The 115,343-nt window shown below is 49.6% G+C and carries 102 protein-coding genes and 1 riboswitch (2 of these 103 cut by a window edge); of the genes, 40 read left to right on the top strand and 62 right to left on the bottom strand.

The genetic code is table 11. The features are described from left to right. On the top strand, positions 1 to 612 hold the 3' portion of the coding sequence (locus ACN0S4_RS10700; protein ID WP_417657666.1) for a glycerophosphodiester phosphodiesterase. It extends 117 nt beyond the left edge of the window; only the last 612 of its 729 coding nucleotides appear in the window; its start codon lies off the left edge, out of view; the stop codon is at positions 610 to 612. 5 nt (positions 613 to 617) lie between these two features. On the opposite strand, the gene ACN0S4_RS10695 is transcribed toward ACN0S4_RS10700, so the two are convergent. The 4 genes from ACN0S4_RS10695 to nudC all read right to left on the bottom strand — a co-directional run bounded on the left by ACN0S4_RS10695 (position 618) and on the right by nudC (position 6,833). Then, the gene (locus tag ACN0S4_RS10695) at positions 618 to 3,707 is read right to left on the bottom strand and encodes an efflux RND transporter permease subunit (RefSeq protein WP_417657665.1); all 3,090 of its coding nucleotides are present in this window, start codon (positions 3,705 to 3,707) and stop codon (positions 618 to 620) included. Between the two features lie 3 nt (positions 3,708 to 3,710). Next, a complete protein-coding gene (locus ACN0S4_RS10690; protein ID WP_417657664.1) occupies positions 3,711 to 4,766 on the bottom strand; it encodes an efflux RND transporter periplasmic adaptor subunit in 1,056 nt (351 codons plus the stop codon). Between the two features lie 121 nt (positions 4,767 to 4,887). After that, the gene (hemE, locus tag ACN0S4_RS10685) at positions 4,888 to 5,964 is read right to left on the bottom strand and encodes a uroporphyrinogen decarboxylase (RefSeq protein WP_417657663.1); all 1,077 of its coding nucleotides are present in this window, start codon (positions 5,962 to 5,964) and stop codon (positions 4,888 to 4,890) included. A gap of 38 nt (positions 5,965 to 6,002) precedes the next feature. Beyond that, entirely contained in the window at positions 6,003 to 6,833 is an 831-nt protein-coding gene (nudC, locus tag ACN0S4_RS10680; protein WP_417657662.1) for an NAD(+) diphosphatase, read from the bottom strand. 111 nt (positions 6,834 to 6,944) lie between these two features. Here nudC and rsd point away from each other — a divergent pair, with 111 nt between their 5' ends. Further along, positions 6,945 to 7,433: a sigma D regulator gene (gene rsd, locus ACN0S4_RS10675; RefSeq protein WP_417657661.1), complete on the top strand. Its 489-nt coding sequence runs from the start codon at positions 6,945 to 6,947 to the stop codon at positions 7,431 to 7,433. 64 nt (positions 7,434 to 7,497) lie between these two features. Here rsd and ACN0S4_RS10670 read toward each other — a convergent pair whose 3' ends face one another. Beyond that, positions 7,498 to 8,277 carry an FKBP-type peptidyl-prolyl cis-trans isomerase gene (locus ACN0S4_RS10670; RefSeq protein ID WP_417657660.1) on the bottom strand — a complete coding sequence of 260 codons (780 nt, stop codon included), beginning with the start codon at positions 8,275 to 8,277 and terminating at the stop codon, positions 7,498 to 7,500. Positions 8,278 to 8,363: 86 nt separating this feature from the next. On the opposite strand from ACN0S4_RS10670, the gene ACN0S4_RS10665 reads away from it, so the two are divergent. Together ACN0S4_RS10665 and ACN0S4_RS10660 are read left to right on the top strand one after the other, a co-directional pair. After that, positions 8,364 to 8,597, top strand: coding sequence for a SlyX family protein (locus ACN0S4_RS10665; protein WP_417657659.1), 234 nt, complete (start codon positions 8,364 to 8,366; stop codon positions 8,595 to 8,597). 50 nt (positions 8,598 to 8,647) lie between these two features. Continuing rightward, positions 8,648 to 9,541, top strand: a complete 894-nt coding sequence (locus ACN0S4_RS10660) for a phosphoribulokinase (protein ID WP_417657658.1) — start codon at positions 8,648 to 8,650, stop codon at positions 9,539 to 9,541. 97 nt (positions 9,542 to 9,638) lie between these two features. On the opposite strand, the gene ACN0S4_RS10655 is transcribed toward ACN0S4_RS10660, so the two are convergent. The 9 genes from ACN0S4_RS10655 to rpe all read right to left on the bottom strand — a co-directional run bounded on the left by ACN0S4_RS10655 (position 9,639) and on the right by rpe (position 19,685). Further along, entirely contained in the window at positions 9,639 to 10,487 is an 849-nt protein-coding gene (locus ACN0S4_RS10655) for a 23S rRNA (adenine(2030)-N(6))-methyltransferase RlmJ (RefSeq protein ID WP_417657657.1), read from the bottom strand. Positions 10,488 to 10,495: 8 nt separating this feature from the next. Continuing rightward, complete coding sequence (locus ACN0S4_RS10650; RefSeq protein ID WP_417657697.1) at positions 10,496 to 10,903, bottom strand: OsmC family protein; 408 nt, start codon at positions 10,901 to 10,903, stop codon at positions 10,496 to 10,498. A 31-nt stretch (positions 10,904 to 10,934) separates the two neighbouring features. Continuing rightward, the gene (gene astD / locus ACN0S4_RS10645) at positions 10,935 to 12,404 is read right to left on the bottom strand and encodes a succinylglutamate-semialdehyde dehydrogenase (protein WP_417657656.1); all 1,470 of its coding nucleotides are present in this window, start codon (positions 12,402 to 12,404) and stop codon (positions 10,935 to 10,937) included. Positions 12,405 to 12,448: 44 nt separating this feature from the next. Beyond that, complete coding sequence (astA, locus tag ACN0S4_RS10640; protein WP_417657655.1) at positions 12,449 to 13,462, bottom strand: arginine N-succinyltransferase; 1,014 nt, start codon at positions 13,460 to 13,462, stop codon at positions 12,449 to 12,451. A 28-nt stretch (positions 13,463 to 13,490) separates the two neighbouring features. After that, a complete protein-coding gene (locus ACN0S4_RS10635; protein WP_417657696.1) occupies positions 13,491 to 14,693 on the bottom strand; it encodes an aspartate aminotransferase family protein in 1,203 nt (400 codons plus the stop codon). A 266-nt stretch (positions 14,694 to 14,959) separates the two neighbouring features. Next, on the bottom strand, positions 14,960 to 15,550 hold the full coding sequence (locus ACN0S4_RS10630) for an anthranilate synthase component II (RefSeq protein WP_417657654.1): 591 nt from the start codon (positions 15,548 to 15,550) through the stop codon (positions 14,960 to 14,962). Between the two features lie 67 nt (positions 15,551 to 15,617). Then, complete coding sequence (locus ACN0S4_RS10625) at positions 15,618 to 17,867, bottom strand: EAL domain-containing protein (RefSeq protein WP_417657653.1); 2,250 nt, start codon at positions 17,865 to 17,867, stop codon at positions 15,618 to 15,620. A 106-nt stretch (positions 17,868 to 17,973) separates the two neighbouring features. Further along, on the bottom strand, positions 17,974 to 18,978 hold the full coding sequence (gene trpS / locus ACN0S4_RS10620; protein WP_417657652.1) for a tryptophan--tRNA ligase: 1,005 nt from the start codon (positions 18,976 to 18,978) through the stop codon (positions 17,974 to 17,976). Between the two features lie 23 nt (positions 18,979 to 19,001). After that, a complete protein-coding gene (rpe, locus tag ACN0S4_RS10615; RefSeq protein ID WP_417657651.1) occupies positions 19,002 to 19,685 on the bottom strand; it encodes a ribulose-phosphate 3-epimerase in 684 nt (227 codons plus the stop codon). Between the two features lie 196 nt (positions 19,686 to 19,881). Between rpe and ACN0S4_RS10610 the strand changes: the two genes are divergently transcribed. Continuing rightward, the gene (locus ACN0S4_RS10610) at positions 19,882 to 20,181 is read left to right on the top strand and encodes a hypothetical protein (protein WP_417657650.1); all 300 of its coding nucleotides are present in this window, start codon (positions 19,882 to 19,884) and stop codon (positions 20,179 to 20,181) included. A gap of 21 nt (positions 20,182 to 20,202) precedes the next feature. After that, on the top strand, positions 20,203 to 20,394 hold the full coding sequence (locus ACN0S4_RS10605; protein WP_417657649.1) for a DUF2970 domain-containing protein: 192 nt from the start codon (positions 20,203 to 20,205) through the stop codon (positions 20,392 to 20,394). A 30-nt stretch (positions 20,395 to 20,424) separates the two neighbouring features. On the opposite strand, the gene prlC is transcribed toward ACN0S4_RS10605, so the two are convergent. Continuing rightward, positions 20,425 to 22,473 (bottom strand): oligopeptidase A, encoded by a 2,049-nt coding sequence (gene prlC, locus ACN0S4_RS10600; protein WP_417657648.1) that lies wholly within the window; start codon positions 22,471 to 22,473, stop codon positions 20,425 to 20,427. Between the two features lie 102 nt (positions 22,474 to 22,575). Here prlC and ACN0S4_RS10595 point away from each other — a divergent pair, with 102 nt between their 5' ends. Further along, positions 22,576 to 24,855: a S9 family peptidase gene (locus ACN0S4_RS10595; RefSeq protein WP_417657647.1), complete on the top strand. Its 2,280-nt coding sequence runs from the start codon at positions 22,576 to 22,578 to the stop codon at positions 24,853 to 24,855. Positions 24,856 to 24,950: 95 nt separating this feature from the next. Here ACN0S4_RS10595 and ACN0S4_RS10590 read toward each other — a convergent pair whose 3' ends face one another. Then, entirely contained in the window at positions 24,951 to 25,652 is a 702-nt protein-coding gene (locus ACN0S4_RS10590) for a M48 family metallopeptidase (protein ID WP_417657646.1), read from the bottom strand. 110 nt (positions 25,653 to 25,762) lie between these two features. Here ACN0S4_RS10590 and gorA point away from each other — a divergent pair, with 110 nt between their 5' ends. Further along, entirely contained in the window at positions 25,763 to 27,118 is a 1,356-nt protein-coding gene (gene gorA, locus ACN0S4_RS10585; RefSeq protein ID WP_417657645.1) for a glutathione-disulfide reductase, read from the top strand. 3 nt (positions 27,119 to 27,121) lie between these two features. On the opposite strand, the gene ACN0S4_RS10580 is transcribed toward gorA, so the two are convergent. After that, a complete protein-coding gene (locus ACN0S4_RS10580; RefSeq protein ID WP_417657644.1) occupies positions 27,122 to 27,802 on the bottom strand; it encodes a DNA-3-methyladenine glycosylase I in 681 nt (226 codons plus the stop codon). Further along, positions 27,790 to 28,329 carry a GNAT family N-acetyltransferase gene (locus tag ACN0S4_RS10575; RefSeq protein ID WP_417657643.1) on the bottom strand — a complete coding sequence of 180 codons (540 nt, stop codon included), beginning with the start codon at positions 28,327 to 28,329 and terminating at the stop codon, positions 27,790 to 27,792. Before ACN0S4_RS10575 ends, ACN0S4_RS10580 begins: the two co-directional genes overlap by 13 nt. Positions 28,330 to 28,444: 115 nt before the next feature. Here ACN0S4_RS10575 and ACN0S4_RS10570 point away from each other — a divergent pair, with 115 nt between their 5' ends. Both ACN0S4_RS10570 and ACN0S4_RS10565 read left to right on the top strand, forming a co-directional pair. Next, complete coding sequence (locus ACN0S4_RS10570) at positions 28,445 to 29,131, top strand: GOLPH3/VPS74 family protein (protein ID WP_417657642.1); 687 nt, start codon at positions 28,445 to 28,447, stop codon at positions 29,129 to 29,131. Positions 29,132 to 29,212: 81 nt separating this feature from the next. After that, entirely contained in the window at positions 29,213 to 29,650 is a 438-nt protein-coding gene (locus tag ACN0S4_RS10565) for a VOC family protein (protein ID WP_417657641.1), read from the top strand. Here the strand turns inward: ACN0S4_RS10565 and ACN0S4_RS10560 are convergent. The 3 genes from ACN0S4_RS10560 to ACN0S4_RS10550 form a co-directional block, all read right to left on the bottom strand. Further along, on the bottom strand, positions 29,608 to 29,847 hold the full coding sequence (locus ACN0S4_RS10560; RefSeq protein ID WP_417657640.1) for a helix-turn-helix transcriptional regulator: 240 nt from the start codon (positions 29,845 to 29,847) through the stop codon (positions 29,608 to 29,610). The two genes, ACN0S4_RS10565 and ACN0S4_RS10560, sit on opposite strands and share 43 nt — an antisense overlap. A 2-nt stretch (positions 29,848 to 29,849) precedes the next feature. Then, positions 29,850 to 30,266, bottom strand: coding sequence for a hypothetical protein (locus ACN0S4_RS10555; protein ID WP_417657639.1), 417 nt, complete (start codon positions 30,264 to 30,266; stop codon positions 29,850 to 29,852). Between the two features lie 83 nt (positions 30,267 to 30,349). Beyond that, complete coding sequence (locus ACN0S4_RS10550) at positions 30,350 to 30,850, bottom strand: MarR family winged helix-turn-helix transcriptional regulator (RefSeq protein ID WP_417657638.1); 501 nt, start codon at positions 30,848 to 30,850, stop codon at positions 30,350 to 30,352. 196 nt (positions 30,851 to 31,046) lie between these two features. Here ACN0S4_RS10550 and ACN0S4_RS10545 point away from each other — a divergent pair, with 196 nt between their 5' ends. Next, positions 31,047 to 33,941 (top strand): insulinase family protein, encoded by a 2,895-nt coding sequence (locus tag ACN0S4_RS10545; RefSeq protein WP_417657637.1) that lies wholly within the window; start codon positions 31,047 to 31,049, stop codon positions 33,939 to 33,941. Between the two features lie 81 nt (positions 33,942 to 34,022). Here ACN0S4_RS10545 and ACN0S4_RS10540 read toward each other — a convergent pair whose 3' ends face one another. Continuing rightward, a complete protein-coding gene (locus tag ACN0S4_RS10540) occupies positions 34,023 to 35,543 on the bottom strand; it encodes a DUF3300 domain-containing protein (RefSeq protein ID WP_417657636.1) in 1,521 nt (506 codons plus the stop codon). A gap of 188 nt (positions 35,544 to 35,731) precedes the next feature. Between ACN0S4_RS10540 and ACN0S4_RS10535 the strand changes: the two genes are divergently transcribed. After that, entirely contained in the window at positions 35,732 to 36,736 is a 1,005-nt protein-coding gene (locus ACN0S4_RS10535) for a GGDEF domain-containing protein (protein WP_417657635.1), read from the top strand. Positions 36,737 to 36,748: 12 nt separating this feature from the next. Here the strand turns inward: ACN0S4_RS10535 and gdhA are convergent, their stop codons facing one another. Beyond that, positions 36,749 to 38,101, bottom strand: coding sequence for an NADP-specific glutamate dehydrogenase (gene gdhA / locus ACN0S4_RS10530; protein ID WP_417657634.1), 1,353 nt, complete (start codon positions 38,099 to 38,101; stop codon positions 36,749 to 36,751). A gap of 165 nt (positions 38,102 to 38,266) precedes the next feature. Between gdhA and ACN0S4_RS10525 the strand changes: the two genes are divergently transcribed. The 3 genes from ACN0S4_RS10525 to ACN0S4_RS10515 are packed head-to-tail and all read left to right on the top strand — an operon-like array spanning position 38,267 to position 40,440. Further along, complete coding sequence (locus ACN0S4_RS10525; RefSeq protein ID WP_417657633.1) at positions 38,267 to 38,953, top strand: hypothetical protein; 687 nt, start codon at positions 38,267 to 38,269, stop codon at positions 38,951 to 38,953. Positions 38,954 to 38,955: 2 nt separating this feature from the next. Further along, a complete protein-coding gene (locus ACN0S4_RS10520) occupies positions 38,956 to 39,564 on the top strand; it encodes a hypothetical protein (protein ID WP_417657632.1) in 609 nt (202 codons plus the stop codon). Between the two features lie 21 nt (positions 39,565 to 39,585). Next, the gene (locus tag ACN0S4_RS10515; RefSeq protein WP_417657631.1) at positions 39,586 to 40,440 is read left to right on the top strand and encodes an MgtC/SapB family protein; all 855 of its coding nucleotides are present in this window, start codon (positions 39,586 to 39,588) and stop codon (positions 40,438 to 40,440) included. Here ACN0S4_RS10515 and ACN0S4_RS10510 read toward each other — a convergent pair. Continuing rightward, positions 40,420 to 42,084, bottom strand: coding sequence for a serine hydrolase domain-containing protein (locus ACN0S4_RS10510; RefSeq protein WP_417657630.1), 1,665 nt, complete (start codon positions 42,082 to 42,084; stop codon positions 40,420 to 40,422). The genes ACN0S4_RS10515 and ACN0S4_RS10510 overlap by 21 nt on opposite strands. Positions 42,085 to 42,231: 147 nt before the next feature. Here ACN0S4_RS10510 and ACN0S4_RS10505 point away from each other — a divergent pair, with 147 nt between their 5' ends. The 4 genes from ACN0S4_RS10505 to ACN0S4_RS10490 all read left to right on the top strand — a co-directional run bounded on the left by ACN0S4_RS10505 (position 42,232) and on the right by ACN0S4_RS10490 (position 45,467). Continuing rightward, entirely contained in the window at positions 42,232 to 42,810 is a 579-nt protein-coding gene (locus tag ACN0S4_RS10505) for an SOS response-associated peptidase (protein ID WP_417657629.1), read from the top strand. A gap of 151 nt (positions 42,811 to 42,961) precedes the next feature. After that, positions 42,962 to 43,594, top strand: a complete 633-nt coding sequence (locus ACN0S4_RS10500) for a peroxiredoxin (RefSeq protein ID WP_417657628.1) — start codon at positions 42,962 to 42,964, stop codon at positions 43,592 to 43,594. A gap of 66 nt (positions 43,595 to 43,660) precedes the next feature. Continuing rightward, on the top strand, positions 43,661 to 44,566 hold the full coding sequence (locus ACN0S4_RS10495) for a response regulator (protein WP_417657627.1): 906 nt from the start codon (positions 43,661 to 43,663) through the stop codon (positions 44,564 to 44,566). Between the two features lie 202 nt (positions 44,567 to 44,768). Then, positions 44,769 to 45,467 (top strand): 2OG-Fe(II) oxygenase, encoded by a 699-nt coding sequence (locus ACN0S4_RS10490; RefSeq protein ID WP_417657626.1) that lies wholly within the window; start codon positions 44,769 to 44,771, stop codon positions 45,465 to 45,467. Here the strand turns inward: ACN0S4_RS10490 and ACN0S4_RS10485 are convergent. Continuing rightward, positions 45,453 to 45,905 (bottom strand): OsmC family protein, encoded by a 453-nt coding sequence (locus ACN0S4_RS10485; protein ID WP_417657625.1) that lies wholly within the window; start codon positions 45,903 to 45,905, stop codon positions 45,453 to 45,455. The genes ACN0S4_RS10490 and ACN0S4_RS10485 overlap by 15 nt on opposite strands. A 67-nt stretch (positions 45,906 to 45,972) precedes the next feature. On the opposite strand from ACN0S4_RS10485, the gene ACN0S4_RS10480 reads away from it, so the two are divergent. Both ACN0S4_RS10480 and ACN0S4_RS10475 read left to right on the top strand, forming a co-directional pair. Continuing rightward, complete coding sequence (locus ACN0S4_RS10480) at positions 45,973 to 47,652, top strand: NAD-dependent malic enzyme (RefSeq protein WP_417657624.1); 1,680 nt, start codon at positions 45,973 to 45,975, stop codon at positions 47,650 to 47,652. A 68-nt stretch (positions 47,653 to 47,720) separates the two neighbouring features. Next, positions 47,721 to 48,704: a hypothetical protein gene (locus ACN0S4_RS10475; protein WP_417657623.1), complete on the top strand. Its 984-nt coding sequence runs from the start codon at positions 47,721 to 47,723 to the stop codon at positions 48,702 to 48,704. 1 nt (position 48,705) lies between these two features. Here ACN0S4_RS10475 and ACN0S4_RS10470 read toward each other — a convergent pair whose 3' ends face one another. Then, positions 48,706 to 49,944 carry an Nramp family divalent metal transporter gene (locus tag ACN0S4_RS10470; protein WP_417657622.1) on the bottom strand — a complete coding sequence of 413 codons (1,239 nt, stop codon included), beginning with the start codon at positions 49,942 to 49,944 and terminating at the stop codon, positions 48,706 to 48,708. A 106-nt stretch (positions 49,945 to 50,050) separates the two neighbouring features. Here ACN0S4_RS10470 and ACN0S4_RS10465 point away from each other — a divergent pair, with 106 nt between their 5' ends. The 6 genes from ACN0S4_RS10465 (at position 50,051) to ACN0S4_RS10440 (ending at position 54,519) form a co-directional block, all read left to right on the top strand. Beyond that, positions 50,051 to 50,542 carry a methylated-DNA--[protein]-cysteine S-methyltransferase gene (locus ACN0S4_RS10465; protein WP_417657621.1) on the top strand — a complete coding sequence of 164 codons (492 nt, stop codon included), beginning with the start codon at positions 50,051 to 50,053 and terminating at the stop codon, positions 50,540 to 50,542. Positions 50,543 to 50,705: 163 nt separating this feature from the next. Beyond that, positions 50,706 to 51,011, top strand: a complete 306-nt coding sequence (locus tag ACN0S4_RS10460; RefSeq protein ID WP_417657620.1) for a hypothetical protein — start codon at positions 50,706 to 50,708, stop codon at positions 51,009 to 51,011. A 118-nt stretch (positions 51,012 to 51,129) separates the two neighbouring features. Further along, a complete protein-coding gene (locus ACN0S4_RS10455; protein WP_417657619.1) occupies positions 51,130 to 52,035 on the top strand; it encodes a DUF3667 domain-containing protein in 906 nt (301 codons plus the stop codon). A 6-nt stretch (positions 52,036 to 52,041) separates the two neighbouring features. Beyond that, positions 52,042 to 53,088: a GtrA family protein gene (locus ACN0S4_RS10450; RefSeq protein ID WP_417657618.1), complete on the top strand. Its 1,047-nt coding sequence runs from the start codon at positions 52,042 to 52,044 to the stop codon at positions 53,086 to 53,088. Continuing rightward, positions 53,085 to 53,813 carry a hypothetical protein gene (locus ACN0S4_RS10445; protein WP_417657617.1) on the top strand — a complete coding sequence of 243 codons (729 nt, stop codon included), beginning with the start codon at positions 53,085 to 53,087 and terminating at the stop codon, positions 53,811 to 53,813. Before ACN0S4_RS10450 ends, ACN0S4_RS10445 begins: the two co-directional genes overlap by 4 nt. After that, positions 53,806 to 54,519, top strand: coding sequence for a PepSY domain-containing protein (locus ACN0S4_RS10440; RefSeq protein ID WP_417657616.1), 714 nt, complete (start codon positions 53,806 to 53,808; stop codon positions 54,517 to 54,519). The genes ACN0S4_RS10445 and ACN0S4_RS10440 overlap by 8 nt, the downstream gene beginning before the upstream one ends. Here the strand turns inward: ACN0S4_RS10440 and ACN0S4_RS10435 are convergent. Then, positions 54,516 to 55,577: a helix-turn-helix transcriptional regulator gene (locus ACN0S4_RS10435; RefSeq protein ID WP_417657615.1), complete on the bottom strand. Its 1,062-nt coding sequence runs from the start codon at positions 55,575 to 55,577 to the stop codon at positions 54,516 to 54,518. The two genes, ACN0S4_RS10440 and ACN0S4_RS10435, sit on opposite strands and share 4 nt — an antisense overlap. 107 nt (positions 55,578 to 55,684) lie before the next feature. Between ACN0S4_RS10435 and ACN0S4_RS10430 the strand changes: the two genes are divergently transcribed. Further along, positions 55,685 to 56,569 carry a MaoC family dehydratase gene (locus ACN0S4_RS10430; protein WP_417657614.1) on the top strand — a complete coding sequence of 295 codons (885 nt, stop codon included), beginning with the start codon at positions 55,685 to 55,687 and terminating at the stop codon, positions 56,567 to 56,569. Positions 56,570 to 56,612: 43 nt separating this feature from the next. Here the strand turns inward: ACN0S4_RS10430 and ACN0S4_RS10425 are convergent, their stop codons facing one another. The 7 genes from ACN0S4_RS10425 to bcsR all read right to left on the bottom strand — a co-directional run bounded on the left by ACN0S4_RS10425 (position 56,613) and on the right by bcsR (position 68,774). Next, complete coding sequence (locus ACN0S4_RS10425) at positions 56,613 to 59,150, bottom strand: penicillin acylase family protein (protein WP_417657613.1); 2,538 nt, start codon at positions 59,148 to 59,150, stop codon at positions 56,613 to 56,615. A gap of 173 nt (positions 59,151 to 59,323) precedes the next feature. Beyond that, entirely contained in the window at positions 59,324 to 61,834 is a 2,511-nt protein-coding gene (locus tag ACN0S4_RS10420) for a cellulose synthase subunit BcsC-related outer membrane protein (protein ID WP_417657612.1), read from the bottom strand. Next, positions 61,827 to 62,990: a cellulose synthase complex periplasmic endoglucanase BcsZ gene (gene bcsZ / locus ACN0S4_RS10415; protein WP_417657611.1), complete on the bottom strand. Its 1,164-nt coding sequence runs from the start codon at positions 62,988 to 62,990 to the stop codon at positions 61,827 to 61,829. The genes ACN0S4_RS10420 and bcsZ overlap by 8 nt, the downstream gene beginning before the upstream one ends. A gap of 1 nt (position 62,991) precedes the next feature. Next, on the bottom strand, positions 62,992 to 65,256 hold the full coding sequence (bcsB, locus tag ACN0S4_RS10410) for a cellulose biosynthesis cyclic di-GMP-binding regulatory protein BcsB (protein WP_417657610.1): 2,265 nt from the start codon (positions 65,254 to 65,256) through the stop codon (positions 62,992 to 62,994). Next, positions 65,237 to 67,822 carry a UDP-forming cellulose synthase catalytic subunit gene (gene bcsA / locus ACN0S4_RS10405; RefSeq protein WP_417657609.1) on the bottom strand — a complete coding sequence of 862 codons (2,586 nt, stop codon included), beginning with the start codon at positions 67,820 to 67,822 and terminating at the stop codon, positions 65,237 to 65,239. The genes bcsB and bcsA overlap by 20 nt, the downstream gene beginning before the upstream one ends. 2 nt (positions 67,823 to 67,824) lie before the next feature. Beyond that, a complete protein-coding gene (gene bcsQ / locus ACN0S4_RS10400; protein WP_417657608.1) occupies positions 67,825 to 68,577 on the bottom strand; it encodes a cellulose biosynthesis protein BcsQ in 753 nt (250 codons plus the stop codon). After that, positions 68,574 to 68,774, bottom strand: coding sequence for a BcsR/BcsP family cellulose biosynthesis protein (bcsR, locus tag ACN0S4_RS10395; RefSeq protein WP_417657607.1), 201 nt, complete (start codon positions 68,772 to 68,774; stop codon positions 68,574 to 68,576). Before bcsR ends, bcsQ begins: the two co-directional genes overlap by 4 nt. 153 nt (positions 68,775 to 68,927) lie before the next feature. On the opposite strand from bcsR, the gene ACN0S4_RS10390 reads away from it, so the two are divergent. The 3 genes from ACN0S4_RS10390 to bcsG are packed head-to-tail and all read left to right on the top strand — an operon-like array spanning position 68,928 to position 72,263. Beyond that, positions 68,928 to 70,466, top strand: coding sequence for a BcsE family c-di-GMP-binding protein (locus ACN0S4_RS10390; protein ID WP_417657606.1), 1,539 nt, complete (start codon positions 68,928 to 68,930; stop codon positions 70,464 to 70,466). Between the two features lie 10 nt (positions 70,467 to 70,476). Next, positions 70,477 to 70,638 carry a hypothetical protein gene (locus ACN0S4_RS10385; protein ID WP_417657605.1) on the top strand — a complete coding sequence of 54 codons (162 nt, stop codon included), beginning with the start codon at positions 70,477 to 70,479 and terminating at the stop codon, positions 70,636 to 70,638. Further along, the gene (gene bcsG, locus ACN0S4_RS10380) at positions 70,635 to 72,263 is read left to right on the top strand and encodes a cellulose biosynthesis protein BcsG (RefSeq protein ID WP_417657604.1); all 1,629 of its coding nucleotides are present in this window, start codon (positions 70,635 to 70,637) and stop codon (positions 72,261 to 72,263) included. Before ACN0S4_RS10385 ends, bcsG begins: the two co-directional genes overlap by 4 nt. A 1-nt stretch (position 72,264) precedes the next feature. Here the strand turns inward: bcsG and arfB are convergent, their stop codons facing one another. The 5 genes from arfB to ACN0S4_RS10355 form a co-directional block, all read right to left on the bottom strand. Further along, positions 72,265 to 72,678, bottom strand: a complete 414-nt coding sequence (gene arfB, locus ACN0S4_RS10375) for an alternative ribosome rescue aminoacyl-tRNA hydrolase ArfB (protein WP_417657603.1) — start codon at positions 72,676 to 72,678, stop codon at positions 72,265 to 72,267. Next, positions 72,679 to 74,619: an exodeoxyribonuclease V subunit alpha gene (gene recD / locus ACN0S4_RS10370; RefSeq protein WP_417657602.1), complete on the bottom strand. Its 1,941-nt coding sequence runs from the start codon at positions 74,617 to 74,619 to the stop codon at positions 72,679 to 72,681. Continuing rightward, on the bottom strand, positions 74,616 to 78,272 hold the full coding sequence (gene recB / locus ACN0S4_RS10365) for an exodeoxyribonuclease V subunit beta (protein WP_417657601.1): 3,657 nt from the start codon (positions 78,270 to 78,272) through the stop codon (positions 74,616 to 74,618). Before recB ends, recD begins: the two co-directional genes overlap by 4 nt. Then, the gene (gene recC / locus ACN0S4_RS10360) at positions 78,269 to 81,736 is read right to left on the bottom strand and encodes an exodeoxyribonuclease V subunit gamma (RefSeq protein WP_417657600.1); all 3,468 of its coding nucleotides are present in this window, start codon (positions 81,734 to 81,736) and stop codon (positions 78,269 to 78,271) included. The genes recB and recC overlap by 4 nt, the downstream gene beginning before the upstream one ends. An 87-nt stretch (positions 81,737 to 81,823) precedes the next feature. Beyond that, positions 81,824 to 82,741, bottom strand: a complete 918-nt coding sequence (locus tag ACN0S4_RS10355; RefSeq protein WP_417657599.1) for an META domain-containing protein — start codon at positions 82,739 to 82,741, stop codon at positions 81,824 to 81,826. Positions 82,742 to 82,804: 63 nt separating this feature from the next. Here ACN0S4_RS10355 and ACN0S4_RS10350 point away from each other — a divergent pair, with 63 nt between their 5' ends. The 4 genes from ACN0S4_RS10350 (at position 82,805) to ACN0S4_RS10335 (ending at position 85,153) form a co-directional block, all read left to right on the top strand. Then, positions 82,805 to 83,332 carry a fused DSP-PTPase phosphatase/NAD kinase-like protein gene (locus tag ACN0S4_RS10350; RefSeq protein ID WP_417657598.1) on the top strand — a complete coding sequence of 176 codons (528 nt, stop codon included), beginning with the start codon at positions 82,805 to 82,807 and terminating at the stop codon, positions 83,330 to 83,332. Positions 83,333 to 83,400: 68 nt separating this feature from the next. Further along, the gene (locus ACN0S4_RS10345) at positions 83,401 to 84,330 is read left to right on the top strand and encodes a rhodanese-related sulfurtransferase (protein WP_417657597.1); all 930 of its coding nucleotides are present in this window, start codon (positions 83,401 to 83,403) and stop codon (positions 84,328 to 84,330) included. Between the two features lie 79 nt (positions 84,331 to 84,409). After that, positions 84,410 to 84,883 carry a Dps family protein gene (locus tag ACN0S4_RS10340; protein ID WP_417657596.1) on the top strand — a complete coding sequence of 158 codons (474 nt, stop codon included), beginning with the start codon at positions 84,410 to 84,412 and terminating at the stop codon, positions 84,881 to 84,883. Between the two features lie 72 nt (positions 84,884 to 84,955). Next, entirely contained in the window at positions 84,956 to 85,153 is a 198-nt protein-coding gene (locus ACN0S4_RS10335) for a DUF3185 family protein (RefSeq protein WP_169931202.1), read from the top strand. A 96-nt stretch (positions 85,154 to 85,249) separates the two neighbouring features. Here ACN0S4_RS10335 and ACN0S4_RS10330 read toward each other — a convergent pair whose 3' ends face one another. The 9 genes from ACN0S4_RS10330 to rho form a co-directional block, all read right to left on the bottom strand. Beyond that, the gene (locus tag ACN0S4_RS10330; RefSeq protein ID WP_417657595.1) at positions 85,250 to 86,605 is read right to left on the bottom strand and encodes an MFS transporter; all 1,356 of its coding nucleotides are present in this window, start codon (positions 86,603 to 86,605) and stop codon (positions 85,250 to 85,252) included. 11 nt (positions 86,606 to 86,616) lie between these two features. Then, a complete protein-coding gene (locus tag ACN0S4_RS10325; RefSeq protein WP_417657594.1) occupies positions 86,617 to 87,399 on the bottom strand; it encodes a phosphotransferase in 783 nt (260 codons plus the stop codon). A gap of 12 nt (positions 87,400 to 87,411) precedes the next feature. Further along, on the bottom strand, positions 87,412 to 87,996 hold the full coding sequence (gene pnuC, locus ACN0S4_RS10320) for a nicotinamide riboside transporter PnuC (protein WP_417657593.1): 585 nt from the start codon (positions 87,994 to 87,996) through the stop codon (positions 87,412 to 87,414). After that, complete coding sequence (locus tag ACN0S4_RS10315) at positions 87,996 to 90,116, bottom strand: TonB-dependent receptor (protein ID WP_417657592.1); 2,121 nt, start codon at positions 90,114 to 90,116, stop codon at positions 87,996 to 87,998. The genes pnuC and ACN0S4_RS10315 overlap by 1 nt, the downstream gene beginning before the upstream one ends. Positions 90,117 to 90,173: 57 nt before the next feature. Further along, a riboswitch (TPP riboswitch) is annotated at positions 90,174 to 90,284 on the bottom strand. 42 nt (positions 90,285 to 90,326) lie between these two features. Beyond that, a complete protein-coding gene (gene fre, locus ACN0S4_RS10310) occupies positions 90,327 to 91,025 on the bottom strand; it encodes an NAD(P)H-flavin reductase (protein ID WP_417657695.1) in 699 nt (232 codons plus the stop codon). Further along, the gene (gene ubiD, locus ACN0S4_RS10305) at positions 91,025 to 92,512 is read right to left on the bottom strand and encodes a 4-hydroxy-3-polyprenylbenzoate decarboxylase (protein WP_417657591.1); all 1,488 of its coding nucleotides are present in this window, start codon (positions 92,510 to 92,512) and stop codon (positions 91,025 to 91,027) included. The genes fre and ubiD overlap by 1 nt, the downstream gene beginning before the upstream one ends. A gap of 80 nt (positions 92,513 to 92,592) precedes the next feature. After that, positions 92,593 to 93,126 carry a DUF1566 domain-containing protein gene (locus ACN0S4_RS10300; RefSeq protein WP_417657590.1) on the bottom strand — a complete coding sequence of 178 codons (534 nt, stop codon included), beginning with the start codon at positions 93,124 to 93,126 and terminating at the stop codon, positions 92,593 to 92,595. Between the two features lie 10 nt (positions 93,127 to 93,136). Further along, on the bottom strand, positions 93,137 to 94,720 hold the full coding sequence (locus ACN0S4_RS10295) for a Calx-beta domain-containing protein (RefSeq protein ID WP_417657589.1): 1,584 nt from the start codon (positions 94,718 to 94,720) through the stop codon (positions 93,137 to 93,139). Between the two features lie 164 nt (positions 94,721 to 94,884). Then, positions 94,885 to 96,150 carry a transcription termination factor Rho gene (rho, locus tag ACN0S4_RS10290; RefSeq protein ID WP_169931194.1) on the bottom strand — a complete coding sequence of 422 codons (1,266 nt, stop codon included), beginning with the start codon at positions 96,148 to 96,150 and terminating at the stop codon, positions 94,885 to 94,887. Between the two features lie 42 nt (positions 96,151 to 96,192). On the opposite strand from rho, the gene ACN0S4_RS10285 reads away from it, so the two are divergent. Then, positions 96,193 to 96,348 (top strand): TilS substrate C-terminal domain-containing protein, encoded by a 156-nt coding sequence (locus ACN0S4_RS10285; RefSeq protein WP_417657588.1) that lies wholly within the window; start codon positions 96,193 to 96,195, stop codon positions 96,346 to 96,348. Positions 96,349 to 96,366: 18 nt separating this feature from the next. Here the strand turns inward: ACN0S4_RS10285 and trxA are convergent, their stop codons facing one another. After that, positions 96,367 to 96,693, bottom strand: a complete 327-nt coding sequence (trxA, locus tag ACN0S4_RS10280) for a thioredoxin TrxA (protein ID WP_169931193.1) — start codon at positions 96,691 to 96,693, stop codon at positions 96,367 to 96,369. 90 nt (positions 96,694 to 96,783) lie between these two features. Between trxA and rhlB the strand changes: the two genes are divergently transcribed. Then, positions 96,784 to 98,073, top strand: coding sequence for an ATP-dependent RNA helicase RhlB (rhlB, locus tag ACN0S4_RS10275; RefSeq protein ID WP_417657587.1), 1,290 nt, complete (start codon positions 96,784 to 96,786; stop codon positions 98,071 to 98,073). Beyond that, a complete protein-coding gene (locus ACN0S4_RS10270) occupies positions 98,074 to 98,985 on the top strand; it encodes a Ppx/GppA family phosphatase (protein WP_417657586.1) in 912 nt (303 codons plus the stop codon). Here the strand turns inward: ACN0S4_RS10270 and hemB are convergent. The 12 genes from hemB to trmH form a co-directional block, all read right to left on the bottom strand. Then, positions 98,968 to 99,948, bottom strand: a complete 981-nt coding sequence (gene hemB / locus ACN0S4_RS10265; RefSeq protein WP_417657694.1) for a porphobilinogen synthase — start codon at positions 99,946 to 99,948, stop codon at positions 98,968 to 98,970. The genes ACN0S4_RS10270 and hemB overlap by 18 nt on opposite strands. A 71-nt stretch (positions 99,949 to 100,019) precedes the next feature. Next, complete coding sequence (locus ACN0S4_RS10260; RefSeq protein ID WP_417657585.1) at positions 100,020 to 101,813, bottom strand: diguanylate cyclase; 1,794 nt, start codon at positions 101,811 to 101,813, stop codon at positions 100,020 to 100,022. A gap of 7 nt (positions 101,814 to 101,820) precedes the next feature. Next, entirely contained in the window at positions 101,821 to 102,603 is a 783-nt protein-coding gene (locus ACN0S4_RS10255; protein WP_417657584.1) for a TatD family hydrolase, read from the bottom strand. Then, entirely contained in the window at positions 102,603 to 103,079 is a 477-nt protein-coding gene (locus tag ACN0S4_RS10250) for a hypothetical protein (protein ID WP_417657583.1), read from the bottom strand. The genes ACN0S4_RS10255 and ACN0S4_RS10250 overlap by 1 nt, the downstream gene beginning before the upstream one ends. A 6-nt stretch (positions 103,080 to 103,085) precedes the next feature. Further along, a complete protein-coding gene (gene tatC / locus ACN0S4_RS10245) occupies positions 103,086 to 103,817 on the bottom strand; it encodes a twin-arginine translocase subunit TatC (protein WP_417657582.1) in 732 nt (243 codons plus the stop codon). Beyond that, positions 103,810 to 104,124, bottom strand: a complete 315-nt coding sequence (gene tatB, locus ACN0S4_RS10240; protein ID WP_417657581.1) for a Sec-independent protein translocase protein TatB — start codon at positions 104,122 to 104,124, stop codon at positions 103,810 to 103,812. Before tatB ends, tatC begins: the two co-directional genes overlap by 8 nt. Positions 104,125 to 104,127: 3 nt before the next feature. Continuing rightward, positions 104,128 to 104,316, bottom strand: coding sequence for a twin-arginine translocase TatA/TatE family subunit (tatA, locus tag ACN0S4_RS10235; RefSeq protein WP_417657580.1), 189 nt, complete (start codon positions 104,314 to 104,316; stop codon positions 104,128 to 104,130). 33 nt (positions 104,317 to 104,349) lie between these two features. Continuing rightward, on the bottom strand, positions 104,350 to 105,996 hold the full coding sequence (gene ubiB / locus ACN0S4_RS10230; protein ID WP_417657579.1) for a ubiquinone biosynthesis regulatory protein kinase UbiB: 1,647 nt from the start codon (positions 105,994 to 105,996) through the stop codon (positions 104,350 to 104,352). A gap of 3 nt (positions 105,997 to 105,999) precedes the next feature. Further along, a complete protein-coding gene (locus tag ACN0S4_RS10225; RefSeq protein WP_417657578.1) occupies positions 106,000 to 106,605 on the bottom strand; it encodes a ubiquinone biosynthesis accessory factor UbiJ in 606 nt (201 codons plus the stop codon). Beyond that, positions 106,605 to 107,357 carry a bifunctional demethylmenaquinone methyltransferase/2-methoxy-6-polyprenyl-1,4-benzoquinol methylase UbiE gene (gene ubiE, locus ACN0S4_RS10220; RefSeq protein ID WP_417657577.1) on the bottom strand — a complete coding sequence of 251 codons (753 nt, stop codon included), beginning with the start codon at positions 107,355 to 107,357 and terminating at the stop codon, positions 106,605 to 106,607. Before ubiE ends, ACN0S4_RS10225 begins: the two co-directional genes overlap by 1 nt. A 54-nt stretch (positions 107,358 to 107,411) precedes the next feature. Next, entirely contained in the window at positions 107,412 to 109,496 is a 2,085-nt protein-coding gene (recG, locus tag ACN0S4_RS10215; RefSeq protein ID WP_417657693.1) for an ATP-dependent DNA helicase RecG, read from the bottom strand. Next, positions 109,493 to 110,182 (bottom strand): tRNA (guanosine(18)-2'-O)-methyltransferase TrmH, encoded by a 690-nt coding sequence (gene trmH, locus ACN0S4_RS10210; protein ID WP_417657576.1) that lies wholly within the window; start codon positions 110,180 to 110,182, stop codon positions 109,493 to 109,495. The genes recG and trmH overlap by 4 nt, the downstream gene beginning before the upstream one ends. 52 nt (positions 110,183 to 110,234) lie before the next feature. Here trmH and ACN0S4_RS10205 point away from each other — a divergent pair, with 52 nt between their 5' ends. Both ACN0S4_RS10205 and ACN0S4_RS10200 read left to right on the top strand, forming a co-directional pair. Then, positions 110,235 to 110,885: a TIGR01621 family pseudouridine synthase gene (locus tag ACN0S4_RS10205; RefSeq protein ID WP_417657575.1), complete on the top strand. Its 651-nt coding sequence runs from the start codon at positions 110,235 to 110,237 to the stop codon at positions 110,883 to 110,885. A 74-nt stretch (positions 110,886 to 110,959) separates the two neighbouring features. Beyond that, positions 110,960 to 112,246 (top strand): amidohydrolase, encoded by a 1,287-nt coding sequence (locus tag ACN0S4_RS10200; RefSeq protein ID WP_417657574.1) that lies wholly within the window; start codon positions 110,960 to 110,962, stop codon positions 112,244 to 112,246. A gap of 66 nt (positions 112,247 to 112,312) precedes the next feature. Here the strand turns inward: ACN0S4_RS10200 and ACN0S4_RS10195 are convergent, their stop codons facing one another. Next, positions 112,313 to 115,343, bottom strand: the 3' portion of a protein-coding gene (locus ACN0S4_RS10195; protein WP_417657573.1) for an efflux RND transporter permease subunit. Its footprint extends 98 nt past the window's final position; the window shows 3,031 of its 3,129 coding nt (coding positions 99-3,129); its start codon lies beyond the right edge, outside the window; its stop codon occupies positions 112,313 to 112,315.

Genomic DNA, 115,343 nt, shown 5'->3' with positions numbered 1-115,343 from the left:
CAAGACGACTGGATAGTCTTCCACGATCGTTACCTACAACGCCTTACGGCAAGTCCCGGTCGCCTGTTGGACTGCTCCTTAGCTGAACTCAAGCAAATGAAAGTGTTTAGTCAGCAATCGATTCCGACACTCAGTGAAGCACTCGAATTCATTAACGGACGCTGCACTGTCAACGTTGAGTTGAAAGGTGCAGACATTGCGCGTGGACTCACCAAGCATCTACGCCATGCCGTCGCCGCCTATAACTTCCAACCGGAACAATTGATTGTTTCAAGTTTCAACCATCATTGGTTACAACAACTCAAGCAAGACCACCCGGAGCAGCGTATTGGTGCATTAACCACCGCCTGTCCTCTCGCATATGCGCGTTTTGCCAGCGAGCTCGAGGCGTATTCAGTCCATATTGATGTTGATTTTGTCACCCCTGAATTTGTCGCAGATGCGCATGCTCGAGGGCTACTGGTTTGGGTATTTACGGTCGATGAACCTGAAGACATTCGCGATTTGAAGGCAATGGGAGTGGATGGTATTTTTACCAATCATCCGCGGCTTGCTCGTAATATTCTGGAGCAATTACCCGTCGCACCGCACGAAAGCCTGCGCGACGGGTAACTCAGCTATTTCGGATGTTTGAGTTCGAGCTCTGCTAGCTCTTGCGCCAATTGTTCAGGTGAGCCTGTGTTGCGCGCCAGCAATGAGTAGAGTGACGGAATGACGAAGATCGTCAAGAATGCTGACAATGCCACCCCGCAGAATATGACCAAGCCTATAACCATGCGACTCTCTGAACCAGGCCCGCTACCCAATATCAGTGGCATTGCGCTCATCAAGGTGGTAAATGCCGTCATAATAATCGGTCGCAGCCGCTGCTGAGCCGCGCGAACTACTGCATCATCAAAATCAATGCCTTGGTCACGTAACTGATTCGCAAACTCAACGATCAAAATACCGTTCTTAGCGGCTAGACCTATCAACATCACGATACCAATTTGGCTATAGATATTGAGACTTTGGTCAAACACATACAGACCAATAACAGCCCCCAAGAAAGCCAATGGCACCATCAGCATAATCACCAATGGATGAATAAAGCTCTCAAATTGAGCCGCCAACACTAAGTACGCTATGAGCAAGGCAAGAATAAATACGAAGATGACCGAGCTACCACTCTCTTTATAGAGCTGTGACTCACCTTTGTAGTCAATTGAGACATCATCAGGAAGCTTCTCCGCAACGATATTCTCTAAGTAAGCCAGCGCCTCGCCAATTGGATAGCCTTCAGCAAGGTTGGCCTCAATGGTAATACTCCGCATGCGATTGTAGCGGTTCAAACGAGCCGAGGTCGCCTGCTCTTCAATCGTCACGAGGTTAGATAGCGGGATCAGCTCTTGGGTAGCCTGTGAGCGCACATAGATGTTATCAATGGCGCCAGGACTGCGGTAATCCGAGCGTTCACCTTCCAAAATAACATCGTATTCTTCGCCGCGATCCAAATAAGTCGTCGCGCGACGTTGTCCTAACATCGTCTCTAAGGTACGTCCGATATCGCCGACCGACACGCCGAGATCAGAGGCTCGTTCTTGGTCGATACGAATCAATAACTGCGGCAAGGTTTGTTTGAAATCACTGTCTAGATCGAGCAGGTTCGGATTTTTACTAGCTTCCTCGATAACCACATCTCGATAAGCCGCGAGCTGCTCGTAGGTGTTTCCTTGCAGCACAAACTGCACCGGACGACCATTACCGCCGCTAATACCGCTGCGCATAAAGCCAAAGGCTCGAACACCGGTCACGTCGTTTAACTTCTTAGATACTTCATCCATTAAGTCGAACGTCGACCAATCACGCTGATCAAAAGGTACTGCACCAACAATCGCCATACCTGCAGAGTCACCCCAACCTGGTGCTCGGATAATTAAGCGGTCGATTTTTCCTTCATCGATATAAGGCAGTAAAATTTGTTCGATTTCACTCATATGAGCGGAGTTTGATTCAAAACTTGAGCCTTCCGCGCCACGCACCATCACAAAGAAGGTACCGCGATCTTCTGGCGGCACAAATTCTTGCGGGATGAGTTTGACTAGGCCGAACGATAACGCACTGGCAGCAACAATCAGCAATACTGCCATGCTTGGGAATGCCAACGTACGCTTCAGCACGCGGACGTAACCAGCTTCGACCCATTTGAACACGCGATCGATGTTGCGACCCAATGCACTCGAACGCTCACGCTTCTTCAGAATTTTCGAGCTGAGCATGGGCGATAAGGTGAGCGCCGCGATACTGGAGAAGAACACAGCCGCCGCAATAGCGAGCGCAAACTCCGTGAAGAGCTGTCCAATATTACCATCCAAAAACGCTAACGGGACGAATACCGAGATCAAGACAAGTGTGGTCGCGACTACGGCAAAACCTACTTCGCGGGCACCGCGATACGCTGCAAGGAGCGGCGGCTCACCTTCCTCGACCCTTCGATAGATGTTCTCCAACACTACGATGGAGTCATCCACCACCAAACCAATGGCGAGTACCAACGCGAGCAATGTCAGTAAGTTGATCGAGAAGCCCATGGCAAACAAAGCAATATAGGATGCGATGATAGCGACCGGTACCGTGAGCGTTGGAATTAACGTAGCTCGAACATTCCCGAGGAATAGATAGATCACCACAATAACGAGACCGATCGCGATTCCCAGTGTGTTGTAGACCTCGTCAATGGAGCCTTTGATGAATATCGACGAGTCATAACTCGGCACGATAAACATAGTTTCCGGTAACGTTTCTTCGATCAAACCTATCGCGTTTTGAACATTCTCAACAACATCGAGCGTATTCGCTTTCGATTGCTTGATAATGCCGATACCAATCATGTTGATACCGTTGCCACGGAAATCGGTTTTGTCGTTTTCGGCGTCCATTTCGACGCGCGCTATTTCCCCTAGACGAACGAGTTGCCCGGTGTCACCGCGAGCGATACTCAGTCGCCGGAAGTCATTCGGTGTTAAGTAGGTTCGCGCCACTCGAACGGAGAACTCGCGGTCAACCGACTCGACCTCACCTGCAGGTAATTCCACATTTTCTGAGCGGAGTTTATTTTCAACGTCAGTAACAGTGATGTTCCGAGCCGCCATCGCGTCACGGTCGAGCCAGATTCGCATCGCGTAGCGGCGTTCACCGCCGAGGTTCACACGTGCCACACCGTCCACAACAGAGAGACGATCGACAATGTAACGATCGGCATAATCGGTGAGTTCGAGTACCGTCATACTCTCACTGCGCAGGTTGTACCACACCACGGTACTCTCGTCGGAGTTCGCCTTGGAGACTTCCGGTGGATCGACTTGCTCAGGAAGATTATCGAGCACTCGTGACACGCGATCACGAACGTCATTGGCTGCAGCATCGATGTCGCGATTGAGGGTAAACTCGATATTAATACTCGAACGACCGTTGCGGCTGCTCGAATTAATATTTTTAATACCCTCGATACCACTGATGCGATCTTCAATGATTTGGGTAATTTGCGTTTCGACAATTTCCGCCGACGCACCGTTGTAGTCCGTATCGATAGACACTACAGGTGGATCAATATCGGGGTATTCACGCAATGGCAGCATTGTGAAACACACAATACCGAAAACAATCAGTAGGATATTAACGACTGAAGCAAAGACCGGACGTTTGACCGAAACATCAGAGAGAAACATGGCTTAGCCCTCCCGCACAGTTACAGTAACGCCGTCGCGTAGCCGCACAATTCCCTCTGTGACGATTTGTTGGCCGGGTTGAATACCGCCTAACACCTCAACAATGCCAGGTTTCCTACGGCCAATTGTCACCTCAGTTTGCGTGGCGATATTGTCATCTCCGACCACATAAACGTAGTGACGGTCCTGCATCGGAACGATCGCCTTCTCAGGAACAATAATAGTTTCGTCGACACTGCGCAGTAGGCTTACACGCAGCAGCATACCGGGCCGCAATTTAATGGTTTCATTTGGGATAAGTGCGCGAACTAAAATAGAACGCGTAAGCGGATCGACACGAGAGTCGATGCCACGAATTTCTCCGGTAAACTCCTCGCCAGGATAGGCGCCACTGCGGGCTGCAACTGTTTGTCCAACTTGGATGCTAGCGAAAAATAATTCAGGGACATTAAAATCTAATTTAATTGGCGTGATGTCATCAAGCGTGGTGATTTCTTGTCCTGGCGATACCAACGAGCCTACGCTGACATTACGAATCCCTAAACGGCCGCCGAAAGGCGCTGTGATACGTTTCTGAGCTAATTGTGTTTCTGCCACTTCGAGTGCAGCAATGGTCTCTTTAACCAAGACATCTTGTGCTTCAAGCTGTTGTTGTGATGCCGCATTGGACCGAGATAAATCAAGTATACGTTGGTACTGCCGATTCGCCTCAGCAAGACGAAACTTGAGTTCTTGTACCCGTGCAGTTTCTTCCCGTGAGTCCAGTTCTACTAATAACTGACCAGCCTCAACTACCTCACCATCGTCAAAATAAACGGCAGTCACGATATCTTGGGCTTGTGCTGTTACTACAATAGATTCGTTAGCTTGCGCGGTACCTAAAGCTTCAATGGTATCGCGGTACTCACTCATTTGAACGGCTTGGACACGCACTGGAACTGCTTCTTGTGGGCGTTCTTCTTCAATCGCTGGCTCGTGAATCAAAAGCAAATAGGCTGCTGCGGCGGCAATGATGACAGCAAAGATGGTCACTGGATTGAAGAGGTTCCGTTTCGACATATAATCCTCGGTTACTGCGCTGTAGGCTTGGGTGAGAATAAACTAGGTTTATTGTAACGCAGCATGCACCAAGGGCAGCCCCGCTTAACGCTCATTAAACGGGGTTTACCGCAAATAAGGATCAACGGTGGTAGGCAGGACTCAATTTATGGACCGCTTCAATAAATGCACCCGCATGATCAGGGTTCACTTCAGGATGAATTCCATGCCCTAAGTTAAAGACATGACCGTGTCCTTTGCCATAACTCGCTAGAATGGTGGCGACTTCTTTTTCAATGCGTTGTGGTGATGCGTACAACACGCTCGGATCCATGTTTCCTTGCAATGCTACTTGGTCTTGAACCAACTGCCGCGCGGCGCCCATATCTGTGGTCCAATCGACACCCAGAGCATCACAGCCGGTTGCTGCCATATCCGCCAGCCAAGCGCCACCACCTTTGGTAAACAACGTGACAGGTACGGCACGGCCATCAGCATGACGCGTTAAACCAGCCACAATTTTCTTCATGTAGGCGAGGCTAAACTCACGATAATCGCGCGGACTAAGTACGCCACCCCAAGTATCAAATACCATCACGGCTTGCGCACCCGCAGCAATTTGCGCATTCAAATACAGGATGACTGAATCAGCGAGCTTATCGAGCAATAAGTGCATGGTTTTTGGTTCGGCAAATAGCATCTTTTTCACGACACTAAAATTCTTGGTGCTACCACCCTCGACCATGTATGTCGCGAGCGTCCACGGACTGCCAGAAAATCCGATCAGTGGCACTTTGCCACCGAGTTCGTGGCGGATAGTACGCACAGCATCAGTGACATAACGAAGCTCTTGCTCTGGGTCTGGTATGCCCAGATTTTCGACCGCGCGGTGGTCACGCAAAGGTCGTTCGAAGCGCGGGCCTTCGCCTGCTTCAAAATACAAACCTAAGCCCATCGCATCGGGAATCGTTAAGATATCTGAGAATAGAATCGCGGCATCAAGAGGGAAACGGCGTAGCGGTTGCATGGTCACTTCACAGGCCAACTCTGCATTCTTGCACAGGCTCATAAAGTCACCAGCATGCGCCCGGGTAGCCTTGTATTCTGGCAAATAACGTCCAGCCTGGCGCATCATCCAAATAGGCGTGCGTTCGGTCGGCTCGCGCATCAAAGCACGCAGATAGACATCATTCTGTAGGGCTGGTTTGCTTAAGCTCATGCTAAATCTCGTCTCGTCGCTGAATGGCGCGCATTCTATCAATCTTCGCCGGTGGTTTCCTGCTCAATTTTCCGTTTGAGGGAATCGATTAACTTATACGCGATGGTTCCTTGCGGTGGCACCCGCGGTAACGCATCAATCGGAAACCAATCGCCCTCTTCCAATTCGAATGGATCGAGGTGAATTTCACCTGCTTCCCACTCAGCGATAAACCCTATCATCAATGAGTGTGGGAAGGGCCACGACTGACTGGCAATGTATTCGATGTTGTTAATTTCCACACCTGCTTCTTCCATCACTTCTCGAGCGAGTGTTTGCTCCAGCGTTTCACCCGATTCGACAAAACCGGCGAGAACTGAAAACAATCCCTCTGGGTGACGCTTGCCGCGTGCGAGAAGTACTTGGTTGCCTTTTCGAATGGCAACAATAATGCACGGTGAAATGCGCGGGTAGCAACGATGCTGGCAACTGTGGCAATGCATCGCTAATTCCCAATCGACCGCTTGCATACGCGTACCACAACGACCACAAAATCTATGGGTCAGGAGAAACTCGTTGAATTGCTTGGCGCGAGCAGCTACTGCAAATAACTCTTCATCACCTTGTAGCAGTATGTCGCGAACGTTGCCAAATTCGCCCAGTTCAGCAAATTGCGTATCGCCGTAGTCGGCCAAAATCAGGTAACAGTTCCGCTCCCGAAGTTCGCCAAGGTAGACCACTTTATAATCACTCAGGTCCGGCATCGGAATTTGATTCAAGATGCCGTGTGGAGGTAAAGATTCGCCTCGTTCGAGGATGATCTCGCCGCCTGCCACTATGAACCACCACGCGGGTTCGTCGGCAGCTGGGCGTTGATACGGTTTATTCATCTGATTCGACTCACAGGTACATGCTCTTTTACGATTATTCTGAGCGAAAACGGTTGACGATAGCTTAGCATCATCAGTATGTTGAACACTATGTTCTGACAGGAGAATCGAATGCTAGAAAGGAACGAGCAAGCAAAGCAACGCTGGGGTGGTGCTCATAAATCAATCGACACCTGGCTGCATGCACGTCAAGACTTGCTAATTGAATACTTTAAGTTAGCGGGCTTACCGCCATACGAGCGAGAGAGTCAGGCATTGCCTGCGCTAGCGGACGTGCGTAATTTTTGCGGCATGCTCATGGATTATATTTCTGCCGGACACTTTGAAATCTACGACCAGATTATTGAGTCAACCGATAAAGCGCCGCAAAGTACGCGTGATATTGCCAACGAACTGTTTCCATTAATCAGCGACACGACGGAAATAGCGCTCGACTTCAATGATCGTTACAGCGAACGCGATGAACGGTCCGATCTGAAGAATTTTGATCGTGAGTTGTCATCGCTGGGCGAAGCGTTAGAGTTACGCATGGAGTTTGAAGATCGTTTATTGGCGGCTCTTGATCAGCATGAATTGCTGGTCGTCGATAACCAATCGTAACAGCCATAGAAAGCCAATAAAAAACCAGCTCAGTGAGCTGGTTTTTTATTTTCTGGGTAACTGATTAGTTACCTTCTGATTGAACTTCGGCAGCTGGCATTTCAGCTTCTTCTTGTTCAACAATATCCAACAACTCCACTTCAAAAATGAGTGTTGAGTTTGGTGGAATCATGCCACCACCAACTTCGCGCTCACCGTAAGCTAAGTTCGCTGGGATCACGAAGCGATACTTGGAGCCAACACCCATCAACTGAACGCCTTCGGTCCAGCCCGCAATCACACGATTCAGTGGGAAAACAGCGGGTTCGCCGCGCTCGAATGAGCTGTCAAATACTTCGCCGTCAATCAGCGTGCCTTCGTAGTGAACTTCGACAATGTCGGTTGCTACTGGTTTTGGAGCATCGTCTGGCGCAGCACTGATGACTTCATATTGCAGGCCTGATTCAGTAACCATCACGCCTTCTTTTTTGGCGTTTTCAGCAAGGTATGCTTCGCCTTCGGCTTGTGCTTTGCCGCCAATCACTTGCTGACGTTGCTCGACAACCATTTCTTGCATTTGCGTCAACAGAGCTTCGGCATCTTCTTGGCTGATTTTTGATTCAGCTTTCAATGAGTCGACAAAGCCTGCAATAACTAACTGACGATCTAAAACGAATTCAGCTTCTTCTTGGTTTGTTAAATTGGTCGCGACAAAAGTACCTACGGATGAACCCAACGCATAGGCCATGCGGTCGCGTTCTTCGGTCGGTTCTACTTCGCTAACTGGATAAGGTTCTGGTTTACTACAGCCAACAATTGCCACTGCTAAAGCAGTCAGAACAAATGGCTTAACTAATTGCTTCATGTACATCTCCATCATTGAATTCTGTATGAGAGTAGGTTGTAATTCGCTGCGGTCACTATACTACACATAAAGAAGGGTGTTTGCCTATGGCAGCTCAAAAAGAAGACGAGTTTAACGAGAGACTTACACAACTGGAAAGTCAGCTAGCGTTTCAGGAAGATGAAATTGCCTCATTGAACCAACTCGTCACCAGTCACAACGATGAGTTGCAAATGTTGCAGCGTAAAATGGCGTTGCTGATAGAGAAATTTCAGCAAATTCAAGAACGTGGTAATGATGATTCGCAAGACCCTGCCGCGGAGATTCCACCGCACTATTGATCAAAAGCGACTGAGCCCGTATAACATGTAGTCCACTTTTCGGAGGATTCATGTCGCAACAACATCCAATCATCGCTGTAACGGGCTCATCTGGGGCAGGTACAACGACGACCAGTCAGGCACTGCGACACATTTTTCGCACGCAAAATTTGCAAGCTGCATTCGTTGAAGGTGACAGCTTTCATCGCTATTCGCGGCCGGAAATGGAATTAGCGATTCGGAGAGCTCAAGAGCAAGGCAAGCACATCAGTTATTTTGGCCCTGAAGCGAATAACTTTAATCGACTGGAATCGTTATTCCGCGAGTACAGTGAAACGGGCATGGGCCAAACTCGCCGTTATTTGCATAACTTTGATGATGCAGTTCCTTATCATCAAATGCCTGGCACCTTTACTCCTTGGGAAGACCTACCAAGCGATACCGATCTACTCTTCTATGAAGGCTTGCATGGCGGCGTAACGGGCGATGACTATGACGTTGCCCAATATGTCGACTTGTTGATTGGCATGGTGCCCATCGTCAACTTAGAGTGGATTCAAAAGTTGATGCGTGACACCTCCGAAAGAGGTCATTCTCGTGAAGCCGTAACACAAAGTATTGTGCGCAGTATGGAAGACTACATTCATCATATCGTGCCGCAATTCTCACGTACCCACATCAACTTTCAACGTGTGCCAACCGTGGATACCTCGAATCCATTTAGCGCAAAAGATATTCCGTCATTGGATGAGAGCTTTGTCGTCATTCGCTTTCGCGGCATGCGCCACGTCGACTTCCCCTACTATTTGCAGATGATTGACGGTTCATTCATGTCTCGCATGAATACCTTAGTCGTGCCCGGTGGGAAAATGGTATTCGCTATGGAATTGATACTGGCGCCGCTGATTGACGACCTCATGTCAAAGAAACGTCACGGCGGCGAACTCGACTGGATCTGCCGCTAACTTCAAGTGAATAGTAAATAGGGAATAGGGAATAGAACTACAAAAAGGACACTATCTGAGCTCTTTTTAGGCTCTGCTGTTCACTGTTTACCTTTCACTATTCACTTTCAGAAAGCCATTGAGTTTGTGCTTGCGCGCCGCGGTCTTGAGCTAGCAGTGGGCGTAGAAACTCAAGTAAGGCTGGAGCTTGTTGGGTCAGTCCGTACGGTGGATTGATGAACAACATCCCGCACCCATTCAGCTTAGTGTTGTCGAGCGGCTCACGGATCAGTAAATCAACCGCATACACTTTGTCTGCTTGTGGCAAGGCCAAGACCCGTTGATGAAATTCACCGATGGTGAGTGGATCTTTGATGGGATACCACACTGCGTAAACACCCGTACTCCAGCGTTTCAGTGCCGCTTGCAAGGCCTTGATGACTTGGTCGAATTCATCGCGCTGTTCAAAAGGTGGGTCAATCAATACCATGCCACGTTTTTGTGGCGGCGGTAACAACGCCTTCATGGCAGCGTAGCCATTTTCTTGCTGCAACACTTTTACTTGCCGTTGCCGCCGAAAATTGACCGCAAGCTCCATCGCATCCAGTGGGTGCAATTCACATAATGTCAGCTGATCTTGCTCGCGCAAATGCGCTTGTGTCAGCCACGGTGAGCCCGGGTACCAGCGCATACTATCGCCGTCATTTAATGAACGCACTGCTGCCACATATCCCGCTAGTGCTTCAGGAACCTCAGACACTTGTAACAAGCGACCGATGCCCTGTTCCCACTCTGCGGTTTTCTGGGCTTGTTCACCGGTCAAATCGTACATGCCGATGCCTGCATGGGTATCCAACACAAACATCGGTTTATCTTTTTGCGTAAGGTAGTCTAAACACACCCATTGCAAAGCATGTTTCAAAACGTCAGCAAAATTGCCTGCATGGTAGCTATGACGGTAGTTCATGAGGTTCGTTACTCAGTTGCCGCTTCAATACTAAAGCTATGCGTCACATTCACTGCAACTTCTAGCATTTTCGCGACTGAGCAATACTTCTCAGCACTCAATTGCACCGCTCGTTCCACATGCTTTTCGGCGATATCCGTACCAGTTACCACAAAATGCAAATGAATATCTGTAAACACCGCTGGCGTCGCATCGGCGCGCTTACCATCCACGTCACAGCGCACAGCCGTCACTTGCTGACGAGTTTTCTCAAGAATAGACACCACATCGACCGATGAGCAGCCACCAGCAGCCATGAGCACCAGCTCCATAGGACTCGCGGCAGTGGCTTTATCGCCATCCATTCGCACGGTGTGGCCGGAGCCCGACTCAGCGGAAAACTCCATGCCTTGTACCCATTTCACTTGCGCATGCATTGCTGCTGCCATCGTCATTTCCCTCGTTCGACTAAAACTTTAGACCTGGCGCAAACTTCTCTGGCAACGTTGAGCGCTCGGCTTCAACGGATGCCACAGGGTACGCACAATAATCGGCCGCATAATAGGCGCTGGCACGATGATTACCACTGGCACCAATACCACCGAATGGCGCAGCACTGCTCGCGCCGGTGATAGGCTTGTTCCAATTCACAATACCTGCACGAATGCGCTTAAAGAAGTACCGGTAGGTGTCTTCGCTGTCACAAAGAATTCCTGCCGACAAACCGAAACTAGTGTTATTCGCTTCGGCGATAGCCGCATCAAAGTCAGAATACCGATACACTTTCAGAAGCGGGCCAAAATGCTCGATATCCGGCATTTCCTCAACGTTGGTGACATCCAAGATTCCCGGTGTCACGAAACCCAGATGATGATCTTTTTGCTCCATTCGCAGCAAAACTTTGGCGCCCGCATCAATTAGGTCGTTCTGCGCACTCACCATGTCTTTTGCAGCTTTGGCTGAAATCATCGCCCCCATAAACGGTTGCGGATCGGCCTGATAATCGCCAATTTCAATGGCCTTGGTCACTTCCAAAAGACGTTGCAAAATGGCATCGCCCTGCTCACCCTTTTGGATAAACAAGCGGCGCGCACAAGTACAACGCTGCCCCGAGGTAATGAACGCCGACTGCACGATGTCATGCACGGCTGCATCGATATCACTGACGTCATGAACGAGCAGCGGATTATTACCACCCATTTCTAATGCCAAGATTTTATCTGGACGGCCACCAAATTGCTTATGCAATACATGTCCAGTCGACGATGAGCCCGTGAAGAACAAGCCATCAATTTGTGGGTGTGCAGACAGCGCTTTACCAGTTTCTACGAGGCCTTGAACTAAATTCAGAACACCATTCGGTAAGCCCGCTTGCTGCCACAATTTCACCGTGAACTCAGCAACTTTAGGAGTCATTTCGCTTGGCTTAAACACCACCGTATTCCCGGCTAGGAGTGACGGCACGATATGACCGTTCGGCAAATGCCCTGGGAAATTATATGGGCCATACACAGCCACAACACCATGGGGTTTATGGCGAATAAATGCTTTCGCACCGGGCATCGGATTCTCAACCGTTCCCGTACGCTCCTGATAAGCGCGCTCTGAAATCGCAACTTTACCGATCATGGCACCGACTTCGGTCAGCGTTTCCCACACTGGCTTACCTGTTTCTTGAGCGATAGTGAGTGCTAACTCTTGTTTATTCGCCTCAAGTAACTCGGCAAACTTTTGACAGATACTGAGACGCTCTGAAAAGTCCTTGTCTGCCCACGCGACAAAAGCTTCACGGGCTGCATAAATAGCACGCTCGACCTGTTCTTCCGTTGCGGCCTTGCCTTCCCAAACCACTTCGTCACGGGCCGGGTCGATCGATTTGAATGAATCACCAGCTCCGGCAACCCACTCACCATTAATAAATAAATTTTGTTCAGACATTCTGTTCTCCAGTTGCAACTGTGAGGCGCTCTTCAATTTCTTAATTAAAGAGCGACGATACGAACTGCATCATCTGCTTTCAAGCGCAGTCCGGCGGCACTTTCCGCATCGATAACAATATGGTCATCGCGCACATGGATGCGTGCTTGTCCCGCGCGAAAATCAGCGACGCGGGTGTTACAAACAATATAAGCCTGACCGTCAGTGACTACGCCAATTTTTACTGGCAGTCGGCGGCTGTCGCGCACGCTACGAATATTTTCCACTTCTACTTCCACGGTTGGACCCGCGTCAAAAATATCGACATAGCCACGGAATCGAAAACCTTCATTCTCGAGCATCCGCAGCGCTGGTCTGGTGTTCTCGTGAACCTTCCCAATCACGACTTGCGCCGCCTCGTCCAATAACTTGACGTAAATAGGGTAACGCGGCATCAATTCGGCCACGAAGGTCTTTTCACCGATACCGGTGAGGTAGTCAGCTTGAGTAAAGTCCATTGAGAAGAAATGCTTCTGTAACCAACCCCAGAATGGTGATTGACCATCGACATCGGATACACCCCGCATTTCTGCAATCGCAAATTGACTGAAGCGCTTTCTAAACTCCGCCATAAACAACATGCGAAACCGTGACAGCACTCGGCCATTCATATTTTTGCGGTAGGGTTCACGGAGGAATAGCGTGCAGAGTTCACTTACACCCGTATAGTCATTACACAAAGTCAGGGTTTCAAGTGCGTTGTAGACATCGAGTTCTTTCGAGTGATGAATGACTTTGCCTAGCCGGTAATGATAGAAGGCATCGGTCAAACCGACCGCAGCCTCAATACCGCTGCAACCGACAATCTCGCCAGTTGCAGTATCTTCCATGACGAACAAATACCCTTCTTCACCTGGCTCACTCACCTGCTCACGCGCAAACGCCTCTTGCGCTCGCGCAATGCGACGACGCAATAGCTTTTCGTCAACAGGCAGTGAAGTAAAGCCATGCCCTGATTCTACCGCACATGTGTATAACGCCGCATAATCTTGCGGCGTAATGGGACGAACCACTAACATAATGTGTCTCCGCTAGCGCTGGGCTAGCTTAACCAACAACTTTCGCGATAGCGCGTTCGAATCGAGCAAGACCTTCGTGAATATCGGCTTCGGGAATGACGAGCGACGGAGTGAAACGAATCACGCTTGGTCCTGCGACCAACACCATCACACCTTCTTCACCACCGGCGTTTAAGAAGTCGCGCGCTTTACCTTCGTATTGGTCAGCAAGTTCAGCACCCAGCAACATGCCTTGGCCACGAATGTCTTTAAAGACGTTGTACTTGGCATTGATTTCAGCGAGCTTTTGCTTGAACATTTTCTCGCGCTGTTTGACACCTTCCAATACTTCATCGGTATTGACGACGTCATATACAGCTTCAGCCACAGCGCAGGCCAGCGGGTTACCGCCATAAGTACTACCGTGAGTACCTGGCTTGAGATGCTCAGCAATGGCTTTCGTAGTTAACATTGCACCAATTGGGAAACCGCCGCCTAATGATTTAGCAGATGCAAGAATATCTGGGGTAATATCCAATTGTTGATAGGCATATAGGCTACCTGTACGACCAAACCCGGTTTGTACTTCGTCAAAAATTAACAGCGCATTGTGCTTATCACACAACTCACGTACGCCTTTTACGAAGTCAGCATCAGGGCTAATCACACCGCCTTCACCTTGCAGCGGCTCCATCATGATTGCGCAGGTGCGGTCAGACATCAGCTTTTCGAGCGCAGCTAAGTCATTGTAAGCAACATGCTCAATACCACCTGGTTTAGGTCCAAAGCCGTCAGAATACGCAGGCTGACCACCCACGGTCACAGTAAAGAACGTCCGCCCGTGGAATCCTTTGGTGAACGCGATAATTTGGTCTTTTTCTGGGCCAAACTTGTCCAGAGCCCAACGGCGCGCTAGTTTCAGTGCGGCTTCGTTGGCTTCTGCTCCCGAGTTAGCAAAGTAAACGCGGTCTGCAAATGTCGATTCAGTCAATTTCTTGGCCAAACGAATAGCCGGTTCGTTTGTAAATACGTTACTTAAATGCCATAACTTGTTGCCTTGCTCGGTCAACGCTTTGACCATAGCTGGATGGCAGTGACCCAAACAGTTCACCGCAATACCACCGGCAAAATCGATATATTCACGACCTTCTTGATCCCACACACGCGAGCCTTCGCCTTTCACTGGAACCATTTTTGCTGGATTGTAGTTTGGCACCATGACCTCATCAAAGGTCGCACGGGTTACAATCATATTCTGTGTCATAAAACTCCCTCTCGCTGTGGGTATTCAAAGATGAATTCGGCTTCAAAAGTGCATCTATTATCGCAGATTTTTTGCTCGCTGTCGTCGCTACAGCGTAGAAAAATCAAGCTGTCACGGGGAGTTAGTTGGTTTTGCACAGGAGCTGCATGAATATGCTGAAAACACAGTGAATGGTGAATAGTTAACAGAGAACAGAAGAGCGAAAACCTGAGTAGCTAGTTCCGCTTTTCTGTTCACTTTTCACTGTTTACTGTTTACTTGCTCTGTTCACTGGCATTTAGCCAGTTGGCTAGTAGTTGGTGACCGTGTTCGGTTTGGATAGCTTCAGGATGATACTGGACGCCCCATATCGGTAGATCGCGATGCCGTATGGCCATGATTTCGCGTTCACCAGAGCTCGTAGTCGTCCACGCATCAACAATCAAAGTGTCGGGAATACTGTCGTTAGCGAGAAGTAGTGAGTGGTAGCGGGCCACTGTGAATGGATTCGGTAGATCATGGAACAAGCCTGCTTGAGTGTGCTCGACACTCGACGTTTTGCCGTGCATGACTGCGCTTGCGCGTATTACCTTGGCGCCAAACACTTGGCCAATGGCCTGATGTCCCAAACACACGCCAAGAATGGGAAGTTTTCCCGCAAAGTGTTCGATAGCGGCAAGTGAAATGCCCGCTTCATTGGGCGTACAAGGACCCGGTGAAATGACGATACCGCTGAGTGGGAGCTGTTCTATTTCTGCTAGCGTCAGTTCATCGTTACGAATAACTTTGACTTCCGCTTTTAACTCACGGAAATAACGCACGACGTTGTGTGTGAAAGAGTCGTAGTTATCGATCATCAACAGCATAGGTTTACTCTAACGTATCGACTGGAATTGCCGCATCCTAGCACTGATTGGCGTGTGGTTGCCAAGCTTACGAGTTGGAAGTCTCGCGACCAGCAGCGCGGCCATCACGCAACCAATTCGTTTCGAAGTCTGCGATGGGTTGCGGCTCACCATACCAATAGCCTTGCGCGTAATCACAACCCAAGCGGCGAAGCTCTTGCGCTTGTTCAGCAGACTCGACTCCCTCGGCTAGGGTCTTCATCCCAAAGATATTCGCAGTAGCGATAATGGTTTGAATAATTGCTTTATCCGCTGCACTGGTCAGTAATTCACGCGTGAAGCTTATGTCGATTTTGAGTACATCGGCTTGGATTTGTTTCAAGTAATTCAAAACCGAGTGGCCGATGCCAAAGTCATCGATTGCCAATGAGAAACCTGCTTCATGAAGCTTGGTGAGGGTTGCCAGTGCCACTTCAGGATCGCGCATAAACGCAGTTTCGGTGATTTCTAATTCGAGTTGCTTGGGATGACAACCAGAAGTTGCAACCTGCTCCAATAATTCCTCGACAAACTGCGGTTGTTCGAGGTCGCGAATAGAGATGTTGATACCCACCCGACCGCGCATTTCCAAACCTTCTTCACGCCAGGTCTGTAGCTGTTGCAGCACGTTTCGAATTACATATTGCGTAATGCGACATATCAAGCCGCGCTCTTCCGCGAGTGGAATAAACTCAGCCGGACTGACCCAACCAAAGTCAGGATCTTGCCAACGCAACAATACTTCTGCGCCAACCAACTCACCAGTTTCAATGTTCAACTGCGGCTGCAAATAGGGTCGTAATGCTGAAGTACGGATTGCATATTCCAAACCTTCCACTAAAGCGATTCGGCGCAAATAGAAGTTATTCAATGCATCGTGATATCGACAGTAAGGCAGATCCATGGTCTTCGCATGGAACATTGCCATGTCCGCACGGCGCAGCAGCACATCGGCGCTGTCAGAATGCCGCGGCAAGGTTGCCACACCGGCGCTAATATTGATCCGAAATTCAGCAGACTGAATTTCATAAGCATGGCTCAGTTGCGCTAACAGTCGTTCAATCAGCGCCTCAATTTCAGCTTCATGATGGAACGTGATAATCGCAAACTCATCACCACCAATTCGCGCTATCAAATCACGGCTACGTACATGACGCTGCAGTCGCTTGGCTACTTCCAGCAGTAACTGGTCACCAATGGTATGCCCAGCCGATTCATTGATTTCTTTAAAGTGGTTAATATCAAACGTGATCACCGACAACGTCTGATCGGTGTTTCGAGCTACCGCAATACGTCCGTCTAACTCATGCATGAACTCAGAACGATTACAGAGACCGGTCAATTGGTCATGTGCGGCTAGATAACGGATGCGATCTTGCTGCTGTTTTAAATCAGAAATATCCGAATAAACAATAATCGCACCGCCATCGGGCAACGGTGATGCACTCACCGACAACCAAACAGAATAAGCACCTTGCTCTAACTTCATGATTTGGTTGGTGACCGGACGTCGCTCTCGCAATGCACGAGATGAGGCAAAATCTTGCGGATCGAGAATGAAGCCGCGTTCGTCGAAGATTCGCCAGTCAGGGTCATCAATTTGGCGATGCGTTAACGCTTCCATACTCTGATTCAAAATTGCCTCAGCCGCATGGTTTGCTTCAATTAACTGGCCGTCCGCATCACAAATCGAAATGCCAACTGGAGCCAAATCGTAGATAGACGAAAGCCGCTCTTCACGTTCCAGCAAGCGCTGATTCGTTTCGCTGGTTTCAGATTGTTGTTGAATGAGGTCTTCGGCAGCGCTTTGGTAGGCATGCAAATTCATTTCTGCTTGGACAGCATCACCGAGTGCTCTGAGCGTAGTGAGTTGGCTCACTGTAAGCTGTCGCACTTTGGTATCGATAATGCACAATGTTCCAACTTGCTCGCCGTTTGGCGTTTGCAGAGGGGCACCGGCGTAAAAACGAATACCGGGTTCATCTAATACAAGCCGGTTGTCTTTGAAGCGGTCATCCTGCGTGGCGTCTTCAACCACCATGATGCCGCGCTGCTGAATAGCATGACTGCAAAACGACAGGCTACGCGGAGTTTCCTGTTCGTTTAGACCACTTCTTGCTTTGAACCACTGTCGATCAGCATCGACGAATGAAACCAGCGCGATGGGAACATCAAATGTTTTGCGCGCTAATTGAACCCAGCGATCAAACCGCGCTTCGTTGGGCGTATCGAGCAATTGGGTTGCACGTAATGCTGCTAACCGGCGGTTTTCCGCCATGCTCGAATCCGATTCACTCATTCATCAAACCTTCAATATTGAAGTACGTCTATATATGACAATTTACATAAGCAAAATAGCATAAAGATATTTCGAAGCGAACACTTATTTGAACGTTCTCAGAGCCTTATGGCCGGGGTACAAAACCCACCGCATCATAGACCTGCCGTAGCGTCCGCGCAGCTCGTTCGGCCGCTGCATCGGCACCTTTACCCATTACTTGCTGTAAATAATCTAAATTATTCCGATACTCTTGGTAGCGCTGTTGAATGGGCTCCAACATTGCCACGACTGCCGCTGCTGTATCCGTTTTCAAATGACCATACATTTTATCTTCGTACTGCGGCACTAAATCGGCAATGGAGGTCCCCGTAGCTGCTGACAAAATCGACAGTAAATTGGATACACCTGGTTTTTCTTCGGTATCAAAATAGATGCGCGCCTGCTCATCCGAGTCCGTAACAGCTCGCTTCAATTTCTTGGTTATCTTCTTCGGATCTTCCAACAAGCCAATGTAGTTATTTTCATTATCGTCAGACTTCGACATTTTTTTAGTCGGATCTTGCAAACTCATGACACGCGCACCCACTTGCGGAATAAACGGCTCAGGTACGGTAAAAATATCGCCATAGAGATTGTTAAAGCGCGTCGCAACATCACGAGTCAATTCAAGATGCTGCTTCTGATCGTTGCCCACTGGTACTTCGTTGGCTTGATACAACAAAATATCCGCGGCCATGAGTGCAGGATAGGTGAACAAGCCAGCATTAACGTTGTGCGCATGCCGGTCAGACTTGTCTTTGAACTGAGTCATCCGATTCAATTCACCCATTTGCGTGTAGCAATTCAAAATCCACGCCAGCTCAGCGTGCTGAGGAACATGCGACTGAACGAAAATAGTGCTCTGCTCTGGATCTAAGCCACAAGCCATATACAGGGCGAGACCGTCGAGGGTGGCATTGCGTAATTGCTCTGGCTCTTGACGCACGGTGATGGCGTGGAGGTCGACCAGCATAAAGAGACAATCATGAGTGCTCTGCATCTTCACCCACTGGCGTAGTGCACCGATGTAGTTACCGATGGACAATTGACCGGATGGCTGACAGCCACTGAGAACAATGGGTTTAGACATGATTGACTTCCTGAATGAAAAAATTAATTAGATGATTTGGTAACCGTGGCAAGTTCAGCGCGCATCGCGTCAATAACCGCTCGATAGTCTGGCTGATTAAAAATGGCCGACCCTGCAACAAACATATCTGCTCCAGCGGCTGCCACGGCGGCAATGTTATCAACCTTAATGCCACCATCAATTTCTAATCGAATGGAACGACCACTCGCAGTAATGCGCTGCCGCACCTCTTTGAGTTTGTCGAGAGTGGTTGGGATAAACTGCTGCCCACCGAAACCTGGGTTCACTGACATCAGTAAAATGACATCCACTTTATCCATCACGTAATCAAGGTAATGGAGTGGCGTTGCCGGATTGAACACGAGCCCGGATTGACATCCAGCCGCACGAATCAACTCCAATGACCGATCGATGTGTGTTGAAGCCTCTGGGTGAAAAGTAATGATAGACGCTCCAGCTTCCGCAAAATCACCGATAATTCGATCGACAGGCTGTACCATTAAATGCACATCAATGGGTGCGGTAACACCGTACTTGCGGAGCGCCGAGCACACCATAGGACCTATTGTCAGGTTCGGAACAAAGTGATTATCCATAACATCGAAATGGACGACATCGGCACCAGCCTCTAACACCGCATCAACTTCGGCGCCAAGTCGGGCAAAGTCTGCAGATAAAATGGAGGGGGCGATTAAAAAATCAGTCACTTTAGTATCCTCATACTTGCCTAAGCCACACGACCGCTGGACAAGGGTTCGCTGTGTTTATTTATGCGCCATTATTTATACGCGATAGTGTACCAGAGGATAGCGCGCTTGGCAGTCAAAAAAATACGCCAAGATACTTGGCAAGATAGGCATTTGCCTGCTACATTATGAGCAATTATTAAACAAGGTTATTTCAATGACTTCACGTTTAGCGTCAATATTGGTGGTTTGCGGCATGATCCTGCTGGGGTCAATGCTGTCTCCGTCGTGGCAAGCCCGCGCCAATAACGTGACGCAGCAGTGTGATGAGCTGTTGAAAAACACCGAGCAAAAGCAAGCATACGAAGAATGCACGGCACTCGAGAAAGAAGTGACTTGGAAAAGTTGGTTCTCGGGACAAAGCCGCTCGACACAATTTCATTTCCTCGATTTATTCGAGTTACTGTTTGGCAATTCTGATACCAAACGCGATTTCGCTCCCAAGAAAGTCCGCTAGTTTTTAATGAGTCAGTGCTAAATGAGTAAGCCAGGCCCTCTCAGTATTCTAATGAGCGTCCTCGCCGCATTATTTGGTGTCCAAACCGAGCAAAACCGTCAGCGCGACTTCGCCAATGGCAACCCCGCCGTTTACATCACCGTCGGTGTTATTTTTATCGTTCTGTTCGTCGTCTCGCTACTCTTAATCGTGAACTGGGTGCTACCTGCTTAAGCAAAAAGCCAGGCAACACCCGCTGAGCAATTAACGCGCTTCAATACCAGAGTGTCGCAATAGCGCATCGACTTGTGGTTCGCGACCACGAAATGCTTTGAACAACTCCATCGCGTCTTTGGATCCACCGCGCTCTAAAATAGCTTCTAGAAAATCGCGGCCGGTTGCTGCGTTGAAGATGCCTTCTTCTTCAAATCGCGCAAACGCATCGGCAGACAGCACTTCAGCCCATTTATAGCTGTAATAACCCGCGGCATAACCACCAGCAAAGATATGTCCAAAGCCATGTTGAAAGCGGTTGTACTCAGGCGGCTGACGCACTGCAACCTCACGGCGTGTCTGGTCCAAGATAGCTTGAATCTGACCACCTCCCTGACTCGGATCAAAATCACGATGAATACGTAAGTCGAACAAACTGAATTCGAGTTGCCGCACCATCTGCATTGCCGATTGGAAGTTCCGTGCAGCCAACATATTGTTGAGCAGATCTTGAGGCAAGGGCTCACCGGTTTCGTAGTGACCTGAAATGGTCTGCAACGCTTCCGGTTCCCAACACCAATTTTCAAGAAATTGTGATGGGAGTTCGACTGCGTCCCAAGCCACACCATTAATGCCCGAAACACCAGCCACATCGACGCGAGTCAACATGTGGTGCAAGCCATGTCCGAACTCATGGAATAGTGTCAACACTTCATCATGGGTAAACAACGCAGGCTTGCCACCCACCGGCTTATTGAAATTGCAGGTGAGATACGCCACTGGCAGTTGCACTTGGTTGGTGGCGGTGATACGACGGACCGCGCATTCAGCCATCCAGGCTCCGCCGCGCTTGCCGGAACGCGCATACAAATCGAGGAAGAACGAACCGCGCGGTGAGCCATCCTGATCAGAAATCACAAAATAGCGGACATTCTGATGCCAAATATCGTCTCGCGGCTGCTCCGTGATGCGCACGCTAAAGAGTGACTCAACTACATGAAATAGTCCCTTAATCACCTGATTTTCAGGGAAGTAAGGACGTAATTGCTCATCCGAAATAGCATACTCTTGCTGCTTCAGTTTTTCGCTATAGTACGCAACATCCCAAGCTTCAATGCTATCGACACCAAACTGTTGCTGAGCGAAATCAACAACATCCTGATAGTCTCGCTGAGCTTGCGGTAACGATTTTGCCGCTAAATCGCTGAGAAAATCTTCAACTTGCTGCGGCGATTCCGCCATTTTGGTTGCGAGTGATAGCTCTGCATAGTTCTTGAAGCCGAGCAATACTGCTAGTTCATGACGCAATGCGAGGGTTTCTGCCATGATTTCAGAATTATCAAACTGGCCAGCTTGTGGACCTTGATCTGATGCGCGCGTGGTAAAGGCCACATACATGGTCTCGCGCAGCGGTTGATGATCGGCGTACATCATTACAGGCAAATAGCTCGGAATATCGAGACCAAAACGCCATCCTTGTTGGTCATGTTCACGCGCCAATGCAGCAGCTGATTCAATCGCACTATCTGGTAAACCGGCTAACTGAGATTCATCGGTAACGAGATAATGCCAGCCATCGGTCGCATCCAAAACATGATTACTGAATTGCGAAGACAAGTCAGCCAACCGCGATGAAATTTCAGCATAACGTTGCTTCTGCTCATCCGGCAACGCAACACCACTCAGTTCAAAATCTCGCAGGGTATCGACAATGACTTTTTGCTGAGCTTCACTTAACTCGGCAAAACTTGCCTGCTCGTGCAAGGTTCGAATAGCTCGATACAGACCTTCGTGCTGCCCTACGAACGTACCATAGTCGGATAGCAGCGGTAGGCAGGCATCATGGGCCTCACGCAGCTCTGGCGAGCTCACCACAGCATTTAAGTGTGATACTGGTGACCAGCTTCGCTCCAGCAAATCATCCACGTGCTCAAGGGGTGCCATGACGGTTTCCCAGCTTGGCGAGGGCGTTGCCACAACTTGCTCAATAACCTGCTTACACGCCGCAATGCGTGCCTCAATGGCAGGCTTGATGTGTTCAGGCCGAATCGACTGAAACGGTGGTAAGTGGTAATCATTGAGCAAAGGGTTTTGACTCATTGGACATCCTCTTGAATAATGCGTGAACTGATTTTGTGCTAATGCAGATGGATCTGAGGGCTTTTACCCCAGATATCAACTCCAGTTCAAGGAAACGGATCTATGTCGACGCCACTATCTTACACCAAACTCATCGTATCGAGTGCGGCCACACTATTTCTGCTTGCTGGTTGTAGCGCTTTGCCACAGGCTTCCGATCCTGCTCCGGTGAAAACCGCAGACAGTGAACCAGCACTCACGCTCGAGCGACTCTACCAAACCAGTGATTTTAGTGCGGGTGGCGTTCCACCTACGCGCTGGCTCGCTGACGGTAGCGGCTATACCACACTGGAACCTGCCGAGTCTGGAGCTGGCGACGACCTCGTTCGGTATCATCCTGAAACGCAACAGCGCACTGTTTTGATCACTGCAGACCAACTGCGTCCGACGGCAGCTGAAGCACCGTTAGCAATCGCTGATTACTCATGGTCAGACGATGGTCAGAAACTCCTTATTTTCACCAACACCAAGCGGTCTTGGCGGACCCACACATTGGGTGATTATTGGGTCTTCGATCGTGCCAGCAAACGCCTACAGAAGCTGGGCGGTAGTGCCGATGCGTCGACATTGCAGTTCGCGAAGTTTGATCCACAAGGAAAGCGCGTCGCCTATGTCATGAAGAACAATATCTACGTTGAAGATTTAGCGACATCTCGCATTACCCAAATCACCAAAGATGGCAACGACACCATAGTCAACGGCACTTTTGATTGGGTGAATGAAGAAGAATTCTTTTTACGTGATGGTTTCCGCTGGTCTCCAGATGGTCAGTCGATTGCCTACTGGCAGTTGGATACTGAAGGCACGCCGCTGTTCACCATGATCAACAATACCGATACCTTGTATCCTACGCTCAAACAGTTCCCGTACCCCAAAGTTGGCGAGACCAATGCCGCCATGCGTATTGGCGTGATTCCTGCCAATGGCGGTGCGACCACTTGGATGAAAGTGCCGGGCAACCCGCGTCAGCATTACTTGGTGCGGATGCAATGGGCTGGCAATAGTGACCAATTACTGATTCAGCAATTAACACGCTCGCAAGCGGTGAACGTTGCGTTCATTGCCGATGCGGATAATGGCAGCGTGCGTGAAGTCATTCGTGAAACGACGGAGAGTTGGGCTGACTACGTTGATGATCCGAAATTCATCAATTCGGGCGCAGCCTTTACGTGGCTGAGTGAGCGCAGCGGTTGGCGGCATCTGTATCGAGTACAACCTGATACCGGTCGTGTTACCGCCATTACTCGCGGGAACTGGGATGTTATTGACGTCTTGCAAATCAATGAAGACCAAGGTTGGGTCTATTTTATTGCGTCACCGGACACGCCGTTAGAGCGTTACTTGTTCCGTGCCAGCCTCGATGGCAGTGGCAAACTCGAACGCCTAACGCCGAATCAACCTGGCACACATAGTTACCAGCTCTCTGCTGATGCCGCCTACGCAGTACATACCTACTCGGCGGTTTCGCAAGTACCTGTGGTCGATATGATCACGTTGCCTGATCATCGCTCGATTCGAGTTATCAAAGACAACGCTAATGTACAGGCCAATTTTGAAGCACTAGACCAAGCACAATTCGAATTTTTCCAAGTGACTGCACAAGATGGTCTTGCGCTCGATGGTTTCTTAATGAAGCCGGCAGACTTCGATCCAGCGAAGCAATATCCGATTCTGTTTTATGTGTACGGCGAACCTTGGGGCCAAACAGTCAGCAACAGTTGGGGTGGCGAACGCTTTATGTTCCATCAGTACCTCACACAGCAAGGTTATTTAGTGGCTTCCATTGATAACCGTGGTACTCGTTCACCGCGTGGCTATGAGTGGCGCCGTTCGATTTATAAGCAGCTGGGTGTGGTAACGGTGCGTGACCAAAACGATGCGTTACAAGAAATGCTCGAGCGCTGGTCATTTATCGACGCAGACCGCGTAGGCATTTGGGGCCACAGTGGCGGCGGCTCACAAACGCTGAATGCCTTATTCCGCTATCCGGAATCATTCCATGTCGGCATGGCGTTAGCACCAGTACCTGATTTGACGTTGTACGACACGATTTACCAAGAACGCTACTCAGGCTTACTGCCTGAAGATGCTGACAGTTACCGCGAGACTTCAGCGATTACTCACGCTGAAAACCTGCAAGGTGATTTGTTGCTAGTGCATGGTACCGCCGATGACAATGTCCATTTTCAGGGCAGCGAGCGACTGGTCAACGAGCTAGTCAAACATGGGAAACAGTTTGAGTTCTTCGCCTATCCGAATCGAACGCATGGTATACGCGAAGGCGAAGGCACGACGTATCATCTGCGCACCATGATGGTGGATTTCTTACAGCAAAACTTATAGATAAAGGTGAAAAGTGAACGGTGAACAGTAAAGCCCCAGCACCAGCCATCTAGCGTATTGGTGTTCACTGTTCACTATTCACTATTCACTATTCACTAATAGCTGAGGTAGTTGGGCGCTAGCGTTGTGCTGCCGTGCTGTTTGAGCCACCGCTCAGACTCCTGATAGTCCGGATCGATAGCCGCGACCTGTTGCCAGAAGGCTTTGCTGTGATTGAACTCGCGCAGATGTGCGAGTTCATGCAATACAACTGAGCGCACAATGGATTCAGGAGCTAACCACAGTTTCCAAGTGAATTTGAGTTCGCCCTTTACCGAACAATGTCCCCATTTGCTAGAGAAGTCAGCCAATGCCCAGCTTTTGGGCTGCAACTTGGCATGGCTCCACTGCGCAAAAAATGCATCTAACCATTGCAAAGCTTGTTGTTTGAACCAAGCTTTCACTTGCTTCTCAATGTACGCACTCTGTTGCGTTACTCGCTGAGGAACGGTCACGACTAACTGCTGCTCGTGGCGTTCGCACTGCCCCTTACTACCCTTTTGAACCGTTAACAGCAGAGGCTCACCCAGCCAGCGAATTTCTTCTCCTGCTTGCCAACGTCTCGGAGTCAGCGCTTGAAGTTGTTGTTGCTGACGGGTGAGATGCTTCTCAATCCATTCACGCTTCTGCTCCACCACAGCATGAATACGACTGTCGGTGACATACCACGGAGCATCCACTCGCACTTCGCCCTGCTTCACTTTAATGGAAACAGAACGGCGCTTGCGACTGCGATTGATTTGATAGATTAGTGTCATCGACTCTTTGTACTCAGTGTTCACTCAGGTTGCGTTGCACGCTGTCGCGAAATGGGCGATCATTGCCGACTTTACCACAATCGGATTCAGTGATTACAGGAGTACACTACATGACACGTCATTTCGACTATCTTGCCATTGGCGCGGGCAGCGGCGGTATCGCATCTGCAAACCGGGCAGCCATTCGCGGTGCGAAAGCAGCTGTGATTGAGGCGAAAGCGGTTGGCGGTACTTGTGTCAATGTGGGTTGTGTCCCGAAAAAGGTGATGTGGTATGGCGCGCATATTGCGGAAGCGCTGAAATATGCGGAAGCCTATGGTTTTCATCTCACCCAGGACGGGTTTGATTGGGCGACCTTAGTCAAACACCGTGAGGCTTATATTGAACGTATTCATGGCGGCTATCAACGCGGATTTTCCAGTAATGGTGTGGACTACATTGAAGGGTTCGCTCGGTTTGTCGACGCCAACACAGTAGAAGTCAATGGCGAACAGATCACGGCTGATCACATCACCATAGCCACGGGCGGCCGACCGCTCATTCCTGATGTTCCGGGAGCGGAGTTAGGTATCGACTCCGATGGCTTTTTTGCCCTGCAAGAACAACCGAAGAAAGCGGTAGTGGTTGGCGCGGGCTATATTGCCGTCGAAATTGCCGGTGTGTTACATGCTCTAGGCACCGATACGCATTTATTGGTGCGTCACGACCGTCCATTACGCCAATTCGACAACGACATTACCGATGCTTTGTTGCAACGTATGGATCAAGATGGGCATCAACTGCATACCCATTGCGACGTCGAAAAAGTTGAGAAAAGCTCAGCAGGCCTGCTCACCATCACCTGTAAAGATGGGCAACAGTTGACTGACGTGGATTGCCTGATTTGGGCTATTGGCCGCGTCCCGGCGACCGATGAAATCAACCTCGAGGCAGCGGGTGTGGAAGTTGGTGAGAATGGTCTGATCCCGGTTGATGAATATCAGAACACCAACGTCAAAGGCATCTATGCAGTCGGTGATATCACCGGTGCTGCACAGCTGACGCCAGTTGCTATTAAAGCCGGGCGTTTGCTCGCAGAGCGCTTATTTAATAAAGATATGGCCGACGCCAAAATGGATTTTTCGCTGATCCCTACGATTGTTTTCAGTCACCCACCTATTGGGACTATTGGCATGACCGAAGACCAAGCGCGTGCCTGTCATGATGATCAGGAAATCAAAGTGTATCGCTCACAATTCGCAGCCATGTATAACGCGATTACACCGCATCGCGCGCTCAGTACCTTTAAGCTGATTTGCTGTGGTCCTGACGAACGCGTCATTGGTTTGCATGGTATCGGCGAAGGTATGGACGAAATTTTACAAGGCTTTGCGGTGGCTATGAAAATGGGCGCAACCAAAGCAGACTTTGATGCCACTATTGCATTGCACCCAACTTCAGCCGAGGAGTTTGTGACGCTCCGGTAGCCGTTACCGCGCATCCAAAGTCATGGACAGGATGCGCGATAGCTGACAATACGGCAGGCCGGTCTCGGTCTGCCACTCATTAAATGCGGTTTGAATTTGCTGCATACCACGCTTACTGAACTCGCTCGCATCGAGCAGCTTGTGATTACGCAAAGCTGTCAGTGTATCTGGGGTGTAAATATACCCATCCCAGCCGAGACGGCGCAGGACATGCTGCGCAGCGGTGCCGCCGAGACGCGAACCATACTTCTTTAAGTACATTTGCAAACCGGCTTGATCATCTGCCGGCCAGTCCGCCAGAAAAGCTCCAAACGAGCCATACTTTTCTGCGACCTCCACAATCATTCGTGCATTCACTGGTACGGTCGCAATCTTCTGCGGATTGCGCACAATTCGCTCGTCGCGGGCTAACTCATCTAAACGCTCCGGCGGGACTTGTTGCCAATAGGGTGGAAAAAAGCCTGCGAATGCCGCATCAAAACCTAGCCATTTATTTTCAATGACACGCCACGCAAAGCCCGCACGAAAGATACAGCGCGTCATTTCTGCCAGTACTTGGCGGTCATCTAACTGCAACAACTGTTCGCGGGATGCAGGTTTTGGCAAACGTTCCCGGAGAGCTGCCTCGCTTCCCTTGCGAGCCAGTGCCCGCTCATAAAAGTAGGAAAACTTTATCGCTGACATTGGTAAAACACCACCTCATGGTCGCCTAATGGATCAGGATGCACCGCCTTCTTCACAAATTGCATCCCCAGCTTTTGCATGACATTGGTTGAACCCACATTCGCCTCAAAGGCAATGGCGGTGAAGGCGCGAATAGCTGGATCATGCTGCTGTAACGCTTGCATCAAGTGTTTTGCAGCCTCGGTAGCGTAACCTTTGCCCCATGCACTGCGACGCAAGCGCCAACCCAGCTCAATATCCGTTTCATCAGGATGGTCACTGAAAAAATGCATCGGGCGCGCCAACACCATGCCAATTGAATCACCACTGCTGGTTTCAATGAGTCGCCACATCCCCCAGCCACGCGCGCTATTTCGATAGGAATACAAACGCGGCAGAATCACCTGCTCAATGTCTTCTGGGGTTGAGCATTTTCCACCGTTGATGAACTGCATCACTTGCGGATCACTATCTAAATCCAGCATAAAACCGGCATCCTCAGCGCCCATAAAGGCATAACTCAACCGCTCAGAAGGTTCAATATTCACGTGCTATCTCTCATTATTTAATGGGGTCGTTAGATTCCGTTACATTACCTTTCTTGACCAATGCTGACCAGCGGGTAATCCTGAGGTTAAATGTAACAAGATACGAGGACAATTCATGGGTGAATTAAAAATCTATCAAGCGCTGATTTTACTGGCATTGTGCGAAGAGAAAGGCACCATGAATGCAAGCTATGTGGGCTATGCTGTCGCCTCAGCACTCCTCACCGAGCTACTGATGTTGGAAAAAATTCAGGTGGATCCAACAGAAGAAAAACCGAAAAAGGCCAAAGTTGAAGTTATCGACTCTTCTCCTACCGGTGATGTTATTTTGGATGAGGCTTTGGATAAGATCCACAACGCCAAGCGTCAAGCCACGCTGCGCGACTGGGTATCGAAACTAGCCGGTATCAAAGATTTGAATCATAAGGTCGCCAAAACTTTGGCTGCAGACAATATTCTCAAAGCTGAGGAAGAACAGATACTATGGCTCTTCACTCGCCGTATCTATCCAGAAATCAATCCTGAACCAGAGCAACGGCTACGTCATGAGTTACGCCGGTTAGTACTCGATAAACCATTGGAGATTGATCCGCGCATTGTGGTGACGTTGTCACTGGCTCGAGCAGCACATTTGCTGCCTCAGGTGTTTAGCAAAGCCGAGTTAAAAGCCAATAAAGAAAAAATCGACGCTATCGCAAATGGCGAAGGTATAGGTAAGATAACGAAAGAAGTGATTGAAGGTATTCAGGTGGCGGTAATGATGGCGGCCATCATGCCGGCGATTACGGTAACTACAACCTAGTGAATAGTTAATAGTGAACGGTGAACAGAACACACCGTTTTTCGATTCTCTGTTCACGATTCACTATTTACAGGAGTCCCAGTGCGAATATATTTGATCATTGCTTTACTGCTGACGAGTTCAGCTATCATGGCCAAAGAGAAAGTCGACGGTATTGGTGGATTCTTTTTCAAGTCTGAGAATCCGGCGCAGCTGGCTGCTTGGTATGAAGAACATTTAGGTATTAAACAAACGCCAACTACATACGAAGAAGAGCCCTGGCAGCAAACTGCCGGACCCACTGTCTATGGTGTGTTTAATCAAAAAACCAAATACTTTGGTGCCGACGATCAGCAGTGGATGATTAATTTCCGAGTGCGCGATCTTGATGCGATGGTCGCTCAATTGCGAGCAGCTGACATTGAAGTCGAGGTAGAGAGCGAAGTCTATCCCAATGGTCGCTTCGCTCGGCTGGCTGACCCAGAGGGAAATCCAATTCAGTTGTGGGAGCCGGCCGCTCCCTCGTCTGATTCAAACTGAAATACAACCTCTAGAGGCTGGTTGAACACTCGCGCAATTCGGAACGCAACTTCGAGCGACGGCGAGTAACGCCGTTGCTCAATAGCTGCAATAGTTTGCCGAGTCACCCCTACTGCATCACCCAAATCGGCCTGCGTCATGTCATCATGTTCTTGACGCAGTTCACGCACGCAATTCGTGATTGGTAATGTAGCCACCTTTAAATACCCCGACGGAACGCGATGATTTGCAATACATACTCAAGTAGCTGGCTAATAATCAGAGATGCTAACACCATATAGAACAATAGATTGCCGTCACCGTAATACAGAAAATGTCCCAAACTCGTGATCACGCCAAAGGCAAATACAAAACCCGCTTTAGCTGAGGACCACAGTGCAATAGAGCGTTCTCTCTCGTCTTTGGGGCGATTCGCATCGCGAGATGATGTTATCGCCAATACAATTTGCGCGACAATGCTGACAAAAATCATGCTCACCACAAACTTGATGACCATCATGGGTGGTGCGATTGCATCTATCGCCAACGACACTTGAACCACATCAATAATAAAACCGCCACCAATAACCGCCAGAACCAGAAACATTACCCACGCCGATTTTTCGGAGAAACTCATGACTCACCTCAATGTTAAATTTGTTTAACATCGTTAGGTTAGATTCTCTTTTTAGCCATGTCAAATATTTTTAACATGAAAAACTAAGATTTTAAGAATTGCTCGGCTAGGTCGAACAGCTTGCTTTTGTCATCCGCGGAATAAACCGACATCAGCTCTTCGCATAAGCGAAACCGCTCAGTGGTGACTTTATCGATGAAATGAAAGCCATCCGTAGTCAGTGCAATAATACGCGAGCGGCTGTCCTTCTTACTCTTAGCGCGAAACACCAAACCTCGGGCTATCAAACGATTGGTACAAGCTGTCAGCGCTCCAGAAGTAATAAACAACTCGTCCAATAATTCGCCAGGTGTTGCAGAATAAGGGGAACCGCGGCGGCGCAATGCTGCTAGAAGATCATGCTCAGACCAGCCAAGCTCATAAGGTTTGAGAGACTCGAGACCAATCTGCTCAAGCCGTTTGCCCACTCGTAGTAATACGCCTACTAAGCCCGCCTCGAGAATCGGTAACTCAGGGCGTTGCTGACGCCATTGTTCGAGCATCACACTCACTGCCATACGTGAACTAGTCTTTGCTTCTGCCATGCCGCCCTCATATCTTTACAAGAAGATTTATTATCTTTATATAAATCCATATTTTTAATGGATTTACAATAGTTGATACTTTGTTACAAAGTAATTCGTCGTGTCTAAAGATGTTACGCGCAATACCAACTATGATACGAGGGATTAATTTCAGCAATTCAAATTTCTGAACCTCAAAGTATAAGAGCAACAAACCATGAAAAACTTCTTCCTACTGAGTGCAGTTGCCACTGCACTGTTGCTGACCGGTTGTGATAGCCGCCCTAGCAATGAACAAACCAGTGCCGCAACCGAGCAAACGGCTCAGCAACAAGCGGCGACCCAAGTACTGAAAAGCCCAAATGATGATCGCGCATATCGCACTTTAATGCTCGATAACGGCTTAGAAGTGATGTTGATTTCTGATCCATCAACGGAAAAATCAGCTGCTTCACTGAGCGTGAGTGTTGGTCTCCTCCATGACCCAATGACGCAACAAGGTATGGCTCACTACTTAGAACACATGTTGTTCTTAGGAACTGAGAAGTACCCTGACTCGAATGAGTACGGTGAGTTTATGACAGCCAACGGTGGTAGCCAGAATGCCTACACTTGGCTTGATATCACCAATTACATGTTCAGCCTGAACAACAATGCCTATGACGAAGCCTTGGATCGTTTCTCAGACTTCTTCAAAGCGCCGAAGCTTTATCCTGAATACACTGAGAAAGAAAAGAATGCGGTCAATGCTGAATGGTCAATGCGCCGTGAAATGGACTTTTTCGGTCAATACAATTTGGCTCGTGGTTTGCTCGGTGATCACCCAGCGAATCGCTTCTTAATTGGTAACCTCGAGTCACTAGGCGATAAAGAAAATAGTAACCTGCATACTGAGACGGTCGATTTTTATAATCGCTATTACTCCGCCAATATTATGAAAGCGGCCATGATCAGTAACCGTTCATTGGATGAACTTGAAGCTTTAGCGAAAAAGCACTTTAGCGCTATTGAAAACAAGGACATCGAAGATCCAACCGTGACCACAGCTCTGGATTTCGAGCAAGTTGCGGGTAAGCGCATTCACTACGTACCGAACGAGGACGTCAAACAGGTGCGCCTCGAATTTATTATTGAGGACAATAGTGACCAGTTCCGCGTGAAGCCGAACGAGTTCATCACCTATTTGATTGGTTCAGAGATGGAAGGTACACCAGCCCATACGCTGAAAGCGATGGGACTGATTTCTAGCCTGAATGCTTATGCGTCACCAACCGATTACGGTAACTACGGCACCTTAAACATCATGCTGGAGCTCACCGATGCTGGTATGCAACAGCGCGAAATGATGATTGCTTCCATTATGCAATACATCGAAAAAATTCGTGCCGAAGGTGTCGATGAGAAGTACTTTGCGGAAATCAAAACCAGCCTCAATAACCGTTTTCAGTTCTTAGAAAAAGGGAATCAATTCAGCTACGTGTCGAATTTGGCTGAATCTATGCAGAATGTTCCTGCCAATTATGCCATTGCCGCTCCGTATGTTTATGAAGCCTTTGATGCGCAAGCTATCAACGCTGTATTAGACCAACTCACTCCTGAGCGTCTTCGCGTTTGGTATGTGAGCAAACAAGAGCCGAGTGACAGTGAGCTGCATTTCTATGACGGTAAATATCAAGTTGTCGATATCAGCGCCGAAGAAATGGCAAGTTGGGGTCAAGAAGGTCAGCTAGCGTTTAATCTGCCAACTGTGAACCGCTTGATGCCAGAAAACTTTGCTTTGGTTGAAGCGAAAGAACAAGCCAAACCAGAAATCGTGCTGGAGTCTGAAGGCATGACAGTATGGCACTATCCGAGCCAACTATTCGCTGACCAACCACGCGGTATTATTGAAATTGCGATGAACAATGGTCGCGCTCAAGAAGACGTGAAAGCAGCAGTATTGCTGGACCTCTGGCGTGACCTGTTCAACCTAGAGCAGAGCGCATTGCGTACTGAAGCGTCAGTTGCAGGTATGCAATTTAACTTTAATACCGGTAGTGGTGTGACCTTACGTGTGTCTGGCTTCACCGACAAACAACCGGTGTTACTGCAGGAAGCTATCGCCAACCTTGTTGTCGAGGCTGACGAGCAGAGTTTTGCCAATGCCGTCGACCGCTTTGTTCGCGGCTTACGTAACCAAGGCAAACAATTCCCGTTCTATCAGGCCTTTGGTGCATACAACAAACTCATTCGTGAAGGCAACTTCAACACCGAGCAGTTGATTGCAACAGCAGAGTCACTGAAACCTGCTGACCTGACCGCCTTCGCCAATGATCAGTTGAGCAACAATCACATTCGTGTATTTGCATTTGGTAACTACGCCCTCTCTGACCTTGAGAACGTCGTGACTGTTGTTGACGCTGCGCTGCCAGCCGAACGTCAGTCGACTGACTACGACCGTGCTCGTTTTATCGCGCCAGCTGAGAAACAGCGCATTGTCTGGCAAGAAAATATTGATGTCGCTGACGTTGGTATGATTGACGTCCATGTACATCCAGAGCCAGGTTTTGCAACGCAAGCGGCAGGTAATGTGTTATCAGCGCACTTCAGCAACATCGCGTTCGATAAGTTACGTACAGAAGAGCAACTCGCCTATGCTGTCGGTGGTACCGCAACAGCTATTGATGAGTACACTGGTTTTGCTATGTACATTCAAACCCCGGTCAATGACGTTGCGACCATGCAAGCTCGCTTCGATGCGTTCAAAGGTGAGTATGAGGAGCGTTTAAATGAGCTCACTCAAGAAGAGTTCGAACAGTTGAAAGCCAGTGCTTTGGTTTCACTGAAAGAGCCACCAAAGAACATGTCTGAAGAAGTGTCTCCGTTGATCAATGATTGGTATCGCGAGCGTTTTGACTTTGATAGCAAGCAGCAGCTTATTGCAGCGGTTGAAGCCGTGACGTTAGATGATATTAAAGGCTTCTATCAACAAACCATGTTGAATCCGGACGCAGCTCGTATCTCGGTTCAGATGCGTGGTACTAAGTTCCTCGAGCAGCCATTTGCTGAATTACCCAACCAGCAGGTTGTCGAGTCTCTCGCCAAGTTCCATGCGGATATGGCAAAGCAGTAATCGTTACCCATGAAAAAACCCGGCCAGTGAAAACTGCGCCGGGTTTTTTGTTGCCTATCGATTCACACTATCGATTTCACACTATTCGATATCTTGCTGCGGCCGGGACGAGCGCACTGCAGGCCGTGACACGGGTTGCACAGGCTGAACACTTGGTTGTGAAACACGTGGCTGCGAAACTGCCGGCTGTGAAACCGCTGGACGCGAGTAGCTAGGCTGCGACACCCGTGGTTGTGAAACCGCTGGACGCGAGTAGCTAGGCTGTGAAACCCGCGGTTGCGATACCCGTGGTTGCGACACTACAGGTGGACGCGTTGGTTGTTGTCTCAATACAGGCTGACTATTGCGAACGCGCGGCTGCACTGCAGGCTCTGCAATACGAGGTTGCGGTGTCTGCTTAAACAGCGGTTGCTGCTTCGGCAAAGGAGTACTCACCTGTGGCCGCGCACGCGTGGGCTGTTCAGTAATAGTCGGCTTCTGTGCCAAACGCGTTCTGACATCTTCCGGTGTGCGTACTGCTGGACGTTGTGTCCGAACCGGTTGTTCGGTGATATCAAACACGTCTTGACGCAAGCGATCATCCGCTACGCGAGTATCGCGCGTTGACAACCGTTTACCCGGATTCTCGGTCACAGTAGGCGTAGTCGATAACTTGCGGCGCTCTACAGTGCGATTCTCCGCTGGGTCACGACGTTCGACAACGTGACGTTTTGGTCCGTCCCACTGCAGGTCGCGACGCTTAAACTTCACCCCACGACGGTGCTCGGGTTCATGTTGCCAGCGACGTCCATCCCGTACGATTTGCCGACGCTCTGGATAACGCTGCTTCGGCTTGTGGTAATGATGGTGATGCACCACAACATAACGCTGAGGCCAATAGAAAGAACTAAAATAGAAAGCACTGGGAACGTGATAGTTAATGCCCCAATAAATGCCAGAACCCACGCTCACATGAAGCGAAGGATAGTGCCAGTAAACAGGTGAGCGATTACGCCACCACCAGTCACCATAGACATAGCGGCTATCGTAGTAAGGCACATAGACCACCTCACGGCGAACCGTCTCAATCACAATCGTCTTCTCTTCGCGCTGCACGTTAATGTGTTCATCGCTAGCGAGATTACCTGCTGTATACGCTTGCTGACGCAGGCTCTGAATGCTGGCCAGCACGGCCTCTTCTTCGGCTAAGAAAGCTTCGCCTAGCGCCTGTGTCCACGCCAGATCTTCACTCATTCGCTTCAACACGTCCGGAGTAGCAACCAGTGCCTTCACACTGGGATCCCACGGCTGCGATTCCACTGCCGTTAACGCTGCGTCCGCATCTAGGTGCTCATAGTCTTGCGTCCAGCGCTCTGCTTGCACCACTTCCAACGGATAGGTCGCTGCAATCAGAATGTGAGAAAGTAACGCATCTGGATACAATGCAATCGGCGCCAACAGTTCATCGACCGTAGCGTTTTCGTAATAAGCCGCATCACGCACGACTTGAGTGGTTTCGGAGCGAACTACTTCGCTACGGGCTGCATACGTAGATGTGCAACCGGTCACTGCCATCAAGCTCAACGCAATGACACTCAGTTTTAAACTTGTATGATGTCGCATAATCATGCCTCCAATCGGCAGACAACAAAACAGCTGTCGTTATGAGTATAGATGCTCGATCTGCGAAAAAGGTCACAATTTCCTCACTTTTAATTGTAAAGGTTATGTAACTAAATATTTTAATGTTGGCTTCCCAATTCTAAGCGAATGACATATAACAAGTTATCGGGAAACATTGGAGTAACAACATGGCCAGCACAGCATATCGACATCAATACACTTTGGTCATGAGTGTCCTTTGGATTATTGGCGTATTTTCGTTCGTTATTGGCACACTCAATGTGGTTGTTTTTGCTGCCTATGAACTCGCCGCTTTCAACTACATCAGCCTGGTCGCAGCAGCGCTCATCGGTGTTTATCACCAACGCCATCGACAATTACGACGCTCCTCTTGGCTCGTGTGTTTAGCCATTACCTTTAATGTCATGATGTTCATGCACTTGGTAACCGGGAATAGTTACTCGGTACTGTGGGTGACTGTAATTCCCCCGATTGTCTTCTTTTTACTCGGCCGCAAAGTCGGCGCCTGGTATACCGCCATTGTGTTTGGCTACACCATTGGCTTCATGGCCTATCAACTTCCTCGAGCGCAGCCTCTGACCATGGGCTTGGGTAGTTTGTTGAATATTATCGAAGTTTTCACCGCCCACTGGTTTCTGTTCCGACACTACGAGAAGTCTCGTGCCGATGCCTATGATGAACTGGAGCGGTTGTCGAATACGGATAGATTGACCGGCCTCGCCAATCGCTTGAGTCTGGACGCGACGCTGTCGCAATTTACTCGTTCAGACAACGATAACTTTGATGAAGCCGCTATTGTGCTAGCTGACATTGATCACTTTAAAACCATTAACGATCGCTTTGGGCATTTACAAGGTGACCGTGTGCTACAGCAGATTGCTCAGCTGCTGCGCCTACAGGTGCGTGAAGCTGATTTTGTTGGACGTTGGGGCGGTGAGGAGTTTATGTTGATTCTACCGAACACCTCGACCACCGAGGCATTCGCTATTTGTGAACAGTTGCGCGAGCAGATAGCCGAGTTGAAGCTGTTTCCAAACGAGCGCACGACAATGAGCTTTGGTGTCGCTAGTTTGCAACCCAATCAAGCGCCTGAACAAGCAGTCGCTGCTGCTGATCAGGCACTTTACGAGGCCAAACATCAGGGCCGTAATCGCACTATTGTGAACTTTTAAGGCTCACGTTAGTTACACGACACCTTGCTGAATCATCGCGTCTGCAACGCGACGAAAACCTGCTATGTTCGCGCCAACCACGAGATTATCTTTCTCGCCAAATTCCTCGGCCGCGTCGCGCGACGATTTGTAGATTTGGCACATGATGGTCTTCAATTTTTCGTCGACTTCCTCAAAGGTCCAACGCTGCATACTGGAATTCTGCGCCATCTCCAACTGTGACGTGGCGACGCCACCCGCATTCGATGCTTTACCTGGCGCATAAGCAATGCGTGATTCCAACAATATATCGGCCGCTTCTGCTGTACACGGCATATTGGCGCCTTCAACTACGCCTTTGCAGCCATTCTCAATGAGCGCTTCAGCATCTTCTTTGGAGACCTCATTTTGGGTCGCGCAGGGAAACGCTAGATCAGCGGCATAGCGCCATATCTTCTCGCCATCATCGGGGTAATCATCACGCGGAGTGTATTCGGCTTTACTGTGCTTCTCTAGATACTTTTCAAGCCGCTCGCTACCCGCTTCTTTGAGTTCTTTGATGGTATCTAAGTCAATGCCATCTTTATGATAAATAGTGCCGCTGGAGTCACTACACGCAACCGGAACAGCACCAAGTTCGATTAGCTTTTCCATTGTGTAGATAGCCACGTTACCAGAGCCCGATACTAAACAGCGCTTGCCTTTAATTTCGAAATCACGGTCTTCCATCATGTATTTAGCAAAGTAAACTGCACCATAACCAGTCGCTTGCGTACGCACTTCAGAGCCGCCCCACAATGAGCCCTTTCCAGTTAACACGCCATCAAAGCGGTTCACGATGCGTTTATACTGACCAAATAGATAGCCAATTTCGCGAGTACCCACGCCGATGTCGCCTGCTGGCACGTCCGTAGTCGGACCAATATGACGATACAGCTCAGTCATAAATGACTGACAAAACCGCATGATTTCTTGTTGCGATTTACCCTTAGGATCGAAGTTTGAACCACCTTTGCCACCGCCAATTGCTAGTCCTGTTAGGGCATTTTTAAAGATCTGCTCGAAACCAAGAAACTTCACAATGCTGCCGTTCACACTCTTGTGAAAGCGCAAGCCGCCTTTGTATGGGCCCAATGCTGAGTTAAATTCGATGCGATAGCCTTTATTGACTTGAATCTTGCCGTTATCGTCTAGCCAAGGAACGCGAAACATAATCTGGCGTTCCGGCTCTACAAGACGCTCAATAATGGCATGCTCTCGATAGCGTGGGTCACTTTCTAGGAGGGGTTCAATGGATTCTAAAACTTCTTCTACGGCTTGATAAAACTCTGATTGAGCTGGGCTGGTTTGCTTTAACTGCTCGATGGTGTCGTGCATGTAGGTCATGTGGGGCTTCCATCCTCTTGTTATGTGCACTCAGCATGCGTGAGTGCCGGTTTCCTGTCAAATGTCCCATTACCTACGTATTGCGCAGTCCATTTAGACCAGTTAAAGTGCTGTTAACAGAACCTTTACAACTGGGTTTATTGAGCAACAAGGACATTGCCGCACATGACTCGCTTCATCCATTTAGCAGTCTTCGTTTTCTATATCGCACTGAGCTATGTTCTCTGGTCGGCTGCCAGTCAACCGTCCGAGCAAGCCGTATCAGCAACCAACGACCCAGTGCTTGAGTCCACACCTGAGCAGCTTGTAAGAAATCCGCTGCAATCTGCTGACTCCAGTCATTCGATCGCGCAGCTCTATGAGCGCCTCGCTGAACTGAAAAGCGTTCGTGACGAACTACAAGCCAGTTCGGAACATGCGACTATCGACGTAGAAGCGTTCACGGCTATGACAAACGACCAACGACGCGAACTTCTGCAAGATGAACTTGCGCAGGGTAAGGCAATACCAAAATCAGCGATGCCTTACCTGTTGGACTATGACACTACGTTCGCGGAACTATACGCACCCAATAGCCGTTTCGCGGACTGGGATTTTGAAGCTGAGCAGACCGAAGTAGCAGCGATGCTTGCTGAGCCTGTGGCTGCCGAAACCTTTGAACGGATTAGTTGCTTGAAAATGACCTGTAATGTTCACTTTGGTACCAATAACTATTCGCAAAAAAGAGGGATTGAGAACGCGTTTAGAAATGCTGTATCGAATCAACCAAACGCCGGTAGGCAGCGTTGGCTTCACAATAAACAAGATTCCAGCGAAGTACATATTTCGTTTGGTCGCAGATTGGGCAACTGATCATGAATCGTTATCTTCTGATCAGTCTCCATCTTATCGATATCATCTGTGTTGCAGTGGCTAGTTTCCAGTATTGGCAATCATCCACAACCAGCAATCCCGCGCAGCAAGCCACCACCCAGACTGAAGTCAACCGAGACTCCAGTGTTGCAAGCGCATCGAGCACTCCCTATCAAGCAGAGTATGATCAAATCAAAGCCAACATTGCCGATCTAGAGGCGGAAATTGCGGATCTGCGTGCAGCAGGTAAACGTCTCAAATCTGAACAAACTGAATTACCGAGTCATCCCCTCGATGACGAATGGAATCAGCAGCGTGACCCGGTCGCCGACTTTGCCGATGATGGCGCTGAAGATGCCGCACTGACTCGACAAGTTGACGATCTCTTTATCACTCACGAAATGTTGCGTGATTATAATTTCCGCAATTTGGAGTGTCGGCAAACGTCTTGCCGCTTCTTTGTGGATACAGACTCAACGAACATGATGTCGATGGTGATGCGAACTCACCGAGCTTTAGTTGAAACGGGACTCCGTTCTGAGCAACCCTATGTGCATTTGGTTCCCAATGCAGACGGCGAATTCGAAATGATTGTAAACTGGGAAAATTAAACCACCCGTGAGTTGATCACTATGCCTTTCAAGTTTGCTGCGGTTGTTAACGAGTGGCGTTCAGCACTACTGATGTCTCTAGCATCGCTAGCTTTGCTGTGGTGGCTGCCCAATCAAGGATTTGGCCCCTATCAAGCCATAAACCCATTTCAAATTTGGCTATTTGTCATTTTCATCACCGGCATTTCTTTGGTCGGCTACGTAGCGGTACGTTTGCTTGGCAGCACTCGCGGGCTGCTGATGACCGGCTTTTTCGGCGGCTTAGCCTCGTCAACAGCCGTGACCTTAAGCTTTGCTCGAATTGCTAAAAAGCATCCCGCCTACTCAAGCACGTTAGCGGCTGGCACCATACTAGCCGCAGGTACTATGTTTCCTCGAATACTCGTTGAAGTGGCTGTGATTAACTCAACATTAGTCGAGACGCTGATAGTTCCGCTTCTGTTGATGATGGTGATTAGTTACGGCGGTGTGATTTGGTTGGTTAAACAACCCGTTGCGAAATTGCTGCAGCCTCAAGAATTACCGATCAATAATCCATTTCACGTTGTTCCAGCACTACAGTTTGCATTGCTGCTGATCTTCATTATTCTCGCAACAGAGTTGGGTCTAGCTCATTTCGGTGACGAAGGACTATTTGTTGTCGCGGCGTTGAGTGGTATTACGGATGTAGACGCTATCACCATCACAGTAAGTCAGCTTGCTTTGACAAACATTAGCGAATCAACGGCTGTTTTGGCGATAATGATTGCCGCCGTTACCAATACGTTGGTAAAGGCGGCAATTGTTTGGTTTATTGCAGGTCGACGGATGGCTTACCAAGTGCTCAGTGTTTTCACTATCGCACTGGGCAGCGGGCTACTCGCCTTCTGGCTGTAAACGCGGTGCAGGCATGGCTCGACCACCTTGCTTTAAGGTCAGTTGTTGCGCAGGACCTTCAGCACTCAGTTCGAATTCCATCTCGATACCAAACTGGTCATTGAATAACACGTTCTCGCCTTCAGACTGCACCGGGAATGCATTCTGCCCGGTTGCTTGAGCAGTCATGCCTGCATCAGTGCGACGAATGGTAATGACGAAGCCGGGTTGCAGCTCATATTCACCCACCAGACGCTCTTGTTGCTCGGCAGTTAGCGAGCTGACATTGCGCATCGCAACATCGTTGCTCACTTTTTTAGCATGTTCAGCCTCAGCGCTATTCACTTGGTAGAAATCGACACCAGTGACATTACCGCTTTCATCTCGAACCGCTTCAAAATAGGCAGCTGAGCCTTCTAGAGCAAACTGATCATTTCCCACAGGGATAACAACTGAAGGCATGCCACCTTGGCGTTGACTCATCAAACGGCCATCTTCCAGCTTCAATGTGCGCTTAGTGTCGTCATTGATTTGGTAGGTGCCTACGAGCTTTTCTAACTCCATTGAACTCATTTCGACTGCAGGCTTTTCAATTGGGAACGGATTCCCTGCAGCAATTGCGGCTAAACGGAAAGCGATGTCTGTTGGGCTGGCAGATCCACCGGCAATGTTCGACAGCACAACGACCGATATTTCCTGCTCTGGCAACCACAGTGCATAGGTACTAAAGCCATGAATACCGCCACCATGTGACAAGGTATCCCAACCACGGAGCTTACCGGCGGCGATTCCATAGCCGTAACCATCGGCAACGTCTTCAGGAGTAATCATTTTTTCGTAACTGGTCGCTGAGATAACGTTGCCGCCATGCAGTGCAACCTGCCATTTGTCCACATCTGCGGCCGTTGCTGATAATGCTCCCGCAGCATGCGGTTGCGTCATACTTAAATGTGGCGCATTAACCGGTCCATCTTCGCTATTATGATAACCAGGGATGCGGCGTGGTGTGATTTTACTATCCGGATAATAGCCCGTATCGGTGATGCCCAACGGCTTCAATAACCGGTTAACAATGTAACTATCCCAAGGCTGCGCAGTCACTTTCTCGATAATCGCACCAAGCATCACATAAGCTGAATTGTTGTAACGCCATTCAGTACCCGGATCAAAATCGAGTGGTAATTCTGCGAACACCTCAATCAATTCGGCAGTTGATAGGTCGCGTTGAATACGGGTATCACTCATATAGCCGGGAATGCTCGTGTAACTGGCAATACCTGACGTATGATTTAACAATTGATGCACCGTAACATCGCCAAACGCTAATTCTGGCCACCACTTGGCAACGGTATCATCGAGTTGTAGTTTGCCCTCGTCAACTAGCCGCAGAATCGCTGCAGCGGTATATTGTTTGGTAACCGAGGCTAAACGGAACACATGATCATTTGCCATAGGGACGGCGAGTTCGAGATCAGCCATGCCAGCCGCCGTCGCATAAACGGTCTCACCAGCTCGTGAGATATGAATGGTGGCGCCTGGCAGGCTCTGTTGATAACTTGAACGCATGACTTGGTCATAGGCACTGGTATCGGCCTGGACGGCAGCAGATACCAAAAGTGTACTAAGGGCGATTGTCGTTAATCCGGTCGAATACGTTATTTTCATTATTTTCTCCCACACCGAGTTGAATTGAGAAAGAGTCTAGTTCACTTTGTTTAAAAGTGTTTGCGATGTTCATGAACAAATGTAAGCAGAAATGAATGCACTGAACTCACGTACTTAATTCACGTACTTAACTGAAGGAGCGATGCAATGTGTGGCCGGATGAATGTGATTGCTGCGCCATTAACAGCATATTTGGGCGAACAGTTAGGTATCCAATTCAAAACGCAGGATAATACAGACTTGCGCCCTACTCAGCGTATTGACACATTGATGTGGAATCAAACAACAGAGTCAATACAACAAGTACCGACACGCTGGGGTATTCAGCCAACTTGGGCTACAAAACTTCTGATTAATGCCCAAGTAGAAACAGCGGCAGTGAAGCCCACCTTTAAGCGCGCTTTTACTCAATCACGCTGTGTGATTCCAGTTTCAGGATACTACGAGTGGCGAACCGAAGAGGGTCGTAAAGTGAAGTACCTGTTCGAAAGCAGTCACAACAGCCCTTTATTCATGGGGGGACTCGTATTCCATGGACAACAGCATCCAGAACTCGTCAGTTTGACGATTGCACCGAATGAAACCTGTGCCGAATACCATCACCGCATGCCATTCTTTGTATCAATCGACGATATTGATTACTGGTTCACCAGTCCCGTCGAACAATTAGAACCGTTATTGCAACCACTTCCGGATTCTGCCATCAAGGTGAGCCAGGCAGAATAACTTAGCGTAAATCAAACTAACGACCCAAGAGGTGGTCAACTAAACTATTGGTAAATAGTGAACAGAGAACAGAAAATCAAAAAGCAAATCGTATGCGCCATTTTTTCTATTCACTGTTCACTGTTCACTTTTAACTATTGAGGAGGTTTTTATGGCACTACGTATCGGTGATACCGCACCTGATTTTTCCATCGACACCACGAATGGCCCCATTAAGCTCCACGAGTGGGCGAATGGCTCATGGGTCTTCTTTTTTAGTCATCCAGCTGACTATACGCCAGTCTGTACAACTGAGATGGGACGGACGTCGCAACTTGCTCCTGAGTTTGCACAACGTAATGTCAAACCGCTTGGTTTGTCGACCGATACGGTTGAGCAACACAAAGGCTGGATTCAGGATGTGAACGAAACTCAGAATACCGTGTTGGAGTTTCCGATAGTCGCTGATAAAGAACTGAAAATTGCGCAGTTATACGACATGATTCATCCGAACGAGAGCGTCACCGCAACCGTTCGCTCGGTATTCATCATCGATCCCAACATGAAAATTCGTCTGATGATGACCTACCCGATGACTGTGGGTCGCAACTTCGACGAGATTTTACGCGTTATTGACGCGTTGCAAACCACCGACAAGCAAGAGGTCGCTTGTCCGGCAGATTGGCGTCCAGGCAATCCGGTCATTATTCGCCCGACGGTCTCGGATGAGGATGCTAAGAAGAAATTTCCACAAGGTTGGACAACTTTGAAACCCTATCTGCGTATTACCGAACTCGACAAGTGATGTATTTTCATACAAGACGCTAGTATTCACCACCGCTCGTGGCATAATCGAGCGGTGGGTTACTTGATGAAAATAGAGGCTCCGTTGAAGTACACATTTGATGGCTTTACGATCGACTCAGAGCAACTCTGCATCGACTATCAGGGCCAATTGCTGAGCGCAGACAGCCGTGTTATTCGTTTGATGATATTGCTCATCTCTCGTTCTCCTGTAGCTGTTAGCCAGCAAGAAGTACTGGAAGCTTTATGGACAGGCTCGGTCGTATCCAATTGGTCAGCATCCCGACTGGTTGCTGATGCGCGAACATTTTTTAAATCCCATCACTATCCGTCGCCGGTCATTGAAACACTGCGCGGGCGGGGTTATCGACTCGCTCCGGAACTTGCCCGACGTATTGCTCAGCCAACTGTTGAGCAGCCACCAACCCAACCGCACAACCCAAATATCCATAATAAAAATGGAGCTTGGTTCACCATAGCGGCTATGTTCTTAGTCGGAATTCTGGCGATTCCGGCAGTGATGACAACCTTTAACTCCGAGGCGACTACCGCTCGGGAAGTGAAATACGGTGAGCCCCTTCAAGTCATCGGTCGAATTCTCTGGGTTGATGATAATCCCAGCAATAATGAGCGCGAAGCAGCATTCTTTGAAAATAAAAGCTTTGGTGTATACAACGTGACAACCACCGAAGATGCTCTGACTCTGCTTCAACTCTATAATTATGATCTCGTCATTTCGGATATGGGACGAGGTGATGACCCTCTTGCCGGCATGCGCTTACTCGAAGCAATGCGTGCCAACGATGATGACACTACCTTTATTCTCTACACCATAGTTGCAAACGATACAATTCGGCGTCTGTTGGTAGAGAACGGCGGTTATGCGGTGATTACAAATCCCGATACGCTGGTTGAAACCGTTGTGAATATGCCATTTCAAACTTCTTCAAATCGTTTCAAAGACAAACCATAAAAAGCGGCACATACTCACTCTGCAGTTTGTTTCACGGATGTGCGAACCACGGATGGCTTCGCCATGGATGGCTACTTTTTTTGAATTGAAATGACAGACAGACATTCAAAATTAAAGGCGCGGCTTCTCACGAATCCGCGCCTTCTTTTTTGCAGCGACATCAGCTAGTGTATGACTATCTATCCTCGAATCAGGATCTGTTGTGGCTGTAGATTTTATTGAAGTTTATGATGACGCGCTGTCGGCTGAGTTTTGTCGCGATTTCATTCAGCGCTTCGATGAGAGTCCGCACCTCACCAAAGGTCGAACAGGTGGTGGTGTAGATACCAGCAAGAAAGTCAGCGAAGACTTGTACCTTAATCAGCATCCCGATTATCAAGATGCCCTTGCGGTCATTCAAGCGGCCACTCGAAAACACGCCGTAGAATATTTTACCAAGTACCGCTTTGCCCTCATTGCGCCCGTAGCACTGCAAATCAAACATCCGCAAACCGGCGAGCCGACCGCTTTAACGCATGAAAATTTTGACGAGATCGCAGCCGGCAATGAAGAGGCGTACATGCAGTTTTTGTATCGCATGGGCCCCATTCAAGCGCAGAAGTATCCGCAGGGCAAAGGCAACTACAATTACTGGCACTGTGAAGTGTACCCAGAGAAAAATAGCGTCGAAGCGTTGCATCGAAGCTTACTGTTCATGTTTTATTTGAATGACGTCGAACAAGGTGGGACGACGGACTTCTATTATCAGAACCGCAGCATTCAACCCAAAGCTGGACGCATGGTCATTGCACCGGGGTACTTCACCCATACTCATCGCGGCACCGTGCCAGAGTCCAACGATAAGTATATTCTGACGAGTTGGATACTAATGAACTCGGGCCAGCAGTTATTTGGTGCTTGAACGAACACCCATGCCAGTGCTGTCATGCACTTTCGCTGTCACTTCAATGCCCTGCCTGACACTTTGAGTCACCACACAAAAGTCCTCAAATTGCGCCAAGATCTTGTCTAGTTGCGGCAATTCGATAGCAGGATTACCCAAGCGTAGGTCGACATCTAAGTGCGTTACCCGCAAACGTCCATCAACACGCTCGGTGGTGGCGGTCACTTGCGCACTCATTTGACCGGGGTCGCCCTTATATTTGCGGACCGCAAACATTAAGCTCGCCGCCATACAATTCGCCACTGCTGCGGCAAGCAATTGACTCGGACTGGGACCCGAACCACTTCCAAGCGGCTCCGGTTCATCAGTTGTGATGGTTCCAAAATCACCAAAATCGACTTCAAATTTATAGCCTTCAACCAACGTGAGATTGACGACACTGGCCTGATTACTCATGTTTTAGTCCTTATTTTTTGGTGGCATAATGGGCGCCCTTTTGACTATAGCGCGAGGAGAATGATTCATGAAGAATCCGCTGTATATTCCTTATGCAGGCCCCAATCTGTTAGAAACACCTTTACTCAATAAAGGTAGCGCTTTTACTCGCGAAGAACGTGCAGCTTTTAATCTAACGGGTTTATTGCCACCGCGCTATGAGACGATTGAAGAACAAGTCAAACGTTGCTACCTGCAGTATTCCAGCTTTGATACCGCACTGAATAAGCATATTTACCTGCGGGCGATTCAAGATAACAACGAAACTTTGTTTTATCGTTTATTGCAGAATCATCTCGAAGAAATGATGCCAATCATTTACACCCCAACTGTGGGTGATGCTTGTGAGCAGTTTTCCGATATTTATCGCAGTTCTCGTGGACTATTCGTCTCTTATGAAGAGCGCGACCAACTCGATGACATCTTGCGTAATGCAACCAAGCGCAAAGTGAAAGTCATTGTGGTGACCGACGGCGAGCGAATTTTAGGCCTTGGTGATCAGGGTATTGGCGGAATGGGCATTCCCATTGGCAAGCTGAGTTTGTATACCGCTTGTGGTGGTATCAGTCCAGCTTACACTTTGCCGGTTTGTTTAGACGTGGGCACCAATAACGAAAAGCTCTTGAATGACCCTATGTATATGGGGGCGCGACACAAACGCATTGGGCAAGCCGAGTATGATGAGTTTATCGAGAAGTTCATGCATGCAGTGCGGCGGCGCTGGCCTGAAGCCATGATTCAGTTCGAAGATTTTGCGCAACCAAATGCAATGCCAATTTTACGTAAATATCGCGATGACTTCTGTTGTTTCAACGACGACATTCAAGGCACCGCCGCAGTTACGGTCGGCACTTTGCTCGCCGCATGTAAGGTTAAAGGTGTGCAACTGAGCCAGCAAAAGGTCGCCTTTGTTGGTGCAGGTTCGGCTGGATGTGGTATTGCTGAGCAAATTATCCAACAAATGATTGCTGAAGGAATATCCGACGAGCAAGCGCGCCAGCAAATCTTCATGGTCGACCGCTTCGGACTGCTGACCGAAGGTATGGAGGGTCTCAGAGACTTTCAAGCCGCGTTAGCACAGCCGCGCTCAGCATTGGAGACTTGGGAACACAGCGGCGACTATCCATCGCTATTGGATGTCATGCACTGCGCTCAACCGACTATCTTGATCGGCGTTTCTGGACAGCCGGGCCTATTTACCGAGCAAGTCATTCGGGCCATGCATCAATATACGTCAGCGCCGATTATCTTTCCATTGTCGAATCCGTCACGACAAATTGAAGCGCACCCTGCACACATTATTGAGTGGACCGATGGACAAGCCATCGTTGCCACCGGTAGTCCCTTTGACCCGGTTAAGTTCCAAGGTCAGGAGTTTCCGATTGCGCAGTGCAACAATAGCTATATTTTCCCAGGTATCGGACTGGGCGTGCTAGCAGTCAAAGCTCGCTCCATTAGTGATGCCATGTTAATTGCCGCAAGCTCAACACTTGCCGAGGCATCGCCGAAAGTAACCGGGGAAAGTGAGCATTTACTTCCAGCCATCACGTCTATTGCTGAGCTCAGTAAACAAATTGCTTTCGCGGTAGCAAAGGTGGCACAAAAGCAAGGTTTAGCACTCGAAATTAGTGACGAAACCCTTCGCCAACGCATCGATAGCCAGTTCTGGCAACCTGCGTATCGAAACTATAAACGGGTCAGCATTTAATCGATTCCAACTAGTCAGCCTTCAACTTTCCTAGTATGTTGAATAGACATGGAAAGTTGGAGGTAGGCATGAGTCAACTGCAGTTCTCGAGGTATTGGATCGGTGCACTAATCTACGCGGCGATGCTCTCGGCTGCCCATGCTCAGACCTCTGAAGCGAACCCGCAACAGCCCGAGAATCCACCACCGGAAATGATCGATGATTTGCGTGACGGTATAAAGAGCTCGGTCAGCGCCACTGCGGCATGGCTCGACTCGTTTTTTGCAGATGAGGTCAATCCAGCAGACTACGACACCGCTTACGGAAGTCTGTCGATACGCCCAGAATGGGACGAGTATGACGGCTTCAAAATAGATTCTAGTTTTCGCGCCAGCGTTGTATTCCCTCATGCCGAACGACAATTTTCAGCCTTCATTGGTCGTGGTGATTTCGACGATATTATCAACAACACCCAAACCACTCGTCCATCAGTGATTCGACGTGATCAAAGTGATGAGGAATGGATGGTTGGACTCGGCTTTGACCCATATGTTGAAGATCATCATAGTTTTTCGATAGGCGCAGGTTTCCGCGGTGGTATCGACCTAGACCCATATGTGCGTGCTCGGTACCGCTTTGAGACCATTCTCAGCGATGCGAGTGAAATCCATTTGCAGTCGGTCGGATTTTGGCGTGATAGCGACGGCTTTGGTATTGCGCAAACCATAGAGCATGACCAAGCTTTCGGGGAACGTTGGTTTAATAAGTTTTGGATTCGCGGCACCTTTGCTGAACGGACCGAGGGTATTCGTTGGCACGCCTCAGAAAAACTCTATTTTATGTACCATCCGGAGCGCGCTATCGGTGGTGAGGTTTGGTGGTACGGTGAAACACGCAATGCGGTACCCATGCAAGATTACGGACTACGAGCGCTCCATCGGAGTCGCTTTATGCGCGATTGGCTCTATGTGGAAAGCTGGGTTGGCTTGCACTGGCCGCGTGAGTTCGTTGAAGAGTCACGTCGACCACGTTGGCTAGTTGGTATTGAAGTTGAAATGTTATTTGGCGACTAGCCTACAGCCATCCAAACGCACTTGCCAAACTCCGCCCACCAAGACCACACGCAATTAATAACACAATCATACCCAATGTATTTTGCCGCCAGTTGTTGCGCCACTCACCCAGTACATCACGATTGCATACCCAGAGTAAGAAGCCTGCCATCAAGGGTAACAATAAACCGTTCGCGACTTGTGCAAACCAGATCACACTGACCGGACGAATACCCAGTGATGCAATACCTACTCCGATGGCAAGAATGGCCAACCAGGTGAGTCGAAACGGCACCCCTTTTAAATTGCGCTCGTAACCGAGAACGCCGCTTAGCGCATATGCAGATGCCAACGGCGCAGTTAGTGCCGAAGACAGCCCAGCGGCAAAGAGTCCAATAGCCATAAACGCTGTTGCGGCATCACCAAATAATGGTTGCAAACCCACAGCTAGATCGGCGGCTCCTTCAATAGTAGCCGCAGTTCCAAAGAATGCAGATGCCGCGGTGGCAACTATCGCAATTGAGATAAAACCGCCGAGCGGTATGGACACGTAAAGGTCGCGTTTAACTTCGCCAAGTTGTTCAGGTGACTGCCATTTTTGTGCCGCAGTAGACGAGTGTAAAAACAAATTATACGGCACCACCGTAGTACCAATGAGCGCTATCACCGTCAGCAATCCACCGGCAGGAATACTTGGAATCAGTAACCCACTGAACAACGCACTCCAATCCGGGTCAGTCAATACAAAGGTCACCACAAATGCAATGCTCATGGTTACCACTAATGCGATCAACACTCGCTCGAGTACCTTATAACTCCCAAGCCATAGCAGCGTAGCCGCCAGCACCCCAAGTATTAACGGCACTAATTGAGCCGGCAAGACAGGGAACCAACCACTTTCGCCCAGCCCGGCAATACCGAGACTGGCTCCGGTGAGATTACCGCCCTGATACACGCTATTGCCAATCACCACGGCACTGAGGACCAAAGCAACCACGAACCAACGAACCAGTGGGTTGGAGATTGCTGCACGAATGTTCTCACCCAGCCCCTGCTGCGTTACGACACCAAGTCGCGCGGCCATTTCTTGCAAAATGATGGTCGCAATAACGGAAAATACCAAGGCCCAAAGGAGTGCATAGCCGTAATTTGCTCCAGCCAAAGATGCAGTCACTACCGTGCCTGGGCCAATAAATGCGGCGGCTACCAGTGCAGCAGGGCCTAACTGTGGTCGAAAGCGAGCAGAATTAGAGCTTTTCATGAGCTATCCTTAACTAAAGTTAATCGACACTAGCACAGCTTATTTCGATTATGCTAGAACCCTAACTAACGAATTTTATCCGATCAAAAAAAGGATGAACGTACCAATGAAAAAAATGACTTCACCCCACTGTGGCACGGTGATGACTCCGCTAGGCCTAGTCTATGTGGGCAGCGATGGCAACGCGGTGACCGAGGTTTACTTTACTGAAGAACCCGTCAATTCAAATACTTCATGTGCAGTGGTTGACCGAGCGTTAGAACAACTCAAAGAGTATTTTGCCGGAGAGCGGCAACATTTTGACTTGCCTTTAGCTGCTGAAGGAACTGCTTTTCAGCAATCGGTCTGGAGTCAACTACAAGCGATTCCCTACGGCCAACTGGCAAGTTATAAGGATGTCGCACATGCAGTTGATAACCCGAAAGGGGTGCGTGCCGTTGGTATGGCCAACAATCGAAATCCAATCAGTATTGTCATTCCGTGCCACCGAGTTGTCGGCAGCAATGGCTCACTCACTGGATACGGTGGCGGTTTAGACAAGAAAGAATGGCTGATAGCACTTGAAAAAGCCCACTCAGGGCCCGAACTTCACGGATAAAGTAAGGAAAGTGCTAAACTAGACCCCAGATGTTAAGAATTAGCAAAAGTAATGCCGAATAGCTAGACGAAACCGAGAAAGTGGCACTTAATGACATCGAGGCAGTATGGACAAGGCAGGAATTCTGCGCTGTTCCCTAAACAGTAAACAAGGAGTCACTCTCATGAAAAAAATTACTTTATTACTTGCAGCATCTACTTTAGCTTGGTCAACCATGGCGTTTGCAGCACCACAAAGCAACGAAGACCCGAAGCAGAATGACAAAGGTCAAGAAACTGCTGAGCAGGTGAAAGCAAAAGCTGAACAAGCAAAATCTGAGCGTGACGCTTTGCGCGAGCAAATGAAATCCGAAAAGGAAGCGTTGCGTAAAGAGCGTGAAGCTCAGCGTGACAAACTTCAAGCTGAAAAAGATGCAGCAAAAAAGAAAGACAAAGACGCCAAGAAAGACGGCGATAATGGCGATTACTAAGCACTCGTCTTACTCTTCTTCCCTTGAAAAAGAGCCTTCATAGGCTCTTTTTTTATGCAGGCTTTTTTATTTCTAATCAGCTACACTGCAAGCAGTAGAATAAGAATAAGAGACGCTAATGGATCCCAGCGCGCAACTGCCAGCACCGTTACATTTCTGCAAAAATTGTGACAGTGAGCTCATTGGTGAGTACTGTCATCAGTGTGGTCAACAAGACAAGCAATACGTCCGTAGTATGTTTGCTGCGGTCGGCGATCTATTTGGCGAAATAGGTCATTGGGATTCTCGGTTTTATCGTACTCTCGTTGGTTTGATGGCCCGCCCCGGCTTTCTTTCCTTGGAATTTGTTCGTGGTCGACACGCATCATACGTACCACCACTGCGACTCTACTTTTTCATTTCGTTGATTTCCTTTTTAATTCTCACTTCCTTTATTGATTTTGACACTATAAATTCGTCTGCATTTACTGGCCCAGAACCTGTTGCTGTTGAAGGCGAACCCGCGAAAAAGCTGAGTCCGAAAATTGAAATCGGCTGGCTTTCTGAAGCAGAAGAAGCTGAGATCAACACTAAATTGCAATACCTTGCTGATAATCCCAAGATATTGGTGCAACGCTTAGTCTCGTTGGCGCCACAAATGATGCTCTTGATGCTGCCATTTTGGGCCTTATTTCTTAAGTTGATCTACATTTTCAATCGACACTATTATTTAGAACATCTCGCAGTAGCGTTGCATACCCATGCATTTCTACTTATGTCCATCACGGGTCTCACCATACTTTCGGTCAGCATGAGCTCACTCACAGCGCTGACTGGAAATCCGCAGTTTGTGGAAATTGCCGACTGGCTAGAAACATCCATCCTGATCTGGATGGCAACCTACATGTTAATTACTCAGAAACTTTTTTATCAGCAAGGCTGGTGGAAAACACTATTCAAGTTTATGGTGTGTGCGCTCGCTTATATCGTCTTGCTGTTCGGTGCGTTCATCGTGCTTGTCATCTACGGCATTTTAACGGCCTAATTATTTATGCAAAGCAACTCAGCTAATCAAATGCTGCCTATCATCATTATTCCCGCTCTTGACCCTGACCAGCGCTTGGTCGATTTAATCGCCGAGTTACTCGGACAATATCGAGACACCTTTCAGCACCTCGTGGTTGTTAATGACGGCTCCTCGGAAGTTACCGCTTTTCAAGAAGTAGCGAAGTTTGATGCAGTGACTGTGCTTGAACATGAGCAAAACCGTGGCAAAGGCGCTGCGTTAAAAACCGCAATGAAGTGGCTACTCGGGCAATCCATTACCGCAGTGGGGGCAGTCACCGCCGATGCTGACGGCCAGCATCGCCCACACGATATCGCGCGAGTAGCGCAACAACTGGTTCAACAACCAGATACGTTGTGGTTAGGTGGTCGCTGTTTCGATGGCAATGATGTCCCACTACGTTCTCGAATAGGGAATCGTTTTTCACGATTTATGTTCCGTCTTGGTTTGGGGGTGGATGTTGAAGACACCCAAACGGGTCTGCGTGGAATACCTTTTGCTGTGCTTCCTGCGTTACTCGAGTCCGACAGCGATCATTACGAGTTCGAGCTCGATATGCTGATGTTTACCAAGCGGATGCAGTTCCCAATTGATTCTATTCCCATCGAAACAGTTTACGAGAACAACAACGAAGTCAGTCACTTTCGACCTCTGATTGACTCCATGATGATCTATCGGAAATTCATCAAATTTTCAGGAGTCAGCATCATCTCGGCGGTCATCGATTACGGCGTTTTTGCCGTGATCTACGCGTTTACTGGTGAGATCTTGGCGGCGATAGCCGGTGCTCGTTTGTTTTCCGGCATCTTTAATTTTACCGCGAATCGTCAATGGGTCTTTCAGCGCGGTGGGCAACTAAGGTGGGATGCGGCTAAGTATACAGCTCTGGCCGTCGTGTTAGTTTTGCTCAACTATGCCTTTACCAAGAGCCTATTGTGGCTTGGTTTGACCCCATTTGTTGGTAAACCCTTATCTGAGTTTATGGTCTTTTTGCTCAGTTATAAGCTGCAGAAAAAGCTGATTTTCAAATGAAGCCCACTCGTATTCGTTGGCGTATTTGGCATCGCCGTTTAGCTTGGCTGGTTGGCATCCAACTCTTGCTATGGAGTATCAGTGGTGCTTACATGGTATGGCTGGAACTTGACTACATTCGTGGTGCCAGCCATACCAACGCCAAAGGGCAACAACAGCTATTGCTAGAACAAGCGCCGGAGACGATCGCCTCATCCGCACAAGTGCTGGCGCAATATACCGATATAACCGCAATAACGCTGCGACGGCTACCGACTAAGCAGTGGGTTTACCAAGTAGACCGACTCAATACAACGCTCTTACTCGATGCCTTCTCACTGAAACCACTCGTGCTGCAGCCAGCTGACATTGCTGCATTGGCGAACGATTATCGAACGTCAGAAAGTGGTATTGATGAGGCTCCAACGGTTCTACTGCTTACCGAGCAGTTGCCTCAGGAGGTGAGCTTTGCTGAGTTACCACTGTGGCAGGTGACTTACTCAGACCTCTTGAACACAACACTCTACATTGATGCAGCTTCGGGAACATTAATCAGTACGCGACATGACTTCTGGCGCCTCTTTGATTTTATGTGGATGCTCCACATCATGGACTACGATGAGCGTGCTGATATTTCGACGTGGTGGGCGCAAGTGTTTATGCTTCTCAGCTTGGTCTTTATCCTCACGGGGGTATCTTTGTTGCTCCTGCAATTGAGACGGCTAGGGAGACGATTCCATGCGTAACCTATTCCGACTGCACCGTCTGTTAGCGCTTCTCATTGCTGCACAAGTCATCATTTGGGTTGTATCTGGATTCTATTTTAGTTGGCTTGGGCATACCACGCTTGCCGGTGAGAAATATGGAGTCGCTTCAACGCCTCAATTTTTGAATCAGCCACCTGCTATTAGCGTACAATCCATCGCTGCAGCTTACCCTGAGGCTATTTCAATTGCGCTTCATCAGGTTGCCGACACACCTCAATATTCAATCACCTTGCCAACCACAGAGCTCTACATTCAAGCAAATACGGGTGAACCTTGGTCGACTTCAATAGCAATGGCTCGCGCGCTAGCACAAGCGAACTATGCTGGCCCCGGTGTTATCACTACTGAACGTCAGGTAGATCTAGCGACTGCTCTACCACAACAAACTGGCGAAGGATTTGCCTTCACTTTTGCCGACGACGAACAAACGGTCATCTATGTGAGCGCCGACAATGGGGCTATAGCGGGCTATGGGAATCGATACTCAGCCATAACCGATTGGATGTTTCGCTTACACTTTATGGATTACAGCGGTCAGCGAGATTTCAACAATCTATTGAATCGTTCGCTGGGACTCATCTTCTTGTTCTTCTGCTCGTCAGGAATCGTGATTATCGCTCGCCAACTCGCCTCACGTCGGCAGCAGAAGAAACGGAGCCAACAGCTAACCCAACAAGATGCTTAAAAGGTTCGTTGGGTCGGCACTTCAAGCTCGTCGACTTCCATATTCTTTAGTGCTTGCGCTAGCTCTTGTTTGAATCGTTCACGAAAATCATCCGGGCCCACAACTTTGAGATAAGGCGCACGTGCGAGCAACCACTGAATTAGGTTGAGTGTGTATGGCACCGTCACTTCAAGTAACCGGTTAAAGGGCTGGCCCGGGATTTCACTTAATGTCTGATCGGCACCCAACGGCGCATCTTCAATTTCTCGACGGACTGAATTAAAGATGATCGCTTGGAGCCGAAACGGCTCACCGAATCGAAATGCGAGCGCTCCTGATTTGGTATAGGAATCAAGATTAAAGTCACCCACGTCCGCAGCAAACGTGACCGATTCTTGGATGCGACTAATGCGTGAAAAGGGTAACTGCCGAATCCTGCCATCGGCGCGTTGACGAATAATCAAATACGCCACCGAACCGCGATAAAACATCCCCAGAGTCGTCGCTTCGATGGTTTGCGCTGGGTCTCCTTGGTGTCGATGATAATCTAGTGTCACAGCCACTTGCTTGAGGGCAGCATCCTGCAATCGATCATTTAAATCAGTCGCTAAGTTAGGCCCTAGTAAGCGGTGGCCTGCACTGGTCACACGGACGCGATCGAGCCAACGTGACGCTGGAGTATCACGATGAGCCAGTTGCTGGCGGGCGCGCTCGAACAAAGGCTTTACCGCGTCAAAGGTATGCATGGGCCCTAATGCATCGAGTTGCTGTTCAGCAACCACTAGCGCAAGCGCTACGGGGTCTTCAAGCTCTAGCAATCGCTCAAAATCGACGGGGTCTACCGCCCACAGATTCGCCCGGCCCTGTTTACCAGCTTGGTGCAGACCAAAATGCCCATCGAGCGTTTCCAGATCACGTTGAATGGTTCGTTCCGAGACGGCTTTCAGTTCTCGATCAGCCAGCACTTCAAGCAGTTCTGCAACTGTGCGTTCACGCTCGTAGAGCGCGAGTAACATGTAAACACAGCGTAAAACAACTTCTTTATTATCGTTGCGATGATGAGAGGTAGGTCCTGGCATGCTGGAAATCCATGTATACTATGTGTGTTTTGATGCTAGCGGGCATCGCCTAGCAAAGTCAAAATTATGTTATTCTATTGTCCGATTTTGGACTCAAAGGATGTGAGATGCACACGCAAGCCAATACTACGCTGCCAAAACTACCGGGCATGCTGATTCGCTCGTTATTTACTGTTGCTCGAGATGATCAAGCAACAGCCGCAGCGAGCACTATTGCCGGTCAGTTTGTTGCTCCTGCTTTTAGCGCAGAGCAATTGCAGAGTTTTCACGATGCATTCGGTGGCTTTGTGGGTGAAGTGCCATTAACTCTGATGTATTGCTTAGCTCAGCGTGTTCATCTGGCACAGATGCTCGATCCTGAGTTTCCGTGGCCAGCACCCGGATTGGTGCATGTGAGCAACGCACTTGAACAACATGCGCCCATTAGTCCAACTACTGAATTTGTCATGCATGCGGCCATCAAGCTCCCTGCACGTGGACCGAAAGTATCGCCTCGGCGCTTGCGGCCGTTGTTCACTGTGAAGTTTTATCAGGACGATGAATTGGTGGTCACCTGCGTGTCCGAATACCAAGTCATGCCGAAAAATGCACCAAAGCCGACCAAAACGCGTGAAGCTAAGACCGCGACTATGCCCGGCGAAGACTGGCAACAAGTGGAAAGTTGGCGTTTGAGTGTGCAGACAGCGCGGCAATATGCTCGTCTATCTGGTGACTTCAATCCGATTCATTTACATCCATTTTTGTCGCGCTGGTTTGGTTTTCAGCAACCGATCATTCATGGCATGTACATGGCTGCGCGTGCGCAGGCAGAAATTGAGCGCTCAGCGAACCAGGCAGTCAGAAGTATTGATGTGACATTTAAACGCCCAGTGCCGTTGCCCGCGCGAATTTCGCTGTGGCAGCAACCGGCGAACAACCAGCAGCCGGGACGCTATCAAATTTGTGGAGCTGAAGACCACCTGCAACGATTAGAAGGCAGCTTCAGCTTTTAAAGCCAGAACTTAAGCTAGAACTTTAACCAGAACGCGCGGCGAATTATTCGCCGCTGGTTCCTGTCAATTCCAAGACCTCTATAGTATTCGCCTCAATATCTTCATTGCTGAATAGAATTGGACGTAACTGTGGCTCAGATGAGTACAACTCAGTTTGGTCAATGTAGTGATCAGACTCTGGGTTCGATGCTTGCGAGTAAGTCAAAATACCCTCAGCAACCGGCCCATTGTCGGTAAACTCCATCGCAAACTTCCAGCTTGAACCATAGGTAATATGGTAGCCGCCAGCAGCAGCACTCAAGTTTGACCCCGGCAGCAATGGATAGGTATGGCGACGCAGTAAAGTGCCATCATTGCCCATATTGCTGCTGAATACGTTGAAGCCACCTTCGATGTTATTAGAGCCCGCCCACGGCAAGCGAACACCAGACGGTTGACCATTCGGCAAGCTACGCTCAACAAACTGAACAGCGCCTAACGGTGCCGCAACATCTAAGCCCGCGTTAACGATACGCTGTTGTGCTGCAGCAAGTTGTTGGAGCACAGTATCGTTTGCCGCGAGGGTATTCGGCGTATTGGTTGGATCGGCGGCATCAAAACCGTTGACCCACTGTGGGTTACGACGGAACTCCGAAGCAAATTCGCGGAACACCATACCACCCACGCTATTCAAGTTCATCGTACCGTTCCACTGCCCTAATGCATCACATGCAGGCGCAATGGATACCGAACCATTTGCGGTTTGTACGGGTGTATCGCCTTGCGCTTCACATTGCGCCAGCAAGTCACTCAGTACCTCTTCTCCTAACCAGTTCCGGTTATTGGTGAGACGATCCACTAAGTCGGCACGCGTGAATAGGCCATCAACCGAACCGCCTTCAGCAAGGAACTTCTGTCCCATGCGCGAACGATAGGATTGCTGATTACCAGTGGGTCCCCACAATGGTGAGACACCAGAAATAGGCGCAGCCGGGTTGGTCAACCAATAGCTGTCATTGGAGTTTTGAACAAAGTCAGTGCGGTTGAGTTGCGGCGCTTGTTCAAATGGCACTTTGCCATTTGGCATGAAGCCACTGTCATCACCCGGAAATATGGGTAACCCAGTAGCACCTGTTAATGTTTGATACAGTTGATTGCCACCCCACGCCTGCAGCGCTGCAGGTGCAATGTTGGGTACCGAGCTACCATCCGTGAAGAAGGCTTGACCATCTGCAGATACGGCCATCGTATTGTTAAATACGGTACCCATATTTTCCGCGAATGTCGCTTGGAACTCTTCCATGCTTTCCGCTAGGTTCATACCAAACCACTGATCAAACAAATCGAGGTTCGGCAAGTTCGCATCAAATAACGCATAAGCGACTTCTTGGCCAGTAAATGGATCCGTGCCCCAAGGTAACGCACCCGGAACCACGATAATCGGACCAAACTCACTGTGATAGCTACGCTTCTGCAAAGTTGCAAATGTACCCGGACCTGTAGCCACCTGAATTTCGTGGAATTGCTCGGTCATCGGCACTGGTTCACCGTCCAATAAGTAGGTCTTACGATCTGGGTCGTTCGGATCCAGCGTTAAGCGGTGAATAGTAAAACGCGATGCTGTCGAGAAGGTATGCGTCCATGCCATGTGCTCGGTCATACCAATATTGACCACGCCCGGCATACCCGAAAGTGAACCACCAACAACTTTCATCTCACCCGGTACTTCAACACCGAAACTCCAGAAACGCTGGTTCCCTGTATAGGGGAAGTGCGGGTTGGCAATCAGCATGCCTTTACCAGTGGCACTTAAATCGGAGCCGATAGCCCAACCATTCGAGCCGGCTTCGGTTGGATTGGTGTCCGGAATGGTTACATCAGCTGCGTCAAACGAGCCAAGATCAAAACTTTTCCCAGTCGCTTTGTTCATTGCACCCATCATTTGATCAGGTGGTGTTGCGAGGAACAATGGACCGGTAAAGTTGGCAGCACCTGGCAACAGTGCAACACCTTGCGCATAGGTGAGGAGGTCAACTGGCGTGATGGGTTGCACCCACGGCTGGCCCGCACAAGCAGGATCTATGTTGTCAACGCCGGTATCAGCTAGGTAACGATTGTAACCACTGGTATACCCGCTAATCATCGCTTGTGCTTCTTCGCTGATTTCAGCAAGTCCAGCCTCTGCGTTCGCGCGAATTCCCAAGGTTAAATAACCAAAATCATTCAGCAAATTATCCGAGTCTCCAGAGCCTGGAACGCGGTCAGGACCGAAGTATTGCGAGCGCTGTGAGTTAAACTTAATCACCTGATCCGCGAGGATACAAATGTTGTCACGCGCGAATGCATAGCCAACGCCGTAGCCGACACTTTCTAGGTTCTCGGCTTGAACGTACGGCACGCCATAATCTGTCCAGCGTACTGTTGCTTCTAGATTCCCATTCGGAGCAAACGCTACCAGACCAGATGGTGGCGGCGGCGGTGGTGGTGGTGGAACGACTTCATCGTCATCATCGCTGCTGCCGCAGGCTTGTAAAGCAAATATTGAAGAGGTTACGAATAGCGCCGCCAGTAGCTTGCGCTTAAAAATAGGAGTGTCAGACATGTGCATACCCTTGTTGTTCTGTATTTTTTATTTTCGTTACAAAAACAATAAGAGTATGTGCCTTACTGGTCGGAGCTGCAAGTTAGTTTGCCGCGTCTACTCTGCGGTTACCCTTAATTTTAATGGTGTTGGTCGTATTTTTCGCTTTACCCTTGGCGCTCGCAGAAACGGTTTTATTCAAACCAAGGATTGTCGACGTAGCGCTGAGGCGGCGCTGGCGGACGCCGTGCAGGTAAACTCCAACCGCCGAAGTGATAGCGCAGATACAGCATAAAATTGTCGGGCGTAAAAAACTCAGAACGCTCTAGTGTGGTGCTGAAACCCACGTACCAATGTGAGTTTACCTGATACTCCAGAGTGGCCTGATAGCTTCTACCGAAACCGCCACCTTTACCACCCGCGAACGTTGGCTCGATTCCGGTAATTGGCGCTAAAGCTTCCGCTTGCGCCTGCAATCCTGGATTATTCGGGAAGAAATCGGAGTCAGCTAAGCGCGTCGACGATTGTCCAAACGAAGCCCGAAACCGATAGGACAAACGTTCATAGCGACCATAAAGTGTGATCGGGATGCTTAACGAGACATAATGTTTAGGGCTGTAGTAGCCGCCTTGACCAAACGTAGTTTGACTTTGATCGTTGGCAAAGCCCCAGCTCAACCCGGTCAAACCAAGGTCCACTGCGAAGGGTTCCGTATCGTACACGGTCGTGTAGAGTCCAGAATACGCATACCATTGGCGATTACTTTTGGTGGCATCACCATGAAACCAGTTTAAACCTGCATTAGCCCACCAGCCCCAGCCAGTTCCTTGATCCCAATTCATACTAAAACCAAGATTATTGCGGGTCACGGGACCCCAATCCTCACCACTGAATGGATCGGTAATACCGGAAAAGTTCACCAACCCTGAGGTGAGTATGCGTCTCTGTGCCTCAACACCCCAGCCGAACTCGCCCACATCACCGCTATAACTTAACCCTCCGACCCAGGCGTAATCGTGGAATCCCCATGGACTAGTGCCAACATCAAATTCCCATGCATCCCAACGAGCACCAACACCAAAGGCGACGCCTTGTTCTTTGGCCTCAGGTTGAATGCCACTCGGGCAGCCTGATTCACAAATCAGCCCAGTACCAAAGCGATTGCGCCAGAAATTGTCATCGAGGTCAGCAGCACCAGCATTGGCGCGAATCGGATCCACTTGAATAAACCATTCACCGGTTGGGTTATCCTCCATTGGCACGGTCAAACGAACGATAAACGAATCCGTGTTCAAGGTTGAAATGCCAGGTGTACTCTCGCGTTCAGCGCGCTCATAACCTAACCACAATACCGCCTCGCGGCGATCACTCAGATCTTCTAGGCGCGTTGTTGGAATGTTTACAAAGTCGCCACCCACTGACTGTGTTCGCGTATTTTGCACAGCTGCAAGACGGCGATCGAGCAAACGTTGTTGCAATGCGATGACGCCCTCACCACTCTCGCTGCCCGGCAATTGATCCAGTTGAGCTTGTGCTTCCGCAAATTCGCCAATTCGTTCTAAGAACAGGGCATAAGCAAAATAACTATCCGAGTCTGGATTCACGTTTAATTGCTGCAAGTAGAGCTCGCGAGCTGCTTCGACGCGTCCAGCTTCTTCTAATGGGCGGGCGGTGTCGGCAACATCCCAAGCGCTTGGCAGTTCAGGCTCGGGTGGAGCGCTTATTGGTGTTGGTTCGGTTGCTGCGATAATTTCGGATTCTGTTGTCGGCTCTTCAGTACGCTGGTCACTCGCGATATCTCTGGCATCACGCTGTTGTTCGGCTTGGTCCGCCACCTCCTGTTGCTTCGACTGCTCGGCAATGAGCTGACGTCGTTGTTGCGTCAGGTCACGCTGAAATCGCTGTACTTCGGCATGGTTCGGAAAATAGCGAGCGAGCTGTTGCACCGCTTGTAGCTCAGACTGACTCGGAGTCAATGTCGGGAGTACACGTAACCACAGACTCAAAGCTGCATTTCCGTATATTGAATCTAACGTTAAGCCAGTTAGCTGCTGTAGGTCCGGCGTTGTTAGCAGGCTCAAGGCAAGCTTTTGATTCAAAATGGCTAGGGTAGTCGGGATATGCTCGGGATAACGCTGCTGCAGTTCAGTCATACCCTTCAGGGCACGTTCTCGCTCACCTGCACGCGCGATAATCTGCCAATACTCAAGTGCTAAGTCAGCGGCTACCGGTACCTTAGCATACACTTCAGGGAGTCGCTGCGCCGCCTCATTGGAGCGCCCAGCAATATCCAACAGGCGGATTTCAGCCAGCACTTGCAACTGTTCATCGGTCAGTTCGAGTGATTGCTTTAAGCGGATGGTCTCGATACGGTTCGGTGCATAGCGCTGCATTTCAGCAAGTAGCGCCTGTGCGGCTGCACGATCACCTGCTTGTAACGCAGCGTTAGCGCGCAACTCCAGCACCAGTGGGTGACGAGGCAATACTCGTTCCAACTGCTCGAGGGCACCTTCAAGCTGAAAGGTTCGGCCGCGCTGCAACCACAATTGAACCCGTTCTTCGACAAGGCGTAATGACTGTCGTTTGGCAGGATCACTCTCTGTTGCGGACCACGGCGTTGACGTTGATTCGATGTTTTGTGATTGCGCGATCGGATAGCCGCTCACACACAGCAAACAGACACTCAACTGCCACCATTTAGTCATGACTTGCACACCAAGCGTGTTGCCAGTTTACTGTCAATTGACCCGTCTCGGTAAACTGGTAGCACTCATGCACTCCAGTTCCGAACAGCAATAACATCGTGGTGTAATAGCTTTCAGCGTAACGCTCTGGTTCAGTTGCTACAATTCGAGCACGAGCCAGTTTCGCGGCAGTTGGGTTCGAGCGGTCGAGATAAGGCAACAAAACGGCACTAAACCCCAAATTCCCGGTTCCATGAAAGGCTGGCTCCAACCAATCGACACGTTCAGGAATGCGCCCGCTTGCCGCAATCTCTTGTGCCAACGCACTCGACTGATCCAATAAATTGGCATAATCACCGTTCCGATCAGCTTCCAACGCTAACCAAAAATAGCTTCGAATGGCGTCGTAATCCGCGCTAGGTTCGGGCTGATCCGCGGTCAGCACAAAATCAAAGTCGAGTTGCAACCAATCAGCATAGAGACCATGCGGGTGCATGGCATAGATTTCCGCACTCGAGACATAGATATCCTGCCAGTCACTGACCCCCGTGGCTGTATGTAAACCGTCCAGCATGGGTAGTGCCAAATAGCTCGGATTGACTCGCAAGGTCTGCGCTGACTCATCTACAAATCCAGATGGCGCTGGTAACAAAACTCTCCGACCAGCGACCTCAATGACTTCATCCCGTATGATACGATCAGCAACTAACTCGCCCAAGGCACTCAATCGAGGCTCGTTCCACAAGCGCCCGGCTTCCAACAACGTATAGGCAATAAAGAGATCAGCATCACTGGCTGGATTACTATCAATGACACCCCAGGTATCATTCTCATAACCCCATAACCATGCCGGCAATTGCTGAGTGATGTCACCTTCACTTAAATTGTCTTCCGTCCACTGCAACAGCTGATCAAAACGCGCTCTATCATTCGCAACCAACGCAAAGAACAGCGCGTAAGACTGCCCTTCCGAAGTAGTAATGGAGCGCTCATCCGAGCGGTCAATCACGCGTCCCTGCTCATCCATAAAGTCAGTCACTAAACGTTGATAGTGATACTGAAATTGCAACGCTGAAACCGGCGGCTCGGGCGCAGGCGCCTCTTGGCAACTGGCTAAGCATAGCCCCACCAAACCAACGAGTCCGGCTCTGATTCCCTGTTGCCAGCGACTCTGCATATTATTTCTTCACAACCCGTTGTTGCGCACGACGTTGGAAAACTCTCACAATGCTCAGCGCAAGAATAAGAACCGCCAGCAGCGCCAGTAACGTTACCACCATGGGGTACTGCGCCAGATGATAGGTAAAACGCTTCCACCACGACAGCGAGCCAACATAGTAGGGTTGAATGGTGTCGTAGCTATCCACTCGCGCAGGCGTTAACACTGCCATAAACCCATTGAATTGATCGGTGCTGCTGGAATCGTTGAAAGCCGCTCGCACTCGCTCCAAATAGGAATCCGTTGTTGCAGTAATGGCGATGACTGAATGCTGCGCCGAAAATGGTGATTGAAAACCCACTATCGCAGCACTTGGGCCACTGTTCTGCAACGCCAAATCGGGTTGATACAGAAGATTGTTCTGGCCGCTCAACGCATGACCTTGCAACTGCGCTTGCAACGCTTCGTCGCCAAATCGGTCGAGCCATTCGCGCAATGTGCTCGAGCCGATAATCAAGTAATCATGTTCATCACTAGGCTCAATTTCAGCAACGGTAGTGACCGTCAATTGGGTTGCTGGATGACCGGTCGCAGCACTCATTTTAGCCACCACCGACATTAGCGTTTGAACAATATCATCGGTCAACTGTGCTGGCACCACAACTCGCGTCTGCGCCAAGTCATCATATTTGGAAAATGGGAAGCCTGTTTTCGCAAACAAATGAACGTCCGGCAGTGCAACGTAATGATCGTAGCCACGCAAATCAATCAATGAGTTTCCATCAACCGCACCTCGAGCATTCTGCAGCGGCATAACACGACAAGCGTCACTCACCGAACCAAAACTGAATTCAAACTGAAGCTGATTAATGGCGCCCAACTTGAATGAAGGTATTTGAACGTTATTTTCAGCAAATAGACCACCGTCAATCAGCGGCACCCGCACTCGTTCCTCGGCATTCTCGATACCTGCCTCGGTCATGGTAAAGCCTTTGATGAACTCGTTATTCACGCTCACGAGCATACGGCTTTCATCACGGACAATCGGCGGCGTATAGCGAAAACGCAGGTCAATAGGAATGCCGTACTGTTGCCAGGTAAATAAATCCGGTGGCAAACGCAACTCCAATTGAATTGGTGACCGATTCGAGGCGCTTCGTTCCAGTTCACTTGGATGGTCCACTAAGTCGGCAAAACGGACTGGCTGATCAATTGGAATCCAGCGCGGTGCAGCATAAGCCTCGCGAGGAGCTAATGGCATTGGGTTAATGGTTGCGCTGGCACCGCTCAAACCACGGTTACCAGTCACGAAGGTTGCTGTAGCAGCACGCAGTGCACTGGCTTCTGGAGCTGCAACCACCAGTAATTTATAGGTTGGATACGCAGGGTTATCGATAATTTCGACTTGCGGTTCAGTGACCTGCGGATAGTTACGTAGCGCCCATGGTCGCTCGCCGTTCGTGAGCATCACAATGGCGTGCCTACGCGGCCACCGCAAGCGCCAGTCTTCATCCCAATCGGGTTCGTCGACGCGCATACGCTGCACTTCCAGTTTGAGTTCTCGCCAGTCAGCGAGCATACCGAAATAGGACGCCATGATTCCTAAAGCTTCGGTCTCTTGCAGTTCGGGCTGCGGGGGCAAAATGAATTGCAATGACGCGCTGCCGAAATCATTTTTATCGAACCAAGGTTCTGGAAAAAAGGCTAATTCATCGGCTACTTTTAGCTGTTGATAATCGAGCTGTAATTCACTGTTACGGAGGATTTCAAACCAAGCAGATGGTGACGCCGAAGTACATTGCCCGACATTCACTTCACTCAGCAATTCAAATCTGAGTTCATTGTATTGTGCGAACAAGCGCGGATCTAAGCGCAACGTCACCGATTGATTGTTTCCCGCATCACCCGCCCGCAGCGGGATAACGCCCGTGACCTCGTTGTTCAACAACACCCGCACTTGCGTAACCACATCAATAATAGCGGGTGATGTTTGATAGTTCAGACGCAACGTAGCGCCAGTGACAACACGGTCAAGCCGGCCACCAAAGCCAATCGTCATTTGCGAGTTAATACCGCTGATGCGCAAGGGAGCTTGTGTGGTCATGCTGCCAACCGCATAACGCTCAGTCCAGCGTGGCAACTCGGTAATCGGCTCAAAGCGCTCTAGTGCGGTCTGGTCGTTATCGTTATTCCGCTGCTGCGCTGCAACTGGCGCTGCAATAAAGGTCATAGCGACCCATAGGCATGCCAGCATGTTGGCTTGTTTAAACGCCCAGTGATTCATCTTCCTCTCCTGTACCCGGAGCTTGCGGGAGCACACTCATGATGACTCCCCATCCACGATTGATCAAACCGAGTACCGGAGCCAATGGCGGTGCTAAGCGCACAGCCAAGTTCTGATATCCTCGCAAGCCGATCCCTAAAATTTCACGCAAACTTGATAGCGGTTGATCTTTCGTTTCGTTGAATCGCCAACCGACCCATGCGTCTGCGCGGGCGAAAGTAGCCCGTAAAAATGCTCGCTCCGCAGCACTGTCTGGAAACTCAAAGCGCACGCCAATGGTCAAGCCACGCATACTGACGACTCGAGCTGGGAAACCGTGCCGAGTAGTGCCATGGTGCATGACCACATGAATGGAGTCGCCAGGCGCTAACGGTAGCTCATCATAGAATCGAATACCGGCTCCTGAGCTGGCAAAGTCAACCAACTCGGCGGCATAGCTGTGTTCGCTCGCGGTCATGATGCTAATAGGTCTATCGACGCGAATTCGATGCGAGGCACGTATCTGTTTCGCTTCCTCAGCTACCGCTAATGCGCCACCAAGAATAAATAGATTATAAGTTATCCACAGCAGGTTCAGAGACACTGTGAGTAATTCATCCCGCGGGCCATAGAATAGAGAATAGATACCAAAACCGGCGCCAATGAGCGACAGACCGATCAGAATCAAATAGGGTAGCGAGATGTTGAGATCGAAATAATCTCTCTCAATAGTGCCGCCCTTCGCGGTGACGTTGAACTGTCCGTGCTTTGGAGCAAACAGCGCCACCGTTGTTGGCCGCAAAATATACCAAGCCAGAACCGTTTCATACATTTCCGCCCAGAACGAATGCCGGTAATTACCCTGCGCTCGCGAGTTCGCTAAATTGGCATGAATCAAATGTGGTATGGCATACATCGCAATCATCACTGCGGGTGCAAAAACGATATAACTGTGCAGCAGCAAAAATGCTAACGGCGCCAGCAAGAAGATGGTTCGTGGAATACCATTCAAGAAGTACAACATGGCATTCGCATAGCAAATACGTTGGCCCCAGTTGAGTCCCTTCCCACGTAATGGATTATCCAATCGAAAGATTTGCGCCATACCTCGCGCCCAGCGAATGCGCTGACCAATGTGCGCCGACAAACTTTCAGTGGCGAGACCAGCTGCCAAAGGAATGTTCAAGTATGCCGAGTTGTATCCCAACCGATGCAACTTCAAAGCGGTATGTGCATCTTCCGTCACTGTTTCAACCGCAATACCACCCACTTCTTCGAGCGGACCACGCTTTAAAATGGCACACGAACCGCAAAAGAAAGATGCGTTCCACATGTCATTGCCATCTTGAATGAGCCCGTAAAATAATTCGCCTTCGTTGGGCCGACTGCGAAATACCGAGAGGTTACGTTCAAAGGGATCAGCAGAGAAAAAATGATGCGGTGTTTGCACCAGTGCCAACTTAGGATCTTGAAAAAACCAGCCCACCGTCAGTTGGAGAAAGCCACGTGAGGGAATGTGGTCACAGTCAAAAATAGTGATGTAGTCACCCGAAGTGATTGTCAGGGCATGGTTTAAATTTCCGGCCTTTGCATGACTGTTGTCCGCTCGTACGATGTAGCCGACACCCACTTCTTCGCAGAATGCCTTAAAGTCGGGTCGTTTGCCGTCATCCAACACGTAAATATTCAGTCGATCTTGCGGCCAGTCTATTGCGGTTGCCGCCACCACGGTGCTGCGAACCACGCTCAAAGGTTCGTTATACGATGGAATATATACGTCCACCGATGGCCACACCGAAGAATCAGCCGGTAGCTGTGCGACTCGACGCTCCAGCGGCCACACGGTTTGAATATAACCAAGGACTAAAATCAGCCACGCGTAGGATTCGGCGATGAGCAGTAAAATACCCAAGGACGCATCAAACGGGATATCCCAGTTGATAGTTTGCGTCACCCGCCAGAATAGATAGCGCGTACTTACAATCACCGACAGCAACACCATCAGCAACATAGGGATGCGGCCCTGTAAATTTCGCACCCACAGCGCCAAAGCCCAAAAGAACAGCAGCATTAAACCTTGGTCGGTGGCATCCATGGGTAACGAAATGACCAAGGCAACCAAGAGCGCTGCCCCAATGGTGATAAACACACGTAGGGTCTGCGATGGAATCCATTCGCGTGATAAGACAGTCTGGAAAAATCGCTCGAAGCCTGACGTCGCAAATTGTACGGGTTTATTCGCTAACTTACGGTGTTGCCAGGGATTTAATCGCTGCAGAATGGATGTACGGTCACTATTGCGTGACAAGCCATCCGCTCTCTCTTGTTGGGTTTTGAATAGCAGCAACCAAACAGCCTGCAGTGCCAGTCGAATCGGGTCCAACCAACGTGGGCGCTGAAAGTTGACATGAGGGAACCAATAATTCAGCCGGAGCCGCTGGTCAGCATGATCGAGTTGCTCACTCGCATCGGTGTTGAGCAAAATCACTTCGAGGTGTAGCCAAAATAAATAGGAAAAGGCTGCCAAGCGCGACTGCTTACGTCGCACCTCTCGCCATTGTTCCTGCCATTGCGCCAGCCACAACATGGCTACTGCACCTCTAGCTGGGCTTCGAGCCACTCGGCAATAGCAGCAAACTCAACATTTGCTTGCGCACCGAGAGTAAAATCAAATGTGGTTTGTTGGGTCGCCAATGCTTCCGGAATATGCTGATCACGCTGAATAAATGTCGGCACCAACAAGTGAGGATCCAGCTCACGGCGCAACAAGTCCGCAATATCGCGGCTCAATTCAAGATGCGGCGCACACTGGTTCAAAAGCATCGCATGACGCAAACCTTGATGCTGAATTTGCGGCCACGTAATTCGCGAAAAATAACGCAAAGCTGGGTAGACACGGGGCTCTGGTGTCAGCACGTGCAGCATAAGCTCAGCATGTGTTGTTAACCAGTTGAGGATGGTTGACTCAGAATTCGGCACGTCAATAAACACGATGAGCTCTTGCGGCGATTCAAACCGCTGCAGCAGTTGGTAAAGCCCCTCTAATATACCTTCAATGTCAGAGCGGTCAGGCTGCTCATCAATCTCACCATGCGGCAAATAGATGAGACCATTGTCAGTTTCAAATGCAGCGTCACGCAGATCTTCCACTAATTGACCGGAGCGAAACAAACCGCGAGGATCACCAATTGGCATCCCAAAGTGTAGGCGCAGGCTATTGGTTGCACAGAGGTCTAACGCAATAACTGGGTGCTTTCTGCGCCGCATTGCATGAGCCAGATTGGCGGTGATGGTTGTTGTACCAGCACCGCCGAAGAGCCCTTTGACTGCAATCAACTTCATGTTGATTCAGCCTCGCTCTCAAACTCCTGCTGTGCGATGGGCTCAGCAAAGAGCCGCCAACGTTTGCGAATCGATTGGATACGGTCAGTCTCGACCACTTCTTGATAGTCGACAGCGAGTCGCTTTACTTGCGTTTGCAGTCGCTGAATATCTTCAGCTGTAGATGCTGTCGTGTGGACGCGCCAGATCGATGTCATCGTAATTCCTCGCCTATACAAGTTCCGCGTGAACTTGAGGTAGCAGTATGAATTAAATATTTAAAAAGTTAAATAAGCCGTTACAATAAGGTTAGATCAAAACCCGATGATTGAGACGTTGAATCGTTGGGCTCCACTCTTTAGGTGACGCTTATGCGCATTGAGTTCGACAATTTTATCGACGGGCTCGAACATCAGATTCCAGACATTGAACCCGGTCAGTTGCATTTGGTTGTTGTTGAACAACTCGAGTGGCTATCCCGGTTAGTTTGGCATGTGTGTGCACAGCAAAGCTTACTTTATATGGTCGAGAGTCATCTACCTGAAGACCATAGATTAGATCTTTCGAGCTGTCGCAAAGGCAGTGATATAGCCGAGTGGAAACCCGCTAAGCACTATACCCATGAGGGATTCGGTAGAGCACTGTCTAGCCTTGGTAACAGCTACGATGTCATCTGCATGCAATTTTCTACGCAGTCCAATTCGGCATTATTGGAATTTATGCTAAACCAAGGTGGATTGCTGACCGCGCGTCGCTGGGCTCGCAATCAGCAAAAAATTCTTCTGGTCATTCTCGATGGTGACAAAGACGAGCCGCAGTTGCGCTCATTTCTTGCTGCCAACGCCTGCCATTGCCACAGCTCAAGCTCCATTTATCAGGGCCAACCCTACTGGCGTTGGGATATCAGTCATTGGTTTGATGGTGCGCACGTCATTCAGCGAAACCTGCGACTCGAAGCTCAACCTGAGGGGCGCTTTGCCGTTGTTGAAGACCCGAGTACTAACACTGAGAATTACTCGCTACAAAGTGAGCAAGCCCCAGTTTACTATGTGAATGGCGCACTTGATGGTAGTGATGTCGCTCCTATTGAATGGTACATGCTGGATCAGTCAGATGAATGGCTGGATCATTTAACACCGATGAGCGATGACGCGCTGATCATCGGCTATTTTCGCGGGCAGACCATGCAGCGGCTGCTGCGTGACGTCTATGAGGTTCGCAAAGTTTGCGGCCCTTACGTACGTTTATACATTCGTGAACGCGACCAAGCGATTCGGCATCATGATGAGCGTTTGTTGATGCAAGCGGGGGCAACTATGGTGTTGCCATTTGGCTTGCGCTTTAGTCAGGTCGTCAGCCTCGTCGAAAACTCGGTTGATTGGCGTTACAACCGTCGGTTACCTGAACATTTCGATGAGTTAACCGACCAGCTCGTGCCAGAACACTTACAAGGCTATTTGCCAGCTCATGACTTTGCCGAGCAAATTGTTTTCCTCTCGCAACTGGCTGAGCGCCAAGGTGTCGATTTTACGTTGGTACGAGCCAAGCCGGGCTCTGGCATGACCTGTGTTGATGTCTTAAAGGCATTTAAACATCGCCGTGAAGGTGATTTATCGAGCAGTGATGGGCACTGGGTTTACTTCTTCTTATTTGCCTGCCGCGCCGCTGATGCAGATAGGGCGTTAACATTTTTGTTCGGATTGCCGGTGCAAACATTGTTGCGTGAAGAAGAGCGCATGCACTCGGTCTATTTGATGCAAACCACGCGTGACCAATTACTCAGCAAGCCCCGAATACCCGATTTCAGTGAACAACTCCAACTTGTTGATGGTACGGTAGAGCGTGATAGTGAAGCGTATGATCGTTTCTTTCCAAGCCCGCGCCCTGCCAAACCGGCAAAATTACAGTGAGACTCGTATAATGCCTGATGACCAACTCAGTTTACTGCTCACCCTCACATTTGTGCTTGGCTTAGTAGCCGGTCTACTGCTATCCCTTACGGTACGCCAAGCATTTAGCTGGGTGATGAACCGCATTTATCAATATCGCTACGTGCGAATTCGCCGTGTGAATCGTTCATGAAACAACCGAATTATTATATTCGCCATCGCGAACAACTGCTCAATCGTGCTGTTTTCAGTTGGCCGGGGTTGGGGGGGTGGAGTTTCTACTTTCTCGTGAAAGTGGGTCTTGCCTATTTCGACTTCGTTCAAGTTGCGCTGCTGTATAATTTTACGCTGATCGCTGTGCTAGTGGTGCCATTACGTTACGTTTGGCTGCGCATCTTGAGGCAGGTCCTCGCTATTCCTGCTGGTATTGCGTTGCTCTATTATGAGAGTTATTTACCGCCATTCAACCGACTGCTCGAACAATGGGAGCAGGTCACTGCGTTCAGTTGGCAGTACATTCTGGAACTATCAGGTCGTATCATTCAATTTGAGTACATCGCGATTCTCATCGTCAGTTGGATAATCTATCTGTATATGGCTCGCACGCTCAGAATGACTATGATTGCTATTCTGGGTCTGTTTAGTTTGGTCTGGTTTTCACCATCGGCTCAGCAAGATTTAGAGGTGGTCGCCAGTTTACCTGCGGGAACTGCTGATGCACTTCCTGGCGCCCGCCGACCCTCATCTCCAGATGAGTTTTTGACCCAGTTTTACGAGGAACAAGCGCAAATCTTGTTCGATGCGACGGTGCAGCTCACACCTGATTTCGATATCTTAGTCGTCAATATTTGCTCGTTGTCTTGGGATGATCTTGCGGTTGCAGGGCTCGATCAACATCCACTGTTTAGCAACTCAGATATTGTCTTGGACAACTTTAACAGCGCCACTAGCTACTCAGGTCCTGCTGCGCTGCGCTTACTACGAGCACAATGCGGACATGCGCCGCATGACGACTTGTTTGAGCCTGCACCACAATGTTTATTGCCGCAACGTTTAGCGGAACACGGTTTCCGATCAGAACTCTTGATGAATCACACCGGCGAGTTTGATAATTTTCGTCAGCAGCTCCATCAACACGGTGGCCTACCGGCGGAAAATGATGTTCCACTCGGTGATACTCCAGTAGCGATGACTGGATTTGACGAACAACCGATTTACGCGGATTTTCCGATCCTCTCCAAGTGGGTATCAGCGGCTGTGGACAGCTCACAACCGCGACTAGGCTTTTACAATACCACCAGCCTACACGATGGAAATCGAGTGCCTGGATTCACAGGCAATAGTCTCGAAAGCTTCCGTTTTCGGGCACAACAATTGCTCGATGACTTACTTCAGTTGCAAACAGATATTCGCGCCAGCAACAGAAATGTGCTGTTGATTATTGTTCCTGAGCATGGTGCTGCGCTACGTGGCGATAAAATGCAAATTCCAGGCTTACGCGATATTCCGAGTCCAGCTTTAACGCATGTCCCCGTACTCATCTCGCTATTTGGCGAAGATATCAATAATCAGCGGGTGGCACCGCAGCGCGTTTCTCGAACCACTGGTCCAAGCGCCGTCGCCGCTGCTATTGTTGGTATATTAGAGCAACAACCGTTTCAGGGTGGTGCCTACGATCCTGCAGCGATAGCCGATTCGTTACCGGTTACCGAGTGGGTCGCTGAAAATAAGGATGTCAAAGTCATGGATTACAACAATCAATACATCCTGAAGCTTGGCAATCAATCGTGGATTCGCTATCCGGGCGCGACGAAATAAGTTAATCGAGTGGCTTTTTGCGCAGTGACTTAATATCACCGCGCTTTTTCTTGCTCTCGATGCGGCGTTTCTTGCTGGCTTTTGTAGGTTTGGTCGCAATGCGTTTTTTCGCCACGCGACCAACACTTTTCACTAACTCGATAAACTGTTCCAGCGCGAGTTCACGATTCGTTAGTTGGCTGCGCGTTTCCTGACATTTAATGATGACCTTGCCACTCGCAGTAATACGATGATCGGACTTAGCGAGTAGCCTTTCTTTATAAAACTCAGGTAGTGACGATGCGCGGATATCAAAGATCAGTTGTGCGGCTGTCGACACTTTATTGACGTTTTGCCCACCAGCGCCACTTGAACGAATAAACTGCCATTCAATTTCAGCATCTTGAATTTCAACGCGTTGAGAAATCGTAATCACTTAGAGTCCCCCACTTCGCTCGATGCGTCTGAGTACTGCTGTTTCCACCACCTCTGGAGTGGCTGCCACAAGCGTAAATTGCTGCTTCGCTCGCGTAATGCCGGTATAAATAAGCTCCTTGGTCAACACCGGACTGTCTCGATCTGGAACCACCAGCACCGTGTGCTTGAACTCTGAGCCCTGCGACTTATGCACAGTCATGGCATACACAGAATCGACCTGACTGAGACGACTGGGCAGCAACCAGCGAACTGACGCTGGTTTTGTTTCAGAACTCTTTGTTTCCGACCCTTTCGTTTCCGACCCTTTACTTTCTGACCACAGCGCCACCCGCAGCGGCTCATCTGCTGCGCGTTGCAGCACCACGCCAATATCGCCATTGCGGACGTTCAGACTGTAATCGTTATGAGTAATCATAATGGGCCGACCGTGATACCAAGTTGGTAGTATACCGCCACGTAAGGCTTCGGCATGTAACCATAGCGCAAACTTTTGGTTCAGTTCGCGCACGCCCCATTCACCTTCTCGCACCGCCGCTAATACCTGAAATTCAGTTAATTGCGTCAGTAATTCTGCTGCCCAGGCATCAATTTCTGCCACGTCATCCGGTCGATTCGCAAGCAGCGCGAGAAAACCAGCAAAACCACGCTCGATAAACTGACGGAACCTCTGATCCCCAGCAGCACGGACTGGAAAATACTGAATTTCATTCGCCTCTTGCTCTCCAGCTAACCAACCCTGTAACCATGCTGTCTGTTGCTGATTGACCTCATGCGCGAGTTTGCCGATACCCTCTTCCGCATTAAACCGGCGACTGGTTCGCAACATGACGACGTGCTGCAAATAAGGGTTCGATGCACCTGACTCTTGCATCGCTTCGGGTATGCTTTGGCCACTCACACGACCAAGCCAAGCGGACAATTCCGGCGCATACGCACCTGCATCGGCGCCGCGACAGAGTTGTCCCAATACGGCACCTGCTTCTACCGATGCTAACTGATCTTTATCACCCAGCAATATTAGCCGTGCACCGCTTGGCAGAGCGTCAACAATAGCGGCCATCATCTCGACATCGACCATTGATGCCTCATCGACAATGAGTACATCTAACGCCAGCGGGTTCGTGCGGTGATGACGGAAGGCTCGACTCTGCGGCTGGGTCCCCAACAATCGGTGCAACGTAGTCGCTTCATCTGATGCTGGAAACTGAATTCCGCTTTGATTCAGTTTGGGGAGTTCTGCGCGGATAGACTCCGTCATTCGTGCCGCAGCCTTGCCTGTCGGCGCTGCTAATTTGATTCGCAACGGCTGTGCACTTAGGGCTTGCAAGGTCGCAATCAGCCGGACCACCGTGTAGGTTTTACCGGTACCTGGCCCACCCGTGATAATGCTAAACAAACTGCGTGTTGCTAGCGCACAGGCCATGCGTTGCCAACTGATTGTGCTATCTGGCTCACCGAACAACTGCGTTAATAGGGTGCAAAGCCGATCCTCATCGGGATTCGTTGCGGTTTGCATCAACTGCGCCAGTCCGTGTTTGATGACTTGCTCATAGCGCCAGTAGCGCCGCAAGTACACACAGTCACCAGCCAGAACTAACGGGGAGTCCTCGCCTTGAGTGGCAGCACTATTCGCGAGCTGTTGTAGCACCGCTTCCGGTGTCCCTAATCGAGCGATTACATCTTGTGGCGATGTCGCTTCTCGAGCTAGAGGTGAAAATGAATGTTCCGGCGGTAACGCCAATACTTGCCCTGGATATTGCCAACAATCGCGAACATCCAACCGCGGGTGACCGCGCCCAAGTTGATAACTCGTCAGGCCTGCAATAACAGCACTGACTTCATCGTCAGTCGCTCGCATGACGTAGCGTGCCAAATTCATATCGATTGCACGTATCCAGCCACAGGCGTACCACTTTTCTAAGCTTTCCATCAACGTCATTGGTCGCTCCCTGCCGGTTTCGCACCCGCGAACAAATCATCCAATGCCTCAATCAAAGCCCACGGTGGACGCTCAAAAAAGGCACCACCTGTTTCATGACGATAGCCACGCATAAACAAATAGACCGCACCGCCAACGTGCGTCTCGTAATGATATTCCGTACCTAAGCGAGCACGTAGCAACCGGTGTAAAGCCAGCGTATAGATAACGTATTGGAGGTCATAGCGACTCTCAATGATCTTATTCCGCATGGCTTCAGTGGAATAAGCGGAAGCATCTGTCCCCAGATAATTGGACTTATAATCGGCGACGTAATAGCGACCTTCATGCTCAAATACTAAGTCGATAAAGCCCTTCAACATGCCGTTCAGTTGCGTTGGTAACACACTTGGACGATCAGCTTGCTGCAAGGTATGTTTCTTGACGAGGCTATCAATGGCCGTTGCAGACACCTGTTGCGCTGCAAACCAAAATTCAGGCTCCGCCTGATAAACGGTCAAATCCGCCAAAGTCACAACACTGCCGTCAAGCTGAATAGGAGTCGTTAAATAGTCCCCCAACCAATCCGTCAGCACTGCCTGATGTTCTAACCAAGGCGCCATAGTTGCGGATTGTTCCACCAGAGCCAGCGGGTTCTGTTGAACCGCAGCAAAGCCCTGATGCGCCGCTGCTTCCAACAAGTTATGCAAGAAGGTTCCTGCCTGCGCACCTTTTGGAAATGCATGCATTTCTCGTGGAGTTTGGGTGCTCGCTTCAACCTGTTCTTCGAGAGCACGAGCACGCTCAGCCTCTGTTGCATTCTGTTGCTGGGTGGTTTCAGCAGTCGGAATCCAATCACCATAAGTCAGCGCGCTATAGCTCGCCAGCCACCAGCGTTCTAACTGACGCTCCGCTGGGAATGTGCAAACTTGAGCGGCTAGCCGTTCGGCCTGTGCTTGCTGATAAATCGTTTTTGTAGGGTCATTGGTTACCGTTGCGAATGCTAAACCTTCGATGTGCAAATCTGCTATCCCATCGGTTCCCTTTAACTCAGCATCATCACCCACCAGTAACGTTGCCAGCGCACTTTGCGACCACTGCGGGAACGGCGCGATATCGACGTATGTTGCGTACTGAGCTCGAGTCAAAGCGACATATAATTTCCGTACATCTTCTGCGAGTCGCTCATGCTCGGTTCGAGCCACGCCGGTTTGATCATCTTTGCTAAAAACAAACTTTAATAGCCCTTGCTCGTCATGGTAAGCGACTGGAAAGTTTGATTTGCCGGGAAATGGTTTCGCATCGGCAATAAAGGGCAGAAATACAAGTGGATACTGCAGCCCTTTAGATTTGTGGATGGTAATAACTTGTACCAGCTCGCTATCACTCTCAAGTCGGACTTGCTGTTCGGCCGAGTTGGTTTGCTGATTTCCTTCACGTGCATGCCGAATATGATCTGCCAAATAACGCAGTAGGCCAGCCATACCGTCTTGCAGCGTAGACTGCTGCTGTAACAGCTCAGCTATGTGCAACACATCGGTCAACTGGCGCTCGCCATCGTCAGAACGTAATAGTTGTGCGGGTACTGAAAAGTCATGCAAGCAGGCATGCAATACCGCAAGTACGCCCTTCTGCTGCCACAGTTCATGATAGATAGTAAATCGATCGACCATAGCATCCCAAGCCATTTCATCAGTCGCTAGCGCGTCAAGGTCGGTCAAGCTTAAACCCAGCAGCGCGGTTGCTAACGCCGTGCGGATTCGCTGCGGTTCCCGCGGATTCGCGCTGGCATTTAAAATGTGGAGAACGTCGATTGCGAGTGGATTCGCAAAGACCGAATCGCGGTCAGATAGATAAACACTGCGCACACCACGAGCTCGCAGAGCGTCGCGGATCTTTTTCGCTTCCTTGCCGTTCGCGACCAAAATAGCAATATCACTCGGCCGCACTGGGTTAATGGAGCCATCAGCTTGCTGGAAACCACAGGTTGCATCACTCAATAGATTCACAATCTGTTCGGCGCAGCGCGCACTGACAGCTCCCCGCAACTCCTCTTTGTTAGGTTTGCCACTAAGTTCATGGACAAACGCTTCCAGTGCCGGCGCTTCGTTGCCTTGTACGACCCAAGCGTCCTTGCGCCCATGTGCCGCAACGGGTCGAAATGGCACCGGATTATCCGCAGTTGTCGCGAATCGAAAGGCTCCCTGAGGAGTCTGTTCCGCATGCTCGAAGAGCGCGTTAGTCGCCGCTACCATGGCTGCTGACGAGCGGAAGTTTTTCGCAAGCGTGTAATGTCGTCCAGCGGTTGCTGCTCGGGCTTCGAGATAACTATAAATATCCGCGTAACGAAACGAATAGATGGCCTGTTTAGGATCACCGATGATAAACAGTCCGGTGTTTGGGTCATTCTGAGCCAACCGATACACGGTATCGAAGATGCGATATTGCACGGGATCGGTATCTTGAAATTCATCAATCATCGCCACTGGAAACTGAGTGCGAATGACCGTGGCAAGTTGCTCGCCTTGAGGTCCGGACAAAGCATCGCGCAAGCGCGTTAACATGTCATCAAAACCCATTTCAGCTCGTTGCGCTTGAATCATTCGAAAGCGCTGGCGTAGCCACTGTGCAGCATGCTGCAAAAGCGGTTGGCCGACATCAGGCAACTGCTCAACCGCAGCATATAAATCTTCCAGCAAGGCAAAATTAGGCATATCGGCTAACTCGACCTTCGCTGCCTCGCGAATACCCTCCTCGCTCAAACGCCGGCGCGCCGCATCGGTCAGTTCGGGAGCCAATAAGGCGTCACCACGATCCAATGAATCCACCCAGGTTTCCAGAACCTGAAGCCATGCTGCCACATAATTGCTCTTAACCTTGTGGCCATTGAAATGTTTGGCCACGAGATGACGTTCCAAAAACTCACGCAGGTCATTCACAAAGGAGCGCCACGGCAGTTGGTGATGCTGCTCTCGGAGCCGCTGCTCCGCTTGAAAGCGCTCAGTAATGATGTCGGTAGGAGACTTAGCATCGCCAGCGTCACTGTCTGTCAGAGGCGCTTGAATGAGTCCTCGAGTCGATTTGAGTAGCTCTTCTGGGTTACCGAATTTGTTGGTGAACAGCAAATAATGGGCTTGCTGCTCAGCCCTTAAAGACGCGACAAAGGTCCGCCAATAATCTTGTGCAACCGTTAACCATAGCTCGTCATTGTCGGTGTTCAGTTGCTGCGTAAATAAGCTCCCCGTTGAAAACGCATGTTCTCGGAGCATCCGGTTACACCAGCCGTGGATGGTATGAACTGCGGCTTCATCCATCGATTGTGCCGCAAGGTCTAAACGACGGGCTAACAGGGCCCATTGCGACTCAGCATAATCTGCCCGCAACGCCTGTAAAAACTCATCGTCGATATCAATTTGTTGACGAAAATAGCTTGCCGCCTCGCTCAAGCGAGCCCGAATGCGATCACGCAGCTCTTCGGTTGCAGCTTCCGTAAAAGTCACCACCAAAATATCTTCCGGCCGCAACGCCGAAGTCCGCTCAATACCTTCTCCATGACCGAGAATCAACCGCAGATATAACGCGGCAATGGTATAAGTTTTGCCTGTTCCCGCGCTCGCTTCAATCAAGCGGCTGCCATGCAATGGGAATGTCAGTGGATTCAGTAAGTCACTCATGACTGTTCCTCCACTGCGGTCGCGCCAAATAAAGCTGACAATAAAGGTAAATACAACTGCGGTGCAGTGTTCAAAAAGGCTTCATCTTGGATCAACTGGCTATAGGTTGGGAACAATCGGCCACTGTAAATCGCTCGCTCAACCCGCGCAGGAGAGAATTGATTGCTCTCTTCATAAAATTTGGCAGCTTTCTCATGATTGACTTCAGGCTGTTGCTGCTGAATCAGTTCATCCATTTGCTTATAGCTTTGCGACCAGCCCTCGAATATGGTTTCAAAATCTAACCCGATAGGTTGTTGCAAAGCTTGATGCGTGTGGCGTAATAGCAGTTGCAAATAGTTGCGAGCAACGTTGGCATCTAAAGGCTTCAATTCCAGAATTCCGACCTGGCCTAAGACCAATGTGGTGGTGGGTGCTTCTTGGTTGAGGAGCACATGCTCGACCCAAGCAGCCAAAGCGTAATGCGGACGACCTTGCCCTTTGCTATCCACCAACTTAGACGCCTTCACCAAAATCGATAAGCGCTGACCAGAGTCGTTCACTCGAACGCGGCGCGCTATCGATTCCACGCTGACACGTTGCTGATTGATGCTGCATTCGGCTTGGAGATGTTGCATTGGCAGGGACTCGGGATAAGCCGTAAGCCACTGTAATAACACCTCCGCATTCGGAGCCAGTAAGTGTTGAAAGTGCGTCGACATCGTTGCGCCCGCGGCACCAGCGGGTAGGATTCCAGCGCGCACATAGCGCTCCATTTGATGATTGAGACTTGCTTCCCAAGGCGCCTGTGTATCTTCGTAAAGACTATCCACCAAAGCATCAAGCAAAGGCTCGTGCAACTGGTAAGTACTTAAACCATCCAGCGCGAAGCGTTCTTCATCTTCCACAGTGGCATCACGATCACCGAAATACACTTCAAACCGCAAGTTGAATAAGAGTTTCGCTGGTTGCTCGAGTGCAGCGGCTAAGTGGCGCGCGGTAAATGCACTGTCATAGTACCAATCGGATAGCGGTTGAGTTTGAGCGAGTTGCTGCTGTACGTCATGCACCAAACGCCATTCATGGGCATAAGTGAACGGTGCCCTGCTGCTCGGCTCACCGCGCTCGAAATACTGCCAGCTAAAGGGTTGTAAACCATGCTGCTGAATCAACTGCTCTGACTTAAATTGTGGCCAACATTGCTGCACATACTCCAACAGTTGACTCACCAGTACCGATGGCGGTCGCTCACTATTGTCTCGAATACTGCGCCCACACCAACTGATGTAGAGCTTCTCACGAGCGGACAATAATGCTTCGAGAAACAAATAACGGTCATCATCACGACGTGAACGATCGCCCGGTCGATAATCTCGAGCCATCAAATCAAAATCAAACGGCTTTTGTGAACGTGGATAATCGCCATCATTCATCCCCAACAGGCAGACCCATTGAAAGGGAATGGCACGCATCGGCATCAAGGTAGCGAAATTCACACTACCAGCCAGAAACCGCTGTTGCAGACTGGCTTGATCAAGCCGGCTGAGCCAGCTTTCAATCACCACCGTCAAATCAATCGGCGCAGTATATTCTGCTGCCATGGTCGCTTCGGACCATGCAGCTAGTTGCTCATGAATGCGGCTTACCAGTGCAATATCGAAATCCGACTCGGGTGCGAACAAGGCATCCACAAAGTCACTCAAGAGCGCCTGCCATTCTGCTGCAGAGCGAGCGGCTTCGCTCTGCGTAAAATAATCTTCAACCGTATGAAGTAACTCTGCCAAAGCTCCTGCTGCTTGTGCTTCTAAACCGGCGACTTCAACATAAGGCTCGGTTTGACTCCAAAGTGACGGTTCCGCATGAGTCGTTGAGGCACCTACGGCATACCCCAGCAACATCCGTTGCAAGCCGAACAACCATGAGTTCCGCCCCTCATCAGCCGGCACTCCTAACGCCTCCCGATGCTCGGCATGTAGTGCCCAGCGGATACTGGCACCATCAATCCAACGCTGTAATAGCGGCAACCACTCGGGTTGTAATTGAAAACGTTTTTGCACTGCAGGCACTTGCAGAATATCAAGGAGTGCACTGGCGGTAAGCCGCTGATGGCGAATCGTTACCAGGTATTCCAGCGCAATCAGCATCGGTTGCTGATGCCGCTGGCCTTGGTCAGCCAGAGTATAAGGGATATACCGCGGGTCTTTGCGATCCAACTTACCAAACACGGCATTAATATGGGGCGCATAGCGGTCAATATCAGGCACCATCACCATGATATCTCGCGGCCGTAGATCGGGATTTTGCGCAAAAGCGGCGAGTAACTGGTCGTGTAACACTTCCACTTCTCGTTGTGGACTGTGTGCGCTATGAAAATGCAGCGACTGATCATAAGTCGGCTCGGTATCACTACCCAGTTGAAGCCGCTCTTCTGCGGATCGTAACTCTAAAATATCGAGTTGGATCTCCTGCAGTAGTGAAGTCGGTGGCGCGCCGTCAAAGAGTTCAAAACTCAACTCTCGCAACGACTCACTTTTCTGTCGTGTCTCATCAAACTGATCGAGCAGGCGAATATAATCTCGGCCTTGCTTGCCCCAGGCGGCTAGTAGCGGATTGGAGAGTGCATGCAGAGCATCTTCATGCATATCTGCCTGCATGCCGGGCTTAAATGCATGCCGCCGTTGCTCCAAGCGCATCAACTCGTGGCCATCAATAATATCGGCCCAGTGATAACGACAGGGGTTATGCACGCACAGTACAATTTGCATACATCCTTTCAAGGCGTCGAGCAGCTCAAGTAACTGCTGGGGCAAACTCGAAATCCCAAAGACGATAACGCGCGGCGACAGCGCTTTAGGACGAGTAGCCGGCGTTAATTGCCGTGCGGATTGAATAAACTGTTGGTGTAACTGCGCGCGATTATTCCATTGCTGCGCGCCAACATCTTGCAGCAACGCACGCCATAAAATTGGCTGCCAATTGTTCTCAGCATCCGCTTGTTGCGTTCCACCACTCGCCCAATCAGCCAACCAGTCAGCACGATACATTTGATATTGGTCGAATAAATCAGCGAGCCGCTCAGACAATTGATACCACTTGCGTGGCTCGTCGCTGTCACCGAGATATTGTACCAGCCCCTGAAAGTCGTCGGGTTGCTGGTGCAACAAATCAGGCAGTAAGCGGAGAATTCGCCAGGTCAAACGATCTTTGTCGAAGGGCGATGTGGTGGGTAGCTCGTCACCTAATACAGCACGGTAGGCTTGCCATTGAAATCGTGCAGGTAAGGTCACGTCCAACATGGCCGCGATGCCCGCCGCTTCGGCCAAATGAATCTTCAACCACTGCGAAATACCATTCGACTGCACCAACAGGGTTTCATTTACTAAAGGGGGTAGAGGATACGTCCCTGTGAGGCGCACAACTAAATCGGTCAGTTCCTCTAACCTATGGCTGTGCGCGACGATAAATCCTGGTGTCAAATCACTCATGCGGCATCCTCTGTTGCATGACGTCATCCTATCGAATCATGCTCTCCGACACTAGCATTGCTGCACGTCGGATTGTGTCGCATTGAATTAATTTTTACGTTGCAGTTGAATCACATTGCCATCGGCTAACACTAAGTCTAGTTCACCTGCAGCATCGAGTCGAAAGCTCTGTACCTCGGTCAATTGACGGAACCATTCATCTTCAACTGCCATGGCAGTCTCATCGCAAAGCATCTTCGTCGCAGCGAGCGGATTAAACTGTAACCCCTCACCGGTCAGCTGATAAGTTCCACGATACCGATTACAGCCCGCAAAGCCGGCCACATTGGACTCAGGAATAAATTGTATAGTGGGCGCTTGCTCCGACGCTGTCTGTGCTAATTGCCACGTAACACCCTCCAACAATTGGCGTGGGTCACCGGCACAACCCGCTTCTTTTTCACCCTCACGCCCCAGATATGCCGTATAGGGATAACTCTGCCCACTCATCGAGTCTTGACAGTATTGATCGAGAATCATCAAGTTTAGGCCGTCTTCAGCGGCAATGGACCACGTCATTATCGGCTCATCTTCCACTAACCGTGGCGCCTCTACTGTTAACTCTTGCTCGGAACCCGGCTCTCGCATTGTCAGTGTTTGACCGGTTAGGCTAGCAAGCCAAAACGGCTCGTTGCCTCGCGCACTGAAGGAAGTGGGTAAGGTTCCTTCTTCGATACACAGGGGAAACGGTTCGCCATTGATAATCAGGGTTGCCTCATTTCCTTTGCTCCAGAACTCAATGGCAAAGTCATCATCACGATACCGTGCACCCGAGGCAGATATGGTCTCTACCAACGCATAGCTTTGGTCTGGTAACTGAATATCTAATCCAGTATCCGTAACCGTCGCAGTCAAGGTCAGCGCCGCACATTGATAAACGGTGCTCGGCTCTACCAAGGGCTCTGGTTCTGAGCACCCGATCAATATGAAACTTACGCTAAAAGGAATAATGACCTTCTGCCACATTCAGACTATCCTTATTGCTTAAACTCGGTTTAACACTGACTCTGAGAACTCATGGAGGTTCCCATGCTGCGCCGCCTTCTCACACTATTTATCATTGTTGTCAGCGGTCTCGTTATGACTGTAGCGCATCCCAAACAAATCTCAAAAATTCCAGAATCACTTCAGAATATGGCCAATATCCGAGTTCCCGTACCCGGGCGAATTTCTGCTGGCCCACCAACCGCTGAACAACTCACCGCCTTTGCGGCTGAAGGCGGAGAAGTAGTCATCAATCTGCAGAGTTTTGAAGAGCTTCAAGATATTCCTGAAGCTTCTTGGGCGGCAGAGGCGAATCTAGACTATTTCCACATTCCCATAGCGAGCGGCAATGATTTAACCCGTGAAGCCGTTGCTCAATTTGACCAGATTGTAACTGCCAACCGCAATCGACAAATGCTGATGCATTGTGGCAGTGGTAATCGGGTAGGAGCCATGATTGCCTTGCGCGCAGCATGGCACCAAGGCGCGACAGCTGCAGAAGCCATTGCACTGGGTGAGCAATATGGGCTCGCCAGTCTGAAGCCACGCGTCGAGAGTCTTCTGAACGAGTAAATTTATGCTATAATCCGCGCGCAATTTTGACCTCGGATTTGCGATCCGAACCGCCAAAAGGAAATGCTATGTATATTTGCGCTGCACTCTACAAGTTTGTGGAGTTGAATGATTTTGCCGACTACCGTGAGCCACTCTACCAATGTTTGGTTAATCACGAAGTCAAAGGCACCCTGCTTCTCGCCCGTGAGGGTATCAACGGTACTATTTGTGGCACTCGCGAAAATATTGATGCGGTACTCGCATTTATTCGCAGTCGCTCCGAATTTGCTGATATCGAACACAAAGAATCACCCAGTGACACCCAAGCTTTTTATCGCACCAAAGTGAAGCTCAAAAAGGAGATCGTCACTATGGGCGTCGACTGGGTCGACCCAAAGAATATTGTCGGCACCTACGTCGATCCGAAAGATTGGAATCAATTGATTACCGATCCTGAAGTACTGCTGATTGATACACGGAATGATTACGAATATGCAGTCGGCACCTTTGCCGGCGCTGTCAATCCGAATACTGAGAGCTTTCGCGAGTTCCCTGAATATGTGAAAGACCACCTCGATCCAGAAAAGCACAAGAAAGTTGCCATGTTCTGTACCGGTGGTATTCGCTGTGAGAAGTCTACGGCCTATTTGAAATCACAAGGGTTCGAAGAGGTGTATCACCTCAAGGGCGGCATCTTAAAATACTTGGAAGAAGTGCCCGCTGAAGAGAGCACCTGGAATGGTCAATGCTTTGTTTTTGATCAGCGCGTGACTGTTGGCCACGGCTTAGTGCAGGGTGATTATGACCAATGTTACGCCTGTCGTATGCCAATCACCGAAGCCGAAAAAGAATCTGAACACTACCAAAAAGGTGTGAGCTGTCCACATTGTTTCGACAAGACTTCTGTTGAACAAAAAGAGCGCTTTGCCGAGCGTGAAAAGCAGATTCAATTGGCTAAACAACGTGGTGAAGAACATATCCGCGATGGCAAGATCGATGAACTCAATCGGGTTTAATCGATTTTAATGGAACTCCTTGTTGTCTATACTAGTCTATATTGGTTAGATAAATTGACCTATTAACAAGGAGTTCTGTATGTCACAACTGAATGTCATTGGTCTTGAGCGGAATAACGCAGAAGTGCTTGCTGAACGACTCAACGAGTTACTGGCCAACTATCAAATCTTCTACATGAACGTGCGCGGCTTCCACTGGAATGTGAAAGGTCGAGACTTCTTTGAACTGCACGTTAAATTTGAAGAAACTTACAACGACTTATTGCTGAAAATTGATGAAATTGCCGAGCGCATCTTAACGCTAGGCCAGCGTCCCTTGCATGCTTACTCGACTTATATCAAGAGCAGCACCATTCAAGAAACGAAGGATATTCACGACGGCCAAGCCTGCGTCCGTGAAGTGTTGGAAAGCTATAAAACAACGATTCGCCTGCAACGAGAAATCCTTGACTTAGCGAACCAGTCCGACGACGAAGGTACGTCCGCTTTGATGAGCGACTACATCAAAGAACAAGAGAAAACTGCTTGGATGTTAAATGCTTACCTTGCTTAGTAGCTAATCACAGAAGTTTTGCTATGCTAGATACGTAGTACCCTAACTCTCTGATAAAAAAGGAAGCTAAGTATGAACAAACTCGTAGGAATCGTGTTGTTAGTGGTTGGAATTATTCTGCTGTATTTCGGCTATCAAGCATACGACTCAGCAGCATCTGAAGTTTCTCAAGCTGTAACCGGTGAAACAACTGATGAAGCCATGTGGTATCTGATCGGTGGAGCGGTTGCGGTCGTGATTGGCCTGTACGGCATCATCAAGGGCAAGTAACCGAACTAATAGTGAATAGTTAATAGATAATAGTTACTAGCGAAAACCACCAGTTCACACTGGTGGTTTTTTGTTTGTCGATTCACGGTTACCTATTCACTGTTCACTGTCTTTTTGGGGGTTTGGAAGCGTTAGCGCTCGTAGTCCGGCGATCATTCCTAAAACAATCAATAAGCCCAACACCACACTGATGCCCGCAGCTGATTCCAGTGGGCCGAGCAGAATACCTAGTAATAATACTAAGCCGATCACCGTATTCGAAACCGCAGTGAATTGCGCTCGGTTGTCTTGAGTTGCCATGTCGACTAAATAGGTTTTTCGCCCCACGCGTGCTCCATGATGCGCTACCGCTGCGCTGAAGATGAGTAGCGCGCCGACCCATTGGAAGCTCAACCACTGATCCTCAAACTGGTACATGAGCAATGTTGCTAACATCACCAGACAAGACATCAATGCCGCAGCCGCCATGACGTGATGGCTCGCTCGGTCGGACCAACGTCCCCAAAAGCGTCCAGCGACTAATCCGGCAAGCCCACTCGCCAACATCATGCCGCCGAGGGACGTCAGAGAGCCATCACCGCTGCGCTGAATTACCACCACAATATAGGGAATGGCAAATGCTGATGAAACCAATAGCGCTCGAGTAAGAACAAACTGACCAAACTGACGATCCGTCCACAACAGTCGGAGTGAGCGCACTGCTTCGGTCAACGCATTCCCGCCGCCACTCGTTGCACCCGGCACTTCCGGAACTTGCGCATACACCAGTGCTGCAGAGGCCCAAAGTAGCGCGGCAAAACCAAGTAACCCAGCGAAGAGCCATGGACTCCCATCGGTCAGCCACTGTTCATCGAATACCTGCGGTGCAAATAGGATTACGCCTGCAGTGAGAACTGACAATAAACCGGCTGTGGAAGCCGCTAAACCGGACATCCTTCCGCGTCGGGTTTTGGAAATAGTCTTACCTTGCACGTCTTTAATCGCCACAGAGCAGACGCCCCGCGCGATACTAAAGACTGCCAGTAAAATAACTATTGCCCAGCCCAGAGTCTCGCCAGAGAGCGTCAAAACAGTCACGAGCATACCGATTAATGCCGCGGCTTGACCGAAACTTCCTGCTACCCAAAACCATTTGCGGATGGGCGTTTCACGCAGCTGCTGTGCGACAATCAATTGTGGGAGTAAAGCCAAAGATTCACGCAACGGCACTAAGGCCGCAATAAACGCCGCTGGAGCGCCTAAGCTCGACAATAGCCACGGCAAGACCAATCTGGCACTGACGAGGGAATCACCGAGTTTGGTGAGGGTTAGAGCAATGAGGTGAGCAACGAACGCTTGCGGCTGGTCGGCACAAGCACTGTCTGGAATGTCTTTACAGACTCGAGCATCTTCATCATCAGCAAGATAGCCATACATGCGTTCGACTAAGTCTTGGTCGTCCGTGTTGCTCATCCAGCCTCCGTTCAGCGCATTTGTTGCTGCAAATTATGATGCAGTTCGTACCATAGTTGACTGATCGTCTCGACTAGTCCCAACCAGTCCAGCACGATGTCGCGATTAATTTGTACACCAGCTTGGGCTTCATAAGCGTTCAAAAAGGCCATTTGTTGACGCGCATCAAACTGGTTCACTTGCATTGAGCTCGCTAAATCAAAGTTGCGATCACCCATGCCTGCATATTCCCAATCAATCACCAATGGTGGTTCGGACACAAACACATGATGGTAAGCCAAGTCATTGTGACAAAACGTCGGGTGCGCGCCAAAACCTTCAATCAGTTTTTTATAGGGCTGCAAGCGCTTTTGAAACTGCCGCGCGCGCTCCGCGTCAAACTTTGCTAAGCCATCACAATAATGCTTCAACCGCAGTCGGAGCGACCACACTGGCACTTCTATTTGTAAGCGATGAATATGCGCACTCACTTCAGCCAAATATTGAATCCGATCACTGACACCTAACTCGGAATGAGCCAAGTCCGCTGCGTCAATGAAAGGTTGCAACATAACGCCTTGTGCAAGATCAAAATAAATCACTTCAGGCGCTAAAGCATGCGCGGCGAGCTGACGCTGAACTTCGACCTCTTGCGCGCGATCAAGACCATAAGGGTGGTCGTAACGAAAGTGTTTGAGGACATAACTACCGCTGGTGGTATTGATGCGATACACATCATTCGCAACACCGCGCAACAGGGGCGCAGTGCTGATCACACCATGTATGGGTAAACTAGTAAGCCATTGCTGCTGCATAAACTGCCATTGTTATTTACGTGCTTCGCGCTGCCATTGCCACATCGCGTAGAAAACTAATCCTACATAAATGACATGGAGCAGCGCCGTTGCGACAAATCCTTGTAAAATAAACAAGTAAACATACGCACAATCAATCACCAGCCAATAATACCAAGTTGCGAATTTTTTGCGCGCCAGCAACCAAGTTGCGACAACGCTAAAAACCGCCAGATAGGTATCCAGCCAGACTGCCTCTGCATCAGTGTACCTAAGCAACAGCATTGCGACCAGCGCGGCGACTACCGACCATAGTAGAATAAGCTTGATGTGTCCGCGCCAACCCAGTTCAATCATTGCTACTGAGGCAGGAGCTGGTGACCGTCGCCATTGCCAATAACCATAACCAGCCATGCCAATGTAAACAACGTTGAGCGCCGCATACATATACAGTTGAGCGTGATACATGAGAATCATATAAATGGTGCAGCTAATAGCAGCGGCCGGCCAACACCAAAGCGACTGATGCGCAGCCAAAACTAAATACGTCACCGCTAAGACCACCGCGAGTAACTCCCACGGTGAACTTAGTGCCAGTTGTTCAAGTAGCCACTGCATTAGAATGCGTATCTTGCAGTAAACCCAATGCGGCGCGGCTCGCCGAACTGCTCGTATGTGCGAGCGGCGTATTCAATTCTCGGATCGTTCCCAAAGAAAAAGCCTCGTATGCCATAGGTCTCATCGGTCAGATTACGCGCCCAGGCACTCAAATTCCAGCCGCCCACTCGCCAATCGATCCGAGCATGCAGCAACTCAACTGCCTCAGCGCGACTGAAGTGTGAATCTGAGTAGTAGTAGCCGTCTTTAGCATCGACTTGGACGACTGCCGTCACCGCATCAGAAATGTCGTATCTCAAACCGACATTCGCTTGGTAGTTCGGCGCATGAGCTTGATCACGACCAGTCATGTCAATGCCGTCTTCGGTAACAAATCCATCAATCTCAGTATCCAACCAAGCCAGCGTTGCAAACCAATTAGCAGCTTCGGTCCATTGATAATCCCACTCAACTTCAACACCGGACACACTGCCGCTGGCAGCATTTTGTAGGTAGCCCACGAACGATTGGTCGCGATTGATCCAACCTTTCAGTTGTACGTCATCTCGTGCTTGAACGAACAGCGCTGAACGAAGTGCCATCGCCCCATCTGCTGATGCCCACTTATGGCCTAGCTCTAAACTAGTGAGTAACTCTGGCGCAAAGGTTGATCGTGCCTGCAGAAACTCTCGCAGCTCAGTGAGGCTGGGATCTTGTGCTTTCCCCAAAGCCTCACCATTGACGCCACCAGGCTTATAACCACGAGCCACTGTGGCGTAGTAAAGATGGCCTGCCTGCCCTTGATAACTCAAACTCAGACGCCCCCCCCACATAGTGGCATTGGGCTCTTCAATCACACCATTGCTGTCGGTGTACGGATTGTCATAGCGTTCACCGCGTAACCCTGTGGTCAAAGTCCAATCACGGTTCAAATAACTGGAAAGCTCGCCGTATACAGCCAAATGGCGATTATCGTAATCGCTGAGGAATCGGTCTGGGCTCCCCAAGTCAAAGTTGAAAAAATCACGCTGTAAGCGTTCGTCACGTTGGTAACGATATAGGCCAACAACCCAGTCATGCTCTGCGCCTAACATCTGAACAGGTTGGGTACTAAGCCCACGAAGCTCCAGTGTATGATCTTGCCGATCACGCTGATAACTATCAAAAGAAGAGTACTCCCAGCCCGGCGCAATGCCCACGAAACTCCAGTCCTCGTCGTAAGAATAGGTGCTTTCTGCATCCAGGTATGAATACGACACCAACCACTCACTCGACTCAAAGCCAGTGTAGGTGAGTGCCGTTCGGGCGGCGAAACTACTTAAGTCATCTTCACCCGGCTCATCCGACAAGGTTTGGCGAGTATTATCGAGCGAAAAAGCGTCATAACCATTGTCTTGTGACAGCGCGTGCACGGTCGTTTGCAAATCCCAGTTTTCTGCGAGATCACTAAACACGTTCAGGCGTGCCATTCGCTCCGAGCGACTCTGCGTGTCGTCACGTTGTAAGTAGACGTTTTCGGTAAAGCCATCCGAGCGCTGCTGGTAGACACTAAATCGTGCAGTACCAAGCGCACCTAGTTCACCACCAAGGGCTAAACCGCCCTGTCGCTCGCCATAATTACCGATGCCTAAGTGCCAGAGACCACTGAACTCGGCTTGTGCGCGCGTGCTTTCGAGGACAATCATGCCAGCTAGGCCATCCGCGCCAAAACGGCCACTTTGTGGACCGCGGTACACTTCTACCTGACTGATATCAAACAGCTGTGCCGCTTGCCCAAGTCCGCTGTAGTTAATACCGTCAATGAGCAAACCCACAGATGGATTGATTGGATCAACAAACTGACTGCGCTCACCTATACCACGAATTTGAATAAATCGAGCACGTGAACTGCCGCCGGAAAAATTCACATTCGGCAGTTTATTCAAAACGTCTTCGAGGTGAGAGGCGCCGCGTTCAGCAAACTCGGCATTAACGATAGCCGTGACGCTAGTAGGCGTTTCATCGATGGTGGTGGCGCGATACTCTCCAGTAATCGTGATGCGCTCAAGAATGTCAGTCGGCTCTGTTTGTGCTTGCACAGCAGTCGCCGAGAAAGCACTGGCCAGCGCTAACGCTAAGGTCGAAAATTTCAATTGAGACATGGATTATTTCCTTGTTACTGCAAAGAGAAACAATCCGGTTGGGCAGGTATTACAATGGAGTTTGAAAGCTACCATCCCTACGCCAGTATTAACCGGATCAGGTGCAAAGGGTTCGCATTTTGCATCTCAGCCCGTGCGCATAGCGCTTGGGCACCCCTTGGTAATGCCGCAGCAGTATAACAAAGCCCTGCTGCTGATAAAATAGACGAATTAAATAAAGGCTAGCGCATCGCCATACAATTGATTCAATGGCAGCCCGTTGGCGTGGAAGTCATCACGAATCACACGAACCATTTCAAACCGACCGGCAACGTAAACATCGGCTTCGCTCAAATCACTTTGTTCAGCGAGAACCGCATGATGCACAAGTCCAACCGCACCTTTCCACTCACCATTGACGTTTTCGACGACGGGCCGATACGAAAAATGCTCATATCGCTCAGCCAGTTCGAGTAACTGCTGATGGAAATACAAATCAGCGCGTTCACGGCCACCCCAATACAAAGTGATTGGACGTCTGGAACCGGACTGCAGATGTGATTGCAGTATCGACCAGGTATAGGAAAAGCCTGTACCGCCAGCCACGAGGATTAGCGGCCGATCATTGTTGGCTTGATAGAATGCGTTGCCTAATGGTGCTTCTACGGTAATCGTCGTTTGCGTTTGTAGTCGTTCCATCACTTCAGTCGCATAACGGTTGTCCGGATGCGCACCAATATGTAACTCGAACAATTCAGGATTGCTCGGGCAAGACGCAATCGAAAATGGGCGTTTGTCGCGTTCACCCATCACCACCTGCAGATACTGACCGGCTTCAAATTTCACTGCTTGTGGTGGCTCTAAAAGTACCCGATACACCATGGGTGTGAGCGCATCGATACTGACAATACTGCAAGTCAGTGTTTGCATCATGATGATTTTCCTTGCACTGGCAAAATGTCTAGCTCGTCCCAAAGTTCATCGACTCGGGTTTTAACTGCTGGATCCATAACTATAGGTACACCCCATTCGCGGTCGGTTTCACCGGGCCATTTGTTGGTGGCATCCATACCCATCTTCGAACCTAATCCGGACACTGGCGACGCGAAATCGAGATAATCAATCGGCGTGTTCTCAATCAATACCGTATCACGCGCTGGGTCCATGCGCGTAGTCATGGCCCAAATGACATCTTTCCAGTCGCGAGCGTTCACATCGTCATCACACACAATCACGAATTTGGTGTACATGAATTGACGCAAGAAACTCCACACGCCCATCATGACGCGCTTCGCATGACCCGCATATTGTTTCTTCATGGTGACTACGGCAACGCGATACGAACAGCCTTCCGGCGGCAAATAAAAATCTACGATCTCTGGGAACTGCTTTTGTAAGATCGGCACAAACACTTCATTCAGTGCCACACCCAGAATCGCTGGCTCATCGGGTGGACGACCGGTGTAGGTGCTGTGGTAAATCGGTTTTTGGCGCTGAGTGATGTGCGTCACCGTGAAAACTGGGAAGGAGTCCACTTCATTGTAGTAACCCGTGTGGTCACCGTATGGGCCTTCTGGCGCCGTCTCATCCGGTGCAATATAACCTTCGAGAATTATTTCGGCATGCGCTGGCACTTGTAAATCAGAGCTTAAGCACTTCACTACTTCGGTTTTTCCGTCGCGCAGTAGCCCAGCAAACGCATACTCGGACAAGCTATCTGGTACCGGCGTCACCGCACCAAGAATGGTAGCAGGGTCGGCACCTAGTGCCACAGCCACAGGGAAGTTTTTGCCCGGGTTCTGCCGCTTGAACTCTTGGAAATCGAGTGCACCACCGCGATGGGATAGCCAACGCATAATGAGCTTGTTCTTACCAATGACCTGCTGGCGATAAATGCCTAAGTTTTGACGTTCTTTGTGTGGCCCGCGTGATACCGTCAGCCCCCACGTAATGAGAGGCGCAACATCACCTGGCCAACAATGCTGGATGGGTAATTTCGTCAAATCGACATCATCACCGCTATAAACGACTTCCTGACAGGGTGCTTTTTTGAGCTGTTTCGGTGCCATGCTCAGCACTTTTTTGTACACCGGCAGCAGGTTTAAGGCATCGCGAAAACCTTTCGGTGGTTGCGGCTCTTTAAGAAAGGCAAGGAGCTGTCCAACCTCACGTAACGCAGCGACCGACTCCTGCCCCATGCCTAATGCAACACGCTCAGGCGTTCCAAACAGGTTGGCGAGAACTGGGATACTATGGCCTTTTACATTCTCGAATAGGAGCGCTGGACCACCCGCTTTGAGCGTGCGATCAGCTATTTCTGTCATTTCTAGGTAGGGGTCGATTTCGTGCTGAATACGCTTCAGTTCACCCCGTTTTTCGAGTAACGCAATAAAGTCGCGCAGATCTTGATATTTCACGCAGTCTCTCGTGTATTAAACAGCTGAAAACTGCGCGCAGTATACCTACTTTTACGGTGAATTTCAGCGCTGCTGAAAGTTTAGTCAGCTTCGCGAACAAGTCTCACGTAACGTTGAATTTCCGGTTTATCGTTGAATTCAGTGCCATCGTAAAAGTCGATGTAGCGACCGAGTACAACAGTGTCGACATCTGCTGAGTCCGGCGTATGCGTCCAAAACGGTGCGCTGGGTGTTTGTGGAAACAGCTCCGGTCGAATAGCTGGATCAACGCAGGCATATTCGACAATGGTTGCGAGCTCTTTCACGTTGGGTAATCGCCAGTCAGTATGACCCGCTAGATCAAAGTCATCTTGCGCCTGTAGTGCTTCGCTCCAACTGCTCACCTGAGTTGCTGCTCCAACACAAGCGTTAGTGCTGGTATCAAAGGTTTGGCCATAGATACAGACAGCCCAGGTCAGGCCCGTTTTCATATCCAACAAGGTACCGTCGCGATTGTCGTAGAATTGTTCCACTTGGGTGCTGGCACGAATCGTATCGTAAAAACAGGCTGCCGATGCTGACGTAGCAGAGAGTAACGCGAGAGCTACAGCGCTGGTCTTAAGAATGCGTTGCATACTAATCTCCTTATTCCTGATACGCGACAGGGTTGCGGGCCGCACGGATACTGTTGTAGTCATTCTTGTTGCACAGCATACGACGGGCAGTTTGTACTTCGAGACACCACGCTGAGCTGTTTGGATCAGCTGCTGGTGTTGAACTCATTAAACGCACCGTGCCATCGCCATTCGGAGTCATCATCGCAACGTCAGGGAAGAACAAATTATCTTGTGATTGATCGGCCTGATATATCGCAATACTTTGCAACTCATTAATAGTTGGAAGTCGCCAGTCATCAAAACCACAATAACCGTCAACATTCAGATAATTTAAATAATTCTGACTTGAACAACCCAAGGTCTGAACAACAGGATCTACTGCTGGAAGGATACACTCGCTGTTTTCATAGTAAATTGGCTCTATGTCGTCAGGAACTCCGGGGAAACCACTTTCAGGCGTAAAAGTTCCTCGATTTCCAGCATTATTCGTGTCGTCGTCATTGAACCATTTGTAACGGTATGTTGGATTAAAAATCAGATTATTCAATGCATCACCCTCAGCCCACACCGCATAGACAGTGCCTGACAAGTTGTCTCGAACACATGAAAAGCTGGTGGCATTTTGTGGAAGAGCGTTGCCCGAACTATCGAGCTTGGTCAAATTCAAGTTGCCGGCGCCATCTGCATTGTTGTCAACGGCAGCGGTTGTGTCGCGACCATAATCAGCATCTTGGTTTGGGTGTTCTGCATCAGGTGTCGCGGCACTAAAGTCACCACTGTTGTAGTACTCGACTGCGCCGGTGTCAGCTAAAATCGCATCGCCGCGAATCACAATCGTTTGAGTACTGAGATCCGGGGTAGTATCGGCCTCACGTACGTTAGCAAACGCCAGTATCACACTCTCACCGCCTTCCTTAACGTCATCGGCAATCAACGTTAATGAAATTTGTTGCTCTAGTGCGCCTGCGGGAATGGTAAATGAGGTCTCCTCGAGGGAGTAATCGACTCCAGCTGTAGCGGTACCGCTCACATCCAAATCAAAGGTAACGTCACTCTCAGTACCATTCGACAAGGTCACAGTTAAACCCAACGTACCTGCTTGTTCAGTCGTCTCGAAAATGGATTGTTCGAAGGCGAGTACCGGACGCGGGTCATCATTCACTATGGTCACTTGCACTCGCGTCGTACCTAAGGTCAGCCCTTGGGCATTGCTAAAGTCGACAAAGAAGTCGCGATCGTCGTTGAAGACGGCATTAGAAATAATTGGGATGGTAATGGTTTGACTCGATTGGCCTGCGGTAAATGTCACCGTACCACTGGTGTCTTCGTAATCTATTCCAGCAAGGCCGCTGGCATCAGCAGTTGCATAGTCAAAGGACACCGAAGCGTTTGCGGTCGTAGATAGACTAACCGTAATAGCAGCTTCAATGACTTGATTTGGATTACCTTCATTGACAGTCACATTACTTGCCGTCGCAGTGGGTGGTGTAGAGCCTGAACCGCCGCCATCACCTCCAGTGTCGCCGCCGCCAGTATTGCGTTCGCCACTGCCACATGCAGCCAGCGTGAACGCCAAGCTAAGAATCGCTAAGTAACGTAGACCAGCAGTCATATGCTTATTTCCCTGTGCTACAAACTAATAAATTAATAACAAGTATTAATGATAGTTGACGTAAGACGCAAGGGAAATTAGCGGATATCGCACAAGGAAAGGAAGATTGGAGAGGAAAAGGAGCATCGACGCTGTCAATGCTCCCTGTTAATGCGAACTATCGATTAGCTCTTCTGACGCTTCATCGCCTCAAAGAATTCATCATTCGTTTTCGTCATTTGCAGCTTATCGATCAAGAATTCCATCGCTTCGGTTTCACCCATTGGATGAACAATCTTCCGTAGAATCCACATCTTCTGGAGTTCTTCTTGGGTAGTCAGTAATTCTTCCCGACGCGTACCCGAGCGATTAAAGTCGATAGCTGGGAAAACTCGCTTCTCAGCAATCTTACGATTCAAGTGCAACTCCATGTTGCCTGTTCCCTTGAATTCTTCGTAAATCACTTCATCCATTTTCGAACCAGTGTCGATCAATGCAGTAGCAATAATCGTCAAACTGCCACCTTCTTCGACATTTCGTGCTGCACCAAAGAAACGCTTCGGTTTATGCAACGCGTTGGCATCAACACCACCAGTTAAAACCTTGCCTGAGCTTGGAATTACGGTGTTGTAAGCACGCGCTAAACGCGTGATGGAGTCCAATAAGATGACCACGTCTTTCTTATGTTCGACCAAGCGTTTTGCTTTATCGATAACCATTTCTGCCACTTGCACGTGACGGCTGGCTGGCTCGTCAAAGGTCGAGGCAATAACTTCACCTTTTACCAACCGGTGCATTTCAGTTACTTCTTCTGGACGCTCATCAATCAGCAGGACCATCAGTACGCAATCTGGATGATTGGCAGCAATCGATTGTGCAATATTCTGCAGCAATAAGGTTTTACCTGCTTTGGGTGGCGCAACAATCAAGCCACGTTGGCCTTTCCCAATAGGTGATGCTAAGTCGAGGACTCGAGCCGTAATGTCCTCAGTTGAACCATTCCCACGCTCCATCCGCAGACGCTCGTCGGCGTGCAAAGGAGTCAGGTTTTCAAAGAGAATTTTATTACGGGAGTTTTCAGGCTTGTCGAAGTTTACTTCGCGAATTTTAAGCAGGGCAAAATAACGCTCACCCTCTTTTGGCGGTCGGATTTTACCCGACACCGTGTCACCCGTACGCAAATTGAAGCGACGAATCTGACTCGGAGATACGTAGATATCGTCTGGACCAGCCAAGTACGATGAATCTGCTGAGCGCAAGAAGCCAAAGCCATCTTGCAAGATTTCAAGCACGCCATCGCCGTAAATGTCTTCACCGCTTTTTGCATGTGCTTTCAGGATCGCAAAGATAATATCTTGTTTGCGCATACGAGCCATCGATTCGAGGCCCATTTCGTCAGCTAGTTTTACAAGCTCATTGACTGGTTTATTTTTTAATTCAGTTAGATTCATATGGAGGGTACGGACTTATCTGTGGCCAAAAGAAATTAGGGTTTGATTTCGTTAAACGCTAGGAGTCTACTGCACGGTCGCCAAAAGGCTGACAACCTGAAGAAAAGATTTAATGAAAGAAAAGTACCACCGAAACACAGAAACGTCCAGTTTTTCAGCAAAAAAGGTTGTTTTGCCGCAACAAAACAACCTTTTTAAACAAACTGGCCGTTAATCTTAGATGTTCTGGTCGAGGAACTCAGCCAACTGCGCTTTTGACAACGCACCGACTTTGGTTCCAGCAACTTCACCGTTTTTAAACAGCAGGAGCGTCGGAATTCCACGAATACCATACTTAGGTGGTGTTTGGTTATTGTGGTCTACGTTCAGCTTACCCACTGTGATTTTATCGGCATACTGAGTCGCGATGTCATCGAGGATTGGTGCAATCATTTTACATGGTCCACACCACTCGGCCCAAAAGTCGACCAATACCGGTTTGTCTGAATTGAGAACATCGTTCTCAAAACTGTCATCACTTAGCTGAACAATTTTGTCACTCATGATAATCTCCGCTGCTGTAATTCGCGTGAAATAATAGATACGCTATTATTTCTGTTTTTGAATGTTAGCGCAAACTGATATGCTTACGCCATGAGTAAAACACACTTAACAGAGACACGCTTTGCTGATCTCGACCTGCATCCGCAGGTACTAAGCGCATTGCAAAACGCCGGCTTCGAAAACTGTACGCCTATTCAGGCTCTCAGTTTGCCTGTTGCCCTGACTGGAAAAGACGTTGCTGGTCAAGCACAGACGGGAACCGGGAAAACCCTGGCCTTCCTCGTCGCTACTTTTACCACCCTATTAAATAAACCTCGCGAGGGTGACAAACGTTATCCACGTGCAATCATCATGGCACCTACGCGTGAACTTGCCATTCAGATCGCCAACGATGCTGAATTATTGGCTAGTCACTGCGATATGCGCCTCGGCATCATTTATGGGGGCGAGGGTTACGAAAGTCAACGCCAAGCCCTAGAAGAAGGTGTCGATATTTTAATTGGCACCACAGGCCGACTCATCGACTATTGCAAACAAGGTATCTATGACCTTGATAAAATTGATGTTGTCGTACTCGATGAAGCCGACCGGATGTTTGACCTTGGGTTTATTAAAGACATTCGCTACATGTTTAATCGTATGCCGAAGCCTAAAGATCGGCAGAGTTTATTGTTCTCGGCGACGTTGTCGCAACGGGTGCAAGAACTGGCTTACGATCACATGAATTCGCCGACCAAAATTGAAGTCGAGCCGTTACAAAAAACGGGCGAACGTATCAGCGAAGAACTCTTTTATCCGTCGAAGCAAGACAAAATGAAGTTATTGCTGACATTGATTGAAGAAGATTGGCCAGAAAAAGCGATTGTCTTTGCCAACACCAAACATGTCTGCGACAAGCTCTTCCAATGGCTGGAAGCCGATGGACACCGAGTCGGATTATTGACAGGTGATGTACCGCAGCGGAAACGACTGAAAATTCTCGACCAGTTCACCGAGGGTGAGTTGGACTTTTTAGTCGCCACCGATGTCGCCGCACGCGGCCTGCATATTCCAGAAGTCAGTCACGTCTATAACTACGACTTGCCAGATGATTGCGAAGACTATGTGCATCGTATTGGTCGAACTGGACGCGCTGGAGCGAGTGGTAAAGCCATCGCATTAGCTTGTGAGGAGTACGTTTATAACTTGCCAGCTATCGAGGACTACATTGGTCACAGCATTCCCGTCACCAAGTATGCTCCGGAAGCCTTGTTAACGGATATCAAAACACCTCGACCGACAGCTCGACGCCGCACCCGCGGTGGCAAGCCTAGCGGCAACCGTGGCGGACAACGCGGTGGTCAGCGTGGCGGGCAACGCAGCGGTGGCGGAAACCGCTAGATGCAGAGGACGCCAAGGCTGGCTGCCATTGACTTGGGCTCGAATAGTTTTCATTTGATTCTAGCCCAAGCAACTCCTCAAAAGGGCTATCAAGTCTTAACTCGGCAACGACAAAAGGTTCGCCTTGCCGATGGCCTCCGTGAGGATGGAACGCTCGACGAAGCGGCCATCCATCGCGGTATTGCTTGTTTAGCAAGCTTCACTGAACTCCTTCGTGATATCCCCGACCAAGCGGTCAAATGTGTCGCTACTGCAACGTTACGCAAAGCCTCAAATCGTGATGACGTGTTACGACAGTTTGAAGCGACCTTAGGTCATTCTATTGAAATCATTTCCGGCGAACGCGAAGCAGAACTCATTTATCGAGGCGCTACGCAAAGCCGGGCCCAGCCCAATGCGCAGATGCTCGTCCTTGATATTGGTGGCGCCAGCACTGAAGTGATTGTGGGTACTGGCACGCAACCGCACCGGTTGAAAAGCTTAGATATGGGCTGTGTGGTTTGGCAAAATCGCTTTTTTGGCGACGGTACCATTACCGCGGCAGCTCTCGATGCCGCGCAAGCAGCGGCGGCTCAAGAATTAGCTCCCGAACTCGACGCCTTTCTGCAACATTCCTGGCACCATGTGTGCGGCGCCTCGGGAACGTTTCGTGCATTACACGATATTCTGCATTCGCAACAGCAGTCGCTCATCCAGGGCGACTGGCTGCAACAAGTACGCAGCGCCTGTATTCAAGCAGGACATTGTCGTAAACTCGGCAACGTTGGCGTTCGCCGTGATCGGCAAGCCGTGTTTATGGGTGGATTCTCGATTTTATTGGCATTAGCGGATGGCTTGCGGTTGGAACATATAGAACTCGCGCAAGGGGCCTTACGCGAGGGTTTAATGACTCAATTACTGACCCGACTGTAACCGTTCAGCCGCATACTTCGCAAAGTAGGTGAGGATGCCGTCCGCACCTGCGCGTTTAAATCCTAACAGCGATTCCATGATGACATCCTCAGTCAACCAACCATTCGCAATAGCAGCCTGCATCATGGCGTATTCACCACTGACCTGATAGGCAAACGTAGGAACCTGAAACTCATCTTTCACCCGGCGAACGATATCTAGATACGGCATTCCTGGCTTCACCATCACCATATCAGCGCCCTCTTCAATATCCAGAGCAACCTCATGAATGGCTTCATTGCTGTTCGCAGGATCCATTTGGTAGGTTTTCTTATTGCCGCCTTTCAAATTTCCGGCTGAACCGACCGCATCGCGGAATGGTCCGTAGAATGCCGAGGCATATTTGGCTGAGTACGCCATGATTTGCACATTGTGGAAACCATTCGCTTCCAATGCCTCGCGGATAGCCCCAATACGTCCGTCCATCATGTCGGACGGTGCGACCACATCAGCACCCGCACGAGCATGAGATAAAGCCTGTTTCACCAACGCATCAATCGTGACGTCATTCAGCACATAGCCATCGTCGTCAATAATGCCGTCTTGACCATGACTGGTGAACGGATCGAGCGCAACGTCAGTAATCACACCAAGCTCAGGCACTGCCTCTTTGATAGCTCGCACCGCACTTTGCGCCAAGCCTTCATCATCCCATGCAGCCTCCGCAGCGAGTGATTTCGCAGCCGCTGGCGTCACTGGAAACAGTGCTACCGCAGGAATACCTAAAGCATGAATGGTTTTACACTCAGCCACGAGCAAATCAATCGATAAGCGCTCTACACCAGGCATCGACACGACAGCTTCGCGCTGCTGCGTGCCGGGCAATACAAACACTGGATAGATTAGGTCGGCCGCTGTTAACTGATTTTCGGCAACTAAGCGACGGCTAAAATCATGACGACGCAAGCGACGTAATCGCCGCATAGGGAAATAGCTCACGTGGAACGCCTCGTTATTTAGTTCAAACTGAAAATATGCTGTTAATAGTACAACATTCAGCGTGAATTGGCTTGCTCGGGTTGGTGAATTTGGGTGGTCACTTTGACGATATCTCGGCCCGAATTCTTCGCTCGATAGAGGGCATCATCGGCAGCAGCGAGCAGTTGCGTAGGCTCTTCGTACATGTCCGGTTTAGCGATGGCAACGCCAATACTGATGGTGATCTTCATCTCGCCTTGATCGGTTTTGAAGACATGGTCGCGTACGGCTTGACCAATTTTGACGGCAATTTCACGCGCACCATGCTCGTCCGTATCTGGCAATAGAATGACAAATTCCTCGCCTCCATACCGGTACACAGTGTCGGTTGCACGTTGCAATTGAGCAACCAGAACCCGCGCCAATTCGACCAGCACTTGGTCACCGCAAAGGTGACCGAAACTGTCATTCAGTGGCTTGAAATGATCGATATCGAGCATCATCAAGGTCAAATCTCGACCGGTGCGCTTGGCACGGCCAAATTCTCGTTTAAATTCTTGATTCAAGAAACGCCGGTTATAGAGTCCGGTCAAACCATCTTCATTGCTCTTTTGCTCGAGTTCTTTATTGGCAGATTGGAGGCGTCCCATTACTTGCTCAAGCTCTTCGGTACGTTGCGCGACCATAGACTCTAACTGCGTGTTTAGTTTTTCTTGCAACGCCAGCTGTTCCACTCGGCTTTCGTTGAAACGCAAAGCCAACACCCAGCTCAGTAGCAATACTTCAAACGCTGAGGCCGCCATAATGGCGTAACGTTGCACAAACACCGACTCAAAGAGGCCTAAATAGCCCAAGGCATTGATGGTGATGGCAAACAACAAGCTACCTAGCGCTAGGGTATAAATACGAGCGTAGGTGAGCCCTCTAGTCCACAATGAAATACCGGTTGCTAACAAGTAAATACAACTGGTGACTGCGAGTCCGAGAACGTAAGGGATCAATGTCGCGTAAGGCAGAAATATACTCAGTACAAACGTAATCGAGTAGATACCAATGAAGAGCTGTAATCCGCGATGCAGTCGTGGACTGCGCTGAGCAGTCTGCAACACACCAGCGGTGACCAAACTGGCAAAAATGAAGACCACACTACCTATCATCGTTACGATACGGTCTTGCAACCAAATCCAGTTGGGCCACAAATACTGATAACCGGTGCCATCGAGTCCCGCCATCAATAAGCCAATACTCAACGTATAGGCCGAGTAATTCAGGAAGCTGAACTCACGGGTGACCAAATAATTAAAGAAGTTATAAACCACCATGCAGAGCAACAAGCCGAAATAGAGTCCTGTTGCTGCCACTTGGTATTGTTGTGCCTGCATAAATTCGGCTGGTTGCCAAATTTCTAACGGAAACCGTAACGAACTCTCGGTACGAACTCGCAGATAGATGGTTTGCTCCGCTCGGGATGCCATGGGTATCACGAAGTTTTTGTTCAAGATAGGGCGCTGCGCGAAGGGCAAATTATCACCCACCAGCAATTGATCAATAATGGCGCCATTCTGGACAAAATAAATATCGACGGAATCAAGAAGTGGATAACCAAGGTACAGAATTCGATCAGAGCGACTGGCTGCCACGTCGACCTTGAACCAATAAGCCTGGGGGGTATAACCAAAGGAGACGGCTTCACCTTGCGGAATTTGCTGCCAAGAGGAACGCTCACTCGCCAACAACTGAGCAAACGAAGTCGTTGCCGTTTCTGGTTGGTAATAAATTAGCGGCTCTTCTACCGCCGCCTTGGCGGCAGGAGCAAGTCCAAGTAGACACACCAGACCTAACAAGGCCCAGAGTGCTCGAATGGCTGTCATGCTATCCCTATTTTTGAAAAAAGTTTTGGCTATTTTGCCAAGTTTGCGCAGCGAACTCGCTCACTTCCTGTTGTCTCAACTGCGCAACAAACTCACCTATATGCGGCAGATATTCTGACGCATTATAGGCTGGTCGCGGTCGCAATGTACGCGGTAACAAAAATGGCGCATCGGTCTCAATCATTATCTTATCGGCCGGAATCTGCAAAACTGAATGTTGCAAATCGCGCCCACGCCGTTCATCACAAACCCAACCTGTAATGCCTATATAACAACCAAGTTTCACGTAACTGGCAAGTGCTTTTTCGTCACCCGTAAAACAATGCGTTAAGAATCTAGGAATTCGCTGTTGAAATTCACTGAGGAGCTCAACTTGAGGTTCGTGCGCATCGCGTTCATGCAGATACACTGGCATTCGTAATTCCGCAGCCAATTCGAGTTGCGCACGAAAAACGCTCAGTTGAATGTCCGGCGGCGAATAATTCCGATTAAAATCGAGTCCACACTCACCGATAGCGCGGGCAGCCGGATGCTGCGCAAGCTCGCGGAGTTGGGCAATATAATCGTGGGGAGCGGTTGCTGCATCATGGGGATGTACACCAACCGTGGCAAGGAGTTGTTCGGGATACCGATCACACAGGGCGAGTGCTTCGCGACTATGTTGCACGTCGGTCCCAATCACTAAAATTTGTTCGACACCGGCTTGCAGCGCTGCTGCAATGTAATCTTCGAGCTGATGAACGAGTTTGCCGTTCGTCAGATTAGCACCGCTGTCGAACCAACGCATCATTAGTCAGCGCGTTGAACACGAATACGTTTGTTGATGTCGGTACGCCCTAAATAAAAGCTATTCAAAACACCGCGCTCAATAAAATATTCAGCATCATTCGGTAATTGATAGGACGTGCTGTCCATTTGCTTCCACTTTTGCCCATTGGTCAACACAATCACCCAGCGGCCATAGGGATCTTGAGACTTCTCCGCAATAGACACATACATCATGTCATCAACGACGCGATTCTCTTCTTTATACTCTTTACCGAAACGATCTTCAGGCGTTCGTGTAGCAGTTTGCTGCTCGGTTGCACTGACCTGGTCTCCAGCTGCCAGCTTGTCGAAACAAACAAGACGCTGAAGTGGGTTTTCGATTTGCGCGCACACAGCTAACTGTTCAGAACTCACGCTTTGCGCTTGCGCTGCAACAGTGAAGCAAGCTGCCACAGCAGTACTGCCAATTACGCTGCTGAGTGATACACGTTTTACCATGATGTCTTAATCCTGTTCTGCATTTGGTTGTGGACGCTGATATAGACCAGCGATCACGACTCCAAGTTCAAAAAGCAACCACATTGGAATCGCTAAAAGTGTTTGGGAGATTACATCAGGGGGTGTTAAGAACATCCCCACAACAAATGCTCCGACAATGACATAAGGACGCTTTTGACGCAACGCCTGAACACTAGTTACCCCACTCCAACAGAGCAAAATAATGGCAACAGGTGTCTCAAAAGCAATACCAAACGCTAAGAAAATAGCGAGCACGAAATCTAAATAACGTGCGATATCGGTGGCTACTTGCACGCCTTCAGGCGCAGCGCCAGCCAAAAAATTTAGGGCCAACGGCAGCACGATAAAGTAGGCGAAGGCAATGCCAGCGTAAAACAGCAGCGTACTACTGAGCATCAACGGCAACACTAAGCGTTTTTCGCGACGATACAATCCCGGTGCAATAAACGCCCATACTTGCCACAACAACAGTGGCGCCGATAAAACAATCGCAGCCACTAAAGCGAGTTTAAAGGGCGTGAAAAAGGGCGTTGCGACGTCGGTTGCGATCATACTCGAACCTTGCGGCAAACTCGCCAACATGGGTGCAGCAACGGCCGAATATAAATCGTTGGCAAATGCTGCCAACGCCAGAAAAACGACGAGGACAATTAGGACACCGCGCAAGAGTCGCTTACGGAGTTCCAACAAATGGTCGAGGAGTGGTGAATTACTCATCGGCATCTGGTTTCTTAGCATAGGGACGTTGCACTTGCGATGCGGCCTGCTGCAATTCGGCTATCGAGCGTTGTAATTCAGGTGATAATTTTTCGAGGTCACCTTGCTCAGCTTGTTTCAGGTGATCATGAAGTTCTTTGATTCTCAATTCATGATTGAGCTCAGCTTGCACGCGGGTACTATAAGACCGCACGCCAGAGACGGCACGCTGCATAGCACGCAATGCATGGGGAAGGCGTTCCGGGCCCAACACGATGAGCCCGATGACCGCAATGAGGATCAGCTCCCAGAAGCCGATATCAAACATTGCTTAATTATCCTTGCGGTCTTCCGGAAGTTCTTTCTTTGCGCTTTGGTCTATCTCATCGTCAGTTGACGATTTCTTGAAACCTTTTACCGCGGAGCCAAGATCACTGCCGATGTTGCGCAAACGTTTGGTGCCAAAAATCAGCACGATAATGACCAAAACGATCAGTAATTGCCAAATACTAGGTGCCATAACTTGTTCTCAATTCGGTTTATATGTTGCTGGTTAACGGGAACGTCGCCCGCGCTGCCAGCCGAGTATACCACTGAATACTAGCGCAAGTGCACTGCATCCTGTTAACCAAGGACTCTGCTCGGTTGCGTAAAATAGACTCGTGCTAACAATCAATGCGGCGGTAATGGCACCGTACCATACCCGCTGGGCAAAACGTTGCTGATGGGCCTGAAACTCAGCTAATGCAGAACGTTGCCACTGTTGCTGCTCACGCTGCGTGCGCAAATAGTCGTACAACAGCGTCGGCATTTCTGGTAATTTCTCGGCCCAGAATGGCGCGTTTTCTTTGACCGAACGCAACACGGCACGCCAACCTAACTGTTCTTTCATCCAGCGCTCGAGGAATGGCTTGGCGGTTTTCCATAAATCCAATTGTGGATACAAAGTACGCCCTAAGCCTTCAACATACAGCAAGGTTTTTTGCAGCAGCACTAACTGCGGCTGCACTTCCATCTCAAAGCGGCGCGCCGTATTGAATAGGTTCACCAGCACATGACCGAATGAGATATCTGCCAGCGGCTTATTGAAAATCGGTTCGCAAACCGTGCGTATCGCCGATTCAAACTCTTCAATATTAATGTGCGCTGGGACCCAGCCAGAATCAACATGCAGCTCCGCCACTTTGCGGTAGTCACGATTGAAAAATGCGAGAAAGTTTTCTGCCAAATAGCGCTTATCTTCGCGATTCAATGTACCCACAATACCGAAGTCGATACCGAGATATTTCGGGTCATCTGGATTCTCACGACTGACAAAGATATTGCCGGGGTGCATGTCGGCATGAAAGAAGCTGTCTCGGAACACTTGTGTGAAGAATACTTCAACTCCTCGCTCAGCAAGCAATTGCATATTTACACCAAGTGCATGCAAGGTCTCAACATCGCTCACTGGAATACCGTCGATACGCTCCATTACCATGACCGATAAACGCGAGTAATCGCTATATACCGTTGGAATATAAAGCAGGTCCGAATCTTCGAAGTTGCGGCGCAGTTGCATTGCGTTGGCGGCTTCGCGCAGTAGATCGAGCTCGTCGAGAAGTGTTTTGCGATATTCCTTCACCACTTCACGTGGCTTGAGTCGGCGCCCATCAGGTAAATGTTTGGCTAACACTGACGCCAACGTATCCATGAGTTTTAAATCAGCATCAATCGCTTTGCGAATATCAGGCCGGATAACTTTGATGACAATGTCTTGCCCAGCATCGGGCCCATGTTTCAAAGTTGCCGTGTGTACTTGAGCAATCGATGCCGAAGCCAGCGGCGTGACCACAAAGTTATCAAACTCATCGTGGATGGATTGAATATCCAGTGCACGTTCAATCAACGCTTGGGCCTGCTCACCAGGGAAAGGTTTTACTTTATCTTGCAGCTTCGCCAACTCATTGGCGATTTCAGGATCAAGCAAGTCACGGCGGGTCGACAACATTTGGCCAAACTTAATCCAAACCGGTCCCAATGACTCCAATGCGAGACGTAATCGCACGCCAGCTGACTTGTCACGGTGCCGATTCGGCATCCAGAACAACAAATAACGCAAAACGCGGATCGACCAAGGGAGCCACTTCGCAGGAATCAGTTGGTCTAAACCATAACTTAAAAAGGTTTTGGTAATGAGATACAACCGTTGAATTCGCATTGCCTAACCCCATTGTAACTGTTTAAGTGAGCGTTCCAGCCGGTCCAGTTGCGCACGCAACTGCTGGACATCCGCACGAAACATCTCAAATTCGGTGCGACTCGGTGCTAACTGCTTTTCTTCAATAATAGCGTCGCGTACCCACTGCTTTTGATCGGCGTGGAACTGCTGTAACCAGCTCTCACTGCGCTGCCAAAATTGCAGCAGCATTTGCGCAGGTACATCGCCAATGCGTTGTGAGAGTACTTCCGGCCAATCTACATCTAATTCTGTCACAGCTTTGCTCAGCGCTTGCGCGAGCATGGGGTCGCCCTCGATATCCAGAGCATCGGCCTTAATCAACCGCGTAATGTTGGCGCTATCACGCAATTCGGGAAGCACAGCCAGACGCGTGACGATATGACACTCGACTGGATCCGAATCGACCCAACTTAAATTAAAACCATCGCTGGTTACGGTGACCGTGAGTGGTGCACCAAATTCTTTCAAGGTTACCCGCAGGCGTTTGCCCACCAATGGCGCAAGCCGGCTTGGTGTAGCAGCATCCAATTGCAGAATATGATTGAGCAGAGCTTCAGCAGCGCTAGTGGGTAACACGGTCCACAACATTAGAATTTGAATCCTCGGTGCAAGGCAACAATGCCGCCCGTCAAGTTGGTATAAGTCACGTTCTCATAGCCCGCGGTTTCCATCATCCCCTTCAATGTTTCTTGATCAGGATGCATGCGTATGGACTCAGCTAGATACTGATAGCTTTCAGCATCGCCAGCAATCACTTGACCCATTTTGGGGAGGATATTGAAGGAGTAGAAATCATACATCTGTGACAGCATCGGCGGTTCTGGCTTGGAAAACTCTAGCACCAACAAACGACCGCCTGGCTTCAATACGCGATGCATGGATTCCAGCGCCTTTTGCTTATCAGTGACATTCCGCAGACCAAAGGCAATGGTAATAATGTCGAAGGTATCATCTTCAAACGGAAGCTCTTCGGCGTTGGCTTGCTGGTAACTCACGTTACTAACAATGCCCAAATTACGCAGTTTATCTTTCCCAACTTCGAGCATGGCTTCATTGATGTCTGCCAACACGACTTCGCCCGTGGGGCCTACGCGGCGAGAAAATTGCGCGGTTAAATCACCGGTACCACCAGCCAAATCGAGTACCTTCATGCCGCTGCGAACACCACTACAATCAATGGTATAGCGCTTCCACAACCGATGAATACCAAATGACATGACATCATTCATCACGTCATATTTTTTCGCCACCGAATTGAATACGTTGGCGACTAAGCCTTGTTTGGCCTCTTTGTCGACCTGCTGGTAACCGAAATCGATGGTGTCTTTGGACTTGCTCATACGGATGCCTTCATCTTTACTGCGTCGAGAATTGCTTGCTAGTGTACTGCATTTTTACGCTTGGGCGTAGTGATCGCGCCGCGGGAGCCAGCGCTGAATCAATGCGTCTGCTGTCTGCGGGTGGTCCTGCCAAATTTGCTGTGCGAGTGACTGTACATCGTTCAATAAATGGCTATGTTTCATTAAATCCGCCACTTTCATGTCGGTTAGTCCGGTTTGCTTCTGACCGAGCAACTCACCTGGCCCTCGCAACTCGAGATCCCGTTGCGCTATCACAAAGCCGTCATTGCTATCGCGCAACACGCTCAGACGTTGGGTAGCAGTCTTCGACAGCGGCGCGTGGTACAACAACACGCAGTGACTCGCCACTGCTCCGCGTCCGACTCGCCCTCGCAATTGATGAAGCTGCGCTAACCCGAGACGTTCTGGATTTTCGATAATCATCAAGCTCGCATTGGGTACATCAACACCCACTTCTATGACCGTTGTGGCGACGAGCAAATCAAGTTCATGCCCTTTAAAGGCTGTCATCACTGCTTCTTTTTCAGCGCTTTTCAGGCGCCCGTGAACCAAGCCGATCCGCAAGTCTGGGAGCGCTTCCGCCAATTGCGATGCAGTATCCTCTGCTGCTTGACACTGCAATGCTTCAGATTCTTCAATAAGCGTACAAACCCAATAGGCTTGGCGACCCTCTTCTTTACACACTTGATGCACTCGTTGGATCACTTGGTCACGACGCGTATCGGGTATTGCCACTGTAGTAACTGGCGTACGCCCCGGCGGCAACTCGTCAATTACTGAGGTCGACAAATCGGCATAGGCAGTCATTGCTAACGTGCGGGGGATAGGTGTCGCGGTCATGATCAGTTGATGAGGTTGGTAGCCCTGATCAACGCCTTTCTGACGCAATTCAAGTCGCTGATGCACACCGAAGCGGTGCTGTTCATCAATGATCACCAGCGCCAAATTGTGATAGCTCACCTCGGCTTGAAACAACGCATGCGTTCCCACCACAAACTGCACTTGGCCAGCTTTGATCGCCGCTAAATTCTCTTGTCGCTCTTTGGCCTTTTGCTTACCTGCCAACCAGCCAACTCCAATCCCAAGCGGCTCCAGCCATTGGCGAAAGGTCAGCGCATGTTGCTCAGCGAGTATTTCAGTGGGCGCCATCAGTGCCACTTGGTAACCCTGTCCAATCACGGTCAACGCACTTAGCGCAGCAACCAACGTTTTACCCGAACCGACATCGCCTTGTACCAAGCGCATCATGGGAATATCCGCCGCCAAATCCTGCTGTATTTCTTGCACAACGCGTCGCTGCGCTGCCGTGGGCTCGAACGGGAGTTGACTCAAAAAGCGCTGTTGGAGTGCCACATTGGGGATCAAGCTGCGGGCTTGATGGGATTGTTTCAACGCTCGCAACTTGAGCAGACTCAGTTGATGAGCCAGTAATTCTTCGGTTGCTAAGCGCGTCTGTGCGGGGTGTGTACCTGCCTGCAGTTGTTCCAGACTGGCATCTAACGGTGGGCGATGTAGCGTGCGAATCGCCGCTTCGAGTGACATCCCCTCCGGTTGTAGTGCTGACGGCAATAATTCCTCTAATGCCGTGGGATTCAGATAACTCAACGCTTGCTCACTGAGTTTGCGTAACGTGGCTTGCTGCACACCCTCAGTCATTGGGTAGACGGGCGTCAACGACTCTTCAGCAAATTCGGGAGCCACTGCGTCAGCCGCGAGCACTTTGTATTCTGGGTGGATCATATCCAACCCATTGATTCCGCGCCGCGCTTCGCCAAACAATTGCAAGCGAGTACCCTGCTCAAACTGTTTCAGTTGCGCTGCGCTGAATTGAAAAAACACCAGATTCAGCACCGCGCTTGCATCTTTCACTCGTACGCGCAGCATGCGGCGCTTGCCATACAGCACCTCAGCCTTGATCACCTCAGCAATCACGGTCGCTGCGGTTCCCGTTTGTAGTGCTGCAATAGGATAAATGCGGGAGCGGTCTTCATAGCGCAGCGGCAAATGCAGCAGCACATCTTGCAGCGATTCCAGCCCGAGCTTAACTAAGCGCTCTTGCAGCTTGGGACCAACACCTTTAAGCGTGTTGAGTGGAATACGGTGCAATGCGCCGTTCATATCGACTGCCCCGTTCGCATGAGCCGCCACCACGCCTCGTCGGCAACAATTTGGCCGTCTTCGGCAATGGCTGGATAAGGAATGTTGCGTTGCTTACAAATGCGCGCGAACAGCGGATGACCACCCTCAAACAGGACGCGTTGGCGCTCCGATTCGGCGAGCCTCGGTTGCTCGTAGAGACCGGCATTTACGCGCTGTCGTTGTGCTTCATACAGCACAATGGATGCCGCTACAGAAACATTCAACGACTCCGCCATACCCACCATTGGGATCACGATTTCTTGATCGGCCAACGCGAGTGCCTCCGCTGTCACACCGAAGCGCTCTTGGCCCATGATAATGGCGGTAGGCTGGGTGTAATCAATCGCACGGAAATCGACTGCATTTTCCGATAAATTGGTTACTAGGACCTGCATTTTCTGCGCTTTTAACACCTCAATTGCGGTGGCAAGCTCAGTGTAATGGTTTACCTTGACCCATTTTTGACTGCCCATGGCAGTCCCACGAGATAACTTGCCTCGCTTGTCGTACCATACCGCATGAATTTCATGAATGCCGACCGCATCAGCCGTGCGGATCACAGCCGATAAATTGTGGTTTTTGTGCACGCTTTCCAGACACAGTGTAAGATCGGGCTGGCGAGCATCCAGTAATTGATTGATTCGCGCAAGGCGCTCAGGTGACATAGGGTGCAGGTTCCTTTCTGTCATGATCTATTTATCAGGGAAGTATAACGATATGCGTGAGTTATCCCTAGTCTTTCGCCATCCTGACTTTTATATCCTGAATAAGCCAGCGGGCGCACCCATGCACGCCAATGATCACGAGGCTGGCATTGTTACCCAACTCGCCGAGCAATTGAATGAGACGTTATTTCCCGTACATCGACTGGATACACCGACCTCAGGCGCATTACTTGTTGCCCGCTCTAGCGCTTCAGCAGCAGCCCTCTCAGAGCTATTTGCTCGCCGGGCTATCCGCAAAACTTACCTAGCCATTGCGGCGGGGAAACCGAACAAGAAGCAGGGTTTGATTAAAGGTGACATGGCGAATGCAAGACGCGGCAACTGGCGTTTATTGCACACGCAAGAGAATCCTGCGGTGACACGCTTTTTCAGCTATTCCCTCAAACCGAGCTACCGGTATTACGTACTGCATCCGGAAACTGGTAAAACGCATCAACTTCGGGTTGCTCTGAAAAGTATTGGCGCACCTATTTGCGGTGATACACGTTATGGCGGTGAAGCAGCCGACTATCTGCACTTGCATGCTTGGCAACTTCAGTTCGATTACGCCGGAGAATCGTTCTCTATCAAAGCCCCGCTGCCTAGCTATGGTTTATTCAGCGAACTACCTAACCCGCTCCAAACAGACCCGACTGACGAATAGTTGCCGATTTCTGCGCCCCTTGCCATACTGAACTCTTGCGATATCACCCTAACTCCATCACAACGAGGTGTTTCATGTTTCGATTGTCACTTGTTACTGCGAGTCTCATCGCGGGTCTCTCACTTCCGGCTCAGGCGCAAGAGCCTGTCACCATTTCCGCTGAACTCGAACAGAAAGTGATCGAATGGCGCCGCGATTTTCATGAACATCCAGAACTCAGTAATCGCGAATTTCGCACTTCCGAAAAAGTCGCGGAACATTTGGAAAGCTTGGGTTTAGAGGTCCAAACCGGAGTCGCTCACACCGGCGTCGTGGCGATTTTGAAAGGCGGTAAGCCAGGGCCTCTGGTTGCGTTACGTGCTGACATGGATGCACTACCCGTTGTTGAAAAGACTGATGTGCCGTTCAAATCAACCGCAGTGTCCGAATATCGTGGTCAAGAAGTCGGTGTCATGCATGCCTGTGGACACGACTTGCACATCGCGATGTTGATGGGAGCTGCCGAGCAATTAGTAGCAATGCAGGATGACCTAGCCGGCTCGGTTATGTTCATTTTCCAACCCGCTGAAGAGGGTGCGCCAGTTGGTGAAGAGGGCGGTGCAGAACTCATGCTGGAAGAAGGTTTATTTGCTGATGCTAAGCCGGAAGCTGTATTTGGTATTCATGTCTGGTCGGCAGGCAATACTGGCACCATTGGTTACCGCGAGGGGCCATTGATGGCGTCATCGGACCGCTTTGAAATCAACGTCAAAGGTCGCCAAACTCATGGCTCGCGCCCGTGGGGTGGAGTCGACCCGATTGTTGCCGCAGGCCAAATCATTGCCAACACCCAGAGTATTGTTAGCCGTCAAATTGATATCACGAAAGCGCCAGCAGTATTGAGCTTTGGTATTGTCGAAGGTGGCGTGCGCAACAACATTATTCCTGATGAAGTATATCTGGAAGGAACAATCCGTAACTTTGATATGGATAACCGCCAGCAAATCTTCGCCGATCTAAAACGTACTGCGGAACACACAGCTGCTGCCAGTGGTGCAGAAGCGCACGTACATATTGACGAAGGCTATCCGGTCACTGTGAATAACCCAGAATTAACGCGGATGATGTTGCCGACCATTGAGAAAGTAGCGGGTGCAGAGAATGTGAAAGTGAACCCATTGGTCACAGGTGCGGAAGACTTTAGCTTCTACGCATTAGAAACACCGGGACTGTTTGTGTTCCTCGGTATTACGCCAGAGGGGCAGAATCCAGCCGAAGCACCAAGCAACCACTCACCGTTCTTCTTCGCGGATGAAGCAGCGCTGAAAACGGGTACAGAACTCTACATCAACTGGGTGGTCGACTACGCCGCCCAGCAGTAAAAAAGTCCCAAAATAATAAAACCGCTCTGAATTAGAGCGGTTTTATTTTACCTAATCAGTTCCGTCTTACTTCCTCAAACGAAACCGATTAACCATCACATATAAAGCTGGCAGCACTACCAACGTCAGTAATGTCGATGAAATAATCCCTCCAATCACTACTGTTGCCAGTGGTCTTTGTACTTCAGCACCAGTCCCTGTATTCAACGCCATCGGAACAAAGCCGAGACTAGCTACCAATGCAGTCATTAAAACAGGTCGTAAGCGATTTCTTGCACCATCGAATACTGCATCAAACAGGGATTTCCCCTCATCTCTTAGTTGTTGAATGAACGACAACATCACTACACCATTGAGAACAGCAACACCCGATAGCGCGATAAAGCCTACCGCAGCTGATATCGAAAGTGGCATCCCACGGAATAATAAGGCCAAAATGCCTCCCGTGAGTGCAAGTGGTACACCTGTAAAAATGATTAATGCATTCGTCAGTGAATTAAACGCGCTGTAAAGCAAACCCAAAATCAACAATAGCGTCAATGGGACTACTATAGATAAGCGCTTAGAAGCAGACTGAAGTTGCTCAAAAGTACCGCCATAGTCAATCCAATAACCGGCAGGCAGCGGTAATTCACTCTCTAACTGCTGTCGAATATCCGCTACAAATGATCCGAGGTCACGATCAACCACATTTGCGCTCACAATCATATTTCGTTTGCCGCTTTCGCGGTTTATTTGATTAGGTCCTTCTGTAAGCTCAATAGTGGCTATTTCTCCAAGTGGCACAAATTGGAGTTCAGGGTTGCTCGCAGCAGGAACTGATACCGGCAACATCCGCAGCGTTTCAATGTCCGCACGCCATGCATCGTTCAACCGCAACATTAATCGAAAACGCTTGTCACCCTCGTAGATGACGCCTGCCTGAATACCCCCCACGGCACTTTGCACTGAACGCTGCACATCATTAACTGTCAGCCCCAATAGAGCAAGATGATCACGCTGCGGCGTAACTGATAGTGTTGGTAATCCTGTCATTTGCTCCGCTCGAACATCGGCTGCACCGTCCACATCGTTTATAATAGAGACGGCTGCATCTCCCAATGTTTTGAGCTGGTCCAGATCATCACCATAGATACGCACTGCCAAATCTGCACGAACGCCTGCGATGAGCTCGTTAAAACGCATCTCGATAGGCTGAGTAAACTCATAATTATTGCCTGGAATCTGTTCAACAATCATACGTAAATCAGCGATGAAATCCTCTTTTGTTCTCGATTGATCACTCCATTGCTCCCTCGGCTTTAAGATAAGAATTGTGTCGGCCACACTTGGGGGCATTGGATCAGTCGCAACATCAGGGGTACCAATTTTAGAAAATACACGTGCTACTTCATCAAGCTTGGCAATTTCTTCCTCAAGTTGTAATTGCATCTCGACAGACTGCTGCAATCCCGTACCAGGGATCCGCATTGCATGCATAGCAATATCACCCTCATCTAACTGTGGTAAAAATTCGGCTCCCATTTTGGTGGACTGATAAAGGGCGACGACAAAGATACTGAGTGCGACAAGTATCACTAACAGCGGTTTTTTGAGAGAAAATGTTAGGAGTGGTTCGTATACGCTTCTCGCCCCGCGCATGATTCGATTTTCTTGATGGCTAACCTTACCTGTCACAAAAATTGCGATCGCAGCGGGTACAAAGGTCATCGAAAAAATGAGCGCTCCCAGTAATGCGAAGACTACTGTAAACGCCATTGGATGAAACATCTTCCCCTCAACACCACTTAAAGCAAATATCGGCAAGTAAACCAACATAATAATAAGCACACCGAAAACGGCAGGATTAAAGACTTCTCGGGTGCTATCGAAAACTTCCGATAATCTTTCCTTCGTCGTCAGTATTCGATTCAATCTCTGCTGCGCTAAACCCAGGCGGCGGAGAGCATTTTCTACCACTATGACAGCACCATCGACGATGATTCCAAAATCAATCGCTCCAAGGCTCATTAGATTCCCGGAAACTCGATTAGCGGTCATACCTGTGATTGCAAAAAGCATGCTGAGAGGGATAACGAGAGCGGTAATTAGAGCCGCTCGGACATTTCCTAGTAGTAAGAAAAGTACGACGATAACTAATACTGCACCCTCGAAGAGGTTCTTTTCGACGGTTGCGATAGTCTTCTCAACTAAATTAGTCCGATTGTATACCGGCTCAACTACTACTCCGTCAGGCAGGCTTAACTGAACATCTTTCAATCTCGCCGCCACAGCTTCGGAAACGATGCGGCTATTTTCACCAATCAACATCATCGCTGTGCCTAATACCACCTCACGACCATTTGATGTTGCGGCTCCCGTACGAAGCTCCTTACCATACTTTACTTCAGCTACATCTTTTATCCGCACAGGTGCATCATCGCGTTTCGCGATTACTACATTTTCAATGTCTTGTAGCGTTTTCAATTGTCCCGGCGAGCGCACTAACCATTGTTCTCCGTTGCGCTCAATGTATCCAGCTCCGGCATTTTCGTTATTCAGTTGAAGCGCCGTAAAGACATCTTCTAAGGTCACTTTGTAAGCAATCAGCTTGCCGGGCTCTGGTGCTACCTGATATTCACGCTCATAGCCACCCACTGTATTGATCTCAGTAACACCCGGAACCTTCACCAGTTGCGGTCGTACCACCCAATCTTGCAGTGTACGTAATGACTCGGATGTATATGGCTGACCGTTCTCATCCCTCGCATCAGGTTCCGCTCTAACAATGTAAGTAAATATCTCTCCCAACCCACTAGCAATAGGGCCTAAAACTGGTTCGATACCTTCAGGCAGTTCACCGCGAACACTCTGTAGCCGTTCACTTATTTGTTGCCTAGCCCAAAAGATATCTGTGCCTTCTTCAAACACGACAGTGACTTGAGACAAACCATAGCGTGAGATTGAGCGGGTATAATCCAACTCAGGAATACCTGCCATTGCATTCTCAACCGCATAAGTAATACGTTGCTCAGTTTCTAATGGCGAGTAACCGGAGGCTTCAGTGTTGATTTGTACTTGCACATTAGTAATGTCGGGCACTGCATCAATGGGGAGT

Origin of the sequence: Pseudidiomarina aestuarii (genome assembly GCF_048263735.1) — a bacterium.
GTDB classification, from domain to species: Bacteria; Pseudomonadota; Gammaproteobacteria; order Enterobacterales; family Alteromonadaceae; genus Pseudidiomarina; species Pseudidiomarina aestuarii_B.
This window is presented reverse-complemented; position numbering and strand designations above follow the sequence as displayed.

Bases quoted from the DNA above. Each gene is read 5' to 3' on its own strand.
- pnuC (WP_417657593.1), bottom strand. From the start codon at position 87,996: ATGCAGTGGCTACTTGAACAACTGGCACTAAGTTCACCGTGGGAGTTA.
- tatA (WP_417657580.1), bottom strand. From the start codon at position 104,316: ATGGCACCTAGTATTTGGCAATTACTGATCGTTTTGGTCATTATCGTG.
- ACN0S4_RS10505 (WP_417657629.1), top strand. From the start codon at position 42,232: ATGTGTGGCCGGATGAATGTGATTGCTGCGCCATTAACAGCATATTTG.
- ACN0S4_RS10445 (WP_417657617.1), top strand. From the start codon at position 53,085: ATGAAGCCCACTCGTATTCGTTGGCGTATTTGGCATCGCCGTTTAGCT.
- ACN0S4_RS10200 (WP_417657574.1), top strand. From the start codon at position 110,960: ATGTTTCGATTGTCACTTGTTACTGCGAGTCTCATCGCGGGTCTCTCA.
- ACN0S4_RS10520 (WP_417657632.1), top strand. From the start codon at position 38,956: ATGAATCGTTATCTTCTGATCAGTCTCCATCTTATCGATATCATCTGT.
- ACN0S4_RS10580 (WP_417657644.1), bottom strand. From the start codon at position 27,802: ATGTCAGCGATAAAGTTTTCCTACTTTTATGAGCGGGCACTGGCTCGC.
- bcsB (WP_417657610.1), bottom strand. From the start codon at position 65,256: ATGAATCACTGGGCGTTTAAACAAGCCAACATGCTGGCATGCCTATGG.
- tatC (WP_417657582.1), bottom strand. From the start codon at position 103,817: ATGAGTAATTCACCACTCCTCGACCATTTGTTGGAACTCCGTAAGCGA.
- ACN0S4_RS10480 (WP_417657624.1), top strand. From the start codon at position 45,973: ATGAAGAATCCGCTGTATATTCCTTATGCAGGCCCCAATCTGTTAGAA.
- ACN0S4_RS10440 (WP_417657616.1), top strand. From the start codon at position 53,806: ATGCGTAACCTATTCCGACTGCACCGTCTGTTAGCGCTTCTCATTGCT.
- ubiE (WP_417657577.1), bottom strand. From the start codon at position 107,357: ATGAGCAAGTCCAAAGACACCATCGATTTCGGTTACCAGCAGGTCGAC.
- ACN0S4_RS10550 (WP_417657638.1), bottom strand. From the start codon at position 30,850: ATGGCAGAAGCAAAGACTAGTTCACGTATGGCAGTGAGTGTGATGCTC.
- trmH (WP_417657576.1), bottom strand. From the start codon at position 110,182: ATGTCACCTGAGCGCCTTGCGCGAATCAATCAATTACTGGATGCTCGC.
- ACN0S4_RS10485 (WP_417657625.1), bottom strand. From the start codon at position 45,905: ATGAGTAATCAGGCCAGTGTCGTCAATCTCACGTTGGTTGAAGGCTAT.
- ACN0S4_RS10635 (WP_417657696.1), bottom strand. From the start codon at position 14,693: ATGATTGTAACCCGTGCGACCTTTGATGAGGTCATGGTGCCAAACTAC.
- ACN0S4_RS10545 (WP_417657637.1), top strand. From the start codon at position 31,047: ATGAAAAACTTCTTCCTACTGAGTGCAGTTGCCACTGCACTGTTGCTG.
- ACN0S4_RS10570 (WP_417657642.1), top strand. From the start codon at position 28,445: ATGGGTGAATTAAAAATCTATCAAGCGCTGATTTTACTGGCATTGTGC.
- ACN0S4_RS10345 (WP_417657597.1), top strand. From the start codon at position 83,401: ATGTATATTTGCGCTGCACTCTACAAGTTTGTGGAGTTGAATGATTTT.
- trxA (WP_169931193.1), bottom strand. From the start codon at position 96,693: ATGAGTGACAAAATTGTTCAGCTAAGTGATGACAGTTTTGAGAACGAT.
- recG (WP_417657693.1), bottom strand. From the start codon at position 109,496: ATGAACGGCGCATTGCACCGTATTCCACTCAACACGCTTAAAGGTGTT.
- ACN0S4_RS10610 (WP_417657650.1), top strand. From the start codon at position 19,882: ATGACTTCACGTTTAGCGTCAATATTGGTGGTTTGCGGCATGATCCTG.
- ACN0S4_RS10515 (WP_417657631.1), top strand. From the start codon at position 39,586: ATGCCTTTCAAGTTTGCTGCGGTTGTTAACGAGTGGCGTTCAGCACTA.
- bcsG (WP_417657604.1), top strand. From the start codon at position 70,635: ATGAAACAACCGAATTATTATATTCGCCATCGCGAACAACTGCTCAAT.
- ACN0S4_RS10355 (WP_417657599.1), bottom strand. From the start codon at position 82,741: ATGTGGCAGAAGGTCATTATTCCTTTTAGCGTAAGTTTCATATTGATC.
- ACN0S4_RS10500 (WP_417657628.1), top strand. From the start codon at position 42,962: ATGGCACTACGTATCGGTGATACCGCACCTGATTTTTCCATCGACACC.
- ACN0S4_RS10385 (WP_417657605.1), top strand. From the start codon at position 70,477: ATGCCTGATGACCAACTCAGTTTACTGCTCACCCTCACATTTGTGCTT.
- fre (WP_417657695.1), bottom strand. From the start codon at position 91,025: ATGCAAACACTGACTTGCAGTATTGTCAGTATCGATGCGCTCACACCC.
- ACN0S4_RS10450 (WP_417657618.1), top strand. From the start codon at position 52,042: ATGCAAAGCAACTCAGCTAATCAAATGCTGCCTATCATCATTATTCCC.
- gdhA (WP_417657634.1), bottom strand. From the start codon at position 38,101: ATGACCTACATGCACGACACCATCGAGCAGTTAAAGCAAACCAGCCCA.
- ACN0S4_RS10425 (WP_417657613.1), bottom strand. From the start codon at position 59,150: ATGTCTGACACTCCTATTTTTAAGCGCAAGCTACTGGCGGCGCTATTC.
- ACN0S4_RS10510 (WP_417657630.1), bottom strand. From the start codon at position 42,084: ATGAAAATAACGTATTCGACCGGATTAACGACAATCGCCCTTAGTACA.
- ACN0S4_RS10465 (WP_417657621.1), top strand. From the start codon at position 50,051: ATGAAAAAAATGACTTCACCCCACTGTGGCACGGTGATGACTCCGCTA.
- ACN0S4_RS10390 (WP_417657606.1), top strand. From the start codon at position 68,928: ATGCGCATTGAGTTCGACAATTTTATCGACGGGCTCGAACATCAGATT.
- ACN0S4_RS10335 (WP_169931202.1), top strand. From the start codon at position 84,956: ATGAACAAACTCGTAGGAATCGTGTTGTTAGTGGTTGGAATTATTCTG.
- recC (WP_417657600.1), bottom strand. From the start codon at position 81,736: ATGAGTGATTTGACACCAGGATTTATCGTCGCGCACAGCCATAGGTTA.
- ACN0S4_RS10590 (WP_417657646.1), bottom strand. From the start codon at position 25,652: ATGACACTAATCTATCAAATCAATCGCAGTCGCAAGCGCCGTTCTGTT.
- ACN0S4_RS10595 (WP_417657647.1), top strand. From the start codon at position 22,576: ATGTCGACGCCACTATCTTACACCAAACTCATCGTATCGAGTGCGGCC.
- ACN0S4_RS10625 (WP_417657653.1), bottom strand. From the start codon at position 17,867: ATGAGTGAATCGGATTCGAGCATGGCGGAAAACCGCCGGTTAGCAGCA.
- bcsR (WP_417657607.1), bottom strand. From the start codon at position 68,774: ATGACATCGATCTGGCGCGTCCACACGACAGCATCTACAGCTGAAGAT.
- recD (WP_417657602.1), bottom strand. From the start codon at position 74,619: ATGACGTTGATGGAAAGCTTAGAAAAGTGGTACGCCTGTGGCTGGATA.
- ACN0S4_RS10555 (WP_417657639.1), bottom strand. From the start codon at position 30,266: ATGAGTTTCTCCGAAAAATCGGCGTGGGTAATGTTTCTGGTTCTGGCG.
- recB (WP_417657601.1), bottom strand. From the start codon at position 78,272: ATGAGTGACTTACTGAATCCACTGACATTCCCATTGCATGGCAGCCGC.
- trpS (WP_417657652.1), bottom strand. From the start codon at position 18,978: ATGTCTAAACCCATTGTTCTCAGTGGCTGTCAGCCATCCGGTCAATTG.
- ACN0S4_RS10535 (WP_417657635.1), top strand. From the start codon at position 35,732: ATGGCCAGCACAGCATATCGACATCAATACACTTTGGTCATGAGTGTC.
- ACN0S4_RS10475 (WP_417657623.1), top strand. From the start codon at position 47,721: ATGAGTCAACTGCAGTTCTCGAGGTATTGGATCGGTGCACTAATCTAC.
- ACN0S4_RS10670 (WP_417657660.1), bottom strand. From the start codon at position 8,277: ATGAAGCAATTAGTTAAGCCATTTGTTCTGACTGCTTTAGCAGTGGCA.
- nudC (WP_417657662.1), bottom strand. From the start codon at position 6,833: ATGAATAAACCGTATCAACGCCCAGCTGCCGACGAACCCGCGTGGTGG.
- bcsQ (WP_417657608.1), bottom strand. From the start codon at position 68,577: ATGAAGTTGATTGCAGTCAAAGGGCTCTTCGGCGGTGCTGGTACAACA.
- ACN0S4_RS10655 (WP_417657657.1), bottom strand. From the start codon at position 10,487: ATGAACTACCGTCATAGCTACCATGCAGGCAATTTTGCTGACGTTTTG.
- ACN0S4_RS10430 (WP_417657614.1), top strand. From the start codon at position 55,685: ATGCACACGCAAGCCAATACTACGCTGCCAAAACTACCGGGCATGCTG.
- ACN0S4_RS10325 (WP_417657594.1), bottom strand. From the start codon at position 87,399: ATGCAGCAGCAATGGCTTACTAGTTTACCCATACATGGTGTGATCAGC.
- rhlB (WP_417657587.1), top strand. From the start codon at position 96,784: ATGAGTAAAACACACTTAACAGAGACACGCTTTGCTGATCTCGACCTG.
- ubiB (WP_417657579.1), bottom strand. From the start codon at position 105,996: ATGCGAATTCAACGGTTGTATCTCATTACCAAAACCTTTTTAAGTTAT.
- ACN0S4_RS10315 (WP_417657592.1), bottom strand. From the start codon at position 90,116: ATGTCTCAATTGAAATTTTCGACCTTAGCGTTAGCGCTGGCCAGTGCT.
- ACN0S4_RS10250 (WP_417657583.1), bottom strand. From the start codon at position 103,079: ATGGTAAAACGTGTATCACTCAGCAGCGTAATTGGCAGTACTGCTGTG.
- astA (WP_417657655.1), bottom strand. From the start codon at position 13,462: ATGTTAGTGGTTCGTCCCATTACGCCGCAAGATTATGCGGCGTTATAC.
- ACN0S4_RS10330 (WP_417657595.1), bottom strand. From the start codon at position 86,605: ATGAGCAACACGGACGACCAAGACTTAGTCGAACGCATGTATGGCTAT.
- ACN0S4_RS10690 (WP_417657664.1), bottom strand. From the start codon at position 4,766: ATGTCGAAACGGAACCTCTTCAATCCAGTGACCATCTTTGCTGTCATC.
- ACN0S4_RS10295 (WP_417657589.1), bottom strand. From the start codon at position 94,720: ATGACTGCTGGTCTACGTTACTTAGCGATTCTTAGCTTGGCGTTCACG.
- prlC (WP_417657648.1), bottom strand. From the start codon at position 22,473: ATGAGTCAAAACCCTTTGCTCAATGATTACCACTTACCACCGTTTCAG.
- ACN0S4_RS10255 (WP_417657584.1), bottom strand. From the start codon at position 102,603: ATGATGCGTTGGTTCGACAGCGGTGCTAATCTGACGAACGGCAAACTC.
- ACN0S4_RS10605 (WP_417657649.1), top strand. From the start codon at position 20,203: ATGAGTAAGCCAGGCCCTCTCAGTATTCTAATGAGCGTCCTCGCCGCA.
- ACN0S4_RS10525 (WP_417657633.1), top strand. From the start codon at position 38,267: ATGACTCGCTTCATCCATTTAGCAGTCTTCGTTTTCTATATCGCACTG.
- ACN0S4_RS10205 (WP_417657575.1), top strand. From the start codon at position 110,235: ATGCGTGAGTTATCCCTAGTCTTTCGCCATCCTGACTTTTATATCCTG.
- ACN0S4_RS10460 (WP_417657620.1), top strand. From the start codon at position 50,706: ATGAAAAAAATTACTTTATTACTTGCAGCATCTACTTTAGCTTGGTCA.
- ACN0S4_RS10435 (WP_417657615.1), bottom strand. From the start codon at position 55,577: ATGCCAGGACCTACCTCTCATCATCGCAACGATAATAAAGAAGTTGTT.
- bcsA (WP_417657609.1), bottom strand. From the start codon at position 67,822: ATGTTGTGGCTGGCGCAATGGCAGGAACAATGGCGAGAGGTGCGACGT.
- ACN0S4_RS10260 (WP_417657585.1), bottom strand. From the start codon at position 101,813: ATGACAGCCATTCGAGCACTCTGGGCCTTGTTAGGTCTGGTGTGTCTA.
- ACN0S4_RS10455 (WP_417657619.1), top strand. From the start codon at position 51,130: ATGGATCCCAGCGCGCAACTGCCAGCACCGTTACATTTCTGCAAAAAT.
- rsd (WP_417657661.1), top strand. From the start codon at position 6,945: ATGCTAGAAAGGAACGAGCAAGCAAAGCAACGCTGGGGTGGTGCTCAT.
- ACN0S4_RS10665 (WP_417657659.1), top strand. From the start codon at position 8,364: ATGGCAGCTCAAAAAGAAGACGAGTTTAACGAGAGACTTACACAACTG.
- ACN0S4_RS10495 (WP_417657627.1), top strand. From the start codon at position 43,661: ATGAAAATAGAGGCTCCGTTGAAGTACACATTTGATGGCTTTACGATC.
- ACN0S4_RS10650 (WP_417657697.1), bottom strand. From the start codon at position 10,903: ATGCATGCGCAAGTGAAATGGGTACAAGGCATGGAGTTTTCCGCTGAG.
- astD (WP_417657656.1), bottom strand. From the start codon at position 12,404: ATGTCTGAACAAAATTTATTTATTAATGGTGAGTGGGTTGCCGGAGCT.
- ACN0S4_RS10540 (WP_417657636.1), bottom strand. From the start codon at position 35,543: ATGCGACATCATACAAGTTTAAAACTGAGTGTCATTGCGTTGAGCTTG.
- tatB (WP_417657581.1), bottom strand. From the start codon at position 104,124: ATGTTTGATATCGGCTTCTGGGAGCTGATCCTCATTGCGGTCATCGGG.
- ACN0S4_RS10660 (WP_417657658.1), top strand. From the start codon at position 8,648: ATGTCGCAACAACATCCAATCATCGCTGTAACGGGCTCATCTGGGGCA.
- ACN0S4_RS10695 (WP_417657665.1), bottom strand. From the start codon at position 3,707: ATGTTTCTCTCTGATGTTTCGGTCAAACGTCCGGTCTTTGCTTCAGTC.
- ACN0S4_RS10270 (WP_417657586.1), top strand. From the start codon at position 98,074: ATGCAGAGGACGCCAAGGCTGGCTGCCATTGACTTGGGCTCGAATAGT.
- ACN0S4_RS10420 (WP_417657612.1), bottom strand. From the start codon at position 61,834: ATGACTAAATGGTGGCAGTTGAGTGTCTGTTTGCTGTGTGTGAGCGGC.
- rho (WP_169931194.1), bottom strand. From the start codon at position 96,150: ATGAATCTAACTGAATTAAAAAATAAACCAGTCAATGAGCTTGTAAAA.
- ACN0S4_RS10340 (WP_417657596.1), top strand. From the start codon at position 84,410: ATGTCACAACTGAATGTCATTGGTCTTGAGCGGAATAACGCAGAAGTG.
- ACN0S4_RS10300 (WP_417657590.1), bottom strand. From the start codon at position 93,126: ATGCAACGCATTCTTAAGACCAGCGCTGTAGCTCTCGCGTTACTCTCT.
- hemB (WP_417657694.1), bottom strand. From the start codon at position 99,948: ATGCGGCGATTACGTCGCTTGCGTCGTCATGATTTTAGCCGTCGCTTA.
- ACN0S4_RS10350 (WP_417657598.1), top strand. From the start codon at position 82,805: ATGCTGCGCCGCCTTCTCACACTATTTATCATTGTTGTCAGCGGTCTC.
- ACN0S4_RS10225 (WP_417657578.1), bottom strand. From the start codon at position 106,605: ATGTTGTGGACCGTGTTACCCACTAGCGCTGCTGAAGCTCTGCTCAAT.
- bcsZ (WP_417657611.1), bottom strand. From the start codon at position 62,990: ATGCAGAGTCGCTGGCAACAGGGAATCAGAGCCGGACTCGTTGGTTTG.
- ACN0S4_RS10470 (WP_417657622.1), bottom strand. From the start codon at position 49,944: ATGAAAAGCTCTAATTCTGCTCGCTTTCGACCACAGTTAGGCCCTGCT.
- gorA (WP_417657645.1), top strand. From the start codon at position 25,763: ATGACACGTCATTTCGACTATCTTGCCATTGGCGCGGGCAGCGGCGGT.
- hemE (WP_417657663.1), bottom strand. From the start codon at position 5,964: ATGAGCTTAAGCAAACCAGCCCTACAGAATGATGTCTATCTGCGTGCT.
- ACN0S4_RS10630 (WP_417657654.1), bottom strand. From the start codon at position 15,550: ATGCTGTTGATGATCGATAACTACGACTCTTTCACACACAACGTCGTG.